At 40.2% G+C, this 115343-nt stretch carries 83 protein-coding genes, 1 tRNA gene and 6 pseudogenes (2 of these 90 only partly in view); 52 read left to right on the forward strand and 38 right to left on the reverse strand.

Going from position 1 to position 115343, the window contains the following annotated elements; translation table 11 throughout:
• Positions 1-9088 carry the 3' portion of a T9SS type B sorting domain-containing protein gene (locus tag HW279_RS06180; RefSeq protein WP_178958351.1) on the forward strand. The gene continues 3074 nt to the left of window position 1, outside the view, so only the last 9088 of its 12162 coding nucleotides appear in the window; its start codon lies off the left edge, out of view; the stop codon is at positions 9086-9088.
• A gap of 492 nt (positions 9089-9580) precedes the next feature.
• On the opposite strand, the gene HW279_RS06185 is transcribed toward HW279_RS06180, so the two are convergent.
• Positions 9581-9733, reverse strand: a complete 153-nt coding sequence (locus HW279_RS06185) for a hypothetical protein (protein ID WP_178958352.1) — start codon at positions 9731-9733, stop codon at positions 9581-9583.
• 267 nt (positions 9734-10000) lie between these two features.
• On the opposite strand from HW279_RS06185, the gene HW279_RS06190 reads away from it, so the two are divergent.
• Together HW279_RS06190 and ric are read left to right on the forward strand one after the other, a co-directional pair.
• Entirely contained in the window at positions 10001-11530 is a 1530-nt protein-coding gene (locus HW279_RS06190; RefSeq protein ID WP_178958353.1) for a leucine-rich repeat domain-containing protein, read from the forward strand.
• A 948-nt stretch (positions 11531-12478) separates the two neighbouring features.
• Complete coding sequence (ric, locus tag HW279_RS06195; RefSeq protein ID WP_009422601.1) at positions 12479-13204, forward strand: iron-sulfur cluster repair di-iron protein; 726 nt, start codon at positions 12479-12481, stop codon at positions 13202-13204.
• A 55-nt stretch (positions 13205-13259) separates the two neighbouring features.
• Here ric and uvrA read toward each other — a convergent pair whose 3' ends face one another.
• Positions 13260-16016 (reverse strand): excinuclease ABC subunit UvrA, encoded by a 2757-nt coding sequence (gene uvrA, locus HW279_RS06200; protein WP_178958354.1) that lies wholly within the window; start codon positions 16014-16016, stop codon positions 13260-13262.
• Between the two features lie 4 nt (positions 16017-16020).
• Positions 16021-17025 carry a virulence RhuM family protein gene (locus HW279_RS06205; RefSeq protein ID WP_009419174.1) on the reverse strand — a complete coding sequence of 335 codons (1005 nt, stop codon included), beginning with the start codon at positions 17023-17025 and terminating at the stop codon, positions 16021-16023.
• A gap of 671 nt (positions 17026-17696) precedes the next feature.
• Between HW279_RS06205 and HW279_RS06210 the strand changes: the two genes are divergently transcribed.
• From HW279_RS06210 to HW279_RS06265, 12 genes and pseudogenes are all read left to right on the forward strand, one after another.
• Entirely contained in the window at positions 17697-18380 is a 684-nt protein-coding gene (locus HW279_RS06210; protein WP_048748129.1) for an SIMPL domain-containing protein, read from the forward strand.
• A gap of 8 nt (positions 18381-18388) precedes the next feature.
• Positions 18389-18514 carry a FeoB-associated Cys-rich membrane protein gene (locus tag HW279_RS06215; protein ID WP_002675350.1) on the forward strand — a complete coding sequence of 42 codons (126 nt, stop codon included), beginning with the start codon at positions 18389-18391 and terminating at the stop codon, positions 18512-18514.
• Between the two features lie 295 nt (positions 18515-18809).
• Positions 18810-21854 (forward strand): SusC/RagA family TonB-linked outer membrane protein, encoded by a 3045-nt coding sequence (locus tag HW279_RS06220; RefSeq protein ID WP_178958355.1) that lies wholly within the window; start codon positions 18810-18812, stop codon positions 21852-21854.
• 12 nt (positions 21855-21866) lie between these two features.
• Positions 21867-23540 (forward strand): RagB/SusD family nutrient uptake outer membrane protein, encoded by a 1674-nt coding sequence (locus HW279_RS06225; protein ID WP_178958356.1) that lies wholly within the window; start codon positions 21867-21869, stop codon positions 23538-23540.
• Positions 23541-23558: 18 nt separating this feature from the next.
• Positions 23559-25058 carry a toxin-antitoxin system protein gene (locus HW279_RS06230; protein WP_178958357.1) on the forward strand — a complete coding sequence of 500 codons (1500 nt, stop codon included), beginning with the start codon at positions 23559-23561 and terminating at the stop codon, positions 25056-25058.
• 128 nt (positions 25059-25186) lie between these two features.
• Positions 25187-26713, forward strand: coding sequence for a hypothetical protein (locus HW279_RS06235; protein ID WP_178958358.1), 1527 nt, complete (start codon positions 25187-25189; stop codon positions 26711-26713).
• Positions 26714-27373: 660 nt separating this feature from the next.
• Positions 27374-28171 carry a hypothetical protein gene (locus HW279_RS06240; RefSeq protein ID WP_178958359.1) on the forward strand — a complete coding sequence of 266 codons (798 nt, stop codon included), beginning with the start codon at positions 27374-27376 and terminating at the stop codon, positions 28169-28171.
• 49 nt (positions 28172-28220) lie between these two features.
• A pseudogene (locus HW279_RS06245) lies at positions 28221-29686 on the forward strand (aryl-sulfate sulfotransferase).
• Between the two features lie 17 nt (positions 29687-29703).
• Positions 29704-32030 (forward strand): annotated as a pseudogene (locus HW279_RS06250) (family 20 glycosylhydrolase).
• Between the two features lie 100 nt (positions 32031-32130).
• Complete coding sequence (surE, locus tag HW279_RS06255) at positions 32131-32901, forward strand: 5'/3'-nucleotidase SurE (protein WP_009422604.1); 771 nt, start codon at positions 32131-32133, stop codon at positions 32899-32901.
• The gene (locus HW279_RS06260) at positions 32889-33191 is read left to right on the forward strand and encodes a hypothetical protein (RefSeq protein ID WP_009411254.1); all 303 of its coding nucleotides are present in this window, start codon (positions 32889-32891) and stop codon (positions 33189-33191) included. The genes surE and HW279_RS06260 overlap by 13 nt, the downstream gene beginning before the upstream one ends.
• Before the next feature lie 11 nt (positions 33192-33202).
• Complete coding sequence (locus HW279_RS06265) at positions 33203-35125, forward strand: LTA synthase family protein (protein ID WP_178958360.1); 1923 nt, start codon at positions 33203-33205, stop codon at positions 35123-35125.
• 111 nt (positions 35126-35236) lie between these two features.
• On the opposite strand, the gene trxB is transcribed toward HW279_RS06265, so the two are convergent.
• On the reverse strand, positions 35237-36178 hold the full coding sequence (gene trxB / locus HW279_RS06270) for a thioredoxin-disulfide reductase (RefSeq protein ID WP_178958361.1): 942 nt from the start codon (positions 36176-36178) through the stop codon (positions 35237-35239).
• Between the two features lie 806 nt (positions 36179-36984).
• Here trxB and HW279_RS06275 point away from each other — a divergent pair.
• The 6 genes and pseudogenes from HW279_RS06275 (at position 36985) to murI (ending at position 43608) form a co-directional block, all read left to right on the forward strand.
• A complete protein-coding gene (locus tag HW279_RS06275; protein ID WP_178958362.1) occupies positions 36985-37680 on the forward strand; it encodes a DUF6089 family protein in 696 nt (231 codons plus the stop codon).
• Between the two features lie 15 nt (positions 37681-37695).
• Positions 37696-38418, forward strand: coding sequence for an isoprenyl transferase (locus HW279_RS06280; protein WP_178958363.1), 723 nt, complete (start codon positions 37696-37698; stop codon positions 38416-38418).
• Between the two features lie 4 nt (positions 38419-38422).
• Positions 38423-40957, forward strand: coding sequence for an outer membrane protein assembly factor BamA (gene bamA, locus HW279_RS06285; RefSeq protein WP_178958364.1), 2535 nt, complete (start codon positions 38423-38425; stop codon positions 40955-40957).
• Positions 40958-41026: 69 nt separating this feature from the next.
• A complete protein-coding gene (locus HW279_RS06290; protein ID WP_178958365.1) occupies positions 41027-42121 on the forward strand; it encodes an OmpH family outer membrane protein in 1095 nt (364 codons plus the stop codon).
• Between the two features lie 30 nt (positions 42122-42151).
• On the forward strand, positions 42152-42685 hold the full coding sequence (locus HW279_RS06295) for an OmpH family outer membrane protein (RefSeq protein ID WP_016479699.1): 534 nt from the start codon (positions 42152-42154) through the stop codon (positions 42683-42685).
• 102 nt (positions 42686-42787) lie between these two features.
• Positions 42788-43608 (forward strand): annotated as a pseudogene (murI, locus tag HW279_RS06300) (glutamate racemase).
• Between the two features lie 3 nt (positions 43609-43611).
• On the opposite strand, the gene HW279_RS06305 reads toward murI, so the two are convergent.
• On the reverse strand, positions 43612-44586 hold the full coding sequence (locus HW279_RS06305) for a lytic transglycosylase domain-containing protein (protein WP_178958366.1): 975 nt from the start codon (positions 44584-44586) through the stop codon (positions 43612-43614).
• A 684-nt stretch (positions 44587-45270) separates the two neighbouring features.
• Here HW279_RS06305 and HW279_RS06310 point away from each other — a divergent pair.
• The 9 genes and pseudogenes from HW279_RS06310 (at position 45271) to glmS (ending at position 57061) form a co-directional block, all read left to right on the forward strand.
• Positions 45271-47671 (forward strand): annotated as a pseudogene (locus tag HW279_RS06310) (TonB-dependent receptor domain-containing protein).
• Positions 47672-47770: 99 nt separating this feature from the next.
• Positions 47771-50239, forward strand: coding sequence for a M1 family aminopeptidase (locus tag HW279_RS06315; protein ID WP_178958367.1), 2469 nt, complete (start codon positions 47771-47773; stop codon positions 50237-50239).
• A 97-nt stretch (positions 50240-50336) separates the two neighbouring features.
• Positions 50337-50864, forward strand: coding sequence for a GNAT family N-acetyltransferase (locus HW279_RS06320; protein WP_178958368.1), 528 nt, complete (start codon positions 50337-50339; stop codon positions 50862-50864).
• Positions 50865-50866: 2 nt separating this feature from the next.
• Positions 50867-51412, forward strand: coding sequence for a protein adenylyltransferase Fic (fic, locus tag HW279_RS06325; RefSeq protein WP_178958369.1), 546 nt, complete (start codon positions 50867-50869; stop codon positions 51410-51412).
• A 4-nt stretch (positions 51413-51416) separates the two neighbouring features.
• Positions 51417-52340, forward strand: coding sequence for a DUF4300 family protein (locus HW279_RS06330; protein WP_317165718.1), 924 nt, complete (start codon positions 51417-51419; stop codon positions 52338-52340).
• 59 nt (positions 52341-52399) lie between these two features.
• A complete protein-coding gene (der, locus tag HW279_RS06335) occupies positions 52400-53704 on the forward strand; it encodes a ribosome biogenesis GTPase Der (RefSeq protein WP_178958371.1) in 1305 nt (434 codons plus the stop codon).
• Positions 53705-53718: 14 nt separating this feature from the next.
• Positions 53719-54696 carry a D-alanine--D-alanine ligase gene (locus HW279_RS06340; RefSeq protein WP_034568054.1) on the forward strand — a complete coding sequence of 326 codons (978 nt, stop codon included), beginning with the start codon at positions 53719-53721 and terminating at the stop codon, positions 54694-54696.
• A 17-nt stretch (positions 54697-54713) separates the two neighbouring features.
• Entirely contained in the window at positions 54714-55166 is a 453-nt protein-coding gene (gene coaD, locus HW279_RS06345) for a pantetheine-phosphate adenylyltransferase (protein ID WP_002677379.1), read from the forward strand.
• A 53-nt stretch (positions 55167-55219) separates the two neighbouring features.
• Positions 55220-57061, forward strand: coding sequence for a glutamine--fructose-6-phosphate transaminase (isomerizing) (gene glmS / locus HW279_RS06350; protein ID WP_178958372.1), 1842 nt, complete (start codon positions 55220-55222; stop codon positions 57059-57061).
• A 503-nt stretch (positions 57062-57564) separates the two neighbouring features.
• Here glmS and HW279_RS06355 read toward each other — a convergent pair.
• On the reverse strand, positions 57565-57921 hold the full coding sequence (locus tag HW279_RS06355; RefSeq protein ID WP_002675412.1) for a DUF6567 family protein: 357 nt from the start codon (positions 57919-57921) through the stop codon (positions 57565-57567).
• Positions 57922-58351: 430 nt separating this feature from the next.
• Here HW279_RS06355 and HW279_RS06360 point away from each other — a divergent pair, with 430 nt between their 5' ends.
• Genes HW279_RS06360 through HW279_RS06370 form a run of 3 tightly spaced genes read left to right on the forward strand, consistent with a single transcriptional unit; the run spans position 58352 to position 61450 of the window.
• Positions 58352-60124, forward strand: a complete 1773-nt coding sequence (locus tag HW279_RS06360) for an AMP-dependent synthetase/ligase (RefSeq protein ID WP_178958373.1) — start codon at positions 58352-58354, stop codon at positions 60122-60124.
• Entirely contained in the window at positions 60121-61047 is a 927-nt protein-coding gene (locus HW279_RS06365) for a bifunctional riboflavin kinase/FAD synthetase (RefSeq protein ID WP_178958374.1), read from the forward strand. The genes HW279_RS06360 and HW279_RS06365 overlap by 4 nt, the downstream gene beginning before the upstream one ends.
• On the forward strand, positions 61010-61450 hold the full coding sequence (locus HW279_RS06370; RefSeq protein WP_009411280.1) for a deoxycytidylate deaminase: 441 nt from the start codon (positions 61010-61012) through the stop codon (positions 61448-61450). Before HW279_RS06365 ends, HW279_RS06370 begins: the two co-directional genes overlap by 38 nt.
• Before the next feature lie 6 nt (positions 61451-61456).
• On the opposite strand, the gene HW279_RS06375 is transcribed toward HW279_RS06370, so the two are convergent.
• The 3 genes from HW279_RS06375 to HW279_RS06385 are packed head-to-tail and all read right to left on the reverse strand — an operon-like array spanning position 61457 to position 64662.
• Entirely contained in the window at positions 61457-62494 is a 1038-nt protein-coding gene (locus tag HW279_RS06375) for a phosphatase PAP2 family protein (protein ID WP_178958375.1), read from the reverse strand.
• Positions 62491-63093: a PAS domain-containing protein gene (locus HW279_RS06380; protein WP_178958376.1), complete on the reverse strand. Its 603-nt coding sequence runs from the start codon at positions 63091-63093 to the stop codon at positions 62491-62493. Before HW279_RS06380 ends, HW279_RS06375 begins: the two co-directional genes overlap by 4 nt.
• A gap of 18 nt (positions 63094-63111) precedes the next feature.
• On the reverse strand, positions 63112-64662 hold the full coding sequence (locus HW279_RS06385) for a glycine--tRNA ligase (RefSeq protein WP_178958377.1): 1551 nt from the start codon (positions 64660-64662) through the stop codon (positions 63112-63114).
• A 348-nt stretch (positions 64663-65010) separates the two neighbouring features.
• Between HW279_RS06385 and HW279_RS06390 the strand changes: the two genes are divergently transcribed.
• The 5 genes from HW279_RS06390 (at position 65011) to HW279_RS06410 (ending at position 67314) form a co-directional block, all read left to right on the forward strand.
• Positions 65011-65700 carry a ComF family protein gene (locus tag HW279_RS06390; protein WP_178958378.1) on the forward strand — a complete coding sequence of 230 codons (690 nt, stop codon included), beginning with the start codon at positions 65011-65013 and terminating at the stop codon, positions 65698-65700.
• Positions 65701-65751: 51 nt separating this feature from the next.
• The gene (locus HW279_RS06395) at positions 65752-66054 is read left to right on the forward strand and encodes a hypothetical protein (RefSeq protein WP_016479681.1); all 303 of its coding nucleotides are present in this window, start codon (positions 65752-65754) and stop codon (positions 66052-66054) included.
• An 81-nt stretch (positions 66055-66135) separates the two neighbouring features.
• On the forward strand, positions 66136-66702 hold the full coding sequence (gene gldD / locus HW279_RS06400) for a gliding motility lipoprotein GldD (protein ID WP_178958379.1): 567 nt from the start codon (positions 66136-66138) through the stop codon (positions 66700-66702).
• Between the two features lie 69 nt (positions 66703-66771).
• On the forward strand, positions 66772-67221 hold the full coding sequence (locus tag HW279_RS06405; protein WP_178958380.1) for a GatB/YqeY domain-containing protein: 450 nt from the start codon (positions 66772-66774) through the stop codon (positions 67219-67221).
• Between the two features lie 19 nt (positions 67222-67240).
• A tRNA-Arg gene (locus tag HW279_RS06410) sits at positions 67241-67314 on the forward strand.
• Between the two features lie 85 nt (positions 67315-67399).
• On the opposite strand, the gene HW279_RS06415 is transcribed toward HW279_RS06410, so the two are convergent.
• The 4 genes from HW279_RS06415 to HW279_RS06430 form a co-directional block, all read right to left on the reverse strand.
• Positions 67400-67801, reverse strand: coding sequence for a helix-turn-helix domain-containing protein (locus HW279_RS06415; RefSeq protein WP_009411287.1), 402 nt, complete (start codon positions 67799-67801; stop codon positions 67400-67402).
• Between the two features lie 9 nt (positions 67802-67810).
• Positions 67811-67999 carry a type II toxin-antitoxin system HicA family toxin gene (locus HW279_RS06420; RefSeq protein WP_009422599.1) on the reverse strand — a complete coding sequence of 63 codons (189 nt, stop codon included), beginning with the start codon at positions 67997-67999 and terminating at the stop codon, positions 67811-67813.
• Positions 68000-68196: 197 nt separating this feature from the next.
• Complete coding sequence (locus HW279_RS06425; RefSeq protein ID WP_016479680.1) at positions 68197-69771, reverse strand: NADP-dependent glyceraldehyde-3-phosphate dehydrogenase; 1575 nt, start codon at positions 69769-69771, stop codon at positions 68197-68199.
• 86 nt (positions 69772-69857) lie between these two features.
• Complete coding sequence (locus tag HW279_RS06430; protein ID WP_002675432.1) at positions 69858-70034, reverse strand: CAL67264 family membrane protein; 177 nt, start codon at positions 70032-70034, stop codon at positions 69858-69860.
• Between the two features lie 1586 nt (positions 70035-71620).
• Here HW279_RS06430 and HW279_RS06435 point away from each other — a divergent pair.
• From HW279_RS06435 to HW279_RS06455, 5 genes are read left to right on the forward strand one after another with little or no spacing between them, the layout of a single operon-like run.
• On the forward strand, positions 71621-74662 hold the full coding sequence (locus HW279_RS06435) for a SusC/RagA family TonB-linked outer membrane protein (RefSeq protein ID WP_178958381.1): 3042 nt from the start codon (positions 71621-71623) through the stop codon (positions 74660-74662).
• Between the two features lie 17 nt (positions 74663-74679).
• Positions 74680-76311 carry a SusD/RagB family nutrient-binding outer membrane lipoprotein gene (locus HW279_RS06440; protein ID WP_048745485.1) on the forward strand — a complete coding sequence of 544 codons (1632 nt, stop codon included), beginning with the start codon at positions 74680-74682 and terminating at the stop codon, positions 76309-76311.
• An 18-nt stretch (positions 76312-76329) separates the two neighbouring features.
• Positions 76330-77430 carry an endo-beta-N-acetylglucosaminidase family protein gene (locus HW279_RS06445; RefSeq protein WP_178958382.1) on the forward strand — a complete coding sequence of 367 codons (1101 nt, stop codon included), beginning with the start codon at positions 76330-76332 and terminating at the stop codon, positions 77428-77430.
• Between the two features lie 21 nt (positions 77431-77451).
• The gene (locus HW279_RS06450; protein ID WP_178958383.1) at positions 77452-78621 is read left to right on the forward strand and encodes a DUF1735 and LamG domain-containing protein; all 1170 of its coding nucleotides are present in this window, start codon (positions 77452-77454) and stop codon (positions 78619-78621) included.
• 36 nt (positions 78622-78657) lie between these two features.
• Positions 78658-79707 (forward strand): DUF1735 domain-containing protein, encoded by a 1050-nt coding sequence (locus HW279_RS06455; RefSeq protein WP_255495789.1) that lies wholly within the window; start codon positions 78658-78660, stop codon positions 79705-79707.
• A 219-nt stretch (positions 79708-79926) separates the two neighbouring features.
• Here the strand turns inward: HW279_RS06455 and HW279_RS06460 are convergent, their stop codons facing one another.
• From HW279_RS06460 to HW279_RS11130, 7 genes and pseudogenes are all read right to left on the reverse strand, one after another.
• The gene (locus HW279_RS06460) at positions 79927-81984 is read right to left on the reverse strand and encodes a S9 family peptidase (protein ID WP_178958384.1); all 2058 of its coding nucleotides are present in this window, start codon (positions 81982-81984) and stop codon (positions 79927-79929) included.
• Positions 81977-84001, reverse strand: a complete 2025-nt coding sequence (locus HW279_RS06465) for a glycoside hydrolase family 65 protein (RefSeq protein ID WP_178958385.1) — start codon at positions 83999-84001, stop codon at positions 81977-81979. Before HW279_RS06465 ends, HW279_RS06460 begins: the two co-directional genes overlap by 8 nt.
• Before the next feature lie 2 nt (positions 84002-84003).
• Positions 84004-86106 (reverse strand): glycoside hydrolase family 97 protein, encoded by a 2103-nt coding sequence (locus HW279_RS06470; protein WP_178958386.1) that lies wholly within the window; start codon positions 86104-86106, stop codon positions 84004-84006.
• Between the two features lie 24 nt (positions 86107-86130).
• Positions 86131-86562, reverse strand: coding sequence for a Holliday junction resolvase RuvX (gene ruvX, locus HW279_RS06475; RefSeq protein WP_178958387.1), 432 nt, complete (start codon positions 86560-86562; stop codon positions 86131-86133).
• 2 nt (positions 86563-86564) lie between these two features.
• Positions 86565-87377: a M48 family metallopeptidase gene (locus HW279_RS06480; protein ID WP_178958388.1), complete on the reverse strand. Its 813-nt coding sequence runs from the start codon at positions 87375-87377 to the stop codon at positions 86565-86567.
• Entirely contained in the window at positions 87377-87808 is a 432-nt protein-coding gene (locus tag HW279_RS06485; RefSeq protein ID WP_178958389.1) for a hypothetical protein, read from the reverse strand. Before HW279_RS06485 ends, HW279_RS06480 begins: the two co-directional genes overlap by 1 nt.
• Positions 87805-88044: pseudogene (locus tag HW279_RS11130) on the reverse strand (DUF2752 domain-containing protein); the annotation flags it as partial. The gene HW279_RS06485 and the pseudogene HW279_RS11130, both read right to left, overlap by 4 nt.
• Here HW279_RS11130 and HW279_RS11135 point away from each other — a divergent pair.
• A complete protein-coding gene (locus tag HW279_RS11135; protein WP_255495791.1) occupies positions 87965-88132 on the forward strand; it encodes a hypothetical protein in 168 nt (55 codons plus the stop codon). The pseudogene HW279_RS11130 and the gene HW279_RS11135 sit on opposite strands and share 80 nt — an antisense overlap.
• An 80-nt stretch (positions 88133-88212) precedes the next feature.
• Here the strand turns inward: HW279_RS11135 and HW279_RS06495 are convergent, their stop codons facing one another.
• The 9 genes from HW279_RS06495 to HW279_RS06535 all read right to left on the reverse strand — a co-directional run bounded on the left by HW279_RS06495 (position 88213) and on the right by HW279_RS06535 (position 95396).
• A complete protein-coding gene (locus tag HW279_RS06495) occupies positions 88213-88554 on the reverse strand; it encodes a TM2 domain-containing protein (protein WP_009417595.1) in 342 nt (113 codons plus the stop codon).
• A gap of 841 nt (positions 88555-89395) precedes the next feature.
• Positions 89396-89779, reverse strand: a complete 384-nt coding sequence (locus tag HW279_RS06500) for a hypothetical protein (RefSeq protein ID WP_178958391.1) — start codon at positions 89777-89779, stop codon at positions 89396-89398.
• Positions 89769-90011, reverse strand: a complete 243-nt coding sequence (locus HW279_RS06505) for an AtpZ/AtpI family protein (RefSeq protein WP_016479667.1) — start codon at positions 90009-90011, stop codon at positions 89769-89771. Before HW279_RS06505 ends, HW279_RS06500 begins: the two co-directional genes overlap by 11 nt.
• Positions 89962-90408 carry a polymer-forming cytoskeletal protein gene (locus HW279_RS06510; RefSeq protein WP_015782535.1) on the reverse strand — a complete coding sequence of 149 codons (447 nt, stop codon included), beginning with the start codon at positions 90406-90408 and terminating at the stop codon, positions 89962-89964. The genes HW279_RS06505 and HW279_RS06510 overlap by 50 nt, the downstream gene beginning before the upstream one ends.
• A gap of 177 nt (positions 90409-90585) precedes the next feature.
• Positions 90586-91137: a Maf-like protein gene (locus tag HW279_RS06515; RefSeq protein WP_178958392.1), complete on the reverse strand. Its 552-nt coding sequence runs from the start codon at positions 91135-91137 to the stop codon at positions 90586-90588.
• Positions 91137-92996, reverse strand: coding sequence for a penicillin-binding protein 2 (gene mrdA / locus HW279_RS06520; RefSeq protein ID WP_002675470.1), 1860 nt, complete (start codon positions 92994-92996; stop codon positions 91137-91139). Before mrdA ends, HW279_RS06515 begins: the two co-directional genes overlap by 1 nt.
• On the reverse strand, positions 92993-93499 hold the full coding sequence (gene mreD, locus HW279_RS06525; protein WP_015782538.1) for a rod shape-determining protein MreD: 507 nt from the start codon (positions 93497-93499) through the stop codon (positions 92993-92995). Before mreD ends, mrdA begins: the two co-directional genes overlap by 4 nt.
• Positions 93496-94332: a rod shape-determining protein MreC gene (gene mreC / locus HW279_RS06530; protein ID WP_015782539.1), complete on the reverse strand. Its 837-nt coding sequence runs from the start codon at positions 94330-94332 to the stop codon at positions 93496-93498. The genes mreD and mreC overlap by 4 nt, the downstream gene beginning before the upstream one ends.
• Positions 94333-94367: 35 nt before the next feature.
• Entirely contained in the window at positions 94368-95396 is a 1029-nt protein-coding gene (locus HW279_RS06535) for a rod shape-determining protein (protein WP_002675473.1), read from the reverse strand.
• 835 nt (positions 95397-96231) lie between these two features.
• Between HW279_RS06535 and HW279_RS06540 the strand changes: the two genes are divergently transcribed.
• The 6 genes from HW279_RS06540 (at position 96232) to HW279_RS06565 (ending at position 100600) form a co-directional block, all read left to right on the forward strand.
• Positions 96232-96717, forward strand: coding sequence for a hypothetical protein (locus HW279_RS06540; protein ID WP_178958393.1), 486 nt, complete (start codon positions 96232-96234; stop codon positions 96715-96717).
• Positions 96718-96748: 31 nt separating this feature from the next.
• The gene (gene cmk / locus HW279_RS06545) at positions 96749-97423 is read left to right on the forward strand and encodes a (d)CMP kinase (RefSeq protein WP_178958394.1); all 675 of its coding nucleotides are present in this window, start codon (positions 96749-96751) and stop codon (positions 97421-97423) included.
• 403 nt (positions 97424-97826) lie between these two features.
• Positions 97827-98960, forward strand: a complete 1134-nt coding sequence (gene bioB, locus HW279_RS06550) for a biotin synthase BioB (protein WP_178958395.1) — start codon at positions 97827-97829, stop codon at positions 98958-98960.
• A gap of 48 nt (positions 98961-99008) precedes the next feature.
• A complete protein-coding gene (locus HW279_RS06555) occupies positions 99009-99236 on the forward strand; it encodes a DUF3820 family protein (protein ID WP_009414122.1) in 228 nt (75 codons plus the stop codon).
• Positions 99217-99729, forward strand: coding sequence for a gamma carbonic anhydrase family protein (locus tag HW279_RS06560; protein ID WP_178958396.1), 513 nt, complete (start codon positions 99217-99219; stop codon positions 99727-99729). Before HW279_RS06555 ends, HW279_RS06560 begins: the two co-directional genes overlap by 20 nt.
• A gap of 343 nt (positions 99730-100072) precedes the next feature.
• Positions 100073-100600 (forward strand): DUF3575 domain-containing protein, encoded by a 528-nt coding sequence (locus HW279_RS06565; protein WP_178958397.1) that lies wholly within the window; start codon positions 100073-100075, stop codon positions 100598-100600.
• A gap of 67 nt (positions 100601-100667) precedes the next feature.
• Here HW279_RS06565 and HW279_RS06570 read toward each other — a convergent pair.
• Together HW279_RS06570 and HW279_RS06575 are read right to left on the reverse strand one after the other, a co-directional pair.
• A pseudogene (locus HW279_RS06570) lies at positions 100668-101482 on the reverse strand (2,3,4,5-tetrahydropyridine-2,6-dicarboxylate N-succinyltransferase).
• Between the two features lie 12 nt (positions 101483-101494).
• The gene (locus HW279_RS06575) at positions 101495-104131 is read right to left on the reverse strand and encodes a valine--tRNA ligase (RefSeq protein WP_178958398.1); all 2637 of its coding nucleotides are present in this window, start codon (positions 104129-104131) and stop codon (positions 101495-101497) included.
• Between the two features lie 424 nt (positions 104132-104555).
• Here HW279_RS06575 and HW279_RS06580 point away from each other — a divergent pair, with 424 nt between their 5' ends.
• Entirely contained in the window at positions 104556-106187 is a 1632-nt protein-coding gene (locus HW279_RS06580; RefSeq protein WP_178958399.1) for a C45 family autoproteolytic acyltransferase/hydolase, read from the forward strand.
• A gap of 559 nt (positions 106188-106746) precedes the next feature.
• Here the strand turns inward: HW279_RS06580 and HW279_RS06585 are convergent.
• Positions 106747-107970, reverse strand: coding sequence for an exonuclease SbcCD subunit D (locus HW279_RS06585; RefSeq protein WP_178958400.1), 1224 nt, complete (start codon positions 107968-107970; stop codon positions 106747-106749).
• Between the two features lie 64 nt (positions 107971-108034).
• Here HW279_RS06585 and HW279_RS06590 point away from each other — a divergent pair, with 64 nt between their 5' ends.
• Positions 108035-109201: a class I SAM-dependent RNA methyltransferase gene (locus HW279_RS06590; protein WP_178958401.1), complete on the forward strand. Its 1167-nt coding sequence runs from the start codon at positions 108035-108037 to the stop codon at positions 109199-109201.
• A gap of 4 nt (positions 109202-109205) precedes the next feature.
• Here the strand turns inward: HW279_RS06590 and HW279_RS06595 are convergent, their stop codons facing one another.
• The 6 genes in view from HW279_RS06595 to HW279_RS06615 are tightly spaced (at most 32 nt apart) and all read right to left on the reverse strand, a layout consistent with a single transcriptional unit that may run on beyond the window.
• Positions 109206-109967 (reverse strand): hypothetical protein, encoded by a 762-nt coding sequence (locus HW279_RS06595; protein ID WP_111973022.1) that lies wholly within the window; start codon positions 109965-109967, stop codon positions 109206-109208.
• Between the two features lie 5 nt (positions 109968-109972).
• Entirely contained in the window at positions 109973-110509 is a 537-nt protein-coding gene (locus tag HW279_RS06600; protein WP_178958402.1) for a c-type cytochrome, read from the reverse strand.
• A 31-nt stretch (positions 110510-110540) separates the two neighbouring features.
• Complete coding sequence (locus HW279_RS06605; protein WP_178958403.1) at positions 110541-112328, reverse strand: quinol:electron acceptor oxidoreductase subunit ActD; 1788 nt, start codon at positions 112326-112328, stop codon at positions 110541-110543.
• Positions 112318-114768, reverse strand: coding sequence for a 4Fe-4S dicluster domain-containing protein (locus HW279_RS06610; protein WP_255495792.1), 2451 nt, complete (start codon positions 114766-114768; stop codon positions 112318-112320). The genes HW279_RS06605 and HW279_RS06610 overlap by 11 nt, the downstream gene beginning before the upstream one ends.
• 32 nt (positions 114769-114800) lie before the next feature.
• Positions 114801-115211: a twin-arginine translocation signal domain-containing protein gene (locus HW279_RS11140; protein WP_255495793.1), complete on the reverse strand. Its 411-nt coding sequence runs from the start codon at positions 115209-115211 to the stop codon at positions 114801-114803.
• A 16-nt stretch (positions 115212-115227) separates the two neighbouring features.
• Positions 115228-115343, reverse strand: the 3' portion of a protein-coding gene (locus tag HW279_RS06615; RefSeq protein WP_178959038.1) for a cytochrome c3 family protein. Its footprint extends 586 nt past the window's final position; the window shows 116 of its 702 coding nt (coding positions 587-702); its start codon lies off the right edge, out of view; it ends in the stop codon at positions 115228-115230.

A 115343-nucleotide genomic window follows, 5' to 3' on the forward strand; every position in this document is an offset into this window, starting at 1 on the left:
TATAGGTTCTTGGAGTCAGACTCACCAAAGTGGAGAGCGTTTCCCGATAGGAACGACCTCGGTAACCTATGTATTTAAGGATACCTCAGGTAATGCAGCTACTTGTACTTTTAACGTAGTAGTAAAATCGCGTGCCGTAGATATGGAGGTAACCAATGATTTTGTAGATGGTACAGGGGCTCCTATCAACCGCGATTTATCACTTACTGAGAACTTCAACTATCGCATTACTTATAGAAATAAAGGAACCGCAGGGGTAGTATCGTCGACTTTAGAGGTTACTTTGCCTAATCACCCTAATATTACCATAGGTACTCCTGATGTTACAGGGGCTACCCTTAATATCTACAAACCTACCTTTACTAAATCGGGTAATGTGATTACTTTTACACTGCCTAAGCAAACACTTACAGCAGGAGGTAATTTACAAACGATACTTATTCCTATTTCATTAAAAGGAGAGTGTTCAGTAATCGGTAAGCCTTGTATGAATGTGTTACAAGCCACTTACTCTTTAACTTACTCAGGAGGAATGGCAGCTTGTACTATTCCTGAACAAACTAGCACAGGCTCTAAAACTATTGCAATATCTACGCAAGAGTGTTCACGTACCGAGATTGCTTGTTCTGGCATAAATACACGCCTCACTGCTATTGATGGTTTTACTGCTTATAATTGGTATAAGAACGGTACACAGATACCAAATCCGTTAAACCATAATTATATAGAGGTAAGCGACCCTGCTACTTATAGAGTAGATAAATTGATGAAATGCGGTAATGTAACCTACACTACCAGTGAAGAAATAAAATTCGTATCCAGCAATAACCTACCAGACCCTATCAGACCTCAAGCTAATGGAGGTGATGTGTGTGCGGGTAACAACTTATGGGTAAGTCACTTTATCTTGTGTAATCAGCCTTCACGTAATATAGTGGTGAACTTCCGCGATAGCAATATAATGTGGCAAAAGCTAAAAGCAGGCTCTTCGCCATCAAGTTTGAACTGTCCGAACTTAGATGATAGCGCTTGGGAAGATGTACATAACAACAATACTTTTGTTGCCAACGCACAAGGTCATTTCCGCTTGCGTGTGTCAGACAAGGGTAACAACTGTGAGAAATACTTCTATTTTGATGTATTTACCAATTCACTTTCAGGTGAAATAATAGACTTTGCCAATGTGACCAGCTATCAGCAAGGTTTCATTACTATACGTATGGCTACGGCAGGTCTTGCTTATAAATATGTGTTGAAAAACTCAGCAGGCAATGTAGTGAACCAAAACGGACAAGCTTTTGTGATTACTACTAATTCAGAATACCGAGTGCCTATAACCATAGCCCCTGATACTTATACTGTTGAGGTTACTTCAACCGCTTTGCCAAGCACTTGTAAGGCAACTTTTATACAAAAAATAGAAAAACAAACTACTCTTACAGCCAAAGTAACTCCTAAGGCTTGGAAGAACTGTAACTCACTTACTACCCGTTTTGAAGCCGATGGAGGTAAGAATCCTTATCAGTTTGCTATTTGGAGTATTGACGGCGTGGTACAAAACGGCTATACTGATTACTCCGATGTACCTGCTTCAGCTTTCATAGCTACCATACCTGCGGGTAGTAGCTTTGTAGAGCGTGATATACATATAGACCAACCTGGTAGATATGTGTTCATTGCCAAAGATGCCAACTCAGCTTATGCTCTTACTGCCCCTGTGGATATTTATCCAGAAGGACTCTTAGGCTATACAATCAAAACTCGCGATATCCTGTGTGGTTTTGCTAATAACTCCGGACAGGTGTCTATTACTTATAACACACAGCAAAACGTGAAGTCTACCCTTTACAAGTTAGACGACACAGGAGCACGAGTACAAAATATGGGTACCAACTCTACAGGTTTCTTCAATAACTTGGAAGCTGGTAAGTATGAAGTAGAAATAAAAATACAGTTATCTACTACCAATATATGTACTTATAGAAACCGCAATATTGTAATTAATGATGTAGAAAGCACTTTGCGTGCTTATGCAGGAGTAGCTGAGGATATCTCTTGTGATACTTCAAGTCCTACCAAAGAGTATATAGTACATATTAACAATGTGTCGGGAGGTACTGGTACGGGTTATGAGTTTAGTACTAATAACGTATCGTTTACTACTGTGCCTATTTTGCGTGTAGGCTCTACAGCAAGTGTGGTATATGTACGCGATAGTAATAAATGTACTCTTGAAATACCTATTACCATAAAACCAATAGTACCTGCTACCGTAAGTGCTTCTACTGTTACTTATGACTGTGAGGGTAAAGGTACCTTTACGGTAACTACTAACCCAGCAGGCAACTACGAATATGACATTGTAAAAGACGATGGTACTCTCAGCGAAACACGTACTTCTAATGTCTTTACATTAGACCCAGGTATTTATAGTGTTTATGTGCGGTATACGCCGAAGACAGCTACGGGCACAACTCCTAATGTGTTGTTTAAAGAAGACTTTGGTAAAGGTAAGAATACTTGCGACTCCGAGTCGGTATTTATTACTTGTAATGCCAATGGCACTACTTTGGGTGATAACCAGTATATGATTACACGCCAAGTGCCTACCACAGGTACCTACTGGGTATCTACACCACCCTCAGACGCTTCAGGAGTAACCGATGGTCGCTATTTAGCAATCAACGGAAGTAGCCCTGATAATGACAATGGTATTGTTTACAAGCGCACGATTAGAGACGTAGTAGCCGGTCAAGAAATGAGTGTATCAGTGAACCTTTTCAATTTATTACCTGTTACTTATATAGGTGGTACTAACCCTAACTTGGTAGTACGCTTGTACAATCCTGGTAACCCAGCACAATACGTTGAAAGGTCATTAGGTGAACTTCCTCGTACAGGAGCTTGGCTCAATAAGAAAGTAACCTTTGCAACTACTGATATAACTGCTAATGCTTATATATTTGAGATTAGAAATATAGCAGCTGCTTCTACTGTGGGTAGTGATTTAGCAGTGGACGATATTGTGATTACACAACCTACTAAGATATGCCAAGTGCGCGCTGAAGGTCTTTCAGTGAAGATTGACAATAACAAAGGCTTTAAAGCACGTGGTACTACCTACGACGAAAAATGTGGTAAGAATGACGGTTCTATCTTCTTGACAGTTGATAATCCACCTTCTACATTTGTAGTAGAATATCAAATAGCGGGTACTACTACTTGGACGAGTGTTACCCTTACACAGCTTAATCCTGCTCAAGGGGTGGCTACCCTTACAGGAATTCCAGCAGTAAATAATGGTACGTTATTGGTGCGCAAAGCTAATGAACACAGTTGCCAAACAGCCTTTAACTATACTATTAACAAGCCAGTACCTTTAACAGTTACGGCTACAGTTACAGCTCCGGTATCTTGCTTCAATACTTTTGCAACAGTACGCTTTACTGCCGAAGGAGGTGCAAGACCTTATAAAACATTCCGCTTTACTCCTATAACAGGTACTACACCATCAGGCTCACAAGCGGCTGTAAATAACGAAGCTGACTTTAACTTACAGGCAGGTACTTATGTAATTGAAGTAGAGGATAACAATGGTTGTACAATGACGGCTACTCTTGATGTGCCAGCGCCTAAGCCATTGCAAATAGAAGTAGTAGACTTAGAGCCTTGCTTTAAAGGTGGTAATACAGGTCGTTTGCAAGTGAAGGTAATAAATGGCAATGGTAGCTATCAGTTTAGTAAAGACGGAGGCGCAACTTTTGAGTCCAGTGCTACGAACTTTATCATTTACGAAAACCTATCGGTTGGTCTTTATAACTTTGAAGTAAAAGATGGTGCCGACTGTCGTACAAGCACTTCTTATACTATAGACAACCCATTGCGTATGCAAGTAATCTCTAAAGCAGCTTTAACTTGTGTACCTAATAGCGAAGCTGAGTATGATATTACTTACTCTGGTGGTAAAGCTGGGGGTGCTCGTCAGTTCTTGTGGAGCAATTCACCTACTGCCAACTTTACAGTAGCAGCCCCTACAGGTATTGCTATTAGCCAGTCTGGTAATACTTATACTTTCAAAACTAAGATACCAGGTGATTACTACTTTAAGATACGTTACCAAATGACCAATGGTGACTACTGCGAAGTGATTTCACCTAAACAAGAAATCAAGAAAGATGCTCCTGCTTTTGTAGTTACGCCTACTGTTGAAGGTATTAACTGCGCAGGCGTTAATTCAGGTAAGATACTCTTCAATAATGCCAACATTTCAGGAGGAGTAGCTCCTTATACTATAGAGTTTAATAATGGTCTTACCACCGTTACACGTCCAGTAGGAGATATTACGGGATTGGCAAAAGGAATCTATACTCTTACAATTGTAGATGCTTCAAACTGTAAATCCGACCCATTAGGTCTTACTGTTACCGAAGTACCTGCAATGGTAGTCTCTGTTACCCATACTGACCTTGAGTGCTCTACTACGGGTACTCAGAAAGCTCAGGCAAGCGCTTGGGTGAATAAAGGAGGTACTGCACCATTCACTGTTACTTTAAATAAGAACGGCGTGGTGAATGCTACTCGTACTAATGTAGCTACTGGTTCAAGAGAAACCTTTATGAACTTAGACATTGGTAACTACCAAATAGTGGTAGAAGATGCTAAGTCTTGTAAGTATACTTATGACTTTGTCGTAAAATCCGACGCTAATGGCTTAGACGCACGAGGTACAGCCACCATAGGTTGTGCTGCCAACTCCGGTGAAATAGCTATCTCAGTATACGATAAGTCAGGAGGAACTATTGGTGCTAACCAATACATCGCCGTATATCGTGAAGGTATTACTCCTCCTTATGGAGCCACTACCAGTGTACAAGAAACAGTGGCTAACCCTCTTGGTGGTACCGATACTTGGTTCCACGGTGGTGCTGTGGTACCTACTCTCTTGTCCGATGGTAGTGTTAAAAACGCCTCTACTTACACCTTTACAGGTGTTACACCAGGGGTAACCTATACCTTTATCGTGTACGATGCAAGTAGCAAATGTACCTTTATCAAGGAAGCTAATATACCTGTACCTACACAATCGCACTTGGAAGCTACTATCACAGGTGTTGCTTCTACTACTTGTGCCGATGCCAATGATGGTAAGGTGTTCGTTCGCTTGAAGAACTGGACAAATCCAAATGTTACCTATCAAGTATTCCGTTATACACCTACTTATCCGTCATTAGGAACTGCTATAGCTAGTGGTCCTGTTACGCCACCATTAACAGCAACTCCAGCAGTGGGTCAAGATATAGTAATACCAAATGTTCCAGCAGGTAGATATTTTGTCCTCTTTACTGAGGGTGGTACTAACTGTACACAAGGTACTACCAACTTTACCATAGGTAAGTCAGCGTCTTTATTGACAATGACTGCTACGGTTACCCGTAAGGCAAACTGTCAAGCACCGCAACCACAAGGTCTCGGTAAGATAGTAGTAGATGCCACAGGTGGTACAGCCCCTTATCAGTATTACTATCACAATACAACCATATCAGCAGCACCTACCGGTACTGCCTTAGAGACTGCCCTCACTACTTCTACTGATAACGAATCAAAAGACGTAGAAGCAGGTGTTTGGAAAGTATTTGTCAGAGATACTTCTGGCTGTTTGAGAGAAAATACAGTTACCGTAACCGTCGATTCTCAACCTTCTGTTGCCTCAATTACTGTCGATGACGCTTGTAGCGATAATACCGATTATCCTATTAGAGTGAAATTTAACAGCATAGGTATTGGTCAACATCAATACAAGATAGACGGTATTGTGAACTGGCAAAACATAACAGTAGCTACTGAAACTGTTTTACCAATACGCTTAGCACCAAATCCAAATCCGTACACCATCTCATTTAAAGATGCTAATGGTTGCGAAACTAGTACTACATTTAGAGTACACGAGATGATTAAGTTTGATGCAAGTCACTTACCATTGTTACCTTGTGGTGCTACTAATACAGTAACTATCAATGTAACTAATATCACAGGTGGTTCAGGTACTTATAAGTTTAGTCTCTACCGTGTGATTAACAAAGGTACTGCCAACGAACGTGCTGTACCAGTGGTTACAGGGGCTAATGTTACAGGTAATGCACACAGTGTAATAACCAATGGTGGTATAGGTAGTTACCTCATCAATATCTATGATGCAGCTACTTGGGGTACTCCTGCCGAATGTGCTAAGTCGTTAGACTTCGTAGTAAGACCTCCTGAAATACCTAGACTCGAAGTCCTTTCGGTTACTACACCTACTTGTTATGCCGAAACTGCTACCGTACGTATAAAAGCAAACCCTGTTGATGGTATTCCATATACCTTCACAATCACCGATAATGCAGGGGTAGCAGTACCAGGTGTTACTCAGGTTCTAAATGGTAATTATGTAACCTTTAATAACGTACCATCAGGTGCAGCCATCTTAGGTGGTGCTACCTACCGTATTACAGCTGTAAGTGCACAAGTTTGTTCATCAACCATTGAAGTAACGGTTACCTCTCCTGATGTAATCTCAACTACCAATGCCCTTAGCAAAAAAGAGTACACTTGCGATGCTGATACAGGTGAAGTTACTAATCCACAATTGCATTTCGATTTGAATAATGTAACAGGTGGTACTGAGTCTTATACACGTATTGAATACCGAGAGCTTGCCTCAGGCACCTTGCTCTATCAACAGCAAGTAACTCCGGGAGTAACCTCTTATAGCTACACCTTACCAAGCTATTTAACTACCGCTAATAGTTATTATGCACAGGTGTACGATACCAATGGTTGTAGTGCAACTACTACCGCAGTGACTATTTCACCTACACTTATGATGAGCAGTCTTACCGCTACTCAGTTACAAGCGAAAACTTGTAATGTAGATGAAAACATCTCTGTAACCCTCAGCACTACCACCGTATACAGTGGCGAACCTATCGAGTACTCAGTGAGCAAAGTAGGTTGGGGTACTATTACCGTAATACCTCCAGTAACGCTTAACTCACTCACTTATACATTCACCCTTACTGAACCTTACGCTTATGTGATAAGAGCTAAGAATATGATTACGGGTTGTGAGGTAAGTACCAACTATACCGTGCTCGATCCTAACACCTTATTGTTAGAAGCTAAGAACCCACAAAGGGTAACTTGCTACGGTGGTACAGGTTCTATTACCTTAGAACTTACCGATACCCGTCTCTCTGACGGCGACCAAGTGGCTAACGGATTTAGCTATACAATTTATCCATTGCCAGTAGGTACTCCTATTACAGGTAACTCTACAGGTGCTACCATAGTACACGCAGGCTTGCCAGCAAGCAAGTACAGGGTAGAAGCTATCTCGGCTATTTCAGGCTGTAAAGCCGAAACTACCTTCGAAATAGTACAAGCCGAAGCTCCTATAACTGTTTTTGCAAGAGAAACATTTAGTGTAACTTGTGATAATAATCGTGGTGAGATACTCGTAACCGTGTCAGGTGGTTGGGCTCCTTATACGGTCAATATACAAGGCGGTGCTATTACAGGTCAGAAAACCATAGCTCTCAATGGCGATAGTGTATTATTCTCAGGATTGGTCGGTACTCCTGGTGGTGTAGTAACTTACACTATTACTGTTACCGATGCGTGGGGCTGTTCAGTAGCTTCAGGTACTACTCAGGTAGGCTTAAAAGCACCTGACCCAATTACCGCTACTGTTTCCGTAACTCGTCACGTTACTTGTCAGGGAGATACTGATGGAGAGATTACTATTGATCCATTGAGCATAAGAGGAGGATCAGGACGTTATCATTATACAATTATAGATTCTCACTATAACTTTAGGACGCAATCAGATACTACATTTAGGAACTTGCCTCCTGATACTTATACAGTCGAAATAATGGATACTTGGGGCTGTTTGTTCAAAAAGGAACAACTAATAGTAAAAGAACCTAAGCCTATCGTAGTGAATGTAACCGATTCTAACTTGCTTGTATGCCACAAAGGTAACGACGCTTGGATAGAGTTCACTGTTGATGGCGGTCGTCCTAACTACGACATCGCTATAATGAAAGAAGGCTCTAACGTTCCTGCACATACCGATTATGCTACCTCGTCAGCAACCGTAATCCGCGCTTCTAACTTAACCGAAGGCAATTACGAGATTGTGGTAACCGATAGCGTAAGCAGTACAACCAACAGCTGTGTGATGTCGCCTACTTATAAGTTTAGCGTTTACTCAGCTCCTGACCTCGACCCAACTACCGAGCAAGGCTTCAGTTGTGATAATAACGAGTTCACAACCTGGATAGAAGTACGCTTCAAAGACGAAGTAGATTTCAATAAGATAACCTACAAACTCAACGGAGCTACTACACCACAAACCTTCTCGCGTAACAACGGTGTGAATGTCGGCTATATCGACCAGAACAGGTTTAATATGAGTATAGCAACACAAACCTTAGAGATTATCTATACCGATGTCCATTCAGTTACCGGAGCTGTTAAACAATGTACTCAAATGGCTACCAAATCAGTAACTGTGGTAGAGTATCGCCAGTTGAACAATATCGTGAAATCACCTACTACCGTTATCAATACACTACAAGTAGAAGGTGTAAACGGTGTGAAACCTTATCGTTATGAGTTCAATGGCGAAGATTACGATACCAATAACGTCTACGAATTGAGAATGAACGACCGTGAGTACACCGATCCAGTGAGCGGTAAGAAACTCAAAATAGTAGATGTAGTAGTACACGATGCAGCAGGCTGTACGTTCTCCAAAACGTTCTATGAAGAATACTTCGATGTATTCATACCGAACTTCTTTACTCCTGACGGCGATGGCAATTACGATACGTGGGCACCACGCAGGGTAGATAAGTATCCGTTCATCCGTACTACTATTTACGACCGCTACGGTCGTCGCCTCAAAACCCTTAGAGCAGGCGAAGAATGGGACGGTAAGTACGACGGTAGAGATATGCCAACAGGCGACTATTGGTACCTCGTAGAACTTAGCAACGAACACGATACTCGTACCTTCAACGGTAACTTTACACTATATCGTTAAGATTTGTTTGCTTCATAGGTTATACATTAATTAATATTTATTTCGAAAGGGCTATCCGTTAAGGGTAGCCCTTTTTCATTTCTTAAAAACTTTATTGCTATCCCAACTATAATGGTCATTGTATTTTCCTTCACTTTATTTATTACCTTTTGTCTTTTATTTTTATCTTATACACTCCCCATTTGCTAATTTCCTCATTTGCTAATTTCCTCACTTCTGTTATTATTGGCTTATTTTGGTATTATCAGTTTTATCCCCTATCTTATGCATCATAATTAACGTCAGTTATAATTTATTCATTACTGTTCCGTAAAATTTTTCAGCTTTAGCTCAGTAATCCGTAAAATCTACGCCAGACTTCCAGGCTTGCTACCTATTTGTTTGATTATTTTAAGATTTGTAAGATTTCTGTAGCGTAAGCTACACTTTTTTCTTACACCAATCTCACATTAACTTAAAACAGTATAAACTCAATTAATGTTCGATTATAATTTAATTAATCGTTATTGTAGAGCCACTGTAGAGCCACTGTAGAGCCACTGTAGAGCCACTGTAGAGCCACTGTAGAGCCACTGTAGAGCCACTGTAGAGCCACTGTAGAGCCACTGTAGAGCCACTATAAAACCACTGTAGTTCCGTGCACATCACATTTGTCAATTGTCAATTGTCAATTGTCAATTGAAAGACTTTTACCTATTTGTTTGATTTTCTTTAAAGAAACCCTCGTGTGTTTAACCTATACTTCTCTTATTAAACAATAATTTTACTCTAATAAAATTCTTATAATATCACTTGATTGTCAGATGTTTAAATATAAAATGTTAAAAATAACACAAAATAATAGATAATATTATCTCTAAAAGTTTGTTTTGTATTGTAAAAATACCTATTTTTGTAGCGAAATTTAATTAAATGTATTTAGCAATGAAAACTAGACTAATGATGTTAGCTTTAGCAGTGTTGACTTCAGCAACCCTGTTCAGCTGCAAAAAAGACGATAAAGAGGGAGACTCTAATATCATATTAGAGAAAACGGCTGTCACCCTTAACTTAGGAGGGCAAACAACCGTGAAAGTAACTGCCCCCGACGGTATCCTAAAGCCCGAATCTGAAGATGTAGACGTGGCTATCGCCAATATGGGAAGAGATATTAATGTTATTATCTCTAGCAAAAAAGTAGGCGGTAAAGTAGGCGAAACCCGTGTGAAAATAGAAAGTAAAACGGGTGGAGTTGCCTATATCAATGTAACTGTAAAAGACAAAGAAACTAATGATAGAGGTTTAGTCGTTTTGGGTAAAACCGTATTTGTTGATAGAGACCAAGAAGTAGAAGTTACCAATTTGCTCAAGAAATATAACGGTACTGTAGATAAAGTAAATATCAAATCTACTTCATCTGCTTTGGCACAAGTACGCAAAGATGGAAATAGATTTTTTGTAAAAGGAATAGGCGAAGGGCAAACTGGTGAAGTATATTTCGAAGATACCGCGGGTGAGAAAGACGATAAAGGATTCCCTAAAGGAAGTTTTATCGTACACGTACGAGCTCCTTTTACTGCTGCAATTCAAAATGTAGAAATAGGGATAGGAGGAAAACCTAGACGTATTGATTTAAATAATATTTATAATAATTCATTTACTATTGGCACTTACGATAGTAGTATTGCTACTATTGAATATGCGAAAGAATTAGTTGGTGCAGATATAGAGAAAGAGAATGGTAAATATACGGGTGTTAAAATATTTGGGAAAAAAGAAGGAACTTTAACAGTAGAGCTTACTAATAGTGATGGTGATAATGGTAAGGGAAATAAACTTATACTTACTATTGCTGTTAGAAAATCAGATGACTCAAATTATATTGTTAAAGATGGTGTACTTTTAGGAATAAAGACAGGTGTAAAATTGAAAGGAAATATTACTCTTCCACCTAATATTACTAAAGTAGCACGTAGGGCTTTTGCAGGGCAAAACGAGCTTACAGGAATAGATTTTAATAATGTTACAGAGATAGAAGGTAAGTTGTTTAATGAAAATGAGACAGATCTTTATTCTTTTGATGTTAATGTTTCATATATCAAATTTCCTAAAATTAAAAAGATTGGAGATTCTTCTTTTAGAATGGCCAGAAGTTTAACGAAGGTAGAATTTCCTGCTACTTTAACCCACTTAGGACAAAATGCATTCAGTAATTGTACTGCATTACAACACGTAGCTTTTAGAGGAACAGTTCCTCCAAAAGGATTAGGAGCTTTACCAGAGGGTAAAGATGTTCCAGCTCCTGAAATAGATAACATAAGAGATGTTTTTTCAAACGGAAACGGTAAGATACAGTTGTATATTCCATTATCAAGTAAAGCTGATTATGATAGAGTTATCTCAGAGTCTGATTTCCGTGCAGGAGGTATATACAATCCTAAAGATATTTCAGAATTTAAATAATAGACAAGATAGTTGGAGAAGATATACTTTTAGTAGTCGTCTTATTCATAAGAATTAAATATTTAATAATAGGGGAAAACCGTTATAAGTATAGCTTATAACGGTTTTTTTATGTGCAATCTTTCAAGCACTCCAATTCTGAAATCAATTGTCCGTCGTGCTACTACTTTTTCTGAGGCATAGTTTCACTCTTTAGCCCAAATTCGCCTCAAATTGTATTTGCCTAATTAAAGTGCCTGCCGTGCTACGGACGGCTCAAATAAAAAGAGGCTTCTAACCCCTTAGAAGCCTCTTGAATTTAATAATAAAAAAGAAAACTTAAAAATAAAAATTATGAAAAAAACTTTTTGTTTACAATTACATTCTTGTTTTTATACACAACTTGTAGTTTGTTTATTTCTTTGTTGTTGGTTATGAAAAAGTCTCTTATCTTTTATGATGGCACAAAGATACGTTAAAAAATGTAACTACCAAAAAATATTCAAAAAAATATGCAAAAAAATACAACTATCGTCGCTGAAATTCTTATTTTACTGTTAATAATTACACACTAAATCTTTAAAAACACTGCGTTTTATCTGTTAAAAAACCATTTTTAACAGATAAAACACAAAGAAAATGTTAAAATCCCGAGAATAACGCAAAGAATGTTAAAGTTTTATTTTTGCCCTTTTAAGACAACACTATCTTCTTTAAAACGCCCAAAATCCTTATAAAAAAGCTATTGTGTTACCTTTTCCTTTATTCATTTTAGAACGATAAAAGGATTCAGCTATCTTCTTAATGTTAAAATGAAGGTCTTAAATATTTGTTAATGTAAAAGGAATGTTAAAAGCAAAAACTACCTTATTCCTAAGGGATAGTATTTGTATATTAAATAAAAAAGACATAATACACTTTTATTATCCAAATATTTTTCATACCTTTGCCCTCTCAAATTAAATTATTATGAGTATAACAACAAACAAAACCATTGGCGAAATCGTAGCCGACGATTTCCGTACTGCCGCTATATTTAAAAAACACGGTATTGATTTTTGCTGCAAAGGTGGTCGTACTATCGACGAAGCCTGTGAGAAAAAAGGAGTAGAGAAAAACGCGCTTATTAGCGAGTTAGAAGCGCTCCCCAAAGGCAATGGTAACGAGGTCGATGTACGCGATTGGCCTCTCGACTTGCTTGCTAACTATATTGTGCGCATTCATCACCAATACGTGCACGACAAAACCCCTATGCTCCTGCAGTTTCTCGATAAGCTGTGTCGTGTGCACGGCGAGCGTCACCCTGAGCTCTTTGAAATCAATCGTATTTTTAATGAGAGTGCTCGTGACCTCGAGTCGCATTTTAAAAAAGAAGAAGGAGTGCTTTTCCCTTTTATCGAAAGCCTCGTAAAAGCACAACAATCAGGGCAACCTCTTGGCGATATACCTTTCGGTACGGTAGAGAACCCTATCGCAATGATGATGCACGAACACAGTGCAGAAGGTGAGCGTTTCGAGGAAATAGTAAAGCTTACCAATAACTATACGCCTCCTGCCGACGCTTGTAATACCTACAAGGTAACGTATCAAATGTTGCAAGAGTTTGAAACCGATTTAAATCGTCATATTCACCTCGAAAACAATATCCTTTTCCCTAAAGCTATTGCTTTGGAAAAGCAACTTCGTCAAGCGTAGTTTATTATTAGGATTATCAATAAAAAAGAGTTCGGTATTCTTACCGAACTCTTTTTTATTTTAGTTTTAAGTATTTTCCTGTGTAGCTCTTTTTGTTTTTAGCGATTTCTTCGGGCGTGCCTGTCGCTACGAGATTACCTCCCTTAACACCGCCTTCTAAGCCTAAATCTATCACGTAGTCAGCCGATTTTATCATCTCTACATTGTGCTCTATAATAATTACCGAATGCCCTTTTTCTATAAGAGCTTGCAGCGAGTCTAAGAGCTTTCGAATGTCGTGAAAGTGCAAACCGGTGGTAGGCTCATCGAAGATGAAAAGCACCTTTTCTTTACTGTCCGATTTCGATAGAAACGAGGCTAACTTTATTCGTTGGGCTTCCCCACCCGATAGAGTAGAGGAGGACTGCCCCAGTGTTACATATCCCAAACCTACGTCTTGCAAAGGTTTGAGCTTTTCAGCTATTTTGGTTTGTTTGTGCTTTTGGAAAAAGGCTACGGCATCGTCGATAGTAGTGTTCAGCAGGTCATCTATGTTTTTGCCTTCGTACATCACTTCAAGGACTTCTTTTTTGAAGCGTTTGCCTCCACAAGCCTCACAAGTGAGGTGCACATCAGCCATAAATTGCATTTCTATGGTTACTTCACCCTCTCCTTTACATACTTCACAACGCCCCCCATCAACGTTGAATGAGAAGTGTTTGGATTGGAAATTGCGCATCTTTGCCAATTTCTGATTTGCAAAGAGGGCGCGAATATCGTCGTAAGCCTTAATATAGGTAATAGGATTTGAACGGGTGGATTTTCCAATAGGGTTTTGGTCTACAAACTCCACACTTTGCAAGTGCTTGTATTTGCCCTCTATCTTAGTAAACTGACCGATTTTTTCTCCGCCTAAATCCAATTCTTTTTGAATAGCAGGATAGAGTAGCTTTTTCACCAAAGTCGATTTTCCACTACCCGATACCCCTGTAACTACGGTGAGCATATCCAAAGGAAACGTAACATCTATATTTTTAAGGTTGTTCTCGCGACAGCCTACCAAAGTGATGTAGTGAGGCGAAGTACGTCGCTTTTTGGGTATTTCAATTGTTAAGCGCCCACTGAGGTATTTCCCCGTAAGGGTGTTGGCTTTTAGGAGTTCATCGTAAGTGCCTGTCGCTACTACTTCGCCACCGTGCGTGCCCGCTTCAGGACCTATATCAATAATATGGTCGGCAGCTTTCATAATATCCTCGTCGTGCTCCACCACAATCACCGTATTGCCCAAGTCGCGCAAGGATTTCAGTACGCTTATCAATCGTTCGGTATCGCGTGGGTGCAAACCGATACTGGGCTCATCGAGTATGTACATAGAGCCTACCAAACTACTTCCCAACGAGGTCGCTAAGTTAATGCGTTGGCTTTCCCCTCCTGAGAGCGTGTTCGATTTTCGGTTGAGCGTTAAATAACCTAAGCCCACATCGGCAAGGAACTGCAAGCGGTTGTTAATTTCTAAAAGCAATCGTTTGGCTACCTCTTGCTCATAATCGGTGAGTTTGAGTTCTTTAAAGAAAATTTGTAGTTCTTCAATAGGCAGTTCTACCAAGTCCGAAATGCTTTTGCCTGCTATTTTCACGTAGTTAGCCTCTTTGCGCAAACGCTTGCCGTGGCATTCGTGACAACGCGTTTTTCCGCGATAGCGTGCCAAGAGCACTCGGTTTTGTATTTTGTAACTTTTGTCTTCTAACTCTTTGAAAAAATCGGTGAGTCCTGTGAAATACTTGTTGCCGTCCCAAACCAATTGTTTCTGCTCATCGGTGAGCTCAAACCAAGGCTTGTGTATCGGAAAATCGAACTTATAGGCATTATTCACCAATTGGTCACGAAACCAACTCATCGTCTCGCCACGCCAAGGATAGATAGCATTCTCGTAGACCGAAAGACCTGTGTTAGGTACGATAAGGTCTTCATCAAGTCCGATAGTATCACCATAACCATCGCATTTTGGGCAAGCCCCATAAGGGTTGTTAAAGCTGAATAAGTGTACGTTAGGCTCTAAAAAGGTGATACCGTCCAACTCAAACCGATTGCTGAAATGCGTTTGTACCACCCCGTCCATTTCTTGAATATAGCACTCGCCTTTGCCTTCAAAGAAAGCCGTGTCTACGGCATCGGCAAGGCGGTGCTGAAAGTCTTCGTCGTGACGCACAATCACCCTATCTACTACCAATTGAAAATTGTCGAGATTCTTAGGCAAGTTGTCTTCCTCAATACGAATGATTTCTTCTTTGTATAGAATGCGTGCATAGCCCTGTTGTAATAGGAGTTTGAGCACTTGCTCTACGGTGCGGTCTTTCGGGATACTCACAGGGGCTAAAAGCAACAGTTTTGTGCCTTCGGGATACCGCATTACTGCATCTACCACATCGGTAACCGTATGTTTTTTCACCTCTTGTCCCGAAATTGGCGAATACGTCTTCCCAATACGAGCAAAAAGCAGTTTCAAGTAGTCGTACACCTCGGTAGAAGTGCCCACAGTAGAACGTGGGTTCGAGGTATTTACTTTCTGCTGAATAGCAATGGCTGGCGCAATCCCTATGATATTGTCTACTTTGGGTTTGTCTAACTTACCCAAAAACTGACGCGCGTACGACGATAGGCTCTCCACATAACGGCGCTGTCCTTCAGCGTAAAGCGTGTCAAACGCCAATGATGATTTACCCGAGCCCGAAAGTCCTGTAATCACCACTAACTTATTACGAGGAATTCCTACAGTTATATTTTTAAGGTTGTGCAATTTCGCACCCTTTATAAGTATCTCTTTGGTTTTCATTTGTTTATTTTAGCAGTTTTATATGCGCTTCTAATTCTTCTATTTCTTTTAAATCTTCTAAGTCAGCTTGCTGAGCATCATATTGTTTCCGTTTCACTTCAAACTCGTCATACACTTTTCTCACTATTGTTTTCATTTGTTCGTTGCTCACTGAGCCATTGCCTTTTAGTACTTTTTTATCGTTGAATTCAATAATCCTATCGATATTCTCACGCCAGAAATCCATAGTAATGTCTTGTCGGTTTTTAGCTCTTAATTCCGCCGATTCTAAGAATACCATTACAAAGCGATTTAAGCTATCAATCTCATTATCAGTAAGGTAATTCTTAGCTATGTAAATATCCCCTTTCCTCACAATGTTTCCCTCCCACGAGGTAAGTGCCATATTGTTTTGCGAAGCATCAGCACGACTGACAATCAGTTCAGCAGCCGTTTGACCTGTGATAGCGTATAGAATTTTATTTTGAGTTTGTGCATAAAACATCTGGGTCGCCTTATCGGTTTTATCATAATCGCTACTGAGCATAAATAAGTCTCTTATTTTTTGGTAGAAGCGTTTTTCCGAAGCTCTAATGTCGCGAATACGGGCGAGTAATTCGTCGAAATAATCAGGTCGCCCATCGGGGTTTTTCAGCCGTTCATCGTCCATCACAAATCCCTTCACCATAAATTCTTTCAAATACTGGTTTGCCCATTGCCTAAACTGAACTCCTCGCTTACTGCGTACCCTGAATCCAATAGCCAGAATCATATCCAAACTGTAAAAAGTAACTTCATAATTCTTCCCATCACAGGCAGTTGTTAAGTAATTCTTAATAACTGAATTTGGAGATAATTCATTATCCTTTAGTATATTAGATATGTGCATACTGATATTAGGAACAGAGGTGTCAAAAAGGTCAGCAAGCTGATTTTGGTTCAACCATACCGAGCCGTCTTTGGCAAAAAGCGAGATTTTCACCTTACCGTCGTCAGTCTTATAAATGATGATTTTTTGTTGTGTGTTCATTGTTTTATCTATCAAGGGGGCAAAGGTACAAAATAATTAATAAATAGGCTAATAGGAAAAATTCTTACTATAGCAAACATACAAAATTAAAAGTTAATATCATTTCTATATATAATTCTGATTTACAGTATCCTTTTGAAGAATGTCTTTGTAAAATCTAAGCAACTTGTTACTAAAATCCGTGAATTAAATGAATCCCTCCGCTAATGCGTTTCTTGTAGCTTGTGCCTCCGAGCTTCTTCAATTAATTTTCTGTTTCATTTGCTAATTTTCTATCTCCCCGTGTGCTTTGCACGGTCTCCCTTTGAAGATAGCCAGCGATAGAAAGGTATTGTAAGGGGGATATTTATAATCAATAGGTTAATTCAACCCTTAATTGGTATTAGTAACATTCTAAACTCAATCAGTATTCACTTAGTATTCAATTAATCTTTGGTTAGTCTCCGTTGTAGACCCACTGTAGACCCACTGTAGAGCCACTGTAGAGCCACTGTAGAGCCACTGTAGAGCCACTCTTCGTCCATCTATCCTATAAGCTTTGTATAATCCCCTCCCAAATTAACCATTAATCATTAACCATTAGCTAATTTCTAAGTTATCCACCTGCCTGTCGTGCTACGACCTCGTACCTTTGGCATATAAATTGCATATAATAAACTAAAAACAAACATATGAAACAGTACATTTTATTATTCTCATTGGTCTCTACAATGGCAATAGCACAAACCCAAACGCCTTCGGTGCAAGTGGTGGGTGAAGGCATTGTATATGTTACCCCCGATGTCGTAAACATCTCTATCAGTATAGAAAGAGAAGGACTTGACCTTAAAAATTTGCGACAAAAAAACAGTGAAGAAGTAGCCAAGGTCTTGGAGACTTTGAGTAAAGAACTGCCAAAGGAAAACTTCCAAACCAGCTATGTTTCACTTTATAAAGACGATTATAACAAGATTAATAAATATCGCGTTTTACAAAATATTACTATCAAATTAGAAGATATTAGCAAATACGATAGTTTAATGAACGCTATTTTCGATGCAGGCGTAAACCGTATCAACAGTGTAAGTTTCGATGTGAAGAATAAAGAAAAGCATTTGCAAGACGCTCGTGTAGCTGCCATTGAAGATGCTCGTAAAAAAGCACTGCTCTATGCGGTAAGTTTAGACCAAAATATAGGCAAAGCCATTGCTGTTAAAGAACTCTCATCAAACTTTAACGATGTACAACCTACTTTCAGATCCAGTAAAATGAGTTTAGGTAGTAGCGGAGCGGAAGCTAACGACGACACCTTAGCAATAGGCAAAATAGCGGTAGAAGCACAAATAAATGTAGCTTTTGAATTACTCAATAAATAGATATTTCTATGAATACACAAGAAATCATCGCTTATATATTAGTTGTTATAGCAGTAGGCTATCTCGTAAAAACACTTTTTTTTAAAAAGAAAAAGAAAAGTTGTGGAGGAGGAACTGATTGTAAGTGTGGATAAAAATAACGAGATTTTTCTCGGCATTGTAATATATTTTTAAATTGCGCAGCCCCCTTTTTGGGGGCTTTTTTTATCTTTTATTCTTTTGTTTTTATCTTTTTTCTATTTGTTATAGGCTATTTTTCTTTTTATTACTTTCTTAGAGCTTCTTTTTAGCCTTTGATTATGAATATCTTAAAACTCATTAGACGATTTTAAACCTTTTATAGACGATTTTAAACCTCCTTTTTTTCAACTATTTTGTACTTTTGAACCATCAAAACCATACGAAAACAAACGAACAAACAACCATTGTATGAAAAGAAATCTATTTTTATCAGTTCTGTTGTTCTTATTAGTGAGTTCGAGCTATGCGCAACAACGCACTATCCGTGGAACTGTCAGCGATGCTACTACCAAAGAGCCCCTAATGAGTGCTTCGGTAGTAATTAAAGGAACTAGTAAGGGTGTCAGTACCGATATGAGCGGTAAGTATACTATAGAGGTATCGGTAGGACAAACCTTAGAAGTCTCATTTATGGGTTATGTAACTCAAAATGTAAAAGTAACCGCCAATACACCTTCACCTTTGAATATTGCTCTTGCCGAAGAGCAAAGAAAGTTAGACGAAGTAGTGGTCGTAGGTTATGGCGTTACCAAAGTACGTGATTTAGCAGGTGCTATTACCTCCATCAAAACCAATGATGTAAAAGCAGGGGTGGTAGCCGATATGTCACAGATGTTAAAGGGTCGTGCCTCAGGAGTACAAGTGCGCCAAAACTCACTCGAGCCTGGTGGTAATGTATCTATCCGTGTGCGTGGTGCTTCTTCAGTAAGTGCCGATAACGAACCTCTTTATGTAATCGATGGATTCCAAACAGATAATATGTCGCAAATCAGTATAGACGACATCGAATCAATCGAAATCTTAAAAGATGCCTCTACTACTGCTATTTACGGAGCTCGTGGTGCTAACGGGGTTATCCTTATTACTACTAAAAAAGGTAAAGAAGGTAGCTTTAATGTAGAGTACTCTAACCAAACTTCTTATAAGAATATGTACAATCCTTGGGATTTGCTCGATGCTGGAGAAACCATAGCACTTACCCGCCGCTTATATGAACAAACCCAAGACGCCGCTTATGGTAAATGGACAGCTCAACAAGCTACCTATCGCGGTAAAGGTACCGATTGGCTCAAAGAAACCACTCACGATGCCTTCACTGTGTTACACCAGCTTTCCGTATCAGGTGGTACTGACCGCTTATCCGCTTTTATGTCAGGTAACTACCTTACAGAGCCTGGTATTCTGCTCAATACCGATTATAATCGTTATGGAGGACGTATCAATTTGCAGTACAAGATAAGTCCGAAAGTAAGAGCGGGGGCTAATATGAGTTTTTCCAAATCTAAAAAGAAATTCTTAGATATGGGTACAGTCTCTTCTGATAAAAATATTATGTACCGCATCTTTAATTTGGAACCTTGGAAAAATAAAGAAGGTTTCGATGTGTTTGGAACTAAAGACCGCCGTCCGGCTGTGTTCGAAGAAATGAGCGGAGCGCAACTCTATCGCCATTTTAATACAATGTATGCAACCGCTTATGCCGATATTGATTTGTTGCCTTCACTTACTATCAATGGTCGTTATACCTATGCTTATGACCATTTAAAAACTGAAAAGTATTATGACCGTTCTACTTCTATAGGTCAGTCTTACAAAGGACAAGCATTTCTCAGTCACGAAGAAAACGTAAAACACCAAATAGAAGGTGTGGCTACTTATCACCCTAAAATGGAAGGTAAACACGATGTAAAAGTAACCGCAGGTACTTCCTATATTTATCAAAGAGGTAAAGGAGATGAAGTGCAAGCCTATGGTTTTGCTTCCGATGTATTCTCTTTCAAAAATATTGGAGCTGCCCAACATTTAGATTGGATAGGTTCAGGTGAATCCTCTATCAAGAAAGCTTCTGTTTTTGGTCGTGCCGAATACATCTTCAATAATCGTTATATTATCAACGCTTCAGTTCGTGCCGATGGTTCATCAGTGTTTGGAGCTGACTATCGTTGGGGTATATTTCCTGCGGGGTCTATCGCTTGGCACTTAGGTGAAGAAGAGTTTATGGAATTTGCTAAACCTCTTTTCTCTCGTATCAAATTGCGCACTAGCTATGGGCTTAGTGGTAACGATGGTATCCGCTTTGGTTTGTCACAATACCAATACTCTGTACGCGATGTGTATATTGGTAATGATGTGAACTCTAAAGGTATGTATCCTTCTAATCCCTACAATCCAAAACTCCGCTGGGAAACCACTGCACAATGGAATGCCGGTATCGATTTAGTGGTTGGTAGAGTAGAAGCCAGCTTCGATTATTATATCAAACGCACTCACGACTTGTTAAACCCTGACCCTATTCACCCTTCAGGAGGTTTCCCTAACTATGTGAATGACGGTCGCCGTTTTGAGTATACCGCAATGATGGTAAACGATGGTGAGATTGAAAACCGAGGCTTTGAAGTGGCTATCAAATCTACCAATATCAATAAAAACGATTTTGTGTGGACTACAGCATTTAACTTTTCTCATAACCGCAGTGAGGTATTGAAACTCAACGATGGAAAACCACGTTTTCAGTATATACGTCCTCACGGTTCTTATGACGAAAAAGAATATATGATGCTCAAAGAAGGAGAACCCCTCAGCGCTATCTATGGTTATGAGTTCGATGGTATCCTTCAAGAAGGTGAAACTTATGCACCACAGCCTAACTCAGCACCTGGTGACCCTAAGTTTAAAGACCTTAATGGTGATGGTAAAATAAACGAAAAAGACCGTACTGTATTGGGTACTGGTATCCCTAAAACTATCATAGGTCTTAACAATAGTTTTACCTATAAAGGGTTTGACTTCTCTTTCTTCTTTGAAGCCTCATTAGGAGCCAAGATGCTTAACTTAACTCGTATTTATTTGGAAGATAATAACCGCCTTTCAGATTCAGCTGACCGTTGGACAAAAGCACACGCTTCTAACAGTGTGCCTCGTAATGGTTATCAAAAAACAGCCAAATTGCAATATGGTTCTTATGTGAACTCTCGTTTCGTAGAAGATGCCGATTTCGTAAAATTGCGCAATGTCGAGTTAGGATATACCTTCACAGGCAGTCAATGGAATATGAAAACTCTTAAAACAATGCGTATGTTTGTAGGAGCTCAAAATTTGCTTACCTTCACTAAATACCAAGGTTTCGACCCCGATATTAGTACCAATGGTAGTAGTGCTATTGCACAAGGTTTGGATTTGAACTCTTATCCTGCTTACAGAACCATTAACTTTGGAGTGAAATTAACTTTTTAACGCAAAAGAATAATGAAAACGAATTATAAACTATATACATTGGTAGGTCTTTTAGGACTCTCGTTTACCGCTTGTGAACTCAAAGAAGATTTAACTTCTGTTTACAATGCTAATAACGCCTATACTACCGAAGAAAATGCACAAGAAGGTGTAAACGGAATTTACCGTTACCTTCTTGGGGCTACACATACAAGCAACTTCTACATCAACGATATGTCTACTGATGACTGTTTTAAAGATGGTATTGCTTTTGAGATATACAATGAAAATGGTCTCTCTGGCAACGTAGAACTTGCGAGATGCTACAATGGTAACTGGCAAATGATTGGTTGTGCCAATACTGCTATTGACAATATCTCAATGATTCCTGAATCTCGTTTTAAAACCGCCGATAAGAAACCAGAGCTCTTAGCCGAAGCCCACTTTTTGCGCGCTTTTGCTTTCTATCAGCTTACCAATGCTTTTTATCGAGTACCTTTGATAACAAACGGTTACTACGAAGCTGATGCTAACCCTACTTTGGCTACTGTTGAGGAATTAGATGACCAAATAGAACAAGATTTGCTCATTGCTACTAATAACCTTCCCGACGAATGGGGAACTGCAACAGAGGGAGCTTCAGGTCGCCCTACCAAAGGTGCTGCTTATGGCTATTTGATGCGTCTTAATATGCGTAAAGCAGGGCGTTTGCGTGAAGAAGGTAAAGATGCTACTGCTGCTTGGCAAGCTGCTTTAATGTATGCAGACCAAGTGATAACCTCAGGTAAATACGCCTTACAAGCTAAAGTGTTTGATGTGTTCGACCCTTCTAAGCCAGAAACTTTAAATAATAACGAGATTATCTTTGCTATACGAGCAAGTGATAAAGTGCCTTCAGGTTCTTCAGATTTAGCTTTGTATTTCACTCCTTGGGAATATGATATGGGCTGGAACAATATCAATATGCCTCTGGAATTGTACTGGAAGTTTGATAGTAACGACCAACGCCTCAAAGAGCTTATTGTAACTTCTTTCAAAAACGTGTACGGAAAACCTATAAAGTACATATCTCCTAAACTTAATGAAGTAGGAACGCTTAGGAATGAAAAAAGTAATCCGCAAATAGTAGAGAATGATGCGATATATACTAAAAAGTACAAATATACCAAACCAGGAACCTATAATTATAATACACCTAATAACCTCATCTTGTTGCGTTATGCTGATGTATTGCTTTGCAAAGCTGAAATTCTTAATGAGCTCAATGGACCTACTCAAGAATCAGTGGATTTGATTAATAAAATACGTGAGAGAGCTTTTGAAAATAGCAACCACAATTATACCTTAGCAAACTTCGCTTCCAAAGAAGATATGCGTAGTAAATTGTGTGATGAACGCTTGTTTGAGCTTAATATGGAGGGAGTTCGTCGTGTAGACCTTATCCGTATGGGATTATGGAAAGACCGCTTAGATGCTTATATGGATCTTGTTAAACAGAAATTGGAAACTAAAGAAGCCAATTTAAATGCTAGAAGAGACCCTAATGTAGTAAAAAATCCTTATGATTTGAGTCCTGAATGGAAAGTGTATCCTAAGTTCAGCAATCCGTTTAAACCTTATGACAAACGTAGGTATTACCCTATACCAGGGGTGTATAGTAACAAATTCCCTGACCTACAAAACAACCGTTCTTTTAGAGAACAATAATCTTAAATGTAAACTCATATGAAAACCTATACAAAACCAATACTGATGGCTGTTGCGATGCTTAGTATGATAGGCTGCGACAAGAGCGATGTAGATGGGCGTTTTAGCGATAACCCACGCAGTGAGATAGGAACTCCACAAGAAGGCAGTTTGGTTACTGCTAAACAAGTGAAGTGGAACTTTGATAATACCAATGATTGGCTTAATGCCAGTCAAGGAGAACAGGCTAATATCTCACAAACTTCAGTGGAAAGCAATACACAAGCTGAAGATGGTAAAGTAGTGAAAATATTCACTAAAGCAGGTACCAAAGAGCGTAAAAAGCTCAAAACTAAAAAACAATACGGAGCAGGACTCTACACTTGGCGTGCCTATATCTCTGATTTAGGAACTACTGAACGTGTGAGCATAGGCTCTTGGTTGTGGAATAGCGATAAACACGAATTGGACTTCGAGGTAGGTTCTGGTACGGCTAAAGACCGTGATGCCTTAAGAGCTGCTGATGATGAAGTGATTGCTTATATTACCAGCCAGGATAACCCAGCTTTACACCAAAAGGTAAAAATCAAGAAGAATGCTTGGCATACATTCCAAATTGACCTAAAATTAGCAGGAGGAAAGTATTTTGCTACTTGGCTTATTGATGATGTAAAGTGTGCCGCTCAGCAACTTAATTATGGGCAAGAGCACCCTTTTTATATCTTTTGTAGTACTGAGAACTTGAAGTTTGTAGGCGATAGCTGGCCTTATAAAGATAATTATGGCTTGTGGGATTATGTAACCTATACTCCCTACTCATATTCTATGGAACCTACAGAACCTCAAAACCAACTTAACCCACCTGATCCAGAACCAGAACCAGATACAGGAGAAGTAAAGAAATGGACTTTCAACAGCTTCCCCGACGATTGGTTGAAATGGGGTATTGCTAAAGTAGATAGTGGTAAATTGGTGTTAGGAGTAGATAGTGGTAATACTATTGCTAAGGTACAATACAAGTTGGGTATGAAAATGGGCTATGGAAAATATACGTGGTCTGTCCGCTTCCCCGATGTATCAACCATTCCTGCGGGTACTCAATTCCAATCAGGAGCTAATCTTTATTATTATGCAGAAGATGAAAAAGGGAAAGTAACCGAACGCCTCTTTTTAATGATGGCTCGTATAGGCTCAGAAGAGGATCGCACTCGTTTAGGAGCTAAACCCAATCAGTTATTGCTATATATACAAGGAGCTGAACCTGCGGTAGACGAATATGTTGGCTTATTAGATGCTAACAAAGACTACAAACTTACCATCGACCTTAAAAAAGTAAATAACAAGTATACTATTGTTTACTCTATTGATGGTAACGTATTAAAAACTTTAGTTGCAAATTATGGTGAAGATGAATTTAAGTTCTTCTTTATAGCCGAAGCAGCTGCTAATAGACCTTGGATGAAATGGGCTAAACTCGATAAAGCTCTTACAAAACACTTAGAAACGAAGTTTAACTTTATTGAATATACCGCCTATTAGTAGTAATCGATGTTTATCTATAAATGGCAAATTGATTTTTCAGAGGCTGTCTCACCTCCAACAACGAGACAGCCTCTTTTTCTTAAAAAGGAAACTAAGAATAAAGCATACAACTTAATAATTTTAGTATGAAAAAAACATTTATTTTTTCATTGATGACCTTGTTCATCTATGTTGGTTGTAAGATAGATTCTGAGGAAACTACCCGCAACGCAACAACTACATCAAGCGATGGACAATCGCTTAATGCTGCACAACAGGCTCAAAAAGGGGTAATGTTTTGGGAGTTTGATGCTCCTTCTAACGATTGGATAGAAGCCAATCAGAACAGTAAGCCTAATTGCTATAAGATACAACATAGCCCTGGCTGTACAAACGGTGGACTTATTATTCACACAGAGGTGAATACTTTGCAACGCAACAAACTCAAAACTGTAAGACAATATGGAGCGGGAGTATATGAGTGGAGATTGTATGTTCCTAAATTGGAGAAAGGAGCCCAAACAAGTGTGAATTGCTTTCTTTACAAAGATGACAATCACGAATTGGCTATTAAAGTCTATTCAGGAAAGAATGCGGAACGCTCCCAAATGAGACTTACTGATAATCAAGTAATAGCAGAATTGCGTGGTTATGGAATGGCAACTAAAAAGATAGCTATTACCCAACAAGATTGGCATAGGTTTAAGATAGAATTGAAGTTAGTGAATGGCAACTATCACGCTATCCTTACAGTAGATGGAAGAGAAGGAAAGGATAAATTGGAAGGAACACTTGATTATGGTCAAGACAACCTTTTCAATATCTTTTGTAGTGTAGAGAACTTGCCAAAAGTAGGTGATAGACCTGCTACCACTCCTACAACAGGTGTATGGGATAATGTTAAATATACGCCCAATGGTGGAGCCGTAGTTCCTACACCTAAGCCTACACCTAACCCTAAGCCTGATAATCCTGTTGGAACTTACAGATGGCACTTTAGTTCTTATCCTCTTTCAGATTGGGTTTTAGCCAACCAAGAACCTAATAAGAATGTAGACCATTGTTCATCAGTTTATAAAGATGGTTGCGACGATGGTAGGGCTTTGAAGATATGGACAAATACAGGGACAAAAGAGCGGAAAAAATTAAAGACAAAACAAATGTTTGGTGCAGGGATTTACACTTGGCGTGTTTTCATTCCTACAATGAATATTGGTGAAAGAGTGAGCGTAGGTTCTTGGCTTTATAACGATGACCAACACGAAGTAGATTTTGAGGTTGGTTCAGGGACTATTAAAAAAAGAGAAGAAGCTCACGCAACGAAAAACAATCAGTTGATAGCTTATATTACAAGCCAAAATAATCCAGAACTACATCACGATACTGAGATTGTTACAGTTGATGAGAGAAATAAAGGATCGTGGCATACTTTTCAGATAAGATTGGAAATAAATCAAGCTATTAATGGTCAGAACTATATCATTACTTGGGCTATAGATGGAGTAGACCGTTATAAGTCAAAACTAAACTATGGACAAGAAAAATTATTTCATATATTTTGTAGTGTAGAGAACCTAGACTTTTTAGGAGAACGTCCTACTACAGAAGATGTTGTAGGCTTATGGGATTATGTAACTTATCAACCATATCCTTATTCTTATAAACCTCGCTAATAAAACGAGACTTACATATTGCTTTTATAAATGGCTGGTAAAGGGGTTGTAATTATCTACCTTTATAGAATATTAATAGAATTGCTTTGTTGTTAGTTAAAACGGTATTCATTACAACCCTCACACCAGTTTGTATAGTGAAAAATGAGAAATTATTGGGATAAAGAGTTTTGAGCTTTTCGGAAGATATCGGAAAAGTTCGGAAGAGAGCTGAGAGAGGTTTTGGTGAAAAAAGGGTGTAAGATGGGTGTGGTTAGCTTATAGAGAGCTTATAGGAAGCTTATACGAATCTTGGACGATTGGTATAGAAAGGGTATGTAAGTAATTGATTAATACTGTAATACAACAAAGCAAAAAACGGCAAAAACGGGGTTTCGAGGCGAAAGAAAAGGGAATAGGCACTAGGCCTTAGGCCATAGGCACTAGGGGGGAGTATGACGGAAAAGGAGAAGGGATAATTAGGAAATTAGTAAATTAGAAAATTAGTAAATGGGGAAGTGTGAGGTCTTAGGTTATAGGCACTAGGGGAAGTATGACGGAAAAGGTGGAGTGTAGCGATGCAATAACGAATAATGAACGAAGAAACGGAGAAGGAATAGCGAAGAAACAATAAAGCAAAAGAGAATTTTAAATAAAGCAAAAACCAAAAAATAAAAGCATATGAAACGAGTAAATCTATTTTTAATGGCAGTGTGTTTGACAGCTTTTGTAAGCTGTAGCAAACAATCGAGCGATATTCCTGAGGTGACCATTGATAAAACCAAAGTGATGCGATGGGATTTTAAAACGCTTGACGGTTGGTTATTAGGTAATCAGGACGAGGATTACCCACAAGGGAAGGACAAAGAAACTTATGCCAAAGTGGTAAGTGATTCTTACGCCAAAGATGGTTGGGCACTGAAAATATGGACGAAAGCTCATACTGAACAACGCAAAAAACAAAAGACAGTACACCGTTACGGGGCAGGTATTTACACTTGGCGCGCTTACATTCCGCCGATGGAAACAGGCGCTTGGGCAAGTATAGGCTCTTTCTTGTATAACAGTGAGGGGCACGAGATAGATTTTGAAGTAGGCTCAGGTGATGCTAAACGCAGGAAGAAGTTGGGCGCAAAAGAGGGGCAGGTAGTGGTGTTTATGACCAGCCAGAATAATCCTTGGAAGCAAAATGCCGAGGTGCTTATAGACAGCGACCAATGGCATACTTTTCAGATTAAATTAGCTATCAATCCGCAGAATAACCATTATATTGCTACGTGGCTCATCGATGGGGTGCAACACCTTCATACGGAGCTCAACTATGGGCAACAGTATCCTTTTCGTATCTTTTGTAGTGTAGAAAATATAGATTTTATAGGCGACCGTATTCCTACCAGAGACCATTATGCCTTGTGGGATTATGTGACATATGAGCCTTTTAGTAATGCTATTGAGCCTGTAAATCCCGATAAAGACTAACGCTTTTTTCTTATTGAAATAACATATAGGAACAAGAAAGATTTAAAATATGAGAAAATCGATTATTATTTTGTTTTTAATCATAGGGGGGTATTAGTTTCTTGTAAAAAAGACGAACTTTTTATCCCTAAAAAAGAAGACCCTATTCCCCCTAAAAAAGAAGACCCTTTTACCCCTCCGTATCAGAGTAATCTTACCGATTTTGAGGTGTCTTTGAGCAAGACGAATAACCTTCGCGCGGAAGTAACTGCAACTTTCAGCGGAGAAACGTCCTTCCATATAGCTTATTGGGAAGTGAACCACCCGGCACAAGTACAGCAAACCAATACCTATCAGGGCAAAGGGATAGAACGTAAAACGCTATTGTTCCTCAAACCCGATACGCAATACAGTTGCCAAATCATTACCGAGAAAGGAGATAAGTCGGCAGTGAAAACCTTTAAAACAAAAAGTGTGGAGGCTTTTCTTCCTAATGCAACATTACTGATAGACGACCTAAAAGAAGATATAGGCGGTTATTTTTTTGCAAATGCCCGTATGAATGGTACAAAAGCCATCTATATGACAGATACTAAAGGAGTAGTAGTATGGTATGAGCAAGTGCCCGAAGAGCCTTTGGTCGTAAATTACGATGCACAGCGTCAGCAGTTTTACATTCTTACCAATCCTGCTTACCCCGTTGGAAGTCCTTATACTTTCAATGCTAAAAGTATTAAAATTATAGACCTCTTTGGGGAGGTAGTATTTCAAAAAGACTTTGCTACTGTTCCTGCACTTAACGGACGGGAAGTGCATCACGAGTGTCGCCCTATGCCCGATGGCAGTATAGGATTAGTAACCTATATTGATAAAACTTTCGACCTCACTGCACAAGGCGGTACAATCACCGATATTGTAAAAGGTGATGGTTTTGTGATTATGAATAGAAGAGGAGAAATCACCCAGCAATGGAGTTGTTTTGATTATGTAGACCCCACTACCGACCCTAATATAAAAATACAAGGGGTAAAAAAAGATTGGCTACACGCCAACTCTTTTAACTACGATAGCGAAGGTAATTACTATATGACGTTTAATCGTTATGGAGAACTTTGGAAAATTGACAGTAAAACAGGGAAGTTACTATATCGCATAGGCGAAAATGGCACCATAAAACCTGAGAAAAAATACTTTACTCACGGAATGCACTGTGCTAACCCGAAAGCACCTAACGAGGTGTTAGTGATTGACAATGCACGTTCAGATTCCGATACGGGCTCGAGAGCTATTTTGTATAAAGTAAATGAACAAAGCAAAACAGTAACAGTTCCTATGGCAGTAGCACTTCCCAAAGATTTATCCTCATCAAACCGTAGCAATGCCCAATTTATAGGTGAGGACTTGCTACTAATCACGTTGAGTACCAAAAAACAAATTATCATTACCGACCGCAACGAAACACCCACCATAAAACGTTCTTTTATGTTGCCTTTTACTTTCTATAGAGCACAATATATCCCAACTATTAAATATTAAAAATCAAACCACCACCAATGAAAAAACTTATATTTAGTTTAGTAACGCTATGTCTTATGGCTTGTAAAAGCACTGAGCCTGTAATTCATTACGAGGTAATTCCGCTACCACAATCCATTAGTTATACCCATCAGAAACCTTTTGAGCTCGATGCTCAAACCGTGATTACCTATCCACAAGGTGATGCCTTACTACAAAGGAATGCCCAATTCCTCGCCTCTTATCTTAAAGAAATCACAGGGCTAACCCTTACCACTGAGCCCAATGTAAATAGTGGGAAGGTTATTCGTCTTAAAGCTGACCTTAAAAAACCTAATCAAGAGGCTTATCAACTTACCGTAGCAAGTGAGCAAATTACTATTGATGGCGCAAGTCCCGCAGGTGTGTTCTACGGCATACAAACCTTGCGCAAGTCGATTGACGTAACAGAACCTAAATCCTTAGCGTTCCCTACGGCTGTGATAGACGATGCGCCTCGCTTTGCCTATCGGGGAATGCATTTTGATGTGAGCAGGCATTTCTTTACAGTAGATTTTATCAAGCAGTACATTGATATACTCGCACTTCATAACCTCAATAAGTTCCATTGGCACCTCACCGACGACCAAGGGTGGCGTATAGAAATCAAAAATACCCTCGCCTTACTGAGGTAGGTTCAACACGCAAAGAAACGCTTATTGGGCATTTGCTCAAAGATAAACCCCACCAATTTGATGGTAAGCCTTATGGTGGGTTCTACACCCAAGAACAGATTAAAGAGATTGTAAAATACGCCCAAGACCGCTATATTACGATTATTCCCGAGGTAGATATACCTGGACATACCTTAGCTGTGCTCACGGCTTACCCTGAGTTGGGTTGTACAGGCAAGGACTATGCAGTAGGTACCAAATGGGGCGTGTTCGACGATGTACTTTGCGCCGGCAATGAGGCTTCTTATGAGTTCTTAGAAGGCGTATTCGACGAAATTACCGAACTTTTCCCCTCTAAATATATTCATATAGGAGGTGATGAGTGTCCTAAAACACGTTGGAAAGAGTGCCCTAAATGTCAGGCTAAAATTAAAGCATTGGGCTTAAAAGGTGACGCTGAACACACTGCCGAACAGAAACTACAAGGCTATGTGGTATCGCGCATAGAGCAGTTCCTCAAGAAGAAAGGTAGAGAGGTAATAGGCTGGGACGAGATTTTGGAGGGAGATAACATTTCACAAGACGCCATTGTAATGTCGTGGCGAGGTACCGAAGGAGGTATAGCCGCAGCACAACGCCACAACCGCGCTATTATGACCCCGCATTACAGTTTGTATTTCGACTATAACCAAGGCGAAGACCCTAGTAAAGAACCACTGTCCATAGGCGAATACCTTCCCGTGAAAAAGGTGTACGACTATGAGCCTATCGACCCTAAACTCACTCCCGAACAAGGTAAATACATCTTAGGAGCACAAGCTAATTTGTGGACAGAGTACATCGCGAGTCCTGCACACGCCCAGTATATGCTCTTGCCGCGTTTGGCTGCCTTAGCTGAGGTACAATGGACAGCCCCAGAGAAAAAGAACTATGCTGACTTTTTGAAGCGTTTAGGCAACTTACTCAATTACTACCAAAAAGAAGGATATCATTATGCCAAACACATCTTGGGTGTTACCCCTGTGATTCAGCCAGCTCCTAAGAAAGATGGTATTCAGGTAGAACTCCTCACCGTAGGCGATGGCAAGGTGTACTACACCACCGATGGCACTACTCCTGATGCTACCAAAACGCTTTACACCCAGCCTATCAAACTCAGCAACGAGGTGCTGTTAAAAGCAGTAGCTGTGCATAAAGATACCATAAGCGGAGTGTTTAGCTACCAGTCGTTATTTAATAAGGCTACTTACAAGCCTATACAATTACTCACTGAAACTAATCCTAAATACACTTTTGGAGGGGCTACAGCCTTAGTAGATGCCCAAATAGGTGAAGATTCTTATATCGATGGACATTGGGTGGGCTTTCCTGGTCGAGTGGGAGTAGAAGCAGTAATCGATTTAGGTAAAGAAGAAGAAATTAGCAATCTCAAAACAGGTTCTCTGTCCGATACGCCTAACTGGATATTCCCAGCCTCAGAAGTCGCTATTTACAGCTCTGCTGATGGAAAAAACTTTCAGCTCATCACTCAGCAACCTTTGAAGATAGCCCAGAAGACTGACCCTATCAAGCGTGTGCCTATCAGTTTGAACTTTGCTAAAACTAAAACTCGCTATGTGAAAGTAGTGCTCAAAGGTACCGTAATCCCTGAATGGCACGAGGGTAAAGGCACACCAGCCTTATTGTTTGTAGATGAAATCCAACTGATGTAAAAATATATATTTTTCATATGTAATATTGCTTTTATTTAAAATTTGTGTACTTTTGCACATCGTAAAGACGCGACTACAAAACGCGTCTTTACTTTTTAGTATGCAAAAACCTTTAATATTAGTAACAAACGACGACGGTATTACCGCTCCTGGTATCCGTTATCTGATAGACATAATGAAAGAATTAGGCGAAGTAGTGGTAGTAGCCCCTGATTCGCCACAGAGCGGTAAAGGGCACGCCGTTACCCTCGATACTACTATGTACTGCGACCCTATGCCCTCACATAACGGAGCTACTCGCGAATACGCTTGTAGTGGTACACCTGCCGACTGTGTGAAAATAGCTAAACACGAAGTGTTGAACGGTCGTCTGCCCGATCTCTGTGTGAGTGGTATCAATCACGGTTCCAATGCTTCTATCAACGTGATATATTCAGGAACGATGAGTGCTGCTATTGAGGCGGGTACTGAGGGCATTCCTGCTATTGGTTTTTCATTATTAGACTCCAGTTGGAATGCCGACTTTTCGCAAGCGCGCTCTTATATCAAAAGTATTGCTGAAAAAGTACTCGCTAATGGGTTGCCCAAAGGGACAGTGCTGAATGTGAATATACCTAATATCAAGAAGGAAGAAATAAAAGGCGTAAAAGTATGCCGTCAAGCACGTTCGCGCTGGATAGAAAGTTTTGACAAACGTGTGAACCCGCAAGGGAGAGTGTACTACTGGATGACAGGTACTTTTGTGAATGAAGACCAAGGTACTGATACTGACCAATGGGCTCTCGAAAACGGCTACATTTCAGTAGTGCCTATTCAATTTGACCTTACGGCTCACCAAAATATTCAAGAGTTAAAGCAATGGGATTTTTAAATATAAATCAAAAGCGCAAAGACCAAATCATTGGTTTTATAGCAGGTATTGTTGTAAATGTAATAGGGGTGATAGCCTATGTGCTTATTTTCTCTAAATTTAGTATTGCTACTACCTTGCAAGATGCCTATTACAAGAGATATTTAGGTAAACTCATACTCTTAGGAGCCCTGTTAGACCTTGCTATCTTCTTCTTTTTTATCAATCGTTATGAAAACGAACGCGCACGTGGTGTACTTATCGCTTCGTGCGTATTAGCCTTTATAATTCTGCTATTGCAATTCACTTAAAATTAAATACAATGAGAATCAGAGAATATGTAGTTTTCTTATACCGTATCTTCTTGGTATACTTATTTTATGCCATTGCACGTGGTTTGTTTATCTATATGAATCGCGGACTGATGGGTGATTATAACACATCCGACCTTTTCTATTATGGATTGGCGTTTGATAACTGTGCTATAATGTACACTAATTTGCTGTTCATACTGCTCAGTTTACTACCTTTGTGGGTAAATACCCATAAGAAATTTCAGAAAGTAGTTTTTTGGTCGTACTTTATACCTAATACGATTGCTTATGCCACCAATTTTATTGATATGGCATACTACCCTTTTAGCAAGTCTCGCCTTACTTCGGCATCGTTTGCAGTTATAGAACACGAAAACAACAAAATGAAAATATTCAGTAGCTTTTTAGGAGGCTATTGGTATATGTTCGTAGGCTTCTTTTTACTGATAGCTCTTTGGGTTTTCCTTTATAAACGCGTGAAAAACGTCGAAGTGCCTATTGCTCAAAAGAAATCTTATTTTGGTTGGTCTGCTGTATTTTTCTTAGGCTTCGGTACTCTGATAATGATGGCTATACGAGGCGGTGGTTTTACTTCGGATACGCGCCCTATCAATATGCTCGATGCTAGCCGACACGTAAATACAGCTCCTCAGGCTGATGCGATACTAAACACGCCTTTTTGTCTCATTCGCAGTATGGGTAAGAACAAAGGATTTAAAGAATATCACTTTGTAGATGAAGCCTACATCAATGAGAGTTTAAAACCTATTAAGCAGTATAACCGCGAAGTAGCTACCAAGCCCAATGTCGTCCTCTTTATTTTAGAAAGTTTCGGCAAAGAGTATTGGGGCTGTATGAATACTAAAACCCATATTCCTAACTTTAAATCATATACACCCTTCTTAGACTCGTTAGCACAACATTCACTTGTGCTCGACAATGCTTATTGCACAGGTCGCCAGTCAATACACGGAATGTCGTCAATGTTGGCAGGAATCCCCTCTTTTCAAGTCGCTTACACCTCATCACCTTATGTGAAACAACCCACACAGTCTTTGGTGTCTATCGCCAAAGAAATGGGCTACGATACCTCTTTCTTCCATTCAGCACCCAATGGTTCTATGGGATTCTTAGGCTTTTCTAATATCTTAGGTTTCGACCATTACTATGGTAAGAATGAGTACAATAACGATGCTGATGACGATGGACACTGGGGAATTTGGGACGAACCTTTTTTCCAATATATGTGCAGGACTTATTCTCAAAAGAAACAACCTTTCTTAGGCACTATTTTCACACTCTCCTCCCACCACCCTTTTCAAATTCCTAAGCAATATGAGGGCAAATTCCCTAAAGGCAACTTAGAAATTCACCAATGTATTGGCTATACCGATTACGCTCTCAAACAATTCTTTGAGTGTGCTAAAAAACAACCTTGGTATAACAATACTATCTTTGCTTTTGTCAATGACCACCCTAACCAAACTTATTACGACCTTTACAAAGAGCCTATTACAGGCAAAGGAGCAGCAATTATGTTCTACAGCCCTAACCCTAATTTAGTGCCAAAGGGGGTAAATTCAGATATTACTCAGCAAATAGATATTTATCCTTCGTTAGTAGACCTAATGGGTTACCATAAGCCTTTCCGCTCTTGGGGGCGCAGTGTGTTTGCCAATCTTCCTGATGAAACGCCCCGCGCTTTTATCTCCGATGCGCTTATGTATCAAATGATGCAAGGTAATTACATCTATATCATCGACGAAACAGGCAAGGTAAACGGAGTGTACAAGAAAGAAGACGGTGCTCTCAAAAACAATCTCTTAGGCAAAGAAGACAATGCCGAAATACAAAAAGGTATTAAAGATCTAAAAGCCTTTATGCAAGACTATATGGATAGAATTATCAACCATAAGCTTAGTTTAAAATAAAGGTAAAAAGTAAGAAACAAATCCAGCGATAGCTGGCAGGTTAAATAGCAAAGCGCGATGTTTATTATTCTAAACATCGCGCTTTCTTATCTCTTATCTTTTACCTTTTACCTATTCAAGAGTAAGAAGGTATTTCTCTGCGTCCAACGCTGCCATACAGCCCGAACCTGCTGCGGTAATAGCTTGGCGGTAGCGCGTGTCGGCAGCATCACCGGCTACAAACACCCCTGCTACATTGGTGAGCGAAGTGCCCGCTACATTCTTAATATAGCCCACCTCATCAGTCTCGATATAGGGTTTAAACACATCAGTATTAGGTTTGTGACCGATAGCTACAAAGAAACCTGTGATAGCTATTTCGCTTATCTCCCCTGTCTTGTTGTTGCGCACTTTAATGCCCGTAACTACTTGTCCGTCACCTAATATCTCTTCAGTTTCAGTATTGAAAAGCACTTCTATTTTTGGCGAATTGAGCACGCGTTCCTTCATAATTTGTGAAGCGCGGAACTCATCGCGACGCACGAGCATTGTTACTTTCGAGCAAATGTTCGCTAAGTAAAGCGCTTCCTCACAAGCCGAGTCGCCTGCCCCTACAATAGCCACGTGTTGATTGCGGTAGAAAAAACCGTCGCACACAGCACAAGCCGATACGCCTCCTCCTGTTTGCAAGTAGTGCTGTTCGGAGGGTAAACCTAAGTATTTAGCCGAAGCACCCGTAGCGATAATCACGGCATCAGCGTGGAGCTCTTGGTCATCTACCCATACTTTGTGTGGGCGAGCCGAAAAATCTACCTTAGTCACCCAGCCGTTGCGAATATCAGCCCCAAAGCGTTTAGCCTGTTGCTCTAACTGCATCATCATTTCGCTGCCCATTACTCCCTCAGGATATCCGGGGAAATTCTCTACTTCGTTAGTAGTAGTGAGCTGTCCACCAGGTTGTTCTCCTTGGTAAAGCACAGGGCTTAGGTTCGCGCGCGAAGCGTAAATAGCAGCGGTATAGCCCGCAGGACCTGAGCCTATAATTAGGCATTTTATCTTTTCAATGTTTGCCATAGCAATTTTTTCTTTTAATTAGGGTGCAAAACTACAAAAATAATACCAATCTACAAACCTGCCAATTTGTCAATTAGAGCAAACACACGAAGTTGAAAGTTAATCTATGTTCGATATATAATTCTGATTTACAATTGTTTTTTTTATTACTGTTCTGTGAAATTCCTCAGTTTTAGCTGAGTAATCCGTGGAACGATGATGTTTTACAAAAGAATCATCTGTGCTAAATCTGCGTAATCCGTGCAATCCGTGCGAGACTTTCAGACAGTTTGCTACCTATTTGTTCGATTTGTAAATATTTGTAAGATTTCTGTAGCGTATGCTACACTTTTCTTATATCAACCCTACATTACTCAGAAATCTAGTAGCGAAGCCACCTATTTTCTTCATAAGTTCAATTAATCTTCGGTTAGTCTTCATTGTAGAGCCACTGTAGACCCACTGTAGAGCCTCTGTAGACCCACTGTAGACCCACTGTAGACCCACTGTAGAGCCACTGTAGAGCCACTATAAAGCCATTATAGTTCCGTTTAAAGTTTATTTAAATCCGTCAGATGTCTCACAGAGCAACCACAAGGTACTTCTTGCTACCTACTCACAAGCACCTTTCATCTACCCACTTTTCACAAATCACCCCCGATAACTTATAATTCTTTATAAAAATAAATATACTTATATCGTGTTAATAATCAGTGATATATAAAGAATTTTAGTAGCTAATTAAAAAATCCAAAATAAAAAAATAGGAAATAATAAATGTTATTTCATATAAAACACGTATATTTGCGCCTTGCATAGAATAGCGTATGTACAGATTTATACACATTACATTGATACTATTTGCGATGCATATGGCATCGGCACAGCAACACGAAATCGGTGTTTTCTTAGGTGGAAGCAACCCCATTTCAGATGTTGGTAGAACCTATTATTTATATCCTAACAAAATCGCTTTTGGTGGGATATATAAATGGAATTTCCACGAACGTATGGCAGTTCGTGTGCAGGTTACTAAGTCCGAACTTAGAGCTAACGACGTCCAGTCCGATATCCCTGGTAAACGCAACCGCGGGTTCGCTTATTCAAGTGATATTACCGAAATGGCAGTAGGCACCGAGTTCAACTTCTTTAGCTACAGAATCGGTAATTTGCTCGATATGCCTATGACCCCCTATGTGTTCGTAGGTATAGCTGGGCTTTGGCACGACGATTTGTACTTCGACCCCTCCTCTCCCAAACCCGTTGAAGCTACCGATACTACACGTCGCGACTTCGATGTGTCCGTGCCTGTAGCTTTCGGTTTTAAAGCTAAAATCACCCGAAGACTCGTTTTAGGAGGCGAAGTAGCTTTCCGTTTTGCCCTTACTAACAACATCGATGGTAGTGCGCCCGAAAGAAAATCCTTTACATTCGGTAACATAGGAAGAAGTTACGACTGGTACGCCTTCTCAGGTCTTACCCTTACCTACACCTTCGGCGAATGGCCTTGCTATTGTAGATAATTTCACTTAAAACCAATGGAGATTACAAACTATCCAAAGCATCTGGCTATTATAATGGACGGTAATGGGCGTTGGGCAAAAAAACAAGGTCTGCTCAGAGCTTATGGTCACGAAAAGGGAGTGCAAACTGTGCGACAAGTAGTGGAATATTGTGTGGAACACCGTATTCCATACCTCACCCTTTTTGCCTTTTCTACCGAAAATTGGAAACGACCCGCCTTAGAAGTAAAAGCCCTAATGGAGCTATTGGTAAAGTTCCTGAAAAAGGAAGTTGATAATTTGCACAAGAATAATGTACGCCTCAAAACCATTGGCAATTTAAACCGTTTCCCTCCTAAACCACGCGAAGCCCTACTTGCTTCTATCGATAAACTCAAAAACAATACAGGGCTTACCCTTACCTTAGCCCTCAACTATGGAGCACGTGAAGAAATCCTAACTGCTATAAAAGAAATTGCAGCAAAAGTAAAAGAAGGCACACTTATTGCTAATACAATTACCGAAACAACACTACAAAAACACCTATACACCTACGACTTACCCGATGTAGACTTACTTATCCGCACCAGCGGTGAGGAGCGCATCAGCAATTTTTTATTATGGCAAATAGCCTATGCCGAACTCTATTTTACTGAAGTATTATGGCCTGACTTCACAAAAAAACACTTAGAAGAAGCCCTGTCAAACTATCAAAATAGAGAAAGACGATTTGGAAAAACAAGCGAACAACTTACGTAAAACTATGCTGAAAAAATTTTTATTGCTTGCTTTCTTGGCTTTTGTAAGCCTTGTAAGTGCACAAGAAGAAGACAGAATATCATTAGGAAAAGGAAGAAAATATACAATTGGTGGCATTGAAGTTACTGGCGCAAAACGTTATAACGAACAAACTATCCTTACTACTTCGGGTTTGAAAGTAGGTGATGTAATCGAAATCCCCAGTGAAAAATTCAGCTCCATCATTCATAAGCTATGGGGCTATAAGTTGTTTAGCGATATTAATATTTATATCAAGCGCGTAGAAGGTGATACCGTATTCTTAGAGTTAGCTATCAAAGAAACACCTTCATTAGTCGATGTAAAAGTAACAGGTATCGGACAGAAAAAAGCAGAAACTCTCCTTAAAGATGCCGAAATTAAAAAAGGAGTAAAGGTAAACGAAAGCCTTATTGCTAATACTAAAAACTATATCACTAATAAATATCGAAAAGATGGTTATCTCAATACCAAAGTAACCATCGATACCAAAATAGATACTACCGATGCCAATGGTGTAGATATGCTCATTCACATCGATAGAGGTAATAAGGTAAAAATCGATAAAATTACTTTTGAAGGCAATCACCAATTTACCTCAGCCAAGTTGCGCAAGAAGCTCAAAAAGACAAAACAAGTGTGTTTCGGTCGTTTCTGGAAACGCTCCAAATATGTTAAGAAAGACTACGACGAAGATTTAACAAACCTCGTAGATTTCTATAAAGAAAAAGGTTATCGCGATGCTCGTGTGGTAAACGATACGCTTATTAAAAATAAAGACGGTAACGTAAGTCTTAAAATAGCAGTAGAAGAAGGGAAGCGTTATTATTTCGGTGATATCCGCTTCTTAGGAAACTCAGTCTATAACGACCGTGTGCTCAATCAAGTATTGGGTATCAAAAAAGGCGATGTATATAACGGAGTATTGCTCAAAAAACGCATTCAAGACAATACCAAACCCGATGCCGAAGATATAACCAACTTATATCAAAATAGTGGTTATCTCTTCTCGCAAATACACCCTGTAGAAACCTCAGTGGTAAATGATACCATCAATTTCGAAATACGCGTGGTAGAAGGGAAGCCTGCTTATTTTAATAAAATATCAGTAACAGGTAACGAAAAGACTAACGACTATGTAATTTATCGCGAGTTGCGCACACGTCCTGGTTATCTATATAGCAAAGATGCCGTAGTGCGTACCGTTCGTGAGTTAGGACAGTTGCAACTATTCGATGCTCAAAACATCAATCCAGAGTTTAAAAATGCCGACCCTAATGCAGGAACCGTAGATATAGAATATAAACTTACCGAAACAGGTTCAAGCCAAGTGCAGTTGCAAGGAGGGTATGGTGGAGGCTCATTCATAGGTACACTTGCCCTTTCATTCAATAACTTTTCTATTCGCAACTTGTTCAACCCCAAAGCCTATCGCCCAGTGCCTATGGGCGACGGTCAAGCACTATCACTCAGTTTCCAAATAAGTAGATACTATCGCACTTATGGGTTTTCATTCACCGAACCTTGGATGGGAGGTAAACAGCCTATGCAGTTCTCAGTGTCATTCAGTAGAACCGAACAGTTCGGGTATAGTTACACGAGCTATGATGTAGATAAGAGTAAACGTGTGTATATCACAGGAATAAGCGTAGGTTTAGCTAAACGTTTGAGAGTCCCCGATGATTATTTCCAAATCGCTCATACTTTAAGCTATCAGCATTATGATTTGAAGAATTATCCTAATTTAGGACTCTTTACTTTTAAAGATGGTAACTCTAATTCATTAGCTTATACTATTTCGCTATCGCGTAACTCAAGTGGTCCTAACCCTATCTATCCAATGTCAGGAAGTAGCTTTACCATTAGTGCGAAGCTTACCCCTCCTTACTCATTGTTCAATAAGGTAGATTATGGCAAACTGCTTGAAGAACGTGAAACAGCATCTAATAACGGCGATTCTGAAAGAATAGCACAGATAGACCAAGAGCGTTTCCACTGGTTAGAGTTTTATAAGCTCAAGTTTACCTCAGCTTGGTATACCAATATTTACAGTAAATTTGTATTAAAGTTTGGTGCCGATTTTGGTTATTTGGGAGCTTATAACAGCAAACGCGGTATAGTACCTTTTGAACGTTTCTTTATGGGAGGCGATGGCTTAGGCTATTACTCTATGGACGGACGTGAAAACATACAAATGCGCGGGTATGAAAACTATGCCCTTTCCGCCGATGATGGCGAGACTGTGTTTAACAAGTTCTCTCTGGAATTGCGTTATCCTATTACTCTTAAACCAATGGCTTCTATCTATGGCTTAGTATTTGCCGAAGGAGGTAATGTACACAATGGATTAGAGAACTTTAATCCTTTCCAGATTAAGCGTTCAGCAGGTTTAGGATTGCGACTCTTTATGCCACAGTTCGGTATGCTGGGTATTGACTTTGGGTATGGTTTCGATAACCCTGCCAATAGCAATAATCGCAGTGGCTGGCAAACACACTTTATTTTTGGACAACAATTCTAATTTTTGGCACGATATTTTCTTTTACGAAAAGAGAAGGCTAAAAAGTAGTATATACATTTGATAAATGTTATGAACAAACTACAAGCGTTATTTATAGTACTATTGTGTAGTGCCTGTTTTACTTATGCACAAAAGCCATCTCGTATTGGCTATGTGGATATGGATTACATATTATCACACCTCGAAGATTATAAAGTAGCAAGCCAGCAGTTTGCCTTACAAGTAGAGCAATGGGAGGCTGAAATAGCCAAACGCCAAGAAAAGATAAAGGCTGAAAAAGATAAGTTAGAAGCTGAGAAAGCTTTACTTACTCCCGAGCTTATCAAAGATAAAGAAGAAGAAATAGCTCTGTTAGAATACAACTTGAATGCCTATAAACAGCAGAAGTTTGATGCTAAAGAAGGAGAGTATATCACCCAAAAGTTTATGCTTGCTAAGCCTATCCAAGACCAAGTGTTCAATATAGTGCAAGAGATAGGCAAGATGCGTAAATACGACTTTATCTTTGAAAAGAGTGACGCCACTATGTTATTCTCTAATGAGCAACATAACTTGAGTAAAGTAGTGCTTCGTGCCTTGAAGAAGAAAGACAATGCCGAAGATAGGAACAAAGATATGGCTCAGCTCTTAAAAGAAAGCTATGATTTTGAGTTTGTAGAAGAACGCGTTAAAAAACGTAAAGAAGCTGAAAAAGCACGTGAGCAACGCCGAGTACAATACGAACAAGAACGTTTGCGCAAAACTGAAGAAATGAAGCAACAGCGCGAACAGCTCAAAGCGAAACGCGAGAAAGAACAAGCCGAGCGTCAGCAGAAGTTCCAACAAGAACGAGACGCCCTTAAAGCGCAACGCGAAAAAGAACAAGCTGAGCGTGTACAGAAATTCCAACAAGAGCGCGATGCTCTTAAAGCACAACGCGAGAAAGAGCAAGCTGAGCGTCAGCAGAAGTTCCAACAACAGCGCGATTCTATAAAAGCACAACGCGACAAAGAACAAGCCGAACGCCAACAGAAGTTACAAGAACAGAAAGAACAGCGTGAGAAGGAAATAGCTGAACGCCAAAAGAAACTTGAAGAACAAAGGGTGCAACGTGAAAAAGAACAAGCCGAGCGCCTTAAAAAACAACAAGAGGCGAGAACACAAACGCCTACAACAGATCAGTAAAAATTTTTAAATAACTAATATTACAAACAGATGATGAGAAACATTAGAACGTTGATGATTGCATTGGCTCTATTCTTAGGAGCTACTACAATGCTTACTGCACAAGTGAAAATCGCTCATATTGATGTGCAAAAACTTTTAGAAGAAATGCCTGAAAGAAAATCAATAGAGTCACAATTAAAGAAAATGGAGCAAGGATATATGAACGATATTCAAGCAGCTATTAAAGAATTGCAAGCTAAGGCTCAAAAGTATCAGAATGAAGCTGCTGCTCTTACAGAAGCACAACTTAAAGCTCGTGAAGCAGAATTCCTCAAAAAATCAGAGGAAATTAAAACTATGGAAGAAAATATCCGTAAAACACAACAAACTGCTGCTGAGAATTTACAGAAAAAGCAACAAGAATTGGTAGAGCCATTGCTTAAAAAGGTAAAAAGCTCTATTGAGAAAATTGCTAAGCAAAGAGGACTTCAGTACGTATTGGATTCAAGTGCAGGCTCAAGCGTGATTGTAGCTACAGGAGATGACCTTTACAGTACAGTTAAAAAGGACTTAGGATTTTAGTTCGTAAGTTTTTAAAATTAATAAATATTTTTTCTTATGAAAAGTGTTCGCTAAGTGAACACTTTTTTTTATTTTTGCAACTGAAAAGAACCTTATTTTAAAATGACTCACTCAACATCACGCACAGCACCTATTGGTTTGTTTGACTCTGGAGTAGGGGGACTACTATCTGGAAAGAAGTAAACGCGCTAATGCCTAATGAGAATACCCTGTTTATAGCAGATAATAGAAATGCTCCTTATGGTGAGAAGACTAAGGAGGAAATCATTGCATTATGCGATGCGAATACGCGTTTTCTGTTAGAAAATAATGCAAAAATTATAGTAGTAGCGTGCAATACGGGTACTACCAATGCTATATCGTATTTGAGGAATAAATATAAAGAAGTACCTTTTATAGGAATAGAACCTGCTATAAAACCTGCGAGTTTGCAGAGTGTTACTAAGAAAATAGGGGTATTAGCAACCCGCAGTACACTTGCCAGCGACCTTTTTGCTAAAACCAGTGAGCACCTTAAACAGGAAGAGCAAGTGGAAATTATAGAGCAAGTAGGGGAGGGGCTAGTAGACCTTATAGAAGCGGGACGTATAAAAAGTTCTGAAATGACGCTATTATTACGCAAATACCTCTTACCTATGGTTGCCGAAGGAATTGATTATTTGGTGTTAGGTTGCACTCATTACCCTTATTTGTTGCCACAAATACAAGAGCTCATTCCTCCACACATAAAGGTAATAGATTCAGGGTATGCGGTAGCTAAACAAACGCGCAATATACTTTCTCAACATCATTTACTGAATGATGATGCTACTGCAGAGGCACAACACCTTTGGCTTGCTAATGGCAAGGTAGAAGTATTGCAACAGTTTGCGCCGAAGAATGTCGAACACTTGAAAATTTCTACTTCTAATATCTATCTTTAAAAACTATTTCTTGGGAATCCTGATATAATACGTTTTACCATCTATATTATCTAGCCTTTTATCGCGTAGCCAAGGATTGTATAGTTTTAGGTCTTTATAAGTGATGTTCTGGCTCTTGGCAAATTGGGTGAGATTTTCAATGGTAGAATCCACCATTACATTGTAAGTGGGCAGTTCGTTATACAAATGTTTCTTCTCGAAGATGAAGCCGTACTTCTTAGGGTGCTTCATTATCTCTTTTAGGGCTAAAATACGAAATACATAGCGTGAAGTTTCGGAGCTTAGCCATAAATCATAATAATTATTAGTTTCTTGAAAAGAAGTTTGCTTATTCATTCCTGAGATACCGGCATTATAAGCAGCGGCAGCCATTGTCCACGAACCTGTACTGCGCTTAGCTTTGTTTAAATAATCGCAGGCAGCTTGGGTAGCTTTTTCTATGTGATAACGCTCATCTACTTGGTCGGTTACTTCTAAGCCGTATTCTTGAGCGGCGGGTTTCATAAGTTGCCAAAAGCCACTTGCACCGGAGGGTGATACCGCATTGGTGAGTCCGCTTTCTATGATGGCTAAATATTTGAAATCATCGGGGATATTATTGCGTTTGAGGATAGGTTCGATGATAGGGAAGTACTTATTAGCACGCTTGAGCACCAACAAAGTATTGGATTGCCAATAGGTATTTACGATAAGCTCTCGGTCTAAACGCTCGTGTACATCGGGGTCTTCCAAAGGTACTCTTTCACCAGCAAAGTCTAATTTTTCGGGTAAATCGATGGCAAAAACTCTGTAATCATTAGAGAAATCGGTTTTATGATGAGTTTCTTGAGCTGAAAGAGGGTTCTGGGCTACTTCGGCTTCTGCTTGTTCGTAGATATTGTTTTCTTCTTTTTTAACTGACATTGCATTGACCAAAAAACCAGAGAGCAAAACTACTCCTCCACCTGTGAGCAAATATTGTATCGTTCTTTTCATCATTTTTTCTTTTGTATAGATTGGGGCAAAGATAGTAAATAATTCTTTAATACCAAATAATGTTAGAAATGAGAAAATTAGAGAATTGGAGAATTAGAAAATTAGCAAGTGAGGAAATGAGGTGCGAGTTTGAGTTAGAGGAATGAGGCTGTGCCTCAGAAATTAAACAAATTTTAAACAAAATCAAGGCTGCGCCTTGTGAAATGGGGAGAGAGGTTTGTCGGAGTTTTTGGAGAATCTTAAAGAGGTTCTGAACTTTCGGAAGATATCGGAGAGATTCGGAAGAAGGTTAAGAGGGCTTTTGGTGAAAAAAGGGTGTAAGATGGGTGGGGTTAGCTTATAGAGAGCTTATAGGAAGCTTATACGAATCTTGGACGATTGGTATAGAAAGGGTATGTAAATAGTTGGTTCATAATATAATACAACAAGGCTAAAAACGGTAAAAACGGGGTTTCGAGGCGAAAGAAAGAGAATCCTCACCCCTACCCTCTCCCAAGGAGAGGGGGAATGTGGCGACGGGAAAAGGGGGAGTGTGGCGAGGGAAAAGGCGAGAAATGACGAATGATGAGGGACGAAGGACGAATGAGAAACTTTGTTAAAGTAAAACAATAAAATAAGTTAATTCTTTTTGCGGAGTGTGTTTTTTATTTTACATTTGCATCATTATTCACCATAAACAATATTTTAATGAAAAGTTTTATTTTCTTCCTTGCTCTTTTTTGTGAGCTTACCCTTTCTGCTCAAGCTCAATACACTGTAAAAGGCTTCGTCCATAACGCTTCGCTTGAGGGAATTCCCAAAGTAGCTATTAAAGTATTAGATGCTGATACGAACCTTATTGTAAGCGAACCTCTTACGGGAGCTAACGGACTCTTTAGCTTTACTTCTCCTCCTCGTAAGTTGCGCATTTATATTGAAAGTACGGGTGATTATTTGTCGTATACGGGAGAGCCTTTTCTGTTAGACAAGAATATTGATATGCTTGCTATTGCACTTAGCACTGCGGTAGATTTGGAAGAAGTAGTACTTACAGCTACTCAGAAGAAAGCTGCTGTGTATATGGAGCAAGGCAAGATAGTGTTTTCACCTAAAAAACAGCCTAACACACTCTTCGGGTACGGCACTTGATGCACTGAAAAGTACGCCCAATGTGGTGGTAGACAACCAAAATCACCTGAGCATTGGCGGAAAAAGCAATGTGTTGGTGCTCATCAATGGGAAGCCTACTTATATGCAGCCCGACGATTTGGCGAACTACCTGAAATCTATTCCAATGGCGCAAATCAAGAAAACGGAATTATTACTTAATCCGCCTGCCGAATATGAGGCACAGGGAGGAGCAGGAGCGGTGAATATAGTATTAGACAAAAAGACGGTGGAAGGCACGTTCTTCTCCTTAAATAACGGGGTGTCGTATTGGTGGAATCTGCGACAGAACACAGAACTCCAATTGCAACACAGCGTGAAGAAGGGTATTTTGCGTTTGGGTTATAATCATCAGTTGGGGCATTACGCAATGGATTACGGCAGTGAGCGCCTACAAAATGGCTTGCGCTACGAAAGTCCTACCGATGATACCGAGAAGCGCAAAACGATTGCAGGGCATATTGGCTATGACTATTTGCCCGATGAACAACATACCTTAGGAGTGCAACTCTCTGCCAACACGTTATTTGGCAAAGGAACTACCAGTACGACTACCCGCTTTTTCAATGCTGCTAATGTATTGGAAAAGACGCTATCGGGCTATAACGATTACTTTATGCAAAAAGCCAATCGATACAGTGCCAATGCTTACTACACATTTACCCCTTCGGATAACGAACGCTATCAGTTGGACATAGATTACGCTTTCTTTGATGGAGGCTCGGGCAATTGGCAACCCAACACTTACCGTTCGCCTGAGGGTACTATACTTTCTCACGAGATGTACCTCTCCGAAAACGACCGTAAGATACATATCTTCGCTACTTCTTTTCGTTCGGAGCTACCGTTATGGGGAGGCAGTCTTACAGCAGGTGCTAAATATTCACAAGTATTTTCGGATAATAGTTTTCATTTCTTCAAGCACTTGCCTACCCACAATATCATAGATGTAAACCGCTCCAATGCTTTCGACTTCAAAGAACGTATTTTTGCCGTATATGCCCAGTATCACTATCCTATTACTGAACGCTTGAATGCTGAGGCGGGTGTGCGCAACGAGACCACTTTTTCTAAGGGAGTACTATTGCCCGTTGCGGGCAGTGCAAATAGCCAACAAGAACACAAAAAGCACTATACAAATTTCTTTCCTACCCTGAGTTTGCAATACCAATGCAACGATGACCTACAACTATTTGCAGGTTATAGCACGCGTATCAACCGACCTGAATACCAGAATCTCAATCCGTTTGAATACCTCTTAGACGAATTATCGTATTGGAAAGGGAATCCGTTTTTAGCCCCTGAGAAGATACAAAAACTCACTCTTTCGGCTTCGTATAAAAAGATATCTTTTACAATGGCTTACAGCTATTCTACTGATTTTTTTAGCAGTATTAGTGAACCTTTTCAGCAAAATAAGATTATTTCTATCCCTCAGAACATAGGTAGCCAGCACCATTTACTTTTTTCGCTTTATCAAGAACTCAACTGGGGCAAAGGCTATCAGACGACTATTACCCCTAACCTCAGTTATATAGAGAACAAAGGCACTGTGTTGGAAGGCACTGAGTTACACCTCAATCGTTGGCAGTACAGCCTAACGATGCAAAATTACTTTCGCTTGCCTTGGCAACTGAAAGGCGAACTCACGGCGGTTTACAATTCGCGCAGATTAGCAGGCATTAACGAGATAGCTAAATCGTCAGGAGGTATAGACCTCGGTTTGCAACGTCTTTTCTTAAACAATCGCCTTACGGCAACCTTTAGTTTTACCGATATTTTCCACACCCAACGTTGGGACAGCGAGAGCCATTTGCCTAACTTAGACCTTTATGCTTACGGCAACAGCGAAAGCCGACAGCTTAGACTGAACCTCACTTACCAATTTGGAAAAGCTAAAGAGGCACACGTAAATGAACTGGAAGAAGTACAACGGTTGTGATTTTTTGGTGTTTTATTTCGCTATAATGGCAAAAAGCTATATCTTTGCACTTGAAATTATCTCTTGGAAATATATTTTTCAAGTCAATAAAATAAGCTAATGAAAAAAACACTTTTTACTATTATTGCCCTGTTACTTTCGGGCTACACTTTTGCACAGACGGATACTTCGGGGCGAAGCCTCTATCGTGCTACTCCTGAGAAGAAAACTGCCTTAAAGCACACGAAATTGAAGGTAGATTTTAACTTCACTAACCAAACACTCAACGGCGAAGAATGGCTTACTGCTTCTCCTTATTTCTATGCTACCGATAGCCTTATCCTTGATGCAAAGGCTATGCTTATCCACAAGGTGGCTTTGGAGCAGAACGGCAAGCAACAGCCTCTTTCTTATAGCTATAAGAACGATATGTTGAGAATAAAACTCAACAAAACTTACCAAAAAGGGGAGACCTATACCGTGTACATTCGCTATACGGCACAGCCTGAAAAGGTAACCGATAAGGGCAGTCGTGCGATTACCGATGCCAAAGGGCTTTACTTTATCAACCCTAACGGAGAAGCCGACAAGCCTATGCGCCAAGTATGGACGCAGGGTGAAACGGAAGGCTCTTCGTGCTGGTTTCCTACCATCGACAAGCCCAACCAAAAGACTACTCAAGAAATAGAAATGACAGTGCCCGATAGCTTTGTTACCCTCTCTAACGGGGTGCTAAAAAGCAGTGATAAGAAAGGCAATATGCGCACCGACTATTGGGTGATGGACAAGCCTCACGCACCTTATCTTTTCTTTATGGGGGCAGGAGAGTTTGCCGTAGTAAAAGATACACCTTGGCGCGGTAAGGTGCCTATTGAATACTATGTAGAAAAGGAATACGAGCCTGTCGCAAAACAGATATTTGGAAATACTTCCGAGATGATTACGTTCTTCTCTGAGCGTTTTGGCTATGACTATCCGTGGGCTAAATACGCCCAAATGGTAGTGCGCGACTTTGTGAGTGGAGCAATGGAAAACACTACGGCTGTAAGCCACGCCGAGAGTGCTTATCAGAGCGCAGAAGCTTTGGCTGACCAAAACTATTGGGAGCCTATTATCGCACACGAATTGGCACACCACTGGTTTGGCGATTTGGTAACAACCGAAAGCTGGTCGAATCTCACCGTAAACGAGTCGTTTGCCAACTATAGCGAATACTTGTGGTTGCTACACAAATACGGCAAAGATGCCGCAGAATACCACCTTAGCAATAACACCCTTCAATACCAACACCGCGCCAATGATTTTGCAAAAGATTTGGTGCGCTTTGGCTATGATTCACGTGAGGATATGTTCGATTTGGTATCTTACAACAAAGGCGGGGCTATCTTGCATATGTTGCGCAATTATCTTGGTGATGAGGCTTTCTTTGCAGGGCTTACCGATTACCTCAAAACGAATGAATACGGCACGGGGGAAGCTCACCAATTACGTCTTTCGTTAGAAAAAGTGAGCGGTAAAGACTTGAACTGGTTCTTTAACCAATGGTACTTTGGCAATGGTAACCCTACTGTGAATGTAGAAAAGACGTTTAGCAATGGTAAATTGACCTTAAAAATCATTCAAACACAAAGCGAAGACCTCTTGTTTCAGTTTCCGTTGGATATAGATATTTACAGAAATGGCAAGGCAGAGCGTCATAGTGTTTGGGTAGATGCTCGTAAAGAAAATACTTTTACTTTCGCAATGAAGAAAGCCCCAGAGCTGATAGATATCAACCCCGAAGGTGTAGTGCTGATAGATGAGCAATATCATAAAACGTGGGCAGAGTATTTGTACCAAATGCAACGCGCTAAATCGCTCAAGAGCAGAATGCAAGCGGTAAGTGCGCCAATGGCTCCTGACGGCAAAGATATTTTGCTTGCTGCTCTTAAAGACCCCTTTTTCCAAGTGCGCATACAAGCATTGCAAAAACTCGCTAATTATGAACTGAATGCCAAAGAAATGGCAATGGTAGAAAAGATTGCATCTTCTGACCCTGAGAACTTAGCTAAATCGGCAGCGATATGGGTATTAGCTACCTCAAAAGACAAAAACAAATACGTTCCTTTATTTGAAAAATACCTTGAAACTCCTTCGGGGGCTATCAAGAATGCTGCTATTAACGGGATAGCTCGTACTGAGCCCGCCCGCGCTAAGAGTATACTTGAAAAAGGAAGTATTAAAGACTTTGATACCGACCAATTAGCGGGATTATCAGGAGTAATTGTAGACAACCAAATGGAGCAGTATCTCCCTGCGATACTTCCTTATTTTATATACTATCCTTTCTTTGAAAAAGACAATCCTGAAACAGCTGTCAACTTCAAAAAAGGCTATGAGTGGGCAATGCACTTAGACAATACTTCACACGTGGAGCTATTGGCTGAATCACTCAAAGAAATCGCTAAAGATATGGAGAACCCTGCTGCTAAGGAGATGCTCAAAAACGTATTGGACGAGGGAATCACTATTAAACGCGGCTTAAACCAAACTGAATCGGTAAAGAAACAGATTAAGATGTTGGAAGAGATTAAAGAAATGTTTAAGTAGTGGTTAGTGGTTAATGGTTAATGATAAACTTTGCCAAAGGTGCGAGCCGCACGGGCAGATAATTTTGGCAAAGTCTATTTATAAAATATTTAAGTTTATGGAAGCACTTCACACAACGCGTCTTTTGCTTCGTCCTTGGAAAATAACAGATGCCGAAGCCTTATACACACAAGCTCATAATCCTATTATAGGCAAGAGGTGCGGTTGGAACCCTCACAAAAGTGTAGAAGAGAGCCAAAAGATTATTGAGGTTGTCCTTAGCAAGCCTCATAGTTTTGCTATTTGTTTAGCAAACAACATTCCCATAGGAAGTATAGGCTTGCTCTCGCAAGGGGAAAGCAACCTTCCCATAGGGGAAAATGAAGCCGAAATAGGCTACTGGCTTGGAGAAGACTTTTGGGGTAAGGGCTATGTTACTGAAGCTACCCTAAGGGTACTGCAATATGCTTTTGAACAGGTGAACCTTACCCAGTTATGGGCAGGCGCATACGAGGAAAATGTTGCCTCACAGCGAGTACTTGAAAAATGTGGCTTCCGTTACCATCATACCCTTGAAGATTTCTTGTTTCCGCTTATAGGAGAGAGGCATACAAGCTTAGTATATACATTAAACAGAGAAAATTAAAGATGAATACTCAAGAAATCGACGCACAAAGTTTGCAAAAAGCCTATCGTCTTTTTGAGAGTGGAACTATAGAGCAGATAGAAGTAGGTACCACTAAAGGATTATGCGAGATACATCGCTATCTTTTTGAGGGACTTTACGATTTTGCAGGTGAGATACGTCGGCTAAACATCAGCAAGGGCGGTTTTAAGTTTGCCAATGCGATGTTTTTGCACGCTATCCTACCCGTAATAGACCAAATGCCTGAAAATACTTTTGAAGAAATTGTAGCCAAATACGTAGAGATGAATATTGCCCACCCTTTTATGGAAGGCAACGGACGTGCTACTCGTATATGGCTCGACCTGATACTCAAAAAACGCTTAGGCAAAGTAGTGAATTGGCAACTGATAGATAAAGCTCCTTACCTCCAAGCAATGGAGCGTAGCCCTATCAACGATTTGGAATTACGCTTTTTGTTGCAACCTGCCCTTACTGATAAAGTAAACGACCGTGAAGTAATTTTTAAAGGTATAGAACAATCTTATTATTATGAAAGTAATGATTAAAACAATGAAAAGACTTCTGTTGATAACTATTCTTTCTTTGGTAACAATTTCTTGCCAGCAGAAGAAAGCAACAACTGAAAAAACAGCAGTTACTCTCACTTATTCTAATTTAGTAGATACCGCTACCCAAGATGAAGTGCAAAAAGCCCTTATAGCAGCCGGAATAGCTGAGCAAAATGTAGCCTCTTTTTTAGAGAGTGTAGCCCTTTTTAACGAAACCGTAGGCGATAAAGCAGGCTTAGTACCCAAAGGATTTGTAACTATTGATAGCCTATTACCTAAATACGATGAGGTTGCTATACAAAACATTTGGACAGCCAAATACCCTATGTTTCAAGGCTATAATTGCAGACTTACCTCCTTTACCCTCTTGCGTGATTTGATTACTTTCCCTACGGATAAAAAGTTTGCTAGCAAAGAGGAAGACGAGGTGCTTTTTATAGACCGTGAGTCCTTGCACAATACTCCTAAGAAGTTCTTTACCCCTGAGGAAGAAAACAACTTTTTCACTCTCTTTACTGAGGTGCCCACTACTAATACCAAAGATATAAACACCCATTTGCGGGTGATGCAACAGGCGTGGAAAGAACGCGGTATCAATTTCCGTTATAAAAACGACCCTACTAAGGCATCGCTTATTTTGGCAGTCTTCCATTCACAAATCACCCCAGAGGAGAACACTCTTTTTGTAGGACACGTAGGGGTATTAGTACCTTTTGACGGCAAGCTGCTCTTTATAGAAAAACTCGCTTTTCAAGAACCCTATCAGGCAATAAAATTTGAGAATCGCACCCAGCTCAGTGATTACTTAATGAACCGATATGATGTAGAATGGGAGCAACCTAATGCTATTCCGTTTATAATGGAAAACGATGTGCTAATGGACGGCTATCGCCCCAATCCATATAAAAAAGAACAGCGATTGTAAGAAGATAATTGTCATTTGTCAATTAATTTCTATCTTTGCAAAAAATAAGTAGGTGTATTATGAGTGCTATAGTAGCCATTGTGGGACGACCGAATGTAGGTAAATCCACTTTTTTTAACCGTTTGATAAAACGCCGTGAGGCTATCGTGGACGCTGTAAGTGGCGTAACACGCGATCGCCATTATGGTAAAACCGACTGGAACGGGGTCTCTTTTTCTGTTATTGATACAGGTGGTTACTTAGCGGGAGGCGACGATTCTTTTGAGAAAGAAATCAACAAACAAGTTGCCTTAGCCATAGACGAAGCCGATGCGATTATCTTTATGGTAAACGTAGAAGAAGGGCTTACTGGTATGGACGAATCAGTGGCTGAGTTGTTGCGTAAATGCCGTAAACCGATATTAGTAGCGGTAAACAAAGTAGATAGCAACAACCGTTGCAACGATATGCACGAGTTTTATGCCTTAGGTTTTGAACATCTCTACGCCCTATCAAGTGTAAATGGTAGTGGTACGGGTGAATTGTTAGACGATTTGGTCGCTCTCTTGCCCGAAAAAGAAAAACAAGAAGAAAACACCTTACCGCGCTTTGCCGTAGTAGGGAGACCTAATGCGGGTAAATCGTCCTTTATCAATGCTCTTATAGGTGAAGATCGTTATATTGTTACTGATATTGCAGGTACTACACGCGATGCTATCGACACTAAATATAACCGCTTTGGATTTGAGTTTAACTTAGTTGATACAGCAGGTATCCGTCGTAAAGCCAAAGTGAAAGAGGACTTAGAGTTCTACTCAGTAATGCGTTCTATTCGCGCCATTGAACACTCCGATGTGTGTATTTTGATGCTCGATGCTACGCGTGGTTTTGAAAGCCAAGATGCTAATATCTTCTGGTTGGCACAACGCAATCGCAAAGGCATCGTGATATTAGTAAACAAATGGGATTTGGTAGAGAAGGAAAACAATACAGCTAAACAGTACGAAGCGGCTATCCGCAAAGAAATAGAACCTTTCACTGATGTACCCATCTTGTTTGTATCGGCATTGAATAAGCAACGTATCTACAAAGCCATAGAAACGGCTGTAGCAGTGTATAACAACCGCACCAAGCGTATCCCTACTCGCAAACTCAATGAGGTGATGTTGCCTATCATTGAGAACTATCCCCCTCCCGCGATCAAAGGGAAATACATCAAGATAAAATTCTGTACCCAGTTGCCTACACCTATGCCACAGTTTGCTTTCTTTGCTAATTTGCCTCAGTATGTAAAAGACCCCTACAGGCGTTTTATCGAGAACAAACTCCGTGAGAACTTTGATTTTAATGGTGTGCCTATTGACGTGTATTTCAGACAGAAGTAATACTATTGAAAAAAATGAAAAAAAATATAGCAATCATAATGGGAGGTTACTCTAATGAAGCTCCCGTTTCTTTAAAGAGTGCTGCAGTAGTAGCCAAACACCTCAACCAAGATAAATATGTACCCTACCCAGTGCGTATCGACCGTGATAAATGGGTGTATGTAGATACTCAAAACAACGAACATCCTATTGATAAAAACGACTTCTCGGTAACAGTAAACGGACGTAAAATTACTTTTGATGCTGTTTTCAATGCCATTCACGGTACCCCAGGTGAAGACGGTTATTTACAAGCCTATTTCAATTTGATTGGCTTACCGCTCACAGGATGCAGTATGTATGCTTCGGCTCTTACGTTCAACAAACGCGATATGCTATCAGTACTCAAACCTTTTGGCATTCTTTCAGCCCCTTCTTACTATCTCAACAAAGGTGAAGACTACAACACTGCTGATATTGTAGCCAAAGTAGGCTTGCCTTGCTTTGTGAAGGCTAATAAATCAGGGAGTAGTTTTGGAGTGTATAAAGTATATGAAGAGGAACAACTGCCTATGTATATAGACAAAGCATTTGAAGTAGACGACGAAATCCTCATCGAAAGTTTCTTGAAAGGTACTGAAATCTCTATCGGGGTAATCAACTATCGCGGGAAAATAAAAGTTCTTCCAATGACTGAGATTGTATCCGAGAATGATTTCTTCGATTATGATGCCAAGTATAACGGCAAGTCGCAAGAAATTACCCCTGCGCGTCTTTCTGCCGAAATGACGGCTAAAATCAATGCTTTGGCAGAACGTGTATACCGATTGTTAAAAATGGAAGGCTTCAGCCGAAGTGAGTTCATCATCGTAGATGATACACCTTATTTGCTCGAAATGAATACCACTCCAGGGCTTTCAGAAGCTAGTTTATTGCCTCAACAAGCTAAAGTAGCAGGCATCAGCCTTGAAGAACTATTCGAAAGCGAAATAGAACGAGTATTGAATCACTAACCATTAATCGTTAATCATTGAAAAGAGCTTTATTTCCAGGGTCGTTTGACCCCATTACCTTAGGTCATTACGATATTATCAAACGCGCTTTAGACCTATTCGATGAAATTGTGGTTGCCATAGGTGTTAATGGCGATAAGAACTATATGTTTACGGTAGAACAACGCAAAGAGTTTATCGAAAAAGCCTTTGCCGATGAACCCAAAGTAAAAGTTACTACTTACCAAGGGCTTACAGTAGACTTCTGTAAAGAAATTGATGCTCAATTTATCCTCAGAGGTTTGCGCAACCCAGCCGACTTTGAGTTCGAAAAAGCTATTGCACATACTAACCGCAAATTATCTCAAATAGAAACTGTCTTTTTACTTACGGCAGCACGTACTTCGTTTATATCATCGTCTATTGTGCGCGATGTTATTCGCAATCACGGTGATTATACCGTATTAGTGCCCGAAAGTGTGAGAGTTTAGTGATTAGGGATTAGAACTCAGTAAAAGAAGAAATAATAATAAAACTTAAAAATATGTGTGGAATTGTAGGTTATTTAGGCAAACGTGCTGCTTTTCCCATCGTGATTGATGGGTTAAAACGTTTAGAATATCGCGGATATGACAGCGCTGGTTTTATCTTAAACGCTGAGAGTTTTTACGGAGAAAAAACCAAAGGCAAAGTATCCGATTTGGTAGCCAAGGCAGGAGAAAATGTTCCTACTTATGGCTGCGGTATGGGGCATACCCGTTGGGCTACCCACGGAGTGCCTAACGATATTAATTCACACCCTCACCGTTCCAACTCTGGCAAGATTGCTATTGTACACAACGGTATTATTGAGAATTACGAGAGTATCAAGCAAAACCTCATCAAAGAGGGTTTTGTATTTCATTCTGATACTGACACCGAAGTATTAGTAAATTTCATCGAATACTTCAAAGAAAAAGAAAACGTCAATTTAGAGACTGCCGTGCGCTATGCCCTCAACGAGGTGGTGGGTGCTTTTGCCATTGCTGTAATGGAAGAAAGCAAACCTGAGGAAATAGTAGTAGCCCGTTTGGGTAGTCCGTTGGTAATAGGGGTAGGTGATGGTGAGTTTTTCATCGCCTCCGATGCCTCTCCTTTTATAGAATATACCCAAAACGCTGTGTATTTAGAAGATGGCGAAATGGCTACCATTCACCTCAACCAACCGTTGAAAGTGATAAAAATAGGTAGTAATGAGCAGGTGAGTCCGTTTGTACAACAACTCAAACTAAACCTCGAAGCCATTGAAAAAGGTGGCTACGACCATTTTATGCTCAAAGAAATCTACGAGCAGCCTAAGTCTATCCAAGACACGATGCGCGGTCGCCTCTTGCCCAACCACTCTACCAAACTATCAGGAATAGATAATCATTTAGAGACTTTCCTCAATGCCAAACGCATCGTTATTGTAGCGTGTGGCACTTCGTGGCACGCAGGTTTGGTAGGTGAATATCTGTTAGAAGAATACGCTCGTATTCCTGTAGAAGTAGAGTACGCCTCAGAGTTCCGCTATCGCAATCCGATTATCAATAAGGGGGATATCGTTATTGCTATTTCACAATCAGGCGAGACCGCCGATACCTTAGCAGCCCTCAAATTAGCGAAAGAAAAAGGGGCTTTTATCTACGGCATTTGCAATGTGGTAGGTTCATCAATTGCGCGTATCACCCATTCAGGCACTTATACTCACGCAGGTCCTGAAATAGGGGTAGCTTCTACCAAAGCCTTTACCACCCAACTCACGGTGCTCACCCTTATCGCTTTGCATTTAGGACATAAAAAGGGTACCCTCAGTACGGAAACCTATCACCGCCTTTGCAAGGAATTAGAACGTGTGCCACAGTTGCTCGAAACCACTATCAAAACAGTCGATCGCAAGATATCCGAGATAGCCGAAAGCTATAAAGCAGCTACCAATTGTTTGTATTTAGGTCGTGGTTTTAACTTCCCTACCGCTTTGGAAGGGGCTTTAAAACTCAAAGAAATATCCTATATTCACGCCGAAGGCTATCCAGCTGCCGAGATGAAACACGGACCTATCGCCCTTATCGATGAGAATATGCCGGTGATATTCATAGCACCATCTAAAGGGCATTATGATAAGGTAGTTTCCAATGCACAAGAAATAAAGGCGCGCAAAGGTAAAATTATAGCCGTAGTAACCGAAGGCGATACCCAAATGGCGGGCTTAGCAAACCACGTGATTGAAATACCCGAAATCAGTGAGGCTCTCACCCCTATTTTAGCCTCAGTACCTTTGCAGTTGCTGTCCTATTATATTGCTATCAAGCGCGGTTGCAATGTCGATCAACCTCGTAATTTAGCCAAATCAGTAACCGTAGAATAATTTGGTAATTTCCCAATTTCTCAATTAGAAAAAGAGTCAATTTGTAAGTATACAAATTGACTCTTTTTTTGTTTGAAGTGAGCTCGATATAACAAAATACTATTTTTTAATTGCTTTTTTACTATATACCTTGCCAAAGTTTCTGTTCGCTCTTCGTGCTACGTCCCTTACCAAAATAGAAATCCCTTAACTACCTTCTTTTTAGTTCTATCTTAGCTTTAACTTACTTCCTATTTAGGTTCATCTTTTGTTCGTTGTAGACCCACTGTAGACCCACTGTAGACCCACTGTAGACCCACTGTAGAGCCACTCTTCGTTCATCTTACTGCCGTTATACCTTGCCAAAGTTTCCGTCCGCCCGTGTAGCTCGACCTTGTCTTGCTATGACTTTTTCAAAGTTGAAATCATTGATAGTCAATCTTATTGACATTACATTTATAGGGGCGCTTGTAAACGCCCCTATAAAAATAAAACTTTTTGAACAGCTTCTTTTTTGTGTTTTACTATTCAGTAAATTCGATTACGTCAGCTGAAACAGTTACTGTGTATTGCATACCAAACCAGAAAAAGAAAGAATGTATTTCTACAGTTTCATTGATAACCGCTCTTGAAGAGCCTACCAAATTGGCATTTTGAAGCATTTTAGCTCTTGCTTTTTCCACCAAGCCACGTCTTCCACCTCCTACAATAAGAAAATATTGATTAGAAGCTTCTCCTTTCACGTGTTCTACTACTTTAAAGTTATTTTTAGCCAATACCACTTGAGTAGTATGGTTATTTACATTGTGTGATAACTCTCTTGTACCTCCACAACTTGCTAACAGTAGTGCCAAAGCACTGAATAATACGATTTTTTTCATTTGTTATTGATTTAATTTTGATGTTACGATATGAGTAAGGGCAACTTTTAGAGCATAAAAAAAGCGTGAATGTTTTGTTCACACTTTAAAAAGGCTCTGGTATGCCCGAAACAGGTATGTAACAAAAACAGTTCACGCCCTTATGGGGCGAGAAACCATTTGTTAATTCACCTCTGTTTCTATTGAATTTACCAGATTCTTTTTAAAAGGAATATTAACAACTTTCTCTTTAAATCTTATGTGTATTTTTCTATTCTTCTATATCTCAATTGTTTTTATTTGGTGCAAAAGTATGAATTAATTGTAAATTACAAATGATAAAAGACAATTTTTTTGCAGAAAAATAAAGTTTTTCCCTTTTTTCGTCATTCGTATTTCGTATTTCGTAATTATTTATTACTTTTGCCCTCTGTAACAAAAATTTAAACCAATGAATACCGTAAATCGTTTATTCGATATACCTTATTATCAACAATCTAAACACCCTTTAGAGGTCGCTTTTGCTACCAAATACAACGGTGAGTGGGAAAAAACCTCTACCGCTGAATATATCCAAAAAGTGAATTCCGTAAGCCGAGGCTTATTGCGCTTAGGTATTGAAAAAAATGATAAAATAGCAGTCATTTCAAGCACTAACCGTACCGAATGGCACGTGCTCGACATCGGGATTTTACAAGTAGGCGCACAGAATGTACCGATCTATCCCACTATCAACTTAGAGGATTTCGAGTATATCCTCAACCATTCGGAATGTAAATACTGTGTCGTTTCCGATAAAGAATTATGGGAGAAAATTTCTTCTATCCAAGATAAATTGCCTCATCTAAAAACTATTTTTACCTTTAACGATGTACCTTATGCTCACCATTGGCAAGAAATCCTCGATTTAGGCGCCGATGAGAGCAATCAAGCAGAAGTGGAAGCGCGCAAAGATAGCATACAGAAAGACGATTTAGCAACTATCATCTACACTTCGGGCACTACCAGCCGCCCAAAAGGGGTAATGCTCTCTCACTGGAATATCATCTCTAACATACTGAACTGCCAAGACCGTTTGCCTATTACCGAAGGCTCTACAGCACTCAGCTTTTTGCCTGTGTGTCACGTGTTTGAGCGTATGCTCACCTATTTGTATCAGTACGATTGTCTAAGCATTTATTTTGCCGAATCTCTCGATAAAATCAGTGATAACTTACGCGAAGTAAAACCGCATATCATTACAGTAGTACCCCGACTCATAGAGAAGATTTACGACAAAATCTTCGCAAAAGGGGCAGAACTTAAAGGCATTAAACGCAAACTCTTCTTTTGGGCACTCAATTTAGGCTTCAAGTACGAACCTTATGGAGCCAATGGCGCTTGGTATCAGTTCAAACTGAAAATTGCACGCAAACTCATTTTTAGTAAATGGTGTGAAGCCTTAGGCGGACGCATACAGATGATTGTCTCAGGTAGTGCTGCCCTCTCACCGCGTTTGGCTAAGGTGTTTTCTGCCGCAGGGCTGAAAATTATGGAAGGTTATGGTCTTACCGAAACCGCTCCCGTTATTGCAGTAAACCGCGAATCGGGTAGATTTTGGAAAATAGGTACCGTAGGGAAACCTATTGTCAATATAGAAGTGAAAATTGCCGAAGACGGTGAAATACTTGTGAAAGGCGAGAATGTAATGTTGGGCTACTATAAAGACCCCGAGCAAACAGATCAAAACATCACCGATGGTTTCTTCCACACAGGCGATATAGGCGAGCTTGACGCTGATGGCTTCCTTAAAATCACCGACCGCAAGAAGGAAATCTTCAAAACTTCAGGCGGTAAGTACGTATCACCTCAGCTGATAGAAAACCAGTTGAAACTCTCTCGTTTCATCGAGAATGTGATGGTAGTAGGCGAAGGTGAAAAGATGCCAGCGGCTATTATTCAGCTCAACTTCCCGTTTGTAAAAGAATGGGCGCGCCGTCATAAAGTGAAATTAGGAAAGACCAACGAAGAGATTATACAAAGCCAAGCCGTTCACGATCGTATTGCCAAAGAGGTAGAAAAGGTAAACAATCATTTAGGCAAGTGGGAACAAGTAAAACTTTTTGATTTCACCCCCGATGAATGGACGATAGACGGCGGTCATCTCACTCCTACTCTCAAACTCAAACGACGCGTGATTAAAGAAAAGTATATAGATATTTACAATAAGTTCTACAATAAGTGAGAGAAATAACCGATATTACTACTTTTTCTACCCAGCAACCTACGGTACTCACCATAGGCACGTTCGATGGTGTGCATTTGGGACATCAGAAAATTATTGAAAGGGTAGTAACAACAGCTCGCCAAGAAGGACTTTTAGCAACAATATTCACTTTCTTTCCGCATCCGCGAATGGTAGTGCAACACGACAAAGGCTTGAAACTCATCCACACTTTGGAAGAGAAAAAGCAACTACTCCAGCGATTAGGCGTCGATTTGCTCGTGGTGCAACCTTTTAATGAGGCTTTTGCCCAACTTACTGCCGAGGAGTTCGTAAGTACTATTTTGGTACAGCACCTCAATGTGAAAAAGGTGATTATTGGTTATGACCATCGTTTTGGGCGCAATCGTACCGCAAATATAAACGATATGCGCTTATTTGGTGAAAAGTATGGCTTTGCTGTGGAAGAAATATCGGTGCAAGAAGTAGATGAAGTATCGGTGAGTTCCACCAAAATAAGAGAAGCGTTGAACAAAGGAGACGTGACTACTGCCAAGCATTACCTCGGGACTCCTTACAGCCTCACAGGCACTGTGGTACACGGACTCAAATTGGGGCGTACCTTAGGCTACCCTACTGCTAATATACAAGTAACCGAAGACTACAAACTCATTCCCAAAGATGGCGTATATGCCGTGTATAGTTACATTGGCGAACGAAAAGTGTATGGAATGATGAGCATTGGCAAGAACCCTACTATCGAAGGTAAAGGAGCGTCTATTGAGGTCTATTTCTTTGATTTCAACGGTGACCTTTACGACCGTGAGCTCACAATATATTTTGTAAAATACCTACGTGAAGAGCGAAAGTTCTCTTCGGTAGCACTTCTTAAAAAAAAATTACAAGATGACGAAACAACAGCGAGAAAAGCAATTGCGTTATGACAAAGCTTATATGCGTATGGCGATGGAATGGGCAAAATTGTCTTATTCACAGCGCAAGCAAGTAGGAGCTATAATAGTAAAAGACCGTATGATTATTTCAGACGGTTATAATGGTACGCCCACTGGTTTTGATAACTGTTGTGAAGATGAGGAAGGCAATACCCATTGGTATGTACTTCACGCCGAAGCCAATGCGATAATGAAAGTTGCCTCGTCTACACAATCGTCAGAAGGAGCGACGCTCTATATCACAATGTCCCCTTGCAAAGAGTGCAGTAAGCTCATCTATCAATCGGGGATTAAGCGTGTGGTGTATAAGGAAGGCTATCGCGACAACGAAGGGTTAGCTTTTCTCGAAAAAGCAGGTGTAGAAGTCGTACATTTAGAAGATGTAAGTGAATAATCTTCTTTACTTGAATTTAATATTTACTCCAAGTAGCTGATATCCTTCCCAAGTGTTGGAGGTACAGAATTCCCAATTATATTTTACTTTATTAACTAAGAAAGTGTCTTCTTTTTTTATTTTGGTGATGCGTCTGTTAGCAATCGTTTTACCGGTGATATAGCCCACAAATAGGGCAATAGGGTAATCGGAAGCCCAGTGTACTTTACTTTGCATCATCTCGTAGCACATCAAGCCTAAGGCTGTGTAACCTACGGGCTTTATCCATTTGTAGTCGGGATAGTTTTCGGCAATCACTGTGAGTGCTGACATTGCAGTAGTGAGGTGTCCAGAGGGCATAGCGTCATACATAGGGGTATCCTCTTGGTAAGCTTTAAAGCTGGGAGCAAACGTCCACTGACTGTGCCAACGCCCGTCGTCTGCGGTTATAAATGGACTCTCGCGCCCTGTGAGTCGCTTGATAGGTTGTACAAATGCCCCCGATACGATGATGCTTTCCAATATCTGCATAGCAGTACTTTTGGCGCGATAATCACCTGTAATAAGACCATAAGTAGCCATCCCCCCACTGATAATGATAAAAGTCGTACCATTGCCAATAAAATACATTGCTGAGTTTACATCGGCAGGAATAATCTTCAAAAAGCCTAACTTCTTATAGGTATGAGCTTCATTTAGTCCTAAATTCTCTCCCAAATTTCTACTTTCTCTAATGAGCCAAGGGTCGGCAGGGATAAGAGCAGCAGTAGCACCAATAGCTGCCAATCCGTAAGGATAATTCGGTTTAGACACCATCTCCACTGCCGATTTACCTATGTTGCGTGGTATTTTGTTAAAGATATCTACAAAACGCGGTTTTTGGTATACATAGGTTAGATTATCATTGATTTTATATTGTTTGCCTGATAAATCTACTTCAGATGGGTGTGCGCCTTGCAAAGCATTTGCAAGGCTATCCAATGTAGTTTGTGGAATAGAGTCGTTTTCCTGTGCTGTAACAGGATATAGGGAGAAAAGGAGAAAGGATAGTAAAAAGTATTTCATCGAATGAGTTCTGTTAAAAAGCTATCGGTGTTTTTGTTGTTATAGAAGGCTTTGATTTCTTCGGCGTTTTCTTTGAGTAACTGGCGGATGAAAGCATCATAGGTAGTTTTGTGGTCTTCTAAAAAGCCGTTGAAATAGCGTTCGCTTACTTCCAAACCATTGGCTTTTTCAATCTTTAAAAGACGTTCGTACAAAGGAACTATATGCTCGCTGATGAGTGCTTTAGGCAATGCTTTGCGGTGTGATATAAAGGCGGTAATTTCATCTTGCTCATTGCGTACTATTTCAAAATTAGTAATCACCCAATAATAGCGCCCGCTTTTAGAGAGGTTCTTGATGATAGCGTGGAAATTATTATGCCCTTTGAGGTTTTCCCACAGTATTTTGAAAACTACTTTGGGCATATCGGGGTGGCGGATAAGGCTATGAGGCTGGTCGTATAACTCAGCCTCAGTATAGCCTGATACTTCCTGAAATGCCTTATTGGTTTCCATTATATGTCCGTGCTTGTTGGTACGACTCATCAGGGTAGTGGTTTTATCCCACAACACTTCTTCGTCTATGGGCACGGGACGTTTGATTGTTGGAGTTTCAGTCATTTTCTTACCTCTTATCTCTTACTTCGTATCTAATTTGTGAAGCCAATTACGCATATCCACTTCTTTGGCAATAGTGTTGCGCAATTCGGGAATGGCAATGCGCACTTGCTCCATAGTGTCGCGGTGGCGTAAGGTAACGGTGTTGTCTTCCAAAGTTTGGTGATCGACGGTTACGCAGAAAGGTGTACCTACCGCATCTTGGCGGCGATAACGGCGACCTACTGCATCTTTTTCGTCGTAAGCTACATTGAAATCGTACTTTAGCTCGTTTACTATTTGCTCGGCAACTTCTGGAAGTCCGTCTTTTTTGAGCAATGGCAATACGGCTACTTTGGTAGGAGCCAACACAAAAGGCAAGCGCAATACGGTACGGGTATCTCCTCCTTCTAACGCTTCTTCTTGCAATGAGTTAGAGAATACCGCAAGGAACATACGGTCGAGCCCGATAGAGGTTTCGAGTACGTAAGGAGTATAGCTCTTGTTTTCTTCGGGGTCGAAGTATTGCATTTTTTTGCCTGAATACTTTTCGTGGTTACCGAGGTCGAAATTAGTACGAGAGTGAATACCTTCTAATTCTTTGAAACCAAAAGGAAAACGGAACTCGATATCGCAAGCAGCATCGGCGTAGTGAGCGAGCTTTTCGTGTGGGTGGTAGCGATAGTTTTCTTCTCCCATTCCTAAGGATAGGTGCCATTTGAGGCGGGTTTCTTTCCAATACTCATACCATTGTTGTTGGGTACCCGGTTTGATGAAGAATTGCATTTCCATTTGTTCGAACTCGCGCATACGGAAAATAAACTGACGCGCCACAATCTCGTTGCGGAAGGCTTTACCCGTTTGGGCGATACCAAAAGGAATTTTCATACGTCCGGATTTTTGCACGTTTAGGAAGTTTACGAAAATACCCTGAGCGGTTTCGGGACGTAGGTATAAATCCATAGAAGCATCGGCAGAGGCACCGATTTTGGTGCCGAACATTAGGTTGAACTGCTTTACATCTGTCCAGTTGCGTGAACCTGTTTCGGGGTCGGCAATTTCGAGTTCTTCAATAAGGGCTTTTACATCGGCGAGGTCTTCTTTCTCAAGCGATTTACCCAAGCGGTGTAATATTTCTTCACCGCGTTGTTTGTATTCTAACACACGAGGATTGGTAGTTACAAACTGTTCACGGTCGAAAGCATCACCAAAACGTTTTTGAGCTTTAGCGATTTCTTTTTCAATCTTATCATCGAGTTTAGCGACGTAATCTTCTACGAGCACATCGGCGCGGTAGCGTTTTTTAGAGTCTTTGTTATCGATAAGAGGGTCGTTGAAAGCATCGACGTGTCCAGAAGCCTTCCACGTAGTAGGGTGCATAAAAATAGCCGCATCGATACCCACAATGTTCTCGTTCATTTGCACCATTGCGCGCCACCAATATTCGCGGATATTCTTTTTTAGTTCAACGCCATTTTGCCCATAATCGTATACGGCACCGAGTCCGTCGTAGATTTCACTTGAAGGGAAAATAAAGCCATATTCTTTGGCGTGAGCAATAACTTTTTTGAATTGATCGTCTGTATTTGCCATATATTCAATTGATTTTCAGTTATAAAATATAGATTAAAGTTTGTTTGAGATTGAAAATAATTCGACAAAGATACTATTATTTTTTGGAAAAAGGAGTAAATTTGCCGAAAAAAAATATATTAATGGTTAGTGGTTAATCATTAATGGTTAATAGTGAAATTGGGAGAGGACTATACAAAGCTTATAGGATAGATGGACAAAGAGTGGGTCTACAGTGGGTCTACAGTGGGTCTACAGTGGGTCTACAACGAACAAAAGACGAACAATGAACGAACAATGAACGAGGAGCGGAAGGAGAGAAGGTGGATTTAAGAGGAAGCTATTAACGACCTATTAGCTAAAAGAATTATGATTTTATCGGATATACTTTCGGTGTTATCACCTGCTTATTGCAGGGGTTGTGGAAAATTATTGGTTACAGGCGAGCAATTTTTGTGTGTAAATTGTAGAGAAAAGTTGGAAGAAACGAACTTTCATTTGCAGGCGGAAAATTTGTTTACCCAGCGACTGACAGAAGAGTGCGAAGTGTTTGCGGCTACTGCATTATTTTACTTTAAAAAGGACAATATGGCACAACATTTGATACATTCTTTAAAGTATAAAGGAGATGAGCAGATAGGGGAGTGGTTAGGGCAATGGCTCGGTGAAAAGATAAAGAATGCGCCTCTATTTCAGCAGGCTGAGGTGGTGTTGCCTGTGCCTTTGCACAAAAGCAAAGAACGCAAGCGAGGATATAACCAAGTAGCCTTGTTTGGCAAGACATTGGCTTCGGTATTACACCTTGATTATATAGATGATGTATTGGTGAAAATTGAAGCTAATACTACGCAAACCCGAAAGGTAGTGTGGCGACGTTTGAAGGAGAGTGAACATATATTTTCTCTTCAAAACACTCATAGAATAGAAGGCAAGAAGGTGCTTTTGGTAGACGATGTGGTGACCACAGGAGCTACGCTCACCAACTGTTATGAGCTACTGAAAACCGTGCCCAATGTGGAAATAGGCGTTGCTACAATGGGGTATGCGATGTTGGGATAAGAATGGAAATATATTGATAAACAGAAAATTAATAACTAAATATAAAATTGTATGAAGAACACTTTTAAATTAATTGTTGCAGCATTTGTAATGTTTGCATTTAGTACTAATGTAGGGGCTATGACCCTTAATGTAAATCAAATCGCTAAAAGCCTTATCGTAGACCAAGATGGTAACGGAGGAGTGAAAGTGAAGAAATCTTGCGATAAAGACGGCGAGAAAAAAGAGTGCAATAAAGATGGCAAAAAGAAATCTTGTTGCAAAAAAGACGGTAAGAAAGATGCTAAAAAGTCTTGCCACGAAAAAGGTGGTGAGAAAAAAGAAGTGAAAGCAGAAGAAAAACCTGTAGAATAATTTTTCACCCATTATAAAAACTTTTTTACACTGAAAAACCTTAGCATAAGTGGCTGAGGTTTTTTGGTATTAGTGTGATGTATGAAAAAACTTATTTATAGTCTGTTGAGTAGTGTAGTGCTATTGTTAGTAGCTTGTGGTACTGATATATTGCCTAAGCCTAAGGGAGTATTGCGATTGGAATACCCGCAAGCATCGTATCAGAAAGTAACCGAATTGCCTAATTGTCCGTTTACTTTTGAGGTAAATACGCTATCGGAATTGAAGTACAAGCCCCATTCGTGTGATGTTAATATAGAATATCCTGCGATGAAGGCTACGGTTTATCTCACTTATAAAAATGTGAATGGCAATATTCGTCAGTTGCTGAGTGATGCACAAAAGTTTACTTATGACCATACGATTAAGGCAGATAATATTGCTTCGACAGTATTTATGAACGATACGACCAAAGTGTACGGTATGTTTTACCAAGTGTATGGCAATGCAGCTTCGCAAGCACAGTTTTACGCTACCGATAGTGTGCGTCATTTTATATCAGGTTCGGTGTATTTTAGGGTGGTTCCTAATTACGATTCGGTACAACCTGCGAGTAATTATTTAGAAAAAGATGTGAGGAGGATAATGGAAAGCCTCCATTGGAAATAAAAAATAGAGGTAAAAGTTGGCAGTTTATAAATATAGCATTACTTTTGCCCCACAAAACACTGAAAAATTATGAGTTTACAAACTAAAGTAATGGAGGCTCTTAAAGAAGCGATGAAAGCCAAGGACACAGTGGCATTAGAATCGTTGAGAGCTATTAAATCGGCTATTTTGTTAGCCAAAACAGAAGCAGGGGCTGCCGAAGAACTTTCGGAAGCTGATGAACTTAAACTGTTGCAAAAATTAGTAAAACAGCGCAAGGACAGTGCGACTTTGTACGCACAGCAAGGTAGGAATGACTTAGCTGAGCCTGAATTAGCCCAAATGGCGGTGATAGAGAAGTTCTTACCGGCTCAACTCAGTGAAGCAGAAGTAGAAACTGCTCTGAGAGGGATTATTAACCAAGTGGGCGCTACTACGCCTAAGGATATGGGCAAGGTAATGGGTGTAGCCACCAAACAATTGGCAGGTAAGGCTGAAGGCAAGCTCATTTCGGAGATTGTAAAGAGATTATTGTCTTAGTAATATATAGTTTAAAAGAGGCCGCATAGTTCAACTGGATAGAATATCAGATTCCGGTTCTGAAGGTTGGAGGTTCGACTCCTCTTGCGGTCACGGAAAAAAAGCAGGTTGCTATATAGCAACCTGCTTTTTTGGTTGTGCTCTGTGGAGTGACGAGAGTGTAATGTGAGACAGTATATTAAGCAAACTCTAAATGCTGTAATTCTTTACCAAAAGCGTGCAAATGGCGTTGTATTTTTTGAGTAGTTTTGGCGCTAGGTTTACGTTTGCCTGTGAGATAGTGGCTTAGTTGCCCTTGATTTACTCCAGTAAGACGTTCTAATCCTGCCAATGAAATAATTTTGCTGTAATATTCTAAGAAAGATGCGGTGTCGTATTGATATATGAATTCTAAATCGGGGAACTCTTTACCTATTTCATCGTAATACTCTTTCATCTCATCACGACATAATAAAAAGTCATCTTTAGCCTCGGCTACTGTATTACCTTCTCCTATGATTCCAAAATTTAAATTATCATCATCTAAATAGATGCCATAAGAGCCATCGTTACCTCTTTCTATAATTGCTTTTACTTTCATATCTTCTGTTTATTTTTTAAGACCAGCTAATTTAAGAATGCTATTTAAAGTACCTGCTTTTACTTCTTGACTTTCGTGTCTACTAGTTGGGAATTCTTTATTAGTGAGAGGACTAAACCAAATGGGGTGATTACCTCCTTGCCTTACTATATAACAACCTGCTTCACGTAGTTTTTTGTGTAATTCAGAATACTTCATTTATTTCATTACTTAAATTGGTGTGGCAAAGATACGAATATTAATATCATTATACAAATTTTTAGTGTTAAAGATTCTATGATTATCTTCTATTCCTATTAAAGTAATTCACCTAAATCATCTGTTTTACGGATATAAAAAAGCAGGTTGCTAAGTCTTTAGTAACCTGCTTTTTTGGTTCAGATATTTTAAAACGATTATAAAATGAAATCGGTGTTGATGAAGTTAGAAGCACCGGTGCGGAGGAGGTTCTCTACTATCCTGTCGTTATAGTCGTTGTTTTGGAACGATACAAAAGTGCGGATAGAGAACGAGCGCAAGGCATCGTGTACGCTTAGGGTACCCACAGCTGAGTCTTTTCTACCAGTGAAAGGGAATACATCGGGGCCTCGCTGACACAAGCTGTTGAGGTTTACACGGCAGAGCATATTTACCAACATATCGATGAGAGGAGAGAGCTCGTGTGGGTCTTCGCCAAACAGACTGATTTGCTGTCCGTATTTAGAATCGGAAATCTCATCTATAATCTCGTTGATATTGGAGAACGGTTTTACTGGAATAAGAGGCCCAAACTGCTCTTCGTTATACACTCGCATTTCCTTGGTAACGGGATAAAGTACCGCAGGGAAAATGAAGTTATCAGTGCGCTGACCACCTTTCTTATTCTGAATAGTAGCGCCTTTGGCAAGAGCATCGTCTATGAGTTCTTGTAAGAAAGCAGGTTTATCGACCTCGGGTAGGGGAGTGAGGGCTACTTTTTCGTCCCACGGATTACCGAACTTGAGTGCATCTACCTTTTCGGCAAAACGCTTGAGAAACTCATCTTTTATCTTGGCGTGCACGTAGAGTATTTTTAGTGCTGTACAACGCTGTCCGTTGAAAGACAAAGCTCCTTTCACGCATTCGTTTACTGCCAAATCAAGATTGGCGTCAGGAAGTATTACCCCAGGGTTTTTAGCTTCCAAGCCAAAGACAAGGCGCAAGCGGTTTTTCTTAGGGTGCTGGTCTTGCAGTGCAATAGCTGTCTTGCTGTTGCCTATGAGTGCCAATACATCTACCTTGCCACTCTCCATAATGGGTGGTGCAACGGTGCGACCGCGTCCGTAAAGAATATTAATCACCCCACGAGGGAAGGAGTTTTGGAAGGCTTCCAATAGAGGCGTGAAGAGTAATACCCCGTGTTTAGCAGGCTTAAAAATCACTGTATTGCCCATAATAAGTGCAGGGATAATCAGTGCAAAGGTTTCATTCAGTGGGTAGTTATAAGGACCTAAACAGAGTACAACCCCTAAGGGGCCACGACGAATGAGGGCATAGACTCCATCGCGTTGTACGAATTTAGACGACTCGTTATCGAGTTCCTTATAAGCATTGATAGTGTCGTAGATGTACTCTACGGTACGGTCAAATTCCTTACGCGAGTCGTCCAAGTTTTTGCCGATTTCCCACATCATCAGTTTTACGACCTCATCGCGTTGCTTTTCCATTTGTTTTACAAACTTGAGCATTGCGGAGATGCGGTCTTTTACTTTCATTGTAGGCCATAAACCTTTACCTTTGTTATAAGCCTCGGTAGCCGAATGAAGGGCTTCTAAAGCATCAGCTTTGCCTAACGAAGGCACGCTACCCAAGAGGGTGCGTTCATACTTTTCAGTAGAAGAAATAGTGGAATAGATATTGGTGAACTCACCTTTCCACTCACGGAGTTCGCCATCGATAAGGTAAGTGTCTTGGCGAAAGGGTTTTACTTGAAATTGTTCTGGTATATTCATAATTTTTTAATTAGCAAATTAGTAAATTAGCAAATGAGTAGGGTATGTATATTTGCTAATTATCACATTAACAAATTATCAAATTGTCATACTCTTCCTTTGAGGGCGTTGAATACCCAAGCAATAGCGAAAAAGCCAATGCCTACTGCTCCGAAGCCAAAGCCTGCTACTTCGTTGTATTTGAAGGCTCCTAAAGCGATAAGCCCTAAGCCTACTACTATCATTATGAGGGTTGCCCACCCTAATACAGCATTTTTATTCATTATTATGATTACAAGTATTAGTTATCAGTAGGCAAAGGTAGAAAATAATTAGCAAATGAGCAAATTTTTAATTAATGGTTAATGGTTAGTGGTTAGTGGTTAATGGTTAGTGGTTAATGGTTAGTGGTTAATGGTTAGTGGTTAATGGTTAGTGGTTAATGGTTAGTGGTTAATGGTTAGTGGTTAATGGTTAGTGGTTAATGGTTAGTGGTTAATGGTTAGTGGTTAATGGTTAGTGGTTAATATGGTTAGTGGTTAATGGTTAGTGGTGAAATTGGGAGAGGATTGTACAAAGCTTATAGGATAAACGAACGATGAGTGGGTTTACAGTGGGTCTACAGTGGGTTTACAGTGGGTCTACAGTGGGTCTACAGTGGGTCTACAGTGGGTCTACAATGGGTCTACAATGGGTCTACAATGGGTCTACAATGGGTCTACAATGGGTCTACAATGGGTCTACAATGGGTCTACAATGGGTCTACAATGGGTCTACAATGGGTCTACAATGGGTCTACAATGGGTCTACAATGGGTCTACAATGGGTCTACAGTGGGTCTACAGTGGGTCTATAGTGGGTCTACAGTGGGTCTACAGTGGGTCTACAGTGGGTCTACAGTGGGTCTACAGTGGGTCTACAGTGGGTCTATAGTGGGTCTATAGTGGGTCTATAGTGGGTCTACAGTGGGTCTATAGTGGGTCTACAGTGGGTCTACAGTGGGTCTACAGTGGGTCTACAGTGGGTCTACAGTGGGTCTACAGTGGGTCTACAGTGGGTCTACAGTGGGTCTACAGTGGGTCTACAGTGGGTCTATAGTGGGTCTATAGTGGGTCTATAGTGGGTCTACAATGGGTCTACAATGGGTCTACAATGAATAAAAGACAGCGTGAGTTACACGGACAGATAGAGGAAAGACAAAGGTAACCTCCCCCTTACACATACCCAGCTTTCGCGGTACACATACCCAGCTATCGCTGGCTACCTCCAAAGGTGGAATTGTAGCGATGCAAAGACGAAGAATAGACGAAGAATGAACGAAGAAAAAGTGAAGCTAAGTTAAAGGTAAGGTGGAGATAAAAAGAGGGTTATTGTTAGTTTTTGACTTTGTAAAAGGTTGTGGTACGAAAAGCAATTAGAAACTTTGGTAAGGTGTATGGTCGAGAAAAGGGGAGAAGAATAGTGGTTTGCGATTTTGAAAGGGAGTGATGAAATGACGCTGAGATGAAGGGGAGAAGACTTTAACATTTGTTTTAAGAAAATATTAAGAATGAGTATTGATTTAGAAAAAGGATTTTAAGTTAATGTGTGAACTATTTTGACTATAATAATTAAATAGATTTAAAAACTCACCTTGTAAGACGTGCGCCTCTTTAATAAAACAGATAAAAAGAGGAGTATTTTTTAATCTTTGAAGATTTTTGAAGGAGAAAAATATAAAATTAGTACTTTTAATTCTATTTGATTATCAATAATATATGTTTTTGAAATAAAGAAAAAGAGAAAAAAAAGGAAAAAAGTAAGGTAAAAAATTTGCGCTATGTTAAAATATTCCTAATTTTGCGCCCAAATTAATTTATTCAATAAAGTAATGAAAGTAAAAATATCAATGCTAATGTTCGTTTTTGCATTGTTTAGCGGTGCGCTAATGGCACAAACGAAAGTAACTGGTACAGTTACAGGCAGTGACGGTGTGCCACTGCCAGGTGTGAGTGTTGTGATTAAAGGTACAACACGTGGTGTTTCAACTGACTTTGACGGGAAGTATGAACTACAAGCAGCTGCTAATGAAACTATTGAGTATAGCTTCTTGGGGTATAGTACTCTGCAAAGAAAGGTTACGAAAGCGAGCGGTACTCTTACCTTAGATGTGGTGTTACAAGAAGAAGCACAACAACTTGGTGAAGTAGTGGTAACTGCTTTGGGTATCAAACGCCAAGAAAAGGCACTGAGTTATAACGTACAACAAGTGAAGTCGGAAGAACTCACCAAAGTGAAAGATGCTAACTTTGTAAATACCCTCAATGGTAAAGTAGCTGGGGTAGATATCCAGCGCAGTTCGGCTGGTGTGGGAGGTGCTACCAAAGTAGTAATGCGCGGGGCTAAATCCATTAGTGGTGATAACAACGTGCTTTATGTAGTAGATGGGGTGCCTATTGGTAACCAATCCGATAGATCTGGTGATGGTACTTCTTTTGGTTCAGGCCGTGCTTCAGGTGAAGGTATTGCCGACTTTAACTCCGAAGATATTGAAAGTATCAACGTCCTCACAGGTCCTTCTGCAGCAGCTTTGTATGGTGCTGCCGCTGCCAACGGGGTAATTCTTATCAATACTAAAAAAGGTCAAGAAGGTAAAATGAAACTTAATGTTTCTTCTTCTGTAGAACTTACCAATCCTCTAATAATGCCAGATTTTCAAAATACCTATGGTAACAAAGCTGGTGATTATAACTCTTGGGGTGATAAACTTGCTACACCTACTTCTTATGATCCTAAAGATTTCTTCAAAACAGGGCTTACGCTTAATAATGCAGTAAACCTATCGGTAGGAAATAAAAATAATCAAACTTTTGCGTCAGCCTCTCATATACAATCGGATGGGATAGTGCCTAATAGTGCTTATCACCGTTATAATATGACTATTCGCAATACTTCTTCTTTCTTAAACGATAAGCTGGAACTTGATTTATCAGCAAGCTATATTCGTCAATACGAACGCAATATGGTTAGCTATGGTACTTATTTCAACCCTATTGTAGGTGCTTATTTATATCCTCGTGGTAATGATTTCGAGCAAGAAAAGTACTTTGAGCGTTACGATATAGGAGCAGGTTATGCAAAACAATATTGGTCAGTAGGTGGTTTTGGAGCTGATATCCAAAATCCTTATTGGATAGCTTATCGCAATATACGTCCATTAGCGAAAGATCGTTATATGTTCTCAGGGCAACTCAAATACAATATTTTGAAAAATTTGAATGTAGCCACTCGTTTCCGTATAGATAATACTTATACTGAGAAAGAAGATAAGCGTTATGCAGGTACTATACTTACCTATGCCAAAGAAAAAGGTTTTTATAGCTATGCACAGGAAACTTTCCGTCAAAAATATGTAGATATTATGTTGAACTATAATGCTACATTCAAAGAGGATTATAGCCTTTCTGCCAACGTGGGTTCTTCATTTGAGGATTATGATACCAAAGGAAGAGGTTACGGAGGACAATTGCTTCGTCTTGCAAATAAGTTTACTTATAACAATATCGACCCTAATAACTCTGTGCCTATAGAAACAGGTGGTGACAGTAGAAAACGTAATATAGCTGTTTTCGCTTCTGCTGAATTAGGATGGAAATCTTTAGTATATCTTACCCTTACAGGGCGTACCGACTGGCCTTCTCAACTCGTAAACACTAAAGAAGAAGCTATTTTCTATCCTTCTGTAGGTCTTTCAGGAGTACTTACTGAATTACTCTCTTCTGAACAACGCCAAAAACTATACCCAGTGTTGAGTTTCGCTAAAATACGCGGTTCATATACTGAGGTAGGTTCTCCTATCGCCTATACAGGTCTTACTAAAGGAACTGAAACCAGAGAACTCGTAGGGGGTATACCTCAAGCCTATAAGTATTATCCTCTTCCTGATTTCAAAGCTGAACGCACTCGTTCTTATGAAATAGGGTTAAATACTAAATGGCTTAAAAATACTTTATCATTCGATGTTACAGTGTATCATTCTAATACCTATAACCAATTGCTCAAAAGAGAATTGTCAAAAACATCAGGATATGACTATATGTTCTTACAAGCAGGTAATATCCAAAACCGAGGTATAGAAATGACTTTAGGTTATAACAAAGAGTTTGAAAAAGGATTTAATTTTGCTACTCATATTACTGCATCAGCAAACCGTAATAAAATTATAGAATTAGGTTCAAAAGTTCAAAACCCTCTTAATCCAGCAGAAACTCTTGATTTTTCTGAAATACAAGTAGGACGCTTCCGCTTGCGTGAAGGAGGTGATATAGGTGATGTATATGATAACAAACGAATCAAACGTGATGCTAATGGATTAGTAGACTATGGTAGTGGTACACTACTTACTGAAAATACTGAACCTTATAAATTAGGTAGTGTAAACCCTGATTGGACATTAGGTTGGAGTGGTAATGTAGGCTACAAAAATCTCTCTTTGAGTTTCTTGTTCAAAGCACGCCTTGGAGGTATTGTAATTTCCGAAACTCAAAAATGGTTAGATCGCTATGGAGTATCTAAAGCTACTGCCGATGCTCGCGACCTCGGATATGTACAAATGGGTAATTTCAAAGTAAACCCTGAAACTTACTATCGTGCCATTTCTGACCCTGGTATGAACTCTTACTACGTGTATTCAGCTACCAATGTACGTTTGCAAGAAGTCGCTCTTACCTATAGTTTTACTAAAGAACAATTAGGTAAATCTCTTTCTAATTTGAGTATTTCACTCATTGGTAATAACCTTTGGATGATTTATAACAAAGCTCCTTACGATCCAGAACTTACAGCAACTACAGGTATCACTGGTCAAGGTTATGACAATTGGATGTTACCAAGTTTAAGAGGTTATGGTGTAAGCGTGAAGTTCGGCTTTTAATAATTAAAAAAACGATAATGAAAAAAATAATTATAAACTCACTATTGCTTATAGGTCTTTTTAGTACTGCAAGTTGTACAAAAGACTATGAGGATATCAATAAGAATACTTATGGCGTAACCGATGATGAGTTAGCCAAAAGTGGTATAGTAGGCTATGGTAATAGTTTCCTACAAATGCAACAATACGTAATTCCTATTGGAGCCCCTGCTAAAACTACAGGACCTGGTAATGATTTGCAAGTTACCGACCTTATTTCCTCAGGGAACTATATAGGTTATTTCGGGAATAACAACAATTGGAATTTCAATATCGAAGCTACTTGGAATTTCAACGATGGTAGAATGTCTTATGCTTATGAATGCTTTTATACTAAGTTGTTTACCGAATGGAATTCTATTAAAAAATCTATCGGCAACTCTCAAGATGTACAACAAAAAAGAGCTTTAGCCCTTGCTAATATTATTAAAATTACAGCTTGGCTTCGCGCTACTGATGTATTCGGACCTATAGTGTATAGTAATGCTGGTAATGGCGATATAGCTCCATCATTGGATAAACAAGAAGATGTGTACAAAGCAATGTTACAAGAACTTGACCAATGCTTAGCTGTACTTGACAATGGAACTACAGTAATGGCCGATTACGACCTTATTTACGGTGGAAACATTGCCAAATGGAAAAAATTTGCAAATTCTTTGATGTTGCGTATGGCTGTACGTGCACACTTCAAAGATGCTGCTTTAGCTAATACTTATATAGCTAAAGCTTTGGCAGGAGGAGTGATGACTGAAGCTGCCGATGAAGCTAAAATAGCTAATTCACCTAAACAACCGCTTAAAAACTCTATGATAGCTTCTATAGATTACTCCGAAACTCGTATGGGGCTTACAATATGGTCTTACCTTAAAGGATATAACGATCCTCGTATAGCTGTCCTTTTCAAAAAAGGAACCTATAGAGATGTGGAAGATTATTATGCAGTAGCTCCTACAGCAAGTCTCCCTAAATATGAAGGTATTCGCAATACGGCTTTCTATGCTTCTATACCTAATGTAGACGATAATTCACCTTTGTCTTGGATGCGTACTTCTGAAGTATTATTTTTGAAAGCTGAAGCTGCTTTGTATGGATTAGGAGGACTTTCTGCTTCACAAGCTCAAGGTTTCTATGAAGAAGGTGTGAAAATGTCGTTCCAAGAAATGGGTACTACTATGCCTACAAACTATTTGTCAAGTACTAATAAACCTAAAGAATTGAATTCTTATTGGTATGCTTCTTATACTTATGATTTAGTAACTAACAACATCTCTCCTAAATGGGATGATGTACAAACAGGTAAAGAAGAAGAACAACATCTTCAAAAAATCATTACCCAAAAATATTTGGCAATGTATCCTAATGCGGTAGAAGCTTGGACTGAGTACAGACGTACAGGCTACCCATTAATTATGAAATATCAAGATACCTCTGCACCTAGTCGCATAGGTTGTCCTACCTGCTTTGTACCTGAACGCTTTAAATATTCTGCTAAAGATTATTTAACTAATAATAAGTTACAAACAGAAGTGCCTACATTGTTAGGAGGACCTGATGTAGGATCTACTCGCTTATGGTGGGTACGCCCTAATAGACCACAACAAAATTAACCTTAAATAATAAGAAAAATGAAAAAATATAGTTTTTTATTCTCCTTAGTTGTTGCGGCTATTGCCGTAGTAGGATGTAGTAAGTGGACAGAAACTGAGCGCCTCACTTACGACAACCAAGATGTACAAAAATTAGTATATCTAATTGAAGCGCAAAAAGAATCTGATTTGAATCCTCACATGCGCGAGTATTATAAAAAATTGCGTGAAGAGTACCGCACTAAACCTCGCGTAAAAGGCTTTGGTTGGTTCGGTAACTGGACAGGTAAAGGTGATAACGCTCAAAACTATTTGCGTTGTTTGCCCGATAGTGTAGATTTTGTATCTCTATGGGGGACAAGAGGTAAACTTTCCGAAGAACAAAAAATAGACTTAAAATTCTTCCAAGAAGTAAAAGGAGGTAAAGCTCTTTTGTGCTGGATAGTACAAGACCTCGGAGGCCCTTTAACTCCAGTAGGTAAAGACCGCATACAATATTGGCAAAACGAAAAAGGTAGTGGTAACTTCAACGAAGGAGTAAGAGCTTACGCTAATGCTATCGCTGATACCATTGAAAAATATAACCTCGATGGTTTTGATATCGACTTTGAACCTCGTTATGGACATAGAGGGGATCTATCATATGTAGATTACTTGGAAGATATACAAGGAGATCATCCTATGCAAGTGTTTATAGAAACCCTTAGTGCAAGGCTACGCCCTAAAGGACGTATGCTCGTAATGGATGGAGAACCTTATTTTCTTTCCAAAGAAACTTCTAAATTAGTAGATCATTATATCTATCAGGCCTATTGGGAAAGAAGTACCAATGCTGTAAAAAGGAAAATCCAACAAGGAAACTTAGATAATTGGGAACGAAAAACCATTATCACAGTTGAGTTTGAGCAGACTTGGCGTACTGGAGGCGTTTCAGGATATGAAAGTGTACGTAGTGAGTTGAATAGTATGCAAGGTACTCAAATATTGGATTATGCTACTTTCGATTTGCCAAATGGTAAACGCATTGGAGGAGTAGGTACTTACCATATGGAATATGACTATGCTAACACTCCTGAATACAAATGGCTCAGAAAAGCTTTGTATTATGGTAATCAAAAATATCCAGGCAATTATCAATAAAACTACTAAAAGTATACAATAATGAAAAAAATAATAGCAGGGCTCGCTATACTAAGCACCTTAGTAGCTTGCCAAGATGAATTATACGACAACGACCTCAAAGAACACAAAGCTAATCAAGCAGTGTATATTGATGGGGGCACCAGCCTTACGGTAAACTTAGCTGAAAATACTGAGTACGTAGTGAAGAACTTCTCAGTAAAATTGGTAAGTCCCTCTACAGGAGGTGAATCTGCTACTCTTGAAGTAGGTAATGAGGCACAACTAAAAGCCTATAATGAAGCTAATAGTACTTCTTATGTATTATTGCCTTCTTCAATGTATGAAGTAAATAAAAATGTTACTTTCAAAGTATCAGATGTTGTAGGGAATGTCTCTTTAAAACTAAAAAATGTACAATTTCCTTTAGGAAAATCATTTGCCCTTCCTATTAAATTGCGTGGTAATGGTATCAAAACAATTAATGGGCAAGATACTTTTATCATCTTAATAGAACAAGAATTGATAACCAAAGTGTTGAGAATATCAGGTTCTGGATCTGAAAAAACTGATGTCTTCCCTAATACTCACACAGTAGATCAATGGACTTTGGAAGTGATGGTGAACCGTAGTGCTTACAACCAAAATAACCGCTCTATTGTAGGTACTAAAGCTGTGGGTGAACCTCTTAATGAAATTTACACTCGTTTTGGCGACGTAACTATTCGTCCTAATCAATTGCAAATCAAAACTGGAGCTTCACAAATAGATATCCCTGCTGATAAACTTTCAGCTAAACCTGGTGAATGGTATATGCTTGCTTTCTGGTATGATGGTAAAACTACCAAAGTATTTGTAAATGGAGTAGAAGTAGCCTCTCGCGAAATACGTACAGGTGCTTATTCAGTTACAGGTTTATGGATTGGAGGTAGCAACGAACTGATACGTGAAGTGCGTTTCTGGAAAAAAGCAGTCAGTCCTACAGAAATTAAGAAGGATATGTGGAAAACTATCGATCCTAAATCAGAAGGATTGTTGTTCTACTATCCACTTAATGGTAAAAAATACGATAGAGCTACAGGAACTATAACTGATGACGAAACTAAACTTTGGGATTGGTCTGCTACTGGAGCTCATATGGCTAAACCAAGCACTGCTACTTTTGATAATAATAGTGGTAATGGTTACGTATTCCCACCTAGAGAAAACTAATCTAATCAAATAGAGTATTATCTTTTATCTTATACTTTGCCAAAGTTTTTATATAAGCTTTGGCAAAGTTTGTTTTTTACCCATAACTCTTTATCATTCTTACAAGAAGTAGAAGTAAGACTGCTTGACAAACCTTATGACAAGGATGTACAAGTGTCATTTGCTTATGATGCTTCTGCTTATGATAAAGTGAAAGCTGATTATTCAGGCTTTGAATTAGGAGATGCAAACCTTGTTCAGTTAAGTGAAGCTACCAAAAAAAAACTCAGAAAAGGTGAAACTTCTGTTTCTTTTACGCTTACCATTAGCAATAACTCTATCTTTAAAAAGAAAGTTATTTTGCCTTATGCTTTAAAAGTAACCGATACAAGACTTACCCTTCCTAAAGGGAAAGATGTATTTGTACTAAAAGTCTTTCCAGAAGAGATAAAAATCTCTGCAGAGGCTACAGTAGTTACAAAACTTTTAGGATATAGCGAAGGTAGTGTTTACATAGGAAACAGAGATAAGGAAGTAGCTTTCACTATAAAGAGTAGTTATGAGCTCCCATCAGGACTTAAAGTAGCCTTAGTGCGCGATGATAATGCTGTGCTAAGTCGTAGAACCCTCGCACCTGCAGGAGTTGAAGGAACACTCCCCGAAGCTGATTTCGATACATTAAGCAAAAAACTTACTTTCAATCTAAATGAAGATTCTTTTACTAATAAAGGAGAGTACGCATTACCTCTTAAATATATAATAAAAGATGCTTCAGGCAATGAACAAGAATTGAGTAATAACAAACTCTTCGTAAATTTTGACATTAAAGAGTCAAAAGCTTCTAATAATAATGTAGAAGTAAGCACTCAGCCTTTAGGTACAAAAATAGATAATAGAAAGGATATCACTTTATCATATTATGGGACTGCCTATTACTTACAAAGCATGATTGACGACGACCTTTCATTTAAAGAAGGAGCGTATTTATATTTTACTTTCCCTAAAGTAAGAAATATAAAAACAATTATTATAAAAACACGTGAGGGTAATGAGATGAAGGCTCTTTCTCTATATGCAGGATTTTCACAAGGACACGAACAGATATAAGGTACAGCTTCTTATAGTAGAAAAGGTGATTTTATCATTACCTTCAAGAAAGCGGTTCCTCTTATCCGTTTAGCTTTGGGTGACTTTGTCAATAAAGATAATGCAACCTCTAATTGGATAGGGATAACCGATATTCAATTCTACGAAGAATAACACTAAGAAGCTTAGTATTTTTTCAGAAAAAGGAATGTTTACACAAACATTCCTTTTTATGTTTATCTATTTTTTCTCTAATTCCAGTAAAAAAGCATATTCTTTTGCGGTTTCTTTTAGGGCTTCAAAACGTCCTGAAGCACCGCCGTGACCAGCTTCCATATTGGTGTCTAAATACAGCGGATGGTCGTCGGTTTTGAGTTCTCGCAGTTTGGCTACCCATTTGGCAGGCTCCCAGTACTGTACTTGTGAGTCGTGCAAACCGGTACTCACGTACATTGCAGGATAGGCTTGGGCGCGCACTTGATCGTAAGGCGAGTAGGAGAGCATATACTCATAGTATTCAGGCACGTTAGGATTTCCCCACTCGTCGTATTCGCCCGTAGTGAGTGGAATACTGTCGTCCAGCATTGTGGTTACTACATCCACAAAAGGTACAGATGCGATAATGCCCTTATACAATTGCGGTGCCATATTCACCACGGCACCCATTAGCAAACCTCCAGCCGAGCCACCTTCGGCAAATAGATGTTCGGGAGAGGTGTAGCCTTCGGCGATGAGGTACTGAGAACAAGCGATAAAATCGGTAAATGTGTTTTTCTTTTTGAGGAGTTTGCCATCTTCATACCATTGGCGACCTAAATACTCTCCTCCGCGGATATGTGCAATAGCATAGATAAAACCGCGGTCTAACAAGCTCAAACGAGTGGTAGAAAAATAAGGATTGATGGTTACTCCGTACGAGCCATAACCGTACAGTAACAAAGGATTTTGCCCGTTTTTCACTATGTCTTTGCGGTAGATGAGCGAAATAGGAACTTTTACTCCGTCGGGGGCAGTTGCCCAAAGGCGTTCTTCTATATAATTATCTTTGTTGAAGTTCCCGCCTAATACCTCTTGTTCTTTTAGTATACACTCTTCGCCAGTGCGCATATTGTATTCTATAATAGAGGCAGGTGTTGCCAATGATTGGTAGTTATAGCGGAGCCACTCGGTGTTGAAATCTATATTTTGGGTAGTATAGGCGGTATAAGTTTCGCTATCAAAGGGGAGGTAATGCGTTTTTGAGCCATCCCAAGAGCGCATTTGTATGCGTTCTAAGCCGTTGTACACTTCTTCGACTACCAAGAAATCTTTAAAAATCTCGATATCGTTGAGGCGTACTTCGGGACGATGGGCTATTACCTCTTCCCAATGCTCGGAAGTTGTAGCACTTTCGGGGGTACGCATCAGTTTGAAGTTGGTCGCACCGTCTTTATTGGTAAGGATATAAAAATAGTCCTTATAATGAGCTATATCGTACTCTAAGCCACGTGTGCGGGGTTGGAATACTTTGAAAGGCTCGTGAGGGGTATTGGCAGGGAGGATTTGATATTCGGATGTAAGAGTACTCTCACTGCCTATCACGAGATATTTGCGAGACTTCTCGCGGTAGACGAACACATCGAAAGTATCGTCTTTTTCGTGGAAAATCAGTACATCTTCTTTGGGGTCAGTACCTAAAATATGGCGGTATACTTTAAAAGAACGCAGGGTTTGCTGGTTGTTCTTCACGTAGAAAATGGTACGATTATCGGCTGCCCAAATCGCTTGTCCGTTTGTATTTTTGATTTTATAGGGCAGTATTTCACCTGTGCTGAGGTTCTTGATTTGCAGCGTATATTGCCTACGAGATACTGTATCTACCCCAAAAACAGCCCACTGATTATCGTCGCTTATGGCAAAGCTATCGAGGTGAAAATAGGCTTTACCTTTAGCCATTGCATTACAATCAAAAAGAATTTCTTCGGGAGCTTCGAGCGTTTTTTTGTAGCGCACATAAATAGGGTAATCCTTACCTTCTTCATAACGAGTTTGATACCAATAACCGTTGTAGCAATAAGGCACAGAACTATCGTTCTCTTTGATGCGGCTTTTCATTTCGGCAAAGAGCGTTTCTTGCAAAGGTTTGGTGTGTGCTGTTTCCGCCTGATAGTAGGCATTTTCGGCTTCTAAATAAGCAATAACTTCAGGGTTTTCGCGCTCGCGCAGCCAATAGTAATTATCGGTGCGCTTATTGCCAAATTCGTTGAATATATGGGGTATTTGTTTAGCTTTAGGGGGGAGTGAGTGAGGTTTATTCATTTGATATGATATATGTTTTTTTGTCAATTCCGATGCCTTTTAAAGTGATTTTTCTCCAATGTGTGGGCATTACAGTTTTCAGTTGTTGTATACCTTTTTCTTCGGATATATCTAAACCGCCAAAGCCCATCATCACTGTTTGTAGTACACCTCCTGCTCCAGTGAGGAAATAAGGTGTCTTACCATTTTTGGTTTCAGCCATTACTCTAAAAGGAGGCAAGAGGTTAGGGTGATAAGCTTCGGTGAAATACTTATAAGCCTTTTCACGGTCGCCCAATCGGCTGTATAAGAGAGAGAATATAGCTTGTGTCATAGCAGGGGTATCGTTGTAAGGCACTTTGTCTTTGTAATACTCTAAATCTTTGTGTATTTGCTTTTTGTCGGTAATTACTTTTAACGGATAAGCCAGTAGGTTTACATCGGCTTGTTTGATGAATTGCCCTGTATAGCTATCGTGTTCACGGGTTACGCCATTATCCATTGTGCTGAAAACGAGCTGTTCGGCTATGGTTTTCCATTGAGGGTTAGCTTTTATCCCTAATACTTTAGCAGCAGCAGTAGCGTAGAGCAAATTCAGTTTAGCAGCTGCATTGGTATAGGCGTTGTTATCTACATTTTCAGCCCATTCATCGGCACATACTACGTTTTTAATTTGATAGGGAGCTTGTTCACTCACTCGGCTTTGCCAAAAGGTAGCGGTACTTTCTAAAATGGGATAGCCTATGCGACGCAACCACTCTTTATCCTTAGTTACACAATAGTAATTCCATACAGCTATAGCTACATCGGCAGTGATGTGGTGCTCATAAGTACCTGTGAGTGCCCATACGGGGGTATCTTCTTCTCCTGATGTGGCACTTTCCCAAGGAAACATCGCTCCTTGATAACTGTGTAGAGCAGCGTTGTGTTGGGCGCGTTCTAACCTTTGATAGCGATAGTTAAGGAGGTTTTTAGCTATTTCGGGGTGCAATAATAACAAAGGGGGATACATCCACATTTCGGTATCCCAAAATATGTGTCCCATATACCCTGTGTGGCTTAACCCATAAGGAGAAAGAGAAAAGGAATGGAGCTCACTTACCGAAGCGTATAAGTGGTATAACATATTGTGGATGTCCTGATTAGCCTGTGCATCTCCCTCAATCTCAATGTTGCTTTCCCAGAGTTTTGCCCACTGTTTGTTATGTCCTGCAAGTAGCGCCTCGTGTCCCTGCAAGAAAGCATAAGTACAGAGTCTTTCGGCTTGATTATAAGGGTCGGCAGAGTGCTGAGAGCTTATTAGGTTGCCAATTAGTGAGAAAGAATAGGTTTCGCCTGCTTTTAGTTTATGAGTGAATTGCATTAGGTGACTGTTGTAGTCCCTCATTTCGTGCAATATTTGGGGAGCGTTACCATATTTTTTGTCGAAAAGGAAAGCGTTACTCACTGCTACTTTTGCATTCTCTGCTGGTGTTTGAGCCACCGTAGTGAGCAGTGGAATATGAGCGTGAGGCGGATTGATTTCATTGAAGTAGTTTTGAGGGTTGCGGAAGCCATTGGGAGTGGTTAGAATGTTCTCTGCCAGAAGTGTAATATCGCGCAAAGGGGTAATGCTGATGTCTAACAGCAAGGTGTGAGGCAAGTGCCTTAAAGCATAATAAGTGTAGGATACTTTAGCTTTGTTTTTAAAACTGAAGTGTCCTGTGAACGCCCCATTGCGCAACTCTAATTCTTGAGTAAAATCACTAACGGAATGAGTGTTGATATCCTCGTAATCAATAGCCATTCTCAGTTGTAATGGATTGATATTAGGCATAGCCGAAACAACTCTACTTTTGCCGTAATCGTACAGCCCAGCTATGATTACTTGGTCTATTTGTAGAGGAGTGGCAGAAGAACGCATCCCTATCATTCCATTGCCTATTGTAACCCCGTAATAGTTAGCGGGGTTGATGGTCTCTGCTTTGAGTAGCCACGGGTCTTGAGCATTCAGTGAAGCACAGCAAATGAAGCCTATAATGAAAAAGAATTGTTTCATAATCACTTGATACTTATAGCCAAGCCACCACTGGGAGCAAGGCATTGTTTGAGTTTGGTTTTTTGAGTTACTTTCATTGTTTTGATGGAGTAACTATTGGGATTTGTACGCCAATCGGCATTTTTACCGTCGGTGTAGAGGGTAGCGGTATAGGTTTTTCCTTTGGGTAGAAAACTGAAATCGACGAGAGCTTCACGGGCGTTTTCATCGGTGATAGCGCCCACGAACCACTCGTTTTTACCTTTGGCTTTGCGGGCAATGGTGATGTAATCGCTAGGTTCGGCTTCTAAAATGTAAGTATTATCCCAGTCGGCTGCTACATCTTTGATGAATTGGAAAGCATCGAGGTGTTTTTCGTAGTTCTCAGGCAAGTCGGCTGCCATTTGCAACGGACTGTACATTGTTACGTAGAGCGCCAACTGCTTCACGAGGGTAGTGCTGAGTTTGGCTTTGTTATTGCCATATCGGCTCAAATCGCCTTCAAAAATACCAGGGGTATAGTCCATAGCGCCACCCATTAAGCGGGTGAAGGGGAGGATAGTAGTATGTTCGGGGCGATTGCCGTTGAACGACTCAAATTCGGTACCGCGTGCACTCTCTTGGGCTACCCAGTTAGGGTAAGTACGGCTCATACCGGTAGGTCTCACCGCCTCGTGAGAATTGACCATTATGCGGTACTTAGCAGCGGTTTCGGCTACATAGTTGTAGTGGTTTACCATCCATTGTCCGTCGTGGTATTCGCTGCGCGGAATGATAGGTCCAACATAACCTGTTTTCACGGCGTCGTAACCGTTGTCGTTCATAAATCGGAAAGCCTCGTGCAGGTGGCGTTCGTAATCCACTACGGAGTAGGTCGTTTCGTGGTGCATAATTAGTTTTACTCCTTTGGAAGCGGTGTATTGGTGTAGTGCTTGTACATCAAAATCGGGGTAGGCTTTGGTAAAGCTGTAGATGCGCTCTTTGTCGTAAGCATAGTTATCTTCCCAGCCTTCGTTCCAACCTTCCACAAGAACGGCGTCAAAACCGTGTTGAGCGGCAAAATTGATGTATTTCTTCACGTGATCGGTATTAGCACCGTGATGTCCGTTAGGTTTGAGTTTTTGGTAATCGGTAACGCCAATGGTAATATCGCGATCATCGGAGTAAGCCCACGTACTACCGCCTCCTATGAAATACTCCCACCAAACGCCTATGTATTTAGTAGGGTGAATCCAAGAAGTATCGGCGATTTTACAGGGTTCGTTGAGATTGAGGATAAGGTTAGAAGCTAAAATATCACGGGCATCATCGCTTACTACTATCGTGCGCCACGGTGTTACGCTACCCGTTTGAATATAGCCTTTTACCCCATTCTTATCGGGGACTAAATGAGCTGATAACTGATGTTCGACAGCATTGACGTTGAGCATCATTGAAGGGTAATTTACCAAAGCAGCTTCGTGCAGATTGATGTACAATCCATCACTCGATTTGAGCATCAAGGGAGTTTGTACGGCTACATTGGGAGTAGGTGTTTTGGTAGCCAACGGCTCTTTGCGCACTTTATCTATAAGTTTTGGAATTTCCGAAATAGCAGAAGTGGTAATAGGAAACTCATTGGTGTCGTAGTCAGCGGGAATCCAAAAAGCCTTGTGGTTACCCGAGAGTTGGAAAACAGTAAGCTCTTCTTGAATTCTAAAGTGACGGAAGTTGTCTTGCAAGGGGAACTCATACCGGAAACCTAAACCGTCGTTGAATAAGCGAAAACGCAAGAGCAATTGTCGTCCGTTGTTTTTCTGAGAGAGGTGTACTAACATTTCTTTGTGATGGTCGCGTATTTCTTTGTTTTCGCCCAATACGGGTTGCCATACACTATTAGCTTCAGCAAATTGAACATCTGTGATTTCAAAATTGCTGTTGAAATCCTCCTTTTGGTTGATTACAAACCCCAGAGCACTCTCGCTGATGACTGTTTTGCCTTTGAAAGTTAAGGCATAAGTAGGCGTGCCTTTTTCAGTAAGCCGAAATGAGAGTTTGAGGTTCCCGTTAGGAGATGAAAGAGTTTGTGCAAATAGAAGAGGTGCACAACAAAACATACATACAATAGTGATAATAAACTTTTTCATTGGTTAAATATTTTTATCGTGATTTTATCTTTTGCTTGACCACTCATTGGCTCTCCCTGAAAGAAATTCTTGTAAGATAATGGTAGCACTTATCTCATCTATCAGCGCTTTGTTCTGGCGTTGTTTCTTTTTTAGTCCGCTATCAATCATTGTTTGGAAAGCAAGTTTGGAGGTAAACCGCTCGTCTTGACGGTGGATAGGGATTGAGGGGAATTCTTTTTGCAATTGTGTTATGAACTGCTGAATGTGAGTTTCTATGCTAGAGTCTTCGTTGTTGAGTCGTTTAGGTTGCCCAATCACAAAAGCTTCTACGGCTTCCTCGGCAGTGTATTGTTTTAGGAAAGCGAGTAGGGTAGGGGTTTCTACTGTGCAAAGCCCTGAAGCGATGATTTGCAAGGGGTCGGTTACAGCAATTCCTGTGCGTTTGGTTCCGTAGTCTATAGCTAAGAGTCGCATAATTATTCTTCCTCTATGATTTCCTTAAATGTCTCCCAAGTAGATGAAGAGATAACAGGCTTGTAGTTAGTTCGCTGTTTACCGATATTTTGTAGCAAATACTCTTTCCTATCCTTCGGGAAAGGGTGAGTGCTTACCCATTTAAATGCCGAAGGCGGAGTATTCTCATCATCTATGACTCCTATAAACTCAGCAAAAGGTTTAGGGTCTATCTTCGCATTTTGTATATAGGTAAGTCCCACAAGGTCGGCTTCTTTTTCCATATTTCGGTTAAAAGCACTCGAAGACACGATTCTGCCTACTTCTGTAATCATCGAAAGGTCTGACCGCCCCGAAATAATAGCAAACAAAGTGCCTATCCCTAATTCTCTTACAAGCGACTGCATTACGTGATCTTTTTCAATATGCGCCAGCTCGTGCCCAATCACCCCACAAAGGGCTTCTGGGCTTGAGGTCTTTTTTACAAGTCCTGTATAAATCATCAGTTGGTGATTAGGCAAAGCAAAAGCATTTACCTCTTCACTATCTAATAAGTACACTTTCAGCTCCTTCCGGTCGATGTTATTAGCATCACATATTTTGGTCACCATACTGTCGATAGTCGCTACCGCAAGGCTATCGTCTACCACCGAGTTTCTGCTCGTGAAGTCCTCAAACATCATTTCTCCCAGCTTCACCTCTATTTTCTTCACATATTCATTCCTTATCAGCGGGTTAATCTTAAAAATCCCCAACCAGTTTACTTGTTGCAGTAAAAACCAACCGCCAAAGAAAACACACAGTAAAATAGTGCCTCTTGATATTACTTTATTCATTATTTTTTCACTATTAAATCTACAATATCACCGTAAAACCACCACGATAAATGTTCGCCCTTGCGTATTTTTATGGCAGAATAAAACGTGCCTATAATTTCATAGACATTAAAGATAAAGGCTACAATCAGCCAAGCAATATAAGCATTAGTTACTAAATTGCTCCCCAATACTATTGATACAGTCCACCAGAAAGTAGTGGTGTTTACAAAAAATAAGAAGAGTTGTGAAACGAAGGCTTGATAACAATGCCAACGCACAAAATAAGAGCCTTTGCGATGTGCCACCAGAAAGAATATGGTAGCCAGTAGATTGATGATAGGCAAAGGCATTCCCGCCATAATAGCCACTATCGACATTATATAGCTATTGGCAGCGCGCTCCTTGTCACCATCGCTGATGCGTTCGTTTAATTGTTTAGTTTCTATCATAAACCTTTATAAATATTCCAAATCCAGTTCAGTACTATGAGAATAAAAAAGGGAATATACACGTAAGGGTGTTTAAAGAATTTTTCAAACTTTATGTAAGCTCCCTGCAAAGTAGTTTTCTTTCTGCATAAATCATAAAGTAACCACAACGGAGTAATGATAAGTAATACCGATGCCAATACCCCAAGCGGATTGGTTAGTAATGCCTCTCCCCAGTGTCCTTCAAAAAAAGCCTCAACCGACCGCGTGGTACCACACGACGGACAGGGGTACCCCGTAACATTCTTTATTGTACAAACAGTAACCCCTATGTCCTGCCCGTGAAAAACATAGTGGCTAAGTAGCCACCCCCAACAGGCAAGACATAGGAGTGTGATGAAAGTATAGAACTTTTTAGTCGTCAATTAATAACTAAGTGCTGAAGCTAATAATTCCGCATTTTTGTCTCTTGTAGCGTCCATAATTAGGAACCAGTCCACAATCGTCCAAATACCCAAACCACCACAAGTAAGCAATTTACCAACTCCCATACCTACATCGCCTATGTAGAAACGGTCAATGCCCAAATGTCCTGCAAAAATAGAAATGAGGAGAGAAGTAGTAGGGTCTTTAAACTGTATCGTTTGTAGCATCACCCATTTTGATTCGTCCAAAGAAAGAAGCTTTTCACGAATTTGAGGGACGATTTCAGGTCTGAAAAATTTACCGTTAGTTACGATAAACATATCCACTTTTTGTGCATCCATAGTGTGTAAAATTATGAGATTAAAATTATGGCGCAATATTACACCATTTTTTTGATATTGCCTAATATTTTAACAAAAAAAGTTATACTTCTCATTCAAATTCACAAATAGTGTCTTTAACAAGGAATTTTTCTACAAAATAGCAACACTCAATCTTTACTTTTCCCTTATCTTACCATCGCCTTACCTTCATCATTCGCCTCTCGTCCCTCGTCATTTGTTCCCCGTTCGTGTAGCTTGTCTCTGTCCGTCGTGCTATATCCTCACATTATCTTCGTTATTCATCACTCGTCATTTCTTCCCTTTTCCGTCACCATATTCCCCCTTTCCCGTCATACCCTCCCTAGTGCCTATGACCTAAGCCCCCCCACATCACCCATTTTCTCATTTTCAATTTTGCTAATTCTCTAATTATCCCTTCTCCTTTCCGTCACAACACTCCCCCTCTCCTTGGGAGAGGGACGGGGTGAGGATTCCCTTTCTTTCGCCTCGAAACCCTCTTTTTGGCGTTTTTGGCATTGTTGTATTATATTATTAATCAATTATTTATATACCCTTTCTATACCAATCGTCCAAGATTCGTATAAGCTTCCTATAAGCTCTCTATAAGCTAACGCCACCCAAATTACAGCTCATTTTTTACCTCTTACCTCAACACGCCCTTCCGAACTCCTCCGTTTCCTTCCGAATCCTCTAACCCCTCCTCTGACCTGTCCGACCCGTCCATTCCTCTTGGTGGTATTATTGGCATTTCTGGTATTTCTGGCATTATTGGCATTTACCCCATTTGCTAATTTCCAAATTTCCAAATTTTCTAATTTTCTACCCGCTTGGCTTGTGCTTATTTTATCAACCGAATCGCTAATACAGCTTCTATGGTTGTAAAATAAAAAGAAGGCAATAAGATGAAGAGCATTTCGTATAAAGGAGAAGGACTTACAGTTTTTACCATTGGAAGTGAGAGAATTACTACGGCTACAAAACGCAATACAAAGCCCGCCATAAAAGCAAAAGCAGTGTGCTGTTTGCGCCTTTTGTTTACAATGAAGATAATACTAAATAAGAAGAAAGATAAACCACAATGGAAGATGAGCAAGGTATTTAGCGAATAATACAAACTAATGCCCTCTGTGTTTACGCAATAATTATATAGCCAAAAGAGTCCTACCCCTCCGGCAATAAGCAATAATAAATATTTTACAAACAGGAGTATGTTACTCTTCATCGCTCATCTGTTGGGCTTTCTTAATTACTGAATACATAGCTCCAAATACCCCAAAAAGCGAACATACCACTGTCCATAGAGAGTACTCATTAGGAAATTTACCGTCTAACCAAACACCAAAAAAGCTACAAATGGCTATGGTAATAGCCATTTGTAGCCCTATTTGTGAAAAGGTAATCCACTTATTTAGGTGGTTGTTTTTCGGCTGTAACTGGTGCTTGTGGTTTTTCATTGATGGTAAAGCTGTTTTTGCCTCCTTTCATCGAGCAAGAAACGTTAAATACCGCTCCTGGTTCTATAGAAAGCTTATCTACGTACACTTCGCCTTCTACAACTGCAGTAGATTTTAAACTTAAAATACTACTCACTTTGAGGGTACCTGTTATTTTACCTTCAATATCGGCGTTTTCGCAAATCACAGTGCCTTTTATCACACCGGTTCTGCCTACTACTAATTTACCTGAAGTTTGGAAAGTTCCTTCCACTTCACCATCAATTCTAAAATCTGATTTTGAATTGATTTCTCCTTTGAATTTTGTTTCAGTAACAATACGGTTGCTACTTCCTGTGGGATTTTCTGCTGCCATAATAATCTTTTTATTATCTCTCTCTTTATTAAATATAGCCATTTGTATTTCTATTTAAATACAGCCCCAAAAGTACAATAAATATTTTTAAACTGCAATTTTTTTAATAATTCTTTTTTTATTATTTTTCTTAATAAATTGTTTTTTAATAGTTTAAGCTAATTAGTATATAAGAAAAAACTCTGGTAAAATTCAAGAATTACCAGAGTTTACTTGTTTTTATATTTGTTCTTTAATTAAGTGCGTAGGTAGTCCCATTACGTTGTTATAAGAGCCTTCAATAGCGGTAACTCCTATATGTCCTATCCACTCCTGTATACCGTAAGCTCCTGCTTTGTCAAAAGGCTGATAGTGACTGATGTAATAGGTTATTTCCTCATCGGAAAGCTCTTTAAAGGTTACTTTCGTAATACAGTGTTCCGTTATTTGCTTTTCATTGGTAGTAAAACATATAGAGGTAATTACCTCGTGAGTCTTCCCCGAGAGCGAACGCAACATTGCAAAAGCTTCGGTAGCGTCTTTGGGTTTACCAAGGGCTTTACCTTCGTGCCACACAATAGTATCAGAGGTGAGAAGCACACAATCCGTAGGTATTTCACCCGCAAAGGGCGTAGCTTTCAGCTGGGCGAGATAGTCCGTGATTTGCTCTCGCTTTAAGTGTTTAGGGTAGGTTTCGTCTATGGGTTTGAGGACTACCTCATAAGGGATATCTAATTCTTTCAGGAACTGCTGACGGCGCGGTGAACCTGATGCTAATATAATCTTTTTCATTATCGGTTGATGGTAAAAGGCAATCCGCTATAAGGCTTCATATATTCGTCTTCAAGACTCTTTTCGAGCATTTGCTTTTCGAGGTCACAGCGGTATACTTCCCCTTTTAGGTATTTTTCAATCATTAGTGAGGCGATGGGAGCAGCTACTCGTGCTCCGTAATACCCGTTTTCCACAAATACGGCAATAGCAATCTTAGGGTCTTCTATGGGAGCAAAAGCTACGAATATAGAGTGGTCAGTAAGTTGCATACGCTTGCCATTCACTTTTATAAAGTTTTCGGCGGTACCTGTTTTAGCAGCAATATTAATACCTTCAATTTGGGTACGGCGTGCAGTACCTTGCTCATATGCCATATTCATACCTCTAATCACAGGTTCAAAGTTCTTAGGGGCTATCGTAGTGTGTTTAGCAACGGTATACTCTTGAAATGGAGTAATTTTATTATCTATTTTTTTTACGATATGAGGGGTATAGTAATAACCTCTATTAGCGATGGCTGCCATCACATTAGCAAGCTGTATAGGAGTGGTGAGCAATTCTCCTTGCCCAATAGCGTTAGAGATATTGGTTGTGCCATTCCAGCGACCTTTACCATATTGTTTGTCATATAAAGCAGTATTAGGTACTTTCCCTGCACGTCCCGTCGGTAAGTCAGCACCTAAAAAGCTTCCCAATCCAAAACTTCGTACGTGAGCATTCCACTTGTCCATACCCACTGCCGAAGTGGTTTTCATATCAATAGCACGCTTATAGGTATTCGCAAAATAAGAGTTACAAGAAAAAGCTATCCCGTGTAATAAGTCATTAGAACTGCGCCCGCAGTGGCAACGCATTATACGCCCTCCAAAACGATAACCTCCTCCACAGCTGAACACACTACCTGGTGTTATCACACCTTCCTGTAAGCCTATTAGTGCGTTTATTACTTTAAATGGCGACCCTGGTGGGTATTCTGCTAATAGTGTGCGGTCGTAAAGAGGTTTAGCAATCGAATCGTTATAAAGGGCTGTGTAGTTTTTAGAACGTTCACGTCCTACCAACAGAGCTGGGTCAAAAGTAGGCGCTGATATCAATGCGAGAATCTCACCTGTTTTAGGTTCTATAGCTACGATTCCGCCGTGTTTGTGTTGCATCAGCATTTCGCCATAGGCTTGCAAATTGATGTCTATGGTTAGTTGCAAAGGTTGTCCAGTGATAGGCAAAGTATCCATTGCGCCATTTTTATAGCGTTCAATGGCAGCGTTGTGTTTGTCCTTTTGGAAGAATTGTACACCTTTTTTACCTCGTAAGAATTCCTCGTATTGTTTTTCTACCCCACTGCGCCCTATCAGTTCACCAGCTAAGTAATAAGGGTTCTTTTTTAGTTCCCATTCATTTACCTCGCTGATATATCCCAATACATTCCCCGCATTGTGGGTGAGGTAACTGCGGAGCATTCGCTTCTGTATATAAAATCCTTGAAACTTGCGCAATTTTTCTTGTAGAACAGCATAATCGTCTTTGGAGAGCTGGTGCACGATTACTGAAGGTTTTTTGCGTGAGTAATCACTTGCTTTTATGAGTCGTTCCCTAAACTCTTCTTTACTGATTTCAAGGAGTCCACAAAGCTCTAAAGTATCGAGAGTTTTCACTTCACTGGGCACAACCATCACGTCATAGGCAGGTTGGTTCGATACCAATAGTTCTCCATTACGGTCGTAAATATACCCGCGTTCGGGGTAATCGTATACCGTTTCAATAGCAATGTTGTCAATTCCTGTATTTTCCTCGTGAAATATTACTTGTAAGAAGAATAACCGTACTAAGAACACCACTGCCACAAAAAGAATGATAATGGGCAACAGATATTTTCTCATTTCTTATTTTTACTAAACAGATAGATGAATAGCAAACAAACGATGATAGTGAAGATAGATGCTCCTACAATCTTTGCTAATGTAAGAAACAAGTGATTGAAGTTAAAGACTTCTAAGAAATAAAACAGTGTGTGATGCACTACCACCATCAAGGTTGTATAACTAAAAATCTTGGAAAACGGATAAGCGAGCAAATCCAATTCTTGATACTCAAAATTCTTGCCAAATACTGTTAGTAGTATCGGATTACGCAAATAAGCTATGAGTACACTACTGGCAGCGTGCAACCCTCCCGTATTAGAAAAAATGTCTATACACAACCCTATTAAAAATGCCGCTACCAATGAAGGTGTCCTGTTTTCACGATAGGGCAATAGCAGTATAAACACTATGTAAACCATTGGGTTTACATAGCCCCAATACTCCACATTGTTGAAGATGAGTACCTGCAACAACACTAAGAATACAAATAAATATACATTTCTTACTACTGGGTGACTCATTTTGGATTCTGTTTTTCTAACTCAGAAACGGCTGCTCTATCTCTATCTTCAATAATATATACATATTCAAGGTTCGACATATCAGCAAATAGCTTTACATCAATGATATACGTATTATCTTTTTTGCTCTTTTCAAAATGAACTATCCTGCCAATAGGAATTCCCTTGGGGAATATGTTCGACATACCCCCTGTTACAATCGTATCTCCATTCTGTATAGGGGCTATATTAGGTACTTCTAACAGCTGTACTTTATTCACCTCTCTGGTATCCCAACGCAATGAACCAAAGTGTTGTGTGCGCTTCACCATTGCATTCAGTGCCGACCTAGTATTCAGTACACTTTGTACAGTAGCAAACCTCTCCGAAGTATTCTCTATTATTCCCACAACTCCTTGTGGCGAGAGCACTCCCATATCTTGCTTTACACCGTCTTTCGTACCTTTGTCGATAGTGAGGTAGTTGTTTTTTAAACGGAAACTATTTTTTATCACATTTGCTTTAAGTACCTTGTATTTTAGTGAATCGGTAGTGGGAAATGACACCGAATCTACAAGAGATATATTGCGGATTTGTTGTTCCATCCGTAACAGTTGTGAGCGCAGAGCTCTATTCTCCTCAGTAAGAGTTTCGTTCTGACCGCGTAAGCTAAAATATTGTGCCCAATAGTCTGTGAAACTGTAAAGCCTACCCGACACTGCATTCGCTGAGTTTATGTAAGCACTCTGAGGATAATAATTACTGTTAAAAACCAAACCAATAGCGCATAAGAACAGTGCGAGGAACACAAAAAAGTCCCTCGACCTCATAAAGAATTGAATGATTTGGTTCATACCTCTTGTTTCTTATCTCTTACCTCTATCTATCTTTACTTTAATAAAATACTTCTGAATTTGTTAATATTTTTTAGAGTGATACCTGTTCCACGTACTACGGCACGCAAAGGGTCTTCGGCTACGTATACAGGTAAGTCAGTTTTCATAGAAATACGTTTGTCTAACCCTCGCAACATCGAGCCACCTCCTGCCATATAGATACCTGTATTATAGATGTCGGCAGCCAATTCAGGAGGCGTTTGCGAAAGTGTCTCCATTATAGCATCTTCTATACGAAGAATAGATTTATCCAGTGCTTTCACCATTTCGCGGTAGGATACTTGCACTTGCTTAGGTTTACCGGTGAGCAGGTCACGCCCTTGTACCATAATATCATCTGGTGGGGCATCAAGGTCTTCAGTAGCAGCTCCTACGGTCATCTTAATGTTTTCAGCAGTACTTTCCCCTACGTAAAGGTTGTGTTGCGTACGCATATAGTGCACAATATCCGAGTTGAAAATATCCCCTGCAATTTTTACTGACTTGTCGCATACAATACCCCCTAAGGCAATCACCGCAATCTCGGTAGTTCCCCCACCTATGTCGATAATCATATTACCCTTAGGTTGCATAATGTCAAGCCCTATACCAATAGCCGCTGCCATCGGTTCGTGTACGAGGTAAATATCCTTACCGTTCACACGTTCGCACGACTCGCGTACCGCACGCGTTTCCACCTCGGTAATTCCTGAGGGGATACAAACTACCATACGCAACGAAGGCGAGAAAAAGCGTTTGCGCAACGCAGGTATACTCTTAATGAGCATTCCTATCATCTGTTCCGAAGCGTCAAAGTCGGCAATTACCCCGTCTTTTAGCGGACGAACAGTGGTGATATTAGGGTGTGTTTTCCCTTGCATTAGCCGTGCTTCTCTACCTACGGCTATAATTCTTCTGGTTGTCCTATCTATTGCTACAATCGATGGACTATCAATCACTACCCTGTCATTGTGAATAATGAGGGTGTTCGCAGTACCCAAATCAATGGCTATTTCTTCTGTCAAGAAATCAAAAAAACCCATATTATTTTTCTTTCTATTATATATTTACCTTATAAATCAGTTATTTAAGTGTTTTGTAGACACTACTTTTTGCGGGTGCAATTTTACGATTTTTTTTTGACCTGCACAAATATTCTTACACTTTTTCTTAAAACTTTATAGCTAACTGCCTCTTATCTTGCTGTTTATCAGTTCATATGAATTTCTATTAAATAATGTCTATTCGATATAATATAACATCTTTTGGGTATACGTAAAACTAATTTCTAATCTCGCATAGCGTTCTACAATAGCTCACCGACTTCTGAGTAAGCTCCGAGTCCTTATTCTTATCCATTACTCATTCCCTTTTCTTTCGCCTCGAAACCCTGTTTTTAACATTTTTAGCGTTGTTGTATAGTATTATTAATCAATTATTTATATATCCTTTCTATACCAATCGTCCAAGATTCGTATAAGCTTCCTATAAGCTCTCTATAAGCTAACCCCACCCAAATTACAGCTCATTTTTTACCTTTCATCTGAATCACCTCTTCCGAACTCTTCCGATATCCTTCGGATTCTCTTAATAGTCCCAACACATCATCTTTGCAGTACACACTTTGCCTAAGTTAATTGCCCGTCGTGCTACGACCTTTGGCAAAGTTGAATAAATTTACAATCCCTCCGCTAGCACTTTTCTTGTAGCTCATACCCCATTTTCTCATTTTCTCATTTTCTCATTTCCAAATTCTCCTATCTCATTGTTTTTAAGTATTTATCATTAGATAGTTGTATTTTTTTAAGATAAAAACGCATTAGGGCATTGCAGTTTGCATTTTGTTTTATATCTTTGTAGCGTTAAAAAGAGATAAAAATGAACGATTTTCTTAACACTCAGGAATCTCGAAAGAACAACCGCACTAAAAACATTATGGCACTAATAGTGGGTGTGGTGTCTTTTGTTGTGGTATTTTTAGTGGCATTTTTTACGACGCGCTATCTCACAAGCTCCTTCTTTTCAAAAGCTAAAAACGATTTAGTTACCGATGAAATGAAGAATCAAGTAGCCGAAATAAACCGGCAGTTGCCACAAATAATAGAAGAGGGAGTGCGCTTAGATAGTGTTGCCCTAAAAGGAGAAAAAACTATGGGGTATTATGTAACCCTTTTTAATTTCGATTCCGAAGAAGTAGAGTTTGACGCATCAGCAGCTAAGGAAGCTATTGTACAAAACCTAAAAAGCAATCGCCAAAAGATGCGCTTTTTCATTGATAACAATATAACACTGTACTATTATTACTACGATAAAAATAAAAAAGTTGTAACCGAAATAGAAATAGCCCCATCACTCTACAAATAACTAACGATTAAAAACTAATAACTAAACACTAATGAATATTATCATTGCCATTGACGGCTATTCCTCAACAGGAAAGAGTACTACTGCCAAAGCCGTAGCCAAAGCGTTGGGCTACGTCTATATTGATACAGGTGCGATGTACCGCGCCGTTACTTATTTAGCCTTAGAAAAAGGCTATGTTTCTACTTCGGGCATCGAAGTAAAACCCCTGATGAAAGCCCTGCGAAAGTCGGAAATAAAGTTTGTCTACAACCCTAAGTTGGGATTTTCTGAAATTTATTTAGACGGTAAGAATATCGAAAACGAAATACGCGGTATTGAAATAGCCAATTGGGTGAGCGAAGTCGCCAAACAACCCGAAGTGCGCACTTACTTAGTAGACTTACAACGCAAAATGGGTAAAGACAAAGGTATTGTAATGGACGGACGCGATATAGGTACAACGGTATTCCCGAATGCTGAACTTAAAATATTTATGACCGCTAGCGAACAAGTGCGCGCCCAGCGCCGTTATAAAGAGTTACAAGCCAAAGGCGATAAAGCATCGTTCGACGAAGTACTTGCCAATATCCAGCACCGTGACCATATCGATACTACCCGCAAGGAGTCACCCCTCAAAAAAGCCAATGATGCCATAGTAATTGATAATACTAATCTTACTATACAGGAACAAGTACAAAAAATCTTAGCATTTGTCAATTGTTAATTGTCAATCGCTTTGTATTTTTTCTTACTATACAGGAACAAGTGCAAAAAATCTTAGTATTTGTCAATTGTTAATTGTCAATCGCTTTGTATTTTTTCTTATTATAGAGGAACAAGTGCAAAAAAATCTTAGCATTTGTCAATTGTCAATTGCTTTGTATTTTTTCTTACTATAGAGGAACAAGTGCAAAAAATCTTAGCATTTGTCAATTGTCAATTGCTTTGTATTTTTTCTTACTATAGAGGAACAAGTGCAAAAAATCTTAGCATTTGTCAATTGTCAATTGCTTTGTATTTTTTCTTACTATAGAGGAACAAGTGCAAAAAATCTTAGTATTTGTCAATTGTTAATTGTCAATTGTCAATTGTTTTGTATCTTTGCCCCCGAAATAAAGAAAAGAACTATGTGCGAAAATCAACATACGTGTGGCTGTAGCAATGCCGAAACCCGTCATAATTGGACGAAAGAAGAAATAATGGCTATTTATAATAAACCCCTAATGGAGTTGCTCTACGAAGCCGCTACCGTGCACCGTAAATATCACGACCCTAACTCGGTACAAGTCTCTACACTACTCTCTATTAAAACCGGAGGTTGCTCCGAAGACTGTGCTTACTGTCCGCAATCGGCGCGTTACGAAACCGAAGTAAAGATAGAAAACGCCGATATGATGAGTGTTACTCACGTAAAAGCCCAAGCCCTTCGTGCTAAATCAGCAGGAGCTTCACGTGTGTGTATGGGGGCAGCGTGGCGTAACGTAAAAGATGGTCCCGAATTTGAACAGGTGCTCGAAATGGTGCGTACTATCAATAAGCTGGATATGGAAGTGTGCTGTACACTCGGTATGCTTACCGAAAATCAAGCCAAACGTTTGGCGGAAGCAGGCTTGTATGCTTACAATCACAACCTCGATACGTCAGAAGAATACTACAAAGAAATCATTTCTACCCGTAGTTATGACGACCGCCTCAAAACGATTGACAACGTGCGCAAAACTAATATCACTGTGTGCAGTGGAGGGATTATTGGTATGGGTGAATCACTCGAAGACCGCGCCGGAATGCTCGTAGCGCTTTCTACGCTCAATCCACAACCCGAGTCGGTGCCTATCAATGCCTTAGTGCCCGTAGAAGGAACACCTTTGGAAGACTGTGAGCCCGTAGATATCTTCGAGATGGTACGTATGGTAGCTACCGCGCGTATTGTGATGCCACAATCGCAAGTGCGCCTTTCTGCAGGTCGTACCCAAATGAGCCAAGAAGGACAAGCTCTCTGTTTCTTTGCGGGAGCCAACTCTATCTTCGCAGGCGATAAGCTCCTCACCACTCCTAACCCCGATATCAATGAGGATATGCAAATGCTCGGCGTACTCGGTATGCGTATTCAGAAACCTTTTGAAACGCATCCACAACCACACACCGTAGAAGCAGAAGATTCTCAATATCATTCCTTAGGCGAAAACCCTAAATGGACGCGCCCTAACCATAAAATAGAGCGCAACGAAGGAAAGAGGAAGATGGTTAAAATAGCACATTAGTAAATCTGCTAATTTTCTAATTATCTAATTTCCTAATTTTCTAATTCTATGTCCCCCGAAATTCTCAAAGAAATCATCACAACCCCAATGCCCTATGGCAAGTACAAGGGTACTATGATTGCTGATTTGCCTTCCTATTACCTCGAGTGGTTTAGCACCCAAGGATTTCCCAAAGGAAAATTAGGAATGCTATTGGCTACTACTTTCGAGATAAAAACTAATGGTCTACAAGAGATAATAGATAAACTAAAAGAATATGTTAGTCAAGAAAGTTAACGGAAAGCAACCTACCTTCGGGGAAGGTTGCTTTTTTGCTGAAAATGCTACCCTTACCGGTGGTGATGTGCACTTAGGCAACCGCTGTACGGTGTGGTATAATGCGGTTATTCGTGGCGATGTAAACACTATTTGCATAGGTGATGACACCAATATCCAAGATGGTGTAGTGATTCACGCTACCTATCAAACACACCCCACAACCATTGGCAATCGCGTGTCCATAGGGCATAACGCTATTGTACACGGCTGTACTATCGAAGATGATGTGCTTATAGGTATGGGAAGTATTGTAATGGACGGATGTGTGGTAGAAAGCCATAGCATTGTAGCTGCGGGATCTGTAGTACCTCCTAATACCCATATAGAAAAAGGGAGCCTCTATGCTGGCGTTCCTGCTAAAAAACTCAAAAATATTACCGATGAACAGAAAACTCTCATCGAGCGAACTGCCCTAAACTATCCTAAATATGCAAGTTGGATAGAAAAATAGACAATATGTTACATATTGATTATCAGTATTAAATATATGTTATTTAAAATTATTCTACTATTTATTTGGATGTATTCAAAATAATATATACCTTTGCCCCACTATTAGTAAAGGAATATAATAGTAGTAAAGTCTTTATATTTCGTTTGCGATTCCTTGTGAAGTCTGTATTCTTTTTTAGTGTTTTTAATAGTTGTTACCTTTTCTTCACAAGTGAATTAGTTAGTTTTACATATAAAAGTCCAGTGTGCTACACACTGGACTTTTTTGATTTTATAGTATTATTTTTGTGTATTAGCATAAAAGTAGTATCTTTGCCATTATTTTTAAACTAAGAAAACCGATGAAAAAAATTATTGTAGCTGTAATGCTTATGTTTTTCTCAGCAAAAACATTTGCCCAAAGTGATTTTCCTCAACATCAAGTAAACTTGAATATCTTGAATGCTATATGGTTAGCTTCTGTAGAGTTAGGCTATGAACATTACATAGCTCCTAATCAGTCTATCGAAGGAACTATTTTCTTTAACGACCGCTTTTCTGTATTCCCTAAAAAGAGTGGAGAAAAGTACAGAGCTACTAGTATTCAAATAGGATATAACTATTATTTTGAAGAAGACGGAGGCACAGGGCTTTATGTAAATCCTTTTATCAAACAACGCTTTGGAACATTCTCTGAAGATGGAGTAAAAACGCGTTTGGATAGTTTTATCTTAGGTGTGGGGGCAGGTTACCAATGGAATCTCGACGATACCTTTATTATCGCTCCTTTTGCAAATATTGCACGAAACTTTGGTAAACAAGTTAATGAAAATAAGAAGTTCTGGGCTATCGAACCTAACTTTGGTATTAAGATAGGATATAAATTCTAAATCTATTATCTATTAAAAAGGCTACCCAAAAGGTAGCCTTTTCTATTTTATATCCTCATCACTTTTCTTATACAGAAACTCCATATTCTCTTAGAGCATCGTTTAGTGAAGTTTTCTTATCGGTTGAGGCTTTACGCTGCCCGATGATAAGCGCACAAGGCACTTGGTAATCACCTGCTGGGAAGTGCTTGGTGTAACTACCAGGAATTACTACTGAGCGTTCGGGAACATAGCCTTTTAGTTCTTTAGATTCACTGCCCGTTACATCAATGATTTTAGTAGAGGCTGTAAGCACTACATTAGCACCAAGTACCGCTTCTTTGCCTAAGCGTACTCCTTCTACCAAGATACAACGCGACCCGATGAAAGCCCCGTCTTCTACTATCACGGGAGCTGCTTGCAAGGGTTCTAATACCCCCCTACACCTACGCCACCACTCAGGTGCACGTGCTTGCCTATCTGGGCACAACTACCCACAGTAGCCCACGTATCTACCATTGTACCTTCATCTACATACGCCCCTATATTCACATAGCTGGGCATTAGTATGGCTCCTTTGGCGATAAAAGCACCACGACGTGCTACAGCAGGTGGTACTACGCGCACTCCTTTCTCGTCGTAGTTGTGTTTGAGCGGAATCTTATCGTGGAACTCAAAGATACCCACCTCTACGGGTTTCATATTTTGGATAGGGAAGTAAAGCACAACAGCTTTTTTCACCCATTCGTTTACTTTCCAGCCATCGGCAGTAGGCTCTGCCACTCGTAATTTACCTAAATCCAAGAGGTGAATTACCTCACGGATAGTCTGTTGTACGATTTCCTCACGAAGCAGAGAGCGATTCTCCCACGCCTCATCTATCATTTGTTTTAAGTGTTCCATTTTATCTAGTTATCAATTGTTAATTGCTTTTATCGCTTTTTCAAGTGTTTCAATTTTTGCCAACGCATCAGCTTCTTTTTTGCGCTCGTTTTCTACTACTTGGGCAGGCGCTGAATTTACGAACTTCTCATTAGAAAGTTTCTTGCGTACCGATGCCAAAAAGCCTTGTGTATAGGTGAGTTCCTCTTGTAGTTTTTTGAGTTCCTCTTCTACATTCACCGCGCCTTCCATTGGAATAAAGTATTCATTAGCTTTTACGCGGAAAGACATTGCGCCTTCTATGGCTTTACTTACTTCGGTAATAGCCTCAAGTCCGCCCATTTTGGTAATCACAACATCAAAACGATTGCTCACTTGCTCTTTGTTTAATACCGAAAGGTTAAGTGGTGTTTTGAAAGGTATATTCTTCTCTTTGCGCACCGTGCGGATACCTGCTATCACTTCGGCAGCAAAATCAAATTCTGCTAATAGTTTTTCGTCGTACGGCTGTACAGTGGGGTAGGTAGCCACGATAAGGGCTTGTTCAGGGGTACGAGGCGCTAAACTTTGCCATATTTCCTCGGTAAGGAATGGCATAAAGGGGTGAAGGAGTTTTAGTAAATTCTCAAAAGCGGCTATCACACCCTCGTAAGTTGCTTTGTCCATTGGTTTGCCGTATTCGGGTTTTACCATTTCCAAAAGCCACGCACAGAAGTCGTCCCAGACGAGTTTATAAATTGCCATTAGGGCATCGGAGATGCGATATTTCTCAAAATGGTCTTCTACTTCGGTGAGTACTGCGTTAAACTTAGCTTCAAACCATTGCAAAGCGAGCTGAGCTGCTGCAGGTTGTGCTACCGAGCTATCTACTTGCCAACCTTTTACCAATTGGAAGGCATTCCACAATTTGTTGCCAAATCCTTTTCCTTGCTGACAAAGGGCTTCGTCAAACAGCAAGTCATTACCTGCTGCCGATGAGAGCAAGAGCCCTACGCGCACGCCATCAGCCCCATAATCGGCAATGAGTTTGAGCGCATCGGGTGAGTTGCCTAAGGATTTAGACATCTTGCGGCGTTGCTTGTCGCGCACCAATCCGGTAAGATACACATTGCTAAACGGACGCTCGCCTTTGTACTCAAAGCCTGCTACTATCATTCGGGTTACCCAAAAGAAAAGGATATCAGGTCCTGTTACCAAATCGTTGGTTGGGTAATAATACTCGATTTCAGGATTATTAGGCTCTAAAATACCGTTAAAAACACTCATTGGCCATAACCAAGATGAGAACCAAGTATCGAGAGCATCTTCATCTTGTCGCAAATCGGCTTCAGTAAGATGTGCATTGCCGCTTTTTTCTTTAGCCAACACAAGGGCTTCTGCCTTAGTTTCGGCTACTACAAATTGGTCTTTACCTTCGCCGTAGTAGTAAGCAGGAATCTGTTGTCCCCACCACAATTGGCGTGAGATATTCCAATCGCGTACGTTTTCTACCCAATGGCGATAGGTATTTTCGAACTTTTTGGGATATAGCTTGATGCTTTCATCTTCCAATACCGCCTTGATAGCGGGTTGGATAAGGGTATCCATTTTTAGGAACCACTGGTCAGAAAGGCGGGGTTCTATCACGGCTTTGGTACGCTCAGATGTCCCCACTTTGTTAGTATAAGTCTCTTTTTTAGCGAGTAAGTCTTTTGCTTCTAATTCGGCTACTATCTCCTTGCGCACTACAAAGCGGTCTTTGCCAGCATAGTGCAAACCGTAGTGATTAAGGGTTGCATCATCATTGAAAATATCAATGACTTCTAACTGATGTTTGTCGCCCAAAACCTTGTCGTTAGGGTCGTGGGCAGGGGTTACTTTCAGGCAACCTGTACCAAATTCTACATCTACGTACTCGTCTTCGATAATCGGAATCACGCGGTTGCAGATAGGCACAATAGCCTTTTTGCCCTTGAGGTGTTGCCAACGCTCATCGTTAGGGTTGATGCAGATGGCAGTATCGCCAAAAATCGTTTCAGGGCGCGTCGTAGCAATGATAAGGTACTCATTCGTCCCTTCAATTTGATATTTCAAATAATATAAAAATCCTTGACGTTCTTCATAAATCACTTCTTCGTCAGAAAGAGTGGTTTTAGCCTCTGGATCCCAGTTCACCATACGGTGACCGCGGTATATCTGTCCTTTGTTGTACAAATCCACAAACACTTTGATAACCGAAGCCGAAAGCTTCTCGTCCATAGTGAATTTAGTGCGCTCCCAGTCGCAAGAGCAACCCAATTTTTTGAGTTGTTCGAGGATTACCCCACCGTATTGGTGTGTCCATTCCCACGCGTGTACGAGGAACTCCTCACGAGTAAGGTCAGATTTTTGAATGCCTTGTTCTTTGAGTTTTGCCACCACTTTGGCTTCTGTTGCAATCGAAGCGTGGTCGGTACCTGGTACCCAGCAAGCATTGAAGCCTTTGAGGCGTGCACGACGGATAAGTACATCTTGAATGGTGTTGTTGAGCATATGCCCCATATGGAGCACCCCTGTAACGTTAGGGGGCGGAATCACGATAGTATAGGGCGTACGCTCATCGGGGGTTGAGTGAAAATAGTTGTGGGCAAGCCAATAGGCATACCATTTTTCTTCTAATTCTGTAGGATTGTATTTTTGGGGTTCTGTCATATGTGCTAATTTGCTAATTTCTATTCTGACTGCAAAAGTAGTAAAAAAATACCAATTACCAATTTTAAAACTACTTTTGCTCTGTCTTACTTTCTTTTTACCATTGTTTTACTTTGGGTTATTTAACTATTTTTAACAATTCACTTTTAGCTTTTAACCATTAATAATCAACTCTTTATATACCCTTTCTATACCAATCATCCAACATTCGTATAAGCTTCCTATAAGCTTTCTATAAGCTAAGTATACTCTTTTACTACCTTCGATTATCTCCGATATTCTCCGAATCCATACGAATTTTTACTAGATACTCAGAAAACTGCAATCTTCGCATTTCTGGTATTATTGGCATTATTGGCATTTTGGGTATTAAAAAATAATCTCTATTTTTGCACCTTAATCAGCAGTTCCACGAGTCGGCAAAATGAAAAAACTCTTACTTCTTACTTTTTACCTCCTGCTCACCTCTTGCGGTATTTTCTACAAGAAAATCACTCCGCCTGAGGTAACCTATCCGTACCAGAAACCTCAAATTACTGCACTAAATGATACGTTGCGGTATTTTCAGGATAACTATATTGCAAAGAATCAACAAGGCTTGTGGGAGCTCTACCTTTCAGGAAATCCGTATCAGTTAGGGCTCAATTCGGGTGCACTTACTGAGCCTTTGTATCACCGTCAGGACAGTCTGCTCTTTGTCAAACTCAATCAGTTTGTGCCTTCACAGCGCAAACAGCGTTTTTTGCGCAAGTTCGTCAAGTGGTTCAATCGAGATATTAATAATTGTGTGATACCCCCTTTCCGGCAAGAACTCTGGGGACAAGCGCAGTACTCCGACACGATTTTCAACTACATAGCCCCTGCTTATCAGCGTACCCTTTACCTGCATTCGGCTCACGATTTAGGACACGCTTTGCAAGATTTGATGCTCGTAGGCTGTTCTTCATTAGCGGTTTGGGGCGATAAAACCGAAGATGGTCAGCTCCTCATAGGGCGCAATTTCGATTTTTATCTCTCCGATGACTTTGCTACTGAAAAGGTAGTGCGATTTGTGCGTCCTGAGGAAGGCATTCCTTTTATGAGTTACGCTTGGGGCGGAATGATAGGTGTGCTCTCGGGTATGAATCTCGAAGGTCTTACGGTTACTATCAATGCAGGAAAGTCATCTATTCCGCTGAAAGCTCGCACCCCTATTTCGCTCCTCTGCCGTGAAATCTTGCAGTACGCCAAAAATATCGATGAGGCGATTGCCATTGCTAAAAAGCGAAAGGTATTCGTGTCCGAAGCTATAATGGTGGGGAGTGCTACCGACGGCAAAGCAGTAATCATCGAGGTTTCACCCAAAAAGTTTGGGGTGTACGAAGCTCCTAATGCAGTGCTTTGCGCCAATCATTTCCAAAGTGAAGTGTACAAGAAAGATAAGAAGAATCTCAAACAGATACGCACTTCGCATTCAGCGTATAGATATGCCAAAATGCAGGAGTTCCTAACAGAAGAACCTAAGCTGAACCCTTCTAAAATAGCTACACTCCTCCGCAGTACCGAAGGCTTACACGCCGATTCCATAGGCTATGGCAATGAGAAAGCACTCAACCAGCTATTGGCACATCACGCAGTAATTTTTAAACCTCAAGAACGTTTGGTATGGGTATCGACAGCTCCTTATCAGTTGGGCACTTTTGTAGCCTATGATTTGAAGCAGATATTTGCTACCAAAGCTTATCCGTCGCACAGCCCTTATCCTCAAACTTCCTTAAATATTCCGCCCGACCCTTTTATGTACACCCAAGCGTTTAAGGATTACGAAGCGTATAGGGTATTAGAACAACAGATAGAAACACATTTGCGCGAACATACCCCTATTGTAATAGACGAAGTAAAGCACATAACAAGTCTCAACCCGCATTATTGGAAAGCCTATTATTTATTAGGGCGAGCTTATCAAACACAAGGTAACAAAGAAACCGCACACCAGCTCTTCCAAAAAGCCCTCCAATGCGAAATACCGTATAGTGAAGAACGAGAAAAGATTCAAAAGTTAGTCAATAAAAATTAGTAACACGTATTAAACTTGCTTTTGCAGAAATCTAAAAAGAATTGTCTTACTAATTAGCATCAGTTTGATATATATAACAGTGATTTACGGTTGTGATTACGTTATAATCAGTGAAATTTAAGCAACTCGTTGCTAAAATCCGTGCACTTTTGTTCTATAATATTGAACTCAATCGGGGTCTAAATCCGCGCAATCCGTGTAATCTGTGCGAGATTTTAAAGTAGCGAAGTAACCTATTTGTTTGATTCTTTTTTAATATTTGTAATATTTGTGTAGCGTAAGCTACACTTTTAATTAGCATCAGTCTGATATATATAACACTGATTTACGGTTGTATTTACGTTATAATCAGTGAAATTTAAGCAACTCGTTGCTAAAATCCGTGCACTTTTGTTCTATAATATTGAAATCAATCGGGGTCTAAATCCGTGCAATCCGTGTAATCTGTGCGAGATTTTAAAGTAGCGAAGCAACTTATTTGTTTGATTTTTTAAAGATTTGAGAGATTTCTGTAGCGTAAGCTACACTTTTCTTACATCGAACTCACATCAATTAACCACTAATCAGTCGCTTTCTCCATTGCTTCATCAAACAAAGGTTTATAGAATTCAGGCAGTTCTTTTTGGAATTTATTTTGGTAAACCCTTTGTAGTACCTCATAAGGTTGCAGGTCGTTTAAAGTAATTTCCTTTTGCAAAGTTTCCTTTGTAGTGTTTTGTTGCTGTTGGTAGCGCACATCTATACGCGCCAAGCGTACGTGTTTATGAGCGATAGCTTTCAGTATGCTGTTTTTGAGTTCAGGAGCAGGTTCGTTTAGTAATACTTTTACTTCTAAATAAGGGGCAGGAGTATGAGTAGTTCCCTTAGGTAAAGAAACCAAAGCATTCAGCACTTCTTTAACCGGTAGTGGTCGTTCAGGCACGCTTAACATAGGAGTATGCAACGGAATAGGCACCGTTTTAATATCCTGTACACGTCCTTCTTCTAATGAAAAAGCCACCACTTGATGCTGATAATCCTTTTCTGAAAATGATAAGGGTATAGGACTTCCCGAGTATCGTATATGAGCTTTACCACCTAAGGCTTGAGCTTTGTGAATATGTCCCAAAGCAATGTATTGTAACACGTTAGGAAAGCTCGTAGGTTTGAAGCCTTCCATTCCCCCAATAATAGGACGTTCAGCGGTGTCCTCATCGCTGAGTTCTGCTCCCAAAGCGTGCAGATGTCCCATAGCAATCAGCGGTTTTCCTTTGGCAATGGCTAAAGCCTTTTCCGTAATTTCGCGGTAGAAAGCCTCCACCCCTTGAGTATAATCGGGGTTAGTATCTTCATTTTTAGGAGTATCCCCTAAGCGGAGAAAAGGCACAGCAAGGCAGTAAGCCATTACTTCCTCTTTTTCGTAAAGCGGAATAATAAGACGTTTGTAATCTATCTCTCTCTGTTCATTTCTTTTCACATATCCTACCAAATGCACTTGTGTATCTTCCAAGAGAGGTAGGGGCATTTCGAGGCGTACAGGCGAATCGTGATTACCCGCAATAGCTATAATTTGCAGTTGGGGGAAACGCTCAGTTGCTTGATGAAGAAAATGATAAAACTGCTTTACCGATGCCACTGCAGGGTTAGCAGTATCAAACACATCACCACTGATAAGTAAAACATCAGTATGTTGTTCTTCAATAATTTGCAAAAGATTATCCAAGAAATATTGATGTTCGTTATAGCGGTCGTATTGGTAAAACGTTTGTCCTAAGTGCCAATCGGCAGTATGTAGCAAGTTCATTTTTCAGTTATTTATTTTCTCAAATGGCAAAAATAATGTATATTTGCCATATTTTTGTATACTAATGGAAAATAATTATAAAATGGTAGCCAAAACTTTCTTTGGCTTTGAAGATATTTTAGCTGATGAATTGCGCAATTTAGGGGCTATCCACGTAACCAAAGGCGTTCGCAGTGTACAGTTCGAAGGCGATAAAGGCTTTATGTATAAGGCAAACCTCTGCTTGCGTACCGCTTTAAAAATACTGAAACCTATTGCTTCTTTTTATGTGCGTAGTGAGAAAGAATATTACCAAAAACTCTATAACTTTAATTGGCAAACCTACCTAAGAGTAGACCAGACCTTCGCTGTTACAGCCACCTTACAAACCGAACTTTTTAATCACTCTCAATACGTGGCTTTAAAAGCCAAAGATGCCATTGCTGATGCTTTTCGCAATGCCACAGGTCGTCGTCCCAATGTAGATGTATTACACCCCGATTTGGAGATACATATTCATATTCAGCGCAATGAAGTAATTGTGTCACTCGATAGTTCGGGCAATTCACTGCATCAGCGCGGGTATCGTACAGCTACCAATATAGCTCCTATCAACGAGGTGCTCGCTGCTGGTATCCTACTACTCAGCGGTTGGCAAGGGCAGTGTGATTTCTTAGACCCTATGTGTGGTAGTGGTACTTTTTTGATAGAAGCAGCTATGATAGCTTGTAATATTCCAGCCAATGTACACCGAAAAGAGTTCGCTTTTGAACGTTGGAACGATTTTGATGAAGACCTCTTTAATCTTATCTTTGGCAGTTGTATTAAAAAAATACGAGAGTTTCACCACCAAATTGTAGGATATGATAAAGCACCGTCAGCAGTAGCTAAAGCCAAAGATAACTTAAAAAATGCTGACCTATCTGAGTACATTCAAGTATTCCAAAAAGACTTTTTTGCTACTGAAAAAGAAGATAAACAGCAACCATTACATATGGTGTTCAACCCTCCTTACAATGAGCGCCTACAAACCGATGTAGAACAGCTTTACTCATCGATAGGCAACACTCTTAAACATCATTATCCCAATACCGATGCGTGGTTTATCACTTCTAATTTAGAAGGTATAAAATATGTAGGATTGCGTCCTTCACGAAAAATAAAACTCTTTAATGGTAAATTAGAAAGCCGATTGTTACAATATAAGATGTACGAAGGAAGTAAGAAAGCTAAAAAACAAGCCGAAGAATAAAGTTCTATTTTACAAAGGGCATTACCATTAAATAGAAATTGAGATATTGCCCCAATAATATAAGGACAGCTGTTCCTAAAAGGAGCAGCTTTTTTTGTTTGGCTCGTGAAGATAACAAGATGAGAAAAGGTAGTGCAAAACTGAGAATAAGCATTGCTACAATAGCCTCTCCGTAGTCTTTGCTGAGAAGAGTTTGGTAATAAACAGTTTCTTCAGGAATATTTGCGTACCATATCAGCATATATTGTGAGAACCACAAATACGCCCAGAAAATAGAGAATCCAAAGAGGTATTTGCCTAAATCAGAATAGTGCTCTGGCTTGCTAAATAAGGTAATGAGGGCAATACCTGAGAGCAGAAAACTGCTGAGCAATTGCCACGCAAAGAGGGTGCTGTGCCATTCGGGAGTAAGACTTAAAAGCCAATCCCACGCCATTGGAGTTTCGGTAAGAAAGAAAATAACTAAAAATAGTACGTGAGGTGTTAAAGTCTTAAACTTTTTTAAAGTATAGCGATACCCCACCCATACTGCCATATAGCCCACAGCACGCAACAAAAAATAAGGTTCGCGATGCACTATATACAGCACCCCTAACAAAACTAATAACACTAACCATAAAGGTGTTGTGATACGCTTCATTATAGGGTATAAATCGGTTACCCATTCCGCGTGAGTTACTTTGTTAATAGCATAGAACACCAGCACCCCTACCAACGTAAGCGCTACAAACAACAGAATTGAATATGTTAAAAACAATATGCTCATACTTCTTACCTCTTATCTCTTAGCTGTTCAACGTACATTGCTACTTGCCAGCGTTCTTTCTCACTCAGCTGATTAGCAAAAGCGGGCATTGTATTGTGTCCGTAGTAGAGTACGTGGTAAATGCTACCTTCGGTGAGCTCTCTGCTCTTGTAGTTGGGAACGCCTAAAATCTTCTCCCTTTGCACTAAAATGCCTTTGCCGTCGCCTTTCTCCCCGTGACAGAGCGCGCAATAGATGCCGTAAAGTGCTTTACCATTGGTGAGGTTTTGAGTTTGTTGTAGGGTATCAGTTGCTAAGGGGTTGTGCAATTGTGCTTTGGCTTGCTCATAACCCTCAATGGTATTAGGGTAGCGGTAGGGCAACTCACCTCTTTTTACAGTGTGCTCAGGAGGGGAGAGCGGTGCGACTTCATAAGTTTTATAAGCAGGACTCTCGTACATATCGGGCATAAACTCAATGTTGCGCTCTTGTTTGTTCCTACAACCAACTACCAATAATATTATTAGCAATAAATACTTTATATAATTATTAAAATGTTTCATTTCTTACCTCTTACTTCTTACTTCTTTTCTCTTACTGAATTACAAATTTATCATCACTACTTTTCTTTATAGGATTTTCAGCTTTTTTGAACGGATATAACCTACTTCTGATAAAGAAACTAATCACCAATAGATGCGCTGCAAAATATACAACCAACTCGAATATTACGGGTACAAAAGCGGGGAGGTTTTGCCAGAAAGTGGCATTAGGCTTTCCGCCAATATCCATTGGCCAGTCTTTTATCATTGTGAAATAGGTGAGCCAACAACCGAAAAAGAAGCCTATGAGTCCGTATAGAAAAGTGGCTTTGCCTAAGCGAGTACGTTTCAGCTCTAAGGCTTCGGCTAAACCGTGTACATAGAAAGGGGTATATACTTCTTGAATCTCCTTGCCTTCTTGCTTCAGTTGTTTGACAGTAACCAAAAGTTCTTCAGGAGAGGTAAGAGTTAAGAGATAAGAGTTAAGAGATACCTGCTCCCTAACATCTGTCCCCTGATACCTAAGACCTGACACCTGTCCGCTGACACCTTTCACTTCTGCTTGTGCAATCATTGGGAAGCTCCTTGCATATAATAAGAACAACAAAAAGAAAAATCCCAAAGTGCCTACAAATATCCCTATATCCACCCACGTAGGACTAAACATCGTCCACGAAGATGGCAGATAACCGCGGTGCAGTGAGGTAACGATAATCACAAAACGCTCGAACCACATCCCTACACAAACCACCAAAGCAACACATACTGAGAAAGTGATACTACGGCGTAACTTTTTGAACCATAAGAGTTGTGGGAAGACTACATTGCAAATAATCATCGTCCAGAATGCCCACGCATAAGCACCTGTAGCACGATTGCGGAATACGTATTGTTCAAATTCTGAGTGAAAGCGCATTGCCATAAAAAACTCGGTGAGGTAAGCAACTGCTACAATACTACCTGCAACTAACATCACAGTATTCATCAGCTCAATGTGTTTGAGGGTGATATAGGCTTCTAACTTACATACTTTGCGCAAGATAATCAGTAGCAAACTCACCATTGCAAAACCCGAAAAGATAGCTCCTGCTACAAAGTAGGGCGGGAAGATAGTAGTGTGCCAGCCAGAGACCACCGAAGTAGCAAAATCAAAAGAGACAATAGTGTGTACCGAAATAACTAACGGAGTAGCAATACCAGCCAAGAGCAACATTGTTTCTTCCATACGTTGCCAATCTTTGGCGCGACCACTCCAACCGAAACTCAGCAAACTGTAAATCTTCTTCTGAAAAGGCTTGAGAGTACGGTCGCGAAGCATCGCAAAATCGGGGAGTAAGCCTACCCACCAAAATACTAAGGATACCGAAAAGTAGGTAGCAATAGCAAACACATCCCATAGCAAAGGCGAGTTGAAATTGTCCCACAACGAGCCGTATTGGTTAGGAATAGGCAAATTGAAATGCAACAACCACGGTCTGCCTAAATGCAGTATCGGGAAGATACTCGCTTGCAACACAGCGAAAATAGTCATTGCTTCAGCTGAGCGATTGATAGCCACCCGCCACTGTTGGCGAAAGAGCAACAATACCGCTGAGATGAGTGTTCCTGCGTGCCCGATACCTATCCACCACACAAAGTTGGTGATATCCCACGCCCAGCCTACGCTTTTGTTGAGCCCCCAAGCGCCTATACCATCGCGCAAGGTTACCCATATTGCCCATAACCCCCAGAGGGTCGCAAGGAGGGTAATGCCAAAGGCAATCCACCACGCACGCGAAGCACGACCTTCGATGGGGCGCGCTATATCTTCACTGATGGTATGATAGGATTTATTTACCATTTACTTTTGATTTTTCACTATTTACTACTTTCACTTGATACACCACATTAGGGTCGGTGTTGAGCTCTGCTAAAAGCTGATACATACGATCGCTGGCACTTAACTGGGCGATTTTGCTTCCTTCTTCGTTAGCATCTCCAAATACCATAGCCCCTGTATTACAAGCGGCTGCACAAGCTACTACATTGTTGAACTCTCCTGTGGCAACCGCACGACCTTCTCTTTTGGCTTTCAGTATTACCGCTTGGGTGTTCTGGATACAGAGGGAACACTTTTCCATTACCCCTCGTGAACGTACTGTTACATCGGGGTTGAGCACCATACGCCCTATTTCGTTGTTCATATTGTAGTTGAACTGCTTGTTTTCACTATACTGAAACCAGTTGAACCTACGCACTTTATAGGGGCAGTTATTGGCACAATAGCGCGTGCCTACACAGCGGTTGTAAGCCATTTGGTTTTGTCCTTGCTGTCCGTGAGCGGTAGCAATTACAGGGCAAACGGTCTCACAAGGGGCATTATTACAGTGCTGACACATCACGGGCTGAAAGCCTACGCACCTTTGTTCGTTTTCTCTTGATTCATAACGATCAATGCGCAACCAATGCATATCGCGAGAGCGGCGCACTTCCTCTTTGCCTACTACGGGCACATTGTTTTCGGCATGGCAGGCGATCACACAAGCCGCACAACCCGTGCACGCATTCAGGTCGATAGAGAGTTTAAAGTGATGTGGGGTAGTAGGGTCTTTCTTGCTTTTAGGAGGTTGAGAGTTCCACACTTCAGCGGATTCACCTAAAAAGGTCTCTAAAGAAATCTCTTTGAGGATGTTTTTCCGTCCTACCAATTCATTTTGCAGTTGCAAGCAGGCAAATTGGTGAGTGCCGTCTGCTTTTTCTATCTGTACGCCTTGGGTTTTACAATGGTCTTGATAAAGCACAAACGCATTGACACCCACTTGCATTTCGGCTTGTATGCCTGCTTTACGTCCATAACCTAAGGCAAGCCCTACACTGCCTTGTGCTTGCGCAGGGGTGATGAGTACGGGAGCAAGAATAGTTTTGCAATTAGCGCTGATTTTCGCCAGATGCCCGTCCAAAGCACCATCAGCGGTATGCCAATTCTCAATGCCTAAGGTTTGGGCATCGGTGGGGTGCATCGTGAGGAAGTTGTCCCACGTGGTACGGTGGATAGGGTCGGGGAGCTCTTGTAGCCAAGGATTGTTAGCTTGCTGTCCGTCTCCCAAAGCAGTGCTGGTATAGAGGGTGAGTTCAAAAGGCGATTTCAGTCGGCTTATAAGCAATTGAGAGATAGATATATCGGTAAAAGATTCTTTGGTGCGGAATAAACTTAGTCGTTCCTCTTCTTGTTGTTCAAAATCAAATCTTTTTTCATTATCTACAAAAGTGCCGTCGTGTAAGGCTTGTTCCCAAGGAAATCCTTTTAAAATATGGTTTTCCCAATGAGCTTTTATAAAATCGTAATAACTCTCCTTGTGTCCTATCCATTGCAAAAAACAGTCTTGCCATTGGCGAGTGTTGAAAAGCGGGCGTATACAAGGCTGCATCAGTCCGTAGTGCCCATATTTAAATTCAACATCGCCCCACGACTCTAAATAATGCGGTTGAGGAGCCCAAAGGGTCGTTTGCTGGGCAGTTTCATCAGCACGCATTGCAAAGGATAGAGAAAAAGGTACTTTTTTTAAGCCTAAGGCAAACTCCTCGGCATTAGGCAAACTGTATAAGGGGTTGAGATTGTTGATAAAGAGAACACCTACCTTGCCTTCGTTCATATCGGTGAGCAATGGTTTGAATTTCCACACTATATCTCCTTTGCGTGTGAGTACGGGTGTTTCAGGTATGAAAGCCTTGCTTTTTAGTCTTTTATTGAGCGCAAAGGTGAGTTCTTGGGCATTGTCCTTGTCAATACCTGTTACGATTACGGCATCGCTCCCTGCTTTTTTTACTTCATTGGCTATTGCTTTGAGTTTTTCATTGATTTCAGCAGGAAGCTTTTCAGGATGAGTAACTTGATATCCCGTTAAATAAATATAGAACTGTGCTAAGGCTACTTTCAGTTGTTGAGGAGTGAGGGCAATGCGCTCATCGGCATTAGCACCTGTAAGGCTGAGGTTGGCTTCCAGCTGAATATGGCGCGACATTCCGTTTGTTTTGCTGGGGATACGTCCTTGTGCATAACCAGCTTCAAAGCCCCCGCCATTCCAATCGCCCAAGAAATCGGCATCAAAAGAGACGATGAGCTTTGCTTTGCTGAAATCGTAATCGGGCATTGCACGCAGTCCACAACGTTTCTCAAAAGCTCTGAGAGTAGCCTCTTCTGAGATGGTATCGTATTCTATAAGTTTAAAGGTGGGGTATTTTTCTTTTAATAGTTCTACAAGAGCATAACTCGACGGACTGGCGAGTGTTTGGCTGAGCATCACAATTTGCTTTCCTTCAGCTTTTGCTTTCTCTAAGGCTGAAAGGGTATCGGTGTCAATTTTCTGCCAAAAACCTCCCCCTGCCCCCCCGAGGGGGGAATGGTGGGAGGAATTCTATTTTCGTCGTATAGACTCAATACCGATGCCAATATCCTTGCATTCACTGCCCCTCCTGCTTTGGCTTCGGGGTTGCGCAATACAGCAATGGGTCGCCCTTCGCGAGTTTTCACCAGTACGCTGGCAAAGTCAAAACCATCGGCGATGCAAGTAGCGTAGTAATTGGCTTCACCTGCTACAATGCTTTCGGGCTGTATTACATACGGAATTGTTTTGTGTACCGCCCCTTCGCAACCTGCTAAGGCAGCCACCGCTGTAGAAAAACCTAAGAATTTTAGGAAATCCCGCCGTGAGGTAATGGTATTATGTATAGTCTCATTTGTCATTCGTAACTCGTAATTATTAGTAGTGGCATTTAGCACATTCTAAGCCTCCCATTTCGGCAACTGTTAGTTTGGCTACATTTAGCTTTTTAGCCAAAGCCTTATGCACTTCTTCATAGTGCTGATAATAAGGGT

The sequence above is a fragment of the Capnocytophaga sp. oral taxon 903 genome, assembly GCF_013394785.1.
In the GTDB taxonomy this organism is placed as follows: Bacteria; Bacteroidota; Bacteroidia; order Flavobacteriales; family Flavobacteriaceae; genus Capnocytophaga; species Capnocytophaga ochracea.

Bases quoted from the DNA above. Each gene is read 5' to 3' on its own strand.
- HW279_RS06185 (WP_178958352.1), bottom strand. From the start codon at position 9,733: ATGTGCACGGAACTACAGTGGTTTTATAGTGGCTCTACAGTGGCTCTA.
- HW279_RS06190 (WP_178958353.1), top strand. From the start codon at position 10,001: ATGTATTTAGCAATGAAAACTAGACTAATGATGTTAGCTTTAGCAGTG.
- ric (WP_009422601.1), top strand. From the start codon at position 12,479: ATGAGTATAACAACAAACAAAACCATTGGCGAAATCGTAGCCGACGAT.
- uvrA (WP_178958354.1), bottom strand. From the start codon at position 16,016: ATGAAAACCAAAGAGATACTTATAAAGGGTGCGAAATTGCACAACCTT.
- HW279_RS06205 (WP_009419174.1), bottom strand. From the start codon at position 17,025: ATGAACACACAACAAAAAATCATCATTTATAAGACTGACGACGGTAAG.
- HW279_RS06210 (WP_048748129.1), top strand. From the start codon at position 17,697: ATGAAACAGTACATTTTATTATTCTCATTGGTCTCTACAATGGCAATA.
- HW279_RS06215 (WP_002675350.1), top strand. From the start codon at position 18,389: ATGAATACACAAGAAATCATCGCTTATATATTAGTTGTTATAGCAGTA.
- HW279_RS06220 (WP_178958355.1), top strand. From the start codon at position 18,810: ATGAAAAGAAATCTATTTTTATCAGTTCTGTTGTTCTTATTAGTGAGT.
- HW279_RS06225 (WP_178958356.1), top strand. From the start codon at position 21,867: ATGAAAACGAATTATAAACTATATACATTGGTAGGTCTTTTAGGACTC.
- HW279_RS06230 (WP_178958357.1), top strand. From the start codon at position 23,559: ATGAAAACCTATACAAAACCAATACTGATGGCTGTTGCGATGCTTAGT.
- HW279_RS06235 (WP_178958358.1), top strand. From the start codon at position 25,187: ATGAAAAAAACATTTATTTTTTCATTGATGACCTTGTTCATCTATGTT.
- HW279_RS06240 (WP_178958359.1), top strand. From the start codon at position 27,374: ATGAAACGAGTAAATCTATTTTTAATGGCAGTGTGTTTGACAGCTTTT.
- surE (WP_009422604.1), top strand. From the start codon at position 32,131: ATGCAAAAACCTTTAATATTAGTAACAAACGACGACGGTATTACCGCT.
- HW279_RS06260 (WP_009411254.1), top strand. From the start codon at position 32,889: ATGGGATTTTTAAATATAAATCAAAAGCGCAAAGACCAAATCATTGGT.
- HW279_RS06265 (WP_178958360.1), top strand. From the start codon at position 33,203: ATGAGAATCAGAGAATATGTAGTTTTCTTATACCGTATCTTCTTGGTA.
- trxB (WP_178958361.1), bottom strand. From the start codon at position 36,178: ATGGCAAACATTGAAAAGATAAAATGCCTAATTATAGGCTCAGGTCCT.
- HW279_RS06275 (WP_178958362.1), top strand. From the start codon at position 36,985: ATGTACAGATTTATACACATTACATTGATACTATTTGCGATGCATATG.
- HW279_RS06280 (WP_178958363.1), top strand. From the start codon at position 37,696: ATGGAGATTACAAACTATCCAAAGCATCTGGCTATTATAATGGACGGT.
- bamA (WP_178958364.1), top strand. From the start codon at position 38,423: ATGCTGAAAAAATTTTTATTGCTTGCTTTCTTGGCTTTTGTAAGCCTT.
- HW279_RS06290 (WP_178958365.1), top strand. From the start codon at position 41,027: ATGAACAAACTACAAGCGTTATTTATAGTACTATTGTGTAGTGCCTGT.
- HW279_RS06295 (WP_016479699.1), top strand. From the start codon at position 42,152: ATGATGAGAAACATTAGAACGTTGATGATTGCATTGGCTCTATTCTTA.
- HW279_RS06305 (WP_178958366.1), bottom strand. From the start codon at position 44,586: ATGATGAAAAGAACGATACAATATTTGCTCACAGGTGGAGGAGTAGTT.
- HW279_RS06315 (WP_178958367.1), top strand. From the start codon at position 47,771: ATGAAAAAAACACTTTTTACTATTATTGCCCTGTTACTTTCGGGCTAC.
- HW279_RS06320 (WP_178958368.1), top strand. From the start codon at position 50,337: ATGGAAGCACTTCACACAACGCGTCTTTTGCTTCGTCCTTGGAAAATA.
- fic (WP_178958369.1), top strand. From the start codon at position 50,867: ATGAATACTCAAGAAATCGACGCACAAAGTTTGCAAAAAGCCTATCGT.
- HW279_RS06330 (WP_317165718.1), top strand. From the start codon at position 51,417: ATGAAAAGACTTCTGTTGATAACTATTCTTTCTTTGGTAACAATTTCT.
- der (WP_178958371.1), top strand. From the start codon at position 52,400: ATGAGTGCTATAGTAGCCATTGTGGGACGACCGAATGTAGGTAAATCC.
- HW279_RS06340 (WP_034568054.1), top strand. From the start codon at position 53,719: ATGAAAAAAAATATAGCAATCATAATGGGAGGTTACTCTAATGAAGCT.
- glmS (WP_178958372.1), top strand. From the start codon at position 55,220: ATGTGTGGAATTGTAGGTTATTTAGGCAAACGTGCTGCTTTTCCCATC.
- HW279_RS06355 (WP_002675412.1), bottom strand. From the start codon at position 57,921: ATGAAAAAAATCGTATTATTCAGTGCTTTGGCACTACTGTTAGCAAGT.
- HW279_RS06360 (WP_178958373.1), top strand. From the start codon at position 58,352: ATGAATACCGTAAATCGTTTATTCGATATACCTTATTATCAACAATCT.
- HW279_RS06370 (WP_009411280.1), top strand. From the start codon at position 61,010: ATGACGAAACAACAGCGAGAAAAGCAATTGCGTTATGACAAAGCTTAT.
- HW279_RS06375 (WP_178958375.1), bottom strand. From the start codon at position 62,494: ATGAAATACTTTTTACTATCCTTTCTCCTTTTCTCCCTATATCCTGTT.
- HW279_RS06380 (WP_178958376.1), bottom strand. From the start codon at position 63,093: ATGACTGAAACTCCAACAATCAAACGTCCCGTGCCCATAGACGAAGAA.
- HW279_RS06385 (WP_178958377.1), bottom strand. From the start codon at position 64,662: ATGGCAAATACAGACGATCAATTCAAAAAAGTTATTGCTCACGCCAAA.
- HW279_RS06390 (WP_178958378.1), top strand. From the start codon at position 65,011: ATGATTTTATCGGATATACTTTCGGTGTTATCACCTGCTTATTGCAGG.
- HW279_RS06395 (WP_016479681.1), top strand. From the start codon at position 65,752: ATGAAGAACACTTTTAAATTAATTGTTGCAGCATTTGTAATGTTTGCA.
- gldD (WP_178958379.1), top strand. From the start codon at position 66,136: ATGAAAAAACTTATTTATAGTCTGTTGAGTAGTGTAGTGCTATTGTTA.
- HW279_RS06405 (WP_178958380.1), top strand. From the start codon at position 66,772: ATGAGTTTACAAACTAAAGTAATGGAGGCTCTTAAAGAAGCGATGAAA.
- HW279_RS06415 (WP_009411287.1), bottom strand. From the start codon at position 67,801: ATGAAAGTAAAAGCAATTATAGAAAGAGGTAACGATGGCTCTTATGGC.
- HW279_RS06420 (WP_009422599.1), bottom strand. From the start codon at position 67,999: ATGAAGTATTCTGAATTACACAAAAAACTACGTGAAGCAGGTTGTTAT.
- HW279_RS06425 (WP_016479680.1), bottom strand. From the start codon at position 69,771: ATGAATATACCAGAACAATTTCAAGTAAAACCCTTTCGCCAAGACACT.
- HW279_RS06430 (WP_002675432.1), bottom strand. From the start codon at position 70,034: ATGAATAAAAATGCTGTATTAGGGTGGGCAACCCTCATAATGATAGTA.
- HW279_RS06435 (WP_178958381.1), top strand. From the start codon at position 71,621: ATGAAAGTAAAAATATCAATGCTAATGTTCGTTTTTGCATTGTTTAGC.
- HW279_RS06440 (WP_048745485.1), top strand. From the start codon at position 74,680: ATGAAAAAAATAATTATAAACTCACTATTGCTTATAGGTCTTTTTAGT.
- HW279_RS06445 (WP_178958382.1), top strand. From the start codon at position 76,330: ATGAAAAAATATAGTTTTTTATTCTCCTTAGTTGTTGCGGCTATTGCC.
- HW279_RS06450 (WP_178958383.1), top strand. From the start codon at position 77,452: ATGAAAAAAATAATAGCAGGGCTCGCTATACTAAGCACCTTAGTAGCT.
- HW279_RS06460 (WP_178958384.1), bottom strand. From the start codon at position 81,984: ATGAATAAACCTCACTCACTCCCCCCTAAAGCTAAACAAATACCCCAT.
- HW279_RS06465 (WP_178958385.1), bottom strand. From the start codon at position 84,001: ATGAAACAATTCTTTTTCATTATAGGCTTCATTTGCTGTGCTTCACTG.
- HW279_RS06470 (WP_178958386.1), bottom strand. From the start codon at position 86,106: ATGAAAAAGTTTATTATCACTATTGTATGTATGTTTTGTTGTGCACCT.
- ruvX (WP_178958387.1), bottom strand. From the start codon at position 86,562: ATGCGACTCTTAGCTATAGACTACGGAACCAAACGCACAGGAATTGCT.
- HW279_RS06480 (WP_178958388.1), bottom strand. From the start codon at position 87,377: ATGAATAAAGTAATATCAAGAGGCACTATTTTACTGTGTGTTTTCTTT.
- HW279_RS06485 (WP_178958389.1), bottom strand. From the start codon at position 87,808: ATGATAGAAACTAAACAATTAAACGAACGCATCAGCGATGGTGACAAG.
- HW279_RS11135 (WP_255495791.1), top strand. From the start codon at position 87,965: ATGATAAGTAATACCGATGCCAATACCCCAAGCGGATTGGTTAGTAAT.
- HW279_RS06495 (WP_009417595.1), bottom strand. From the start codon at position 88,554: ATGGATGCACAAAAAGTGGATATGTTTATCGTAACTAACGGTAAATTT.
- HW279_RS06500 (WP_178958391.1), bottom strand. From the start codon at position 89,779: ATGAAGAGTAACATACTCCTGTTTGTAAAATATTTATTATTGCTTATT.
- HW279_RS06505 (WP_016479667.1), bottom strand. From the start codon at position 90,011: ATGAAAAACCACAAGCACCAGTTACAGCCGAAAAACAACCACCTAAAT.
- HW279_RS06510 (WP_015782535.1), bottom strand. From the start codon at position 90,408: ATGGCTATATTTAATAAAGAGAGAGATAATAAAAAGATTATTATGGCA.
- HW279_RS06515 (WP_178958392.1), bottom strand. From the start codon at position 91,137: ATGAAAAAGATTATATTAGCATCAGGTTCACCGCGCCGTCAGCAGTTC.
- mrdA (WP_002675470.1), bottom strand. From the start codon at position 92,996: ATGAGAAAATATCTGTTGCCCATTATCATTCTTTTTGTGGCAGTGGTG.
- mreD (WP_015782538.1), bottom strand. From the start codon at position 93,499: ATGAGTCACCCAGTAGTAAGAAATGTATATTTATTTGTATTCTTAGTG.
- mreC (WP_015782539.1), bottom strand. From the start codon at position 94,332: ATGAACCAAATCATTCAATTCTTTATGAGGTCGAGGGACTTTTTTGTG.
- HW279_RS06535 (WP_002675473.1), bottom strand. From the start codon at position 95,396: ATGGGTTTTTTTGATTTCTTGACAGAAGAAATAGCCATTGATTTGGGT.
- HW279_RS06540 (WP_178958393.1), top strand. From the start codon at position 96,232: ATGAACGATTTTCTTAACACTCAGGAATCTCGAAAGAACAACCGCACT.
- cmk (WP_178958394.1), top strand. From the start codon at position 96,749: ATGAATATTATCATTGCCATTGACGGCTATTCCTCAACAGGAAAGAGT.
- bioB (WP_178958395.1), top strand. From the start codon at position 97,827: ATGTGCGAAAATCAACATACGTGTGGCTGTAGCAATGCCGAAACCCGT.
- HW279_RS06555 (WP_009414122.1), top strand. From the start codon at position 99,009: ATGTCCCCCGAAATTCTCAAAGAAATCATCACAACCCCAATGCCCTAT.
- HW279_RS06560 (WP_178958396.1), top strand. From the start codon at position 99,217: ATGTTAGTCAAGAAAGTTAACGGAAAGCAACCTACCTTCGGGGAAGGT.
- HW279_RS06565 (WP_178958397.1), top strand. From the start codon at position 100,073: ATGAAAAAAATTATTGTAGCTGTAATGCTTATGTTTTTCTCAGCAAAA.
- HW279_RS06575 (WP_178958398.1), bottom strand. From the start codon at position 104,131: ATGACAGAACCCCAAAAATACAATCCTACAGAATTAGAAGAAAAATGG.
- HW279_RS06580 (WP_178958399.1), top strand. From the start codon at position 104,556: ATGAAAAAACTCTTACTTCTTACTTTTTACCTCCTGCTCACCTCTTGC.
- HW279_RS06585 (WP_178958400.1), bottom strand. From the start codon at position 107,970: ATGAACTTGCTACATACTGCCGATTGGCACTTAGGACAAACGTTTTAC.
- HW279_RS06590 (WP_178958401.1), top strand. From the start codon at position 108,035: ATGGAAAATAATTATAAAATGGTAGCCAAAACTTTCTTTGGCTTTGAA.
- HW279_RS06595 (WP_111973022.1), bottom strand. From the start codon at position 109,967: ATGAGCATATTGTTTTTAACATATTCAATTCTGTTGTTTGTAGCGCTT.
- HW279_RS06600 (WP_178958402.1), bottom strand. From the start codon at position 110,509: ATGAAACATTTTAATAATTATATAAAGTATTTATTGCTAATAATATTA.
- HW279_RS06605 (WP_178958403.1), bottom strand. From the start codon at position 112,328: ATGGTAAATAAATCCTATCATACCATCAGTGAAGATATAGCGCGCCCC.
- HW279_RS06610 (WP_255495792.1), bottom strand. From the start codon at position 114,768: ATGCTCAGCCAAACACTCGCCAGTCCGTCGAGTTATGCTCTTGTAGAA.
- HW279_RS11140 (WP_255495793.1), bottom strand. From the start codon at position 115,211: ATGACAAATGAGACTATACATAATACCATTACCTCACGGCGGGATTTC.